Annotated in this window: 101 protein-coding genes and 1 tRNA gene (1 of these 102 running past the window's edge); 63 read left to right on the top strand and 39 right to left on the bottom strand. The window is 42.4% G+C overall.

Features of this window, described 5'->3' with window-relative positions; translation table 11 throughout:
• On the top strand, nucleotides 1-410 hold the 3' portion of the coding sequence (locus ACFSJY_RS00510; RefSeq protein WP_386030009.1) for a hypothetical protein. The gene continues 28 nt to the left of window position 1, outside the view; only the last 410 of its 438 coding nucleotides appear in the window; the start codon falls outside the window, past its left edge; it ends in the stop codon at nucleotides 408-410.
• A 529-nt stretch (nucleotides 411-939) separates the two neighbouring features.
• On the opposite strand, the gene ACFSJY_RS00505 is transcribed toward ACFSJY_RS00510, so the two are convergent.
• From ACFSJY_RS00505 to ACFSJY_RS00495, 3 genes are all read right to left on the bottom strand, one after another.
• Nucleotides 940-2,223: an HlyC/CorC family transporter gene (locus ACFSJY_RS00505; protein WP_386030007.1), complete on the bottom strand. Its 1,284-nt coding sequence runs from the start codon at nucleotides 2,221-2,223 to the stop codon at nucleotides 940-942.
• A gap of 77 nt (nucleotides 2,224-2,300) precedes the next feature.
• A complete protein-coding gene (locus ACFSJY_RS00500; RefSeq protein WP_386030005.1) occupies nucleotides 2,301-3,101 on the bottom strand; it encodes a cytochrome C assembly family protein in 801 nt (266 codons plus the stop codon).
• Between the two features lie 79 nt (nucleotides 3,102-3,180).
• Nucleotides 3,181-4,266 carry an SO_0444 family Cu/Zn efflux transporter gene (locus ACFSJY_RS00495; RefSeq protein ID WP_386030003.1) on the bottom strand — a complete coding sequence of 362 codons (1,086 nt, stop codon included), beginning with the start codon at nucleotides 4,264-4,266 and terminating at the stop codon, nucleotides 3,181-3,183.
• A gap of 155 nt (nucleotides 4,267-4,421) precedes the next feature.
• Here ACFSJY_RS00495 and ffh point away from each other — a divergent pair, with 155 nt between their 5' ends.
• The 3 genes from ffh to ACFSJY_RS00480 all read left to right on the top strand — a co-directional run bounded on the left by ffh (nucleotide 4,422) and on the right by ACFSJY_RS00480 (nucleotide 7,650).
• Nucleotides 4,422-5,819, top strand: a complete 1,398-nt coding sequence (ffh, locus tag ACFSJY_RS00490; RefSeq protein WP_386030001.1) for a signal recognition particle protein — start codon at nucleotides 4,422-4,424, stop codon at nucleotides 5,817-5,819.
• Nucleotides 5,820-6,042: 223 nt separating this feature from the next.
• Nucleotides 6,043-7,284, top strand: coding sequence for a sodium:proton antiporter NhaD (gene nhaD / locus ACFSJY_RS00485; RefSeq protein WP_386029999.1), 1,242 nt, complete (start codon nucleotides 6,043-6,045; stop codon nucleotides 7,282-7,284).
• A 132-nt stretch (nucleotides 7,285-7,416) separates the two neighbouring features.
• Nucleotides 7,417-7,650 (top strand): hypothetical protein, encoded by a 234-nt coding sequence (locus ACFSJY_RS00480; protein WP_386029997.1) that lies wholly within the window; start codon nucleotides 7,417-7,419, stop codon nucleotides 7,648-7,650.
• Nucleotides 7,651-7,714: 64 nt separating this feature from the next.
• On the opposite strand, the gene ACFSJY_RS00475 is transcribed toward ACFSJY_RS00480, so the two are convergent.
• On the bottom strand, nucleotides 7,715-9,409 hold the full coding sequence (locus ACFSJY_RS00475) for a cytochrome-c peroxidase (protein ID WP_386029995.1): 1,695 nt from the start codon (nucleotides 9,407-9,409) through the stop codon (nucleotides 7,715-7,717).
• 291 nt (nucleotides 9,410-9,700) lie between these two features.
• On the opposite strand from ACFSJY_RS00475, the gene ACFSJY_RS00470 reads away from it, so the two are divergent.
• The 6 genes from ACFSJY_RS00470 (at nucleotide 9,701) to rplS (ending at nucleotide 13,918) form a co-directional block, all read left to right on the top strand.
• Entirely contained in the window at nucleotides 9,701-11,101 is a 1,401-nt protein-coding gene (locus tag ACFSJY_RS00470; protein ID WP_386029993.1) for an ATP-binding protein, read from the top strand.
• Between the two features lie 37 nt (nucleotides 11,102-11,138).
• On the top strand, nucleotides 11,139-11,807 hold the full coding sequence (locus ACFSJY_RS00465; RefSeq protein WP_386029991.1) for a response regulator: 669 nt from the start codon (nucleotides 11,139-11,141) through the stop codon (nucleotides 11,805-11,807).
• Between the two features lie 149 nt (nucleotides 11,808-11,956).
• Nucleotides 11,957-12,205, top strand: a complete 249-nt coding sequence (gene rpsP, locus ACFSJY_RS00460) for a 30S ribosomal protein S16 (RefSeq protein WP_386029989.1) — start codon at nucleotides 11,957-11,959, stop codon at nucleotides 12,203-12,205.
• Nucleotides 12,206-12,241: 36 nt separating this feature from the next.
• On the top strand, nucleotides 12,242-12,763 hold the full coding sequence (gene rimM / locus ACFSJY_RS00455; RefSeq protein ID WP_386029987.1) for a ribosome maturation factor RimM: 522 nt from the start codon (nucleotides 12,242-12,244) through the stop codon (nucleotides 12,761-12,763).
• Between the two features lie 18 nt (nucleotides 12,764-12,781).
• Nucleotides 12,782-13,552 carry a tRNA (guanosine(37)-N1)-methyltransferase TrmD gene (trmD, locus tag ACFSJY_RS00450; RefSeq protein ID WP_386032181.1) on the top strand — a complete coding sequence of 257 codons (771 nt, stop codon included), beginning with the start codon at nucleotides 12,782-12,784 and terminating at the stop codon, nucleotides 13,550-13,552.
• Nucleotides 13,553-13,564: 12 nt separating this feature from the next.
• Nucleotides 13,565-13,918: a 50S ribosomal protein L19 gene (rplS, locus tag ACFSJY_RS00445; protein WP_386029985.1), complete on the top strand. Its 354-nt coding sequence runs from the start codon at nucleotides 13,565-13,567 to the stop codon at nucleotides 13,916-13,918.
• A 67-nt stretch (nucleotides 13,919-13,985) separates the two neighbouring features.
• Here rplS and ACFSJY_RS00440 read toward each other — a convergent pair whose 3' ends face one another.
• Nucleotides 13,986-14,546: a phosphoglycerate mutase family protein gene (locus ACFSJY_RS00440; protein ID WP_386029983.1), complete on the bottom strand. Its 561-nt coding sequence runs from the start codon at nucleotides 14,544-14,546 to the stop codon at nucleotides 13,986-13,988.
• 261 nt (nucleotides 14,547-14,807) lie between these two features.
• Here ACFSJY_RS00440 and acs point away from each other — a divergent pair, with 261 nt between their 5' ends.
• The 7 genes from acs (at nucleotide 14,808) to ACFSJY_RS00405 (ending at nucleotide 23,453) form a co-directional block, all read left to right on the top strand.
• Nucleotides 14,808-16,751 (top strand): acetate--CoA ligase, encoded by a 1,944-nt coding sequence (gene acs / locus ACFSJY_RS00435; protein WP_386029981.1) that lies wholly within the window; start codon nucleotides 14,808-14,810, stop codon nucleotides 16,749-16,751.
• A 317-nt stretch (nucleotides 16,752-17,068) separates the two neighbouring features.
• Nucleotides 17,069-17,464 (top strand): DUF1330 domain-containing protein, encoded by a 396-nt coding sequence (locus ACFSJY_RS00430; protein WP_386029979.1) that lies wholly within the window; start codon nucleotides 17,069-17,071, stop codon nucleotides 17,462-17,464.
• A 352-nt stretch (nucleotides 17,465-17,816) separates the two neighbouring features.
• Entirely contained in the window at nucleotides 17,817-18,272 is a 456-nt protein-coding gene (gene nrdR, locus ACFSJY_RS00425; protein ID WP_386032179.1) for a transcriptional regulator NrdR, read from the top strand.
• A gap of 20 nt (nucleotides 18,273-18,292) precedes the next feature.
• Complete coding sequence (ribD, locus tag ACFSJY_RS00420) at nucleotides 18,293-19,420, top strand: bifunctional diaminohydroxyphosphoribosylaminopyrimidine deaminase/5-amino-6-(5-phosphoribosylamino)uracil reductase RibD (RefSeq protein WP_386029977.1); 1,128 nt, start codon at nucleotides 18,293-18,295, stop codon at nucleotides 19,418-19,420.
• On the top strand, nucleotides 19,420-20,085 hold the full coding sequence (locus ACFSJY_RS00415; RefSeq protein WP_386029975.1) for a riboflavin synthase: 666 nt from the start codon (nucleotides 19,420-19,422) through the stop codon (nucleotides 20,083-20,085). The genes ribD and ACFSJY_RS00415 overlap by 1 nt, the downstream gene beginning before the upstream one ends.
• A gap of 9 nt (nucleotides 20,086-20,094) precedes the next feature.
• Nucleotides 20,095-21,204 (top strand): bifunctional 3,4-dihydroxy-2-butanone-4-phosphate synthase/GTP cyclohydrolase II, encoded by a 1,110-nt coding sequence (gene ribBA / locus ACFSJY_RS00410; RefSeq protein WP_386029973.1) that lies wholly within the window; start codon nucleotides 20,095-20,097, stop codon nucleotides 21,202-21,204.
• 224 nt (nucleotides 21,205-21,428) lie between these two features.
• Nucleotides 21,429-23,453, top strand: coding sequence for a methyl-accepting chemotaxis protein (locus ACFSJY_RS00405; protein WP_386029971.1), 2,025 nt, complete (start codon nucleotides 21,429-21,431; stop codon nucleotides 23,451-23,453).
• An 87-nt stretch (nucleotides 23,454-23,540) separates the two neighbouring features.
• Here ACFSJY_RS00405 and dxs read toward each other — a convergent pair whose 3' ends face one another.
• From dxs to xseB, 3 genes are read right to left on the bottom strand one after another with little or no spacing between them, the layout of a single operon-like run.
• Complete coding sequence (gene dxs, locus ACFSJY_RS00400) at nucleotides 23,541-25,403, bottom strand: 1-deoxy-D-xylulose-5-phosphate synthase (RefSeq protein WP_386029969.1); 1,863 nt, start codon at nucleotides 25,401-25,403, stop codon at nucleotides 23,541-23,543.
• Between the two features lie 15 nt (nucleotides 25,404-25,418).
• Complete coding sequence (ispA, locus tag ACFSJY_RS00395; protein WP_386029967.1) at nucleotides 25,419-26,309, bottom strand: (2E,6E)-farnesyl diphosphate synthase; 891 nt, start codon at nucleotides 26,307-26,309, stop codon at nucleotides 25,419-25,421.
• A 3-nt stretch (nucleotides 26,310-26,312) separates the two neighbouring features.
• Complete coding sequence (gene xseB / locus ACFSJY_RS00390) at nucleotides 26,313-26,555, bottom strand: exodeoxyribonuclease VII small subunit (RefSeq protein ID WP_386029965.1); 243 nt, start codon at nucleotides 26,553-26,555, stop codon at nucleotides 26,313-26,315.
• 221 nt (nucleotides 26,556-26,776) lie between these two features.
• On the opposite strand from xseB, the gene pomA reads away from it, so the two are divergent.
• The 3 genes from pomA to thiI all read left to right on the top strand — a co-directional run bounded on the left by pomA (nucleotide 26,777) and on the right by thiI (nucleotide 30,092).
• On the top strand, nucleotides 26,777-27,541 hold the full coding sequence (gene pomA, locus ACFSJY_RS00385) for a flagellar motor protein PomA (protein ID WP_386029963.1): 765 nt from the start codon (nucleotides 26,777-26,779) through the stop codon (nucleotides 27,539-27,541).
• An 11-nt stretch (nucleotides 27,542-27,552) separates the two neighbouring features.
• Entirely contained in the window at nucleotides 27,553-28,515 is a 963-nt protein-coding gene (locus tag ACFSJY_RS00380; RefSeq protein WP_386029961.1) for a flagellar motor protein MotB, read from the top strand.
• 122 nt (nucleotides 28,516-28,637) lie between these two features.
• Nucleotides 28,638-30,092 (top strand): tRNA uracil 4-sulfurtransferase ThiI, encoded by a 1,455-nt coding sequence (thiI, locus tag ACFSJY_RS00375; RefSeq protein WP_386029959.1) that lies wholly within the window; start codon nucleotides 28,638-28,640, stop codon nucleotides 30,090-30,092.
• A gap of 78 nt (nucleotides 30,093-30,170) precedes the next feature.
• On the opposite strand, the gene ACFSJY_RS00370 is transcribed toward thiI, so the two are convergent.
• Entirely contained in the window at nucleotides 30,171-31,070 is a 900-nt protein-coding gene (locus ACFSJY_RS00370) for a LysR family transcriptional regulator (RefSeq protein WP_386029957.1), read from the bottom strand.
• Between the two features lie 119 nt (nucleotides 31,071-31,189).
• Here ACFSJY_RS00370 and ppc point away from each other — a divergent pair, with 119 nt between their 5' ends.
• On the top strand, nucleotides 31,190-33,745 hold the full coding sequence (ppc, locus tag ACFSJY_RS00365) for a phosphoenolpyruvate carboxylase (RefSeq protein ID WP_386029955.1): 2,556 nt from the start codon (nucleotides 31,190-31,192) through the stop codon (nucleotides 33,743-33,745).
• 52 nt (nucleotides 33,746-33,797) lie between these two features.
• Here ppc and ACFSJY_RS00360 read toward each other — a convergent pair whose 3' ends face one another.
• A complete protein-coding gene (locus ACFSJY_RS00360; protein ID WP_386029953.1) occupies nucleotides 33,798-34,721 on the bottom strand; it encodes a ketopantoate reductase family protein in 924 nt (307 codons plus the stop codon).
• Nucleotides 34,718-35,074, bottom strand: coding sequence for a VanZ family protein (locus ACFSJY_RS00355; RefSeq protein WP_386029951.1), 357 nt, complete (start codon nucleotides 35,072-35,074; stop codon nucleotides 34,718-34,720). Before ACFSJY_RS00355 ends, ACFSJY_RS00360 begins: the two co-directional genes overlap by 4 nt.
• A gap of 178 nt (nucleotides 35,075-35,252) precedes the next feature.
• On the opposite strand from ACFSJY_RS00355, the gene ACFSJY_RS00350 reads away from it, so the two are divergent.
• Together ACFSJY_RS00350 and ACFSJY_RS00345 are read left to right on the top strand one after the other, a co-directional pair.
• Nucleotides 35,253-35,735, top strand: a complete 483-nt coding sequence (locus ACFSJY_RS00350; RefSeq protein WP_386029949.1) for a YajQ family cyclic di-GMP-binding protein — start codon at nucleotides 35,253-35,255, stop codon at nucleotides 35,733-35,735.
• A 189-nt stretch (nucleotides 35,736-35,924) separates the two neighbouring features.
• Nucleotides 35,925-37,274, top strand: coding sequence for a sodium-dependent transporter (locus ACFSJY_RS00345; protein ID WP_386029947.1), 1,350 nt, complete (start codon nucleotides 35,925-35,927; stop codon nucleotides 37,272-37,274).
• Nucleotides 37,275-37,385: 111 nt separating this feature from the next.
• Here the strand turns inward: ACFSJY_RS00345 and ACFSJY_RS00340 are convergent, their stop codons facing one another.
• Together ACFSJY_RS00340 and ACFSJY_RS00335 are read right to left on the bottom strand one after the other, a co-directional pair.
• Entirely contained in the window at nucleotides 37,386-38,072 is a 687-nt protein-coding gene (locus tag ACFSJY_RS00340) for a TIGR01621 family pseudouridine synthase (protein WP_386029945.1), read from the bottom strand.
• A 1-nt stretch (nucleotide 38,073) separates the two neighbouring features.
• Complete coding sequence (locus ACFSJY_RS00335; RefSeq protein WP_386029943.1) at nucleotides 38,074-39,432, bottom strand: Na+/H+ antiporter NhaC family protein; 1,359 nt, start codon at nucleotides 39,430-39,432, stop codon at nucleotides 38,074-38,076.
• 184 nt (nucleotides 39,433-39,616) lie between these two features.
• On the opposite strand from ACFSJY_RS00335, the gene gshA reads away from it, so the two are divergent.
• Both gshA and ACFSJY_RS00325 read left to right on the top strand, forming a co-directional pair.
• Nucleotides 39,617-41,191, top strand: a complete 1,575-nt coding sequence (gene gshA / locus ACFSJY_RS00330; RefSeq protein ID WP_386029941.1) for a glutamate--cysteine ligase — start codon at nucleotides 39,617-39,619, stop codon at nucleotides 41,189-41,191.
• A 671-nt stretch (nucleotides 41,192-41,862) separates the two neighbouring features.
• Entirely contained in the window at nucleotides 41,863-42,483 is a 621-nt protein-coding gene (locus tag ACFSJY_RS00325; protein ID WP_386029939.1) for a transglycosylase SLT domain-containing protein, read from the top strand.
• A gap of 113 nt (nucleotides 42,484-42,596) precedes the next feature.
• Here the strand turns inward: ACFSJY_RS00325 and cobA are convergent, their stop codons facing one another.
• Nucleotides 42,597-43,397 carry a uroporphyrinogen-III C-methyltransferase gene (cobA, locus tag ACFSJY_RS00320; protein ID WP_386029937.1) on the bottom strand — a complete coding sequence of 267 codons (801 nt, stop codon included), beginning with the start codon at nucleotides 43,395-43,397 and terminating at the stop codon, nucleotides 42,597-42,599.
• Between the two features lie 268 nt (nucleotides 43,398-43,665).
• Between cobA and ACFSJY_RS00315 the strand changes: the two genes are divergently transcribed.
• Nucleotides 43,666-45,018, top strand: coding sequence for a M24 family metallopeptidase (locus ACFSJY_RS00315; protein ID WP_386029935.1), 1,353 nt, complete (start codon nucleotides 43,666-43,668; stop codon nucleotides 45,016-45,018).
• Nucleotides 45,019-45,084: 66 nt separating this feature from the next.
• Here ACFSJY_RS00315 and suhB read toward each other — a convergent pair whose 3' ends face one another.
• Nucleotides 45,085-45,888: an inositol-1-monophosphatase gene (gene suhB / locus ACFSJY_RS00310; RefSeq protein ID WP_386029933.1), complete on the bottom strand. Its 804-nt coding sequence runs from the start codon at nucleotides 45,886-45,888 to the stop codon at nucleotides 45,085-45,087.
• Between the two features lie 413 nt (nucleotides 45,889-46,301).
• Here suhB and trmJ point away from each other — a divergent pair, with 413 nt between their 5' ends.
• From trmJ to ACFSJY_RS00250, 12 genes are all read left to right on the top strand, one after another.
• Entirely contained in the window at nucleotides 46,302-47,084 is a 783-nt protein-coding gene (gene trmJ, locus ACFSJY_RS00305) for a tRNA (cytosine(32)/uridine(32)-2'-O)-methyltransferase TrmJ (protein WP_386029931.1), read from the top strand.
• 18 nt (nucleotides 47,085-47,102) lie between these two features.
• On the top strand, nucleotides 47,103-47,912 hold the full coding sequence (gene cysE / locus ACFSJY_RS00300) for a serine O-acetyltransferase (protein ID WP_386029929.1): 810 nt from the start codon (nucleotides 47,103-47,105) through the stop codon (nucleotides 47,910-47,912).
• A gap of 174 nt (nucleotides 47,913-48,086) precedes the next feature.
• A complete protein-coding gene (iscR, locus tag ACFSJY_RS00295) occupies nucleotides 48,087-48,590 on the top strand; it encodes a Fe-S cluster assembly transcriptional regulator IscR (RefSeq protein ID WP_386029927.1) in 504 nt (167 codons plus the stop codon).
• A gap of 35 nt (nucleotides 48,591-48,625) precedes the next feature.
• Nucleotides 48,626-49,840 (top strand): IscS subfamily cysteine desulfurase, encoded by a 1,215-nt coding sequence (locus tag ACFSJY_RS00290; RefSeq protein ID WP_386029925.1) that lies wholly within the window; start codon nucleotides 48,626-48,628, stop codon nucleotides 49,838-49,840.
• A gap of 18 nt (nucleotides 49,841-49,858) precedes the next feature.
• The gene (gene iscU / locus ACFSJY_RS00285; RefSeq protein WP_386029923.1) at nucleotides 49,859-50,242 is read left to right on the top strand and encodes a Fe-S cluster assembly scaffold IscU; all 384 of its coding nucleotides are present in this window, start codon (nucleotides 49,859-49,861) and stop codon (nucleotides 50,240-50,242) included.
• A gap of 9 nt (nucleotides 50,243-50,251) precedes the next feature.
• Nucleotides 50,252-50,575 carry an iron-sulfur cluster assembly protein IscA gene (gene iscA / locus ACFSJY_RS00280; protein ID WP_386029921.1) on the top strand — a complete coding sequence of 108 codons (324 nt, stop codon included), beginning with the start codon at nucleotides 50,252-50,254 and terminating at the stop codon, nucleotides 50,573-50,575.
• A 42-nt stretch (nucleotides 50,576-50,617) separates the two neighbouring features.
• Entirely contained in the window at nucleotides 50,618-51,145 is a 528-nt protein-coding gene (gene hscB / locus ACFSJY_RS00275) for a co-chaperone HscB (RefSeq protein WP_386029919.1), read from the top strand.
• An 86-nt stretch (nucleotides 51,146-51,231) separates the two neighbouring features.
• Nucleotides 51,232-53,094 carry a Fe-S protein assembly chaperone HscA gene (hscA, locus tag ACFSJY_RS00270; RefSeq protein WP_386029917.1) on the top strand — a complete coding sequence of 621 codons (1,863 nt, stop codon included), beginning with the start codon at nucleotides 51,232-51,234 and terminating at the stop codon, nucleotides 53,092-53,094.
• 5 nt (nucleotides 53,095-53,099) lie between these two features.
• Nucleotides 53,100-53,438: an ISC system 2Fe-2S type ferredoxin gene (gene fdx, locus ACFSJY_RS00265; RefSeq protein WP_386029915.1), complete on the top strand. Its 339-nt coding sequence runs from the start codon at nucleotides 53,100-53,102 to the stop codon at nucleotides 53,436-53,438.
• 191 nt (nucleotides 53,439-53,629) lie between these two features.
• A complete protein-coding gene (locus tag ACFSJY_RS00260; RefSeq protein ID WP_386029913.1) occupies nucleotides 53,630-54,292 on the top strand; it encodes a cupredoxin domain-containing protein in 663 nt (220 codons plus the stop codon).
• 3 nt (nucleotides 54,293-54,295) lie between these two features.
• Complete coding sequence (locus ACFSJY_RS00255) at nucleotides 54,296-56,683, top strand: bifunctional diguanylate cyclase/phosphodiesterase (protein WP_386029911.1); 2,388 nt, start codon at nucleotides 54,296-54,298, stop codon at nucleotides 56,681-56,683.
• Nucleotides 56,684-57,931: a hypothetical protein gene (locus ACFSJY_RS00250; protein WP_386029909.1), complete on the top strand. Its 1,248-nt coding sequence runs from the start codon at nucleotides 56,684-56,686 to the stop codon at nucleotides 57,929-57,931.
• Between the two features lie 16 nt (nucleotides 57,932-57,947).
• Here the strand turns inward: ACFSJY_RS00250 and ACFSJY_RS00245 are convergent, their stop codons facing one another.
• Both ACFSJY_RS00245 and trhP read right to left on the bottom strand, forming a co-directional pair.
• The gene (locus tag ACFSJY_RS00245; RefSeq protein WP_386029907.1) at nucleotides 57,948-58,196 is read right to left on the bottom strand and encodes a YfhL family 4Fe-4S dicluster ferredoxin; all 249 of its coding nucleotides are present in this window, start codon (nucleotides 58,194-58,196) and stop codon (nucleotides 57,948-57,950) included.
• 12 nt (nucleotides 58,197-58,208) lie between these two features.
• Entirely contained in the window at nucleotides 58,209-59,573 is a 1,365-nt protein-coding gene (trhP, locus tag ACFSJY_RS00240; RefSeq protein WP_386029905.1) for a prephenate-dependent tRNA uridine(34) hydroxylase TrhP, read from the bottom strand.
• Nucleotides 59,574-59,807: 234 nt separating this feature from the next.
• Between trhP and ACFSJY_RS00235 the strand changes: the two genes are divergently transcribed.
• A complete protein-coding gene (locus tag ACFSJY_RS00235; RefSeq protein ID WP_386029903.1) occupies nucleotides 59,808-60,650 on the top strand; it encodes an HDOD domain-containing protein in 843 nt (280 codons plus the stop codon).
• 65 nt (nucleotides 60,651-60,715) lie between these two features.
• On the opposite strand, the gene rdgC is transcribed toward ACFSJY_RS00235, so the two are convergent.
• Both rdgC and ACFSJY_RS00225 read right to left on the bottom strand, forming a co-directional pair.
• Entirely contained in the window at nucleotides 60,716-61,645 is a 930-nt protein-coding gene (gene rdgC, locus ACFSJY_RS00230; RefSeq protein ID WP_386029901.1) for a recombination-associated protein RdgC, read from the bottom strand.
• A gap of 116 nt (nucleotides 61,646-61,761) precedes the next feature.
• Nucleotides 61,762-63,504, bottom strand: a complete 1,743-nt coding sequence (locus ACFSJY_RS00225) for a sensor histidine kinase (RefSeq protein ID WP_386029899.1) — start codon at nucleotides 63,502-63,504, stop codon at nucleotides 61,762-61,764.
• 322 nt (nucleotides 63,505-63,826) lie between these two features.
• On the opposite strand from ACFSJY_RS00225, the gene ACFSJY_RS00220 reads away from it, so the two are divergent.
• From ACFSJY_RS00220 to ACFSJY_RS00205, 4 genes are all read left to right on the top strand, one after another.
• Complete coding sequence (locus ACFSJY_RS00220) at nucleotides 63,827-64,750, top strand: porin (protein ID WP_386029897.1); 924 nt, start codon at nucleotides 63,827-63,829, stop codon at nucleotides 64,748-64,750.
• Between the two features lie 178 nt (nucleotides 64,751-64,928).
• Nucleotides 64,929-65,624 carry a phosphate regulon transcriptional regulator PhoB gene (gene phoB / locus ACFSJY_RS00215; RefSeq protein WP_386029895.1) on the top strand — a complete coding sequence of 232 codons (696 nt, stop codon included), beginning with the start codon at nucleotides 64,929-64,931 and terminating at the stop codon, nucleotides 65,622-65,624.
• A 4-nt stretch (nucleotides 65,625-65,628) separates the two neighbouring features.
• Nucleotides 65,629-66,930, top strand: coding sequence for a phosphate regulon sensor histidine kinase PhoR (gene phoR / locus ACFSJY_RS00210; protein ID WP_386029893.1), 1,302 nt, complete (start codon nucleotides 65,629-65,631; stop codon nucleotides 66,928-66,930).
• 245 nt (nucleotides 66,931-67,175) lie between these two features.
• Nucleotides 67,176-68,141 carry a PstS family phosphate ABC transporter substrate-binding protein gene (locus ACFSJY_RS00205; protein WP_386029891.1) on the top strand — a complete coding sequence of 322 codons (966 nt, stop codon included), beginning with the start codon at nucleotides 67,176-67,178 and terminating at the stop codon, nucleotides 68,139-68,141.
• A 68-nt stretch (nucleotides 68,142-68,209) separates the two neighbouring features.
• On the opposite strand, the gene ACFSJY_RS00200 is transcribed toward ACFSJY_RS00205, so the two are convergent.
• The 6 genes from ACFSJY_RS00200 to ACFSJY_RS00175 all read right to left on the bottom strand — a co-directional run bounded on the left by ACFSJY_RS00200 (nucleotide 68,210) and on the right by ACFSJY_RS00175 (nucleotide 75,419).
• Nucleotides 68,210-69,724 carry a Ppx/GppA phosphatase family protein gene (locus ACFSJY_RS00200; protein ID WP_386029889.1) on the bottom strand — a complete coding sequence of 505 codons (1,515 nt, stop codon included), beginning with the start codon at nucleotides 69,722-69,724 and terminating at the stop codon, nucleotides 68,210-68,212.
• 3 nt (nucleotides 69,725-69,727) lie between these two features.
• Entirely contained in the window at nucleotides 69,728-71,851 is a 2,124-nt protein-coding gene (ppk1, locus tag ACFSJY_RS00195; protein ID WP_386029887.1) for a polyphosphate kinase 1, read from the bottom strand.
• 94 nt (nucleotides 71,852-71,945) lie between these two features.
• Nucleotides 71,946-72,443 (bottom strand): glycine cleavage system transcriptional repressor, encoded by a 498-nt coding sequence (locus ACFSJY_RS00190; RefSeq protein ID WP_386029885.1) that lies wholly within the window; start codon nucleotides 72,441-72,443, stop codon nucleotides 71,946-71,948.
• A 32-nt stretch (nucleotides 72,444-72,475) separates the two neighbouring features.
• The gene (locus tag ACFSJY_RS00185; RefSeq protein WP_386029883.1) at nucleotides 72,476-72,859 is read right to left on the bottom strand and encodes a PilZ domain-containing protein; all 384 of its coding nucleotides are present in this window, start codon (nucleotides 72,857-72,859) and stop codon (nucleotides 72,476-72,478) included.
• Nucleotides 72,860-72,941: 82 nt separating this feature from the next.
• Entirely contained in the window at nucleotides 72,942-74,615 is a 1,674-nt protein-coding gene (gene ettA / locus ACFSJY_RS00180; RefSeq protein ID WP_386029881.1) for an energy-dependent translational throttle protein EttA, read from the bottom strand.
• Nucleotides 74,616-74,732: 117 nt separating this feature from the next.
• Entirely contained in the window at nucleotides 74,733-75,419 is a 687-nt protein-coding gene (locus ACFSJY_RS00175) for a hypothetical protein (protein WP_386029879.1), read from the bottom strand.
• A gap of 162 nt (nucleotides 75,420-75,581) precedes the next feature.
• Between ACFSJY_RS00175 and ACFSJY_RS00170 the strand changes: the two genes are divergently transcribed.
• Entirely contained in the window at nucleotides 75,582-77,903 is a 2,322-nt protein-coding gene (locus ACFSJY_RS00170; protein ID WP_386029877.1) for a bifunctional diguanylate cyclase/phosphodiesterase, read from the top strand.
• A 55-nt stretch (nucleotides 77,904-77,958) separates the two neighbouring features.
• On the opposite strand, the gene ACFSJY_RS00165 is transcribed toward ACFSJY_RS00170, so the two are convergent.
• On the bottom strand, nucleotides 77,959-78,393 hold the full coding sequence (locus tag ACFSJY_RS00165; RefSeq protein ID WP_386029875.1) for a CBS domain-containing protein: 435 nt from the start codon (nucleotides 78,391-78,393) through the stop codon (nucleotides 77,959-77,961).
• Between the two features lie 120 nt (nucleotides 78,394-78,513).
• Here ACFSJY_RS00165 and ACFSJY_RS00160 point away from each other — a divergent pair, with 120 nt between their 5' ends.
• The 13 genes from ACFSJY_RS00160 (at nucleotide 78,514) to ACFSJY_RS00100 (ending at nucleotide 93,338) form a co-directional block, all read left to right on the top strand.
• The gene (locus ACFSJY_RS00160; RefSeq protein ID WP_386029873.1) at nucleotides 78,514-79,959 is read left to right on the top strand and encodes a coniferyl aldehyde dehydrogenase; all 1,446 of its coding nucleotides are present in this window, start codon (nucleotides 78,514-78,516) and stop codon (nucleotides 79,957-79,959) included.
• An 18-nt stretch (nucleotides 79,960-79,977) separates the two neighbouring features.
• Nucleotides 79,978-81,555, top strand: coding sequence for an AMP-binding protein (locus ACFSJY_RS00155; protein WP_386029871.1), 1,578 nt, complete (start codon nucleotides 79,978-79,980; stop codon nucleotides 81,553-81,555).
• A 48-nt stretch (nucleotides 81,556-81,603) separates the two neighbouring features.
• The gene (locus tag ACFSJY_RS00150) at nucleotides 81,604-82,272 is read left to right on the top strand and encodes a cupin domain-containing protein (RefSeq protein WP_386029869.1); all 669 of its coding nucleotides are present in this window, start codon (nucleotides 81,604-81,606) and stop codon (nucleotides 82,270-82,272) included.
• A gap of 211 nt (nucleotides 82,273-82,483) precedes the next feature.
• Entirely contained in the window at nucleotides 82,484-84,628 is a 2,145-nt protein-coding gene (locus tag ACFSJY_RS00145) for an ABC transporter permease subunit (protein ID WP_386032177.1), read from the top strand.
• A gap of 16 nt (nucleotides 84,629-84,644) precedes the next feature.
• The gene (gene pstA, locus ACFSJY_RS00140) at nucleotides 84,645-86,282 is read left to right on the top strand and encodes a phosphate ABC transporter permease PstA (protein ID WP_386029867.1); all 1,638 of its coding nucleotides are present in this window, start codon (nucleotides 84,645-84,647) and stop codon (nucleotides 86,280-86,282) included.
• A 63-nt stretch (nucleotides 86,283-86,345) separates the two neighbouring features.
• Nucleotides 86,346-87,170 (top strand): phosphate ABC transporter ATP-binding protein PstB, encoded by an 825-nt coding sequence (gene pstB / locus ACFSJY_RS00135; protein WP_386029865.1) that lies wholly within the window; start codon nucleotides 86,346-86,348, stop codon nucleotides 87,168-87,170.
• A 46-nt stretch (nucleotides 87,171-87,216) separates the two neighbouring features.
• Complete coding sequence (gene phoU, locus ACFSJY_RS00130) at nucleotides 87,217-87,918, top strand: phosphate signaling complex protein PhoU (RefSeq protein ID WP_386029863.1); 702 nt, start codon at nucleotides 87,217-87,219, stop codon at nucleotides 87,916-87,918.
• Nucleotides 87,919-88,105: 187 nt separating this feature from the next.
• Nucleotides 88,106-88,786 (top strand): TIGR00153 family protein, encoded by a 681-nt coding sequence (locus tag ACFSJY_RS00125; protein ID WP_386029861.1) that lies wholly within the window; start codon nucleotides 88,106-88,108, stop codon nucleotides 88,784-88,786.
• A 12-nt stretch (nucleotides 88,787-88,798) separates the two neighbouring features.
• Complete coding sequence (locus tag ACFSJY_RS00120) at nucleotides 88,799-90,064, top strand: inorganic phosphate transporter (RefSeq protein ID WP_386029859.1); 1,266 nt, start codon at nucleotides 88,799-88,801, stop codon at nucleotides 90,062-90,064.
• A gap of 111 nt (nucleotides 90,065-90,175) precedes the next feature.
• Nucleotides 90,176-91,075, top strand: a complete 900-nt coding sequence (locus tag ACFSJY_RS00115) for a hydrogen peroxide-inducible genes activator (protein WP_386029857.1) — start codon at nucleotides 90,176-90,178, stop codon at nucleotides 91,073-91,075.
• A 78-nt stretch (nucleotides 91,076-91,153) separates the two neighbouring features.
• Nucleotides 91,154-91,708: an RNA polymerase sigma factor gene (locus tag ACFSJY_RS00110; RefSeq protein ID WP_386029855.1), complete on the top strand. Its 555-nt coding sequence runs from the start codon at nucleotides 91,154-91,156 to the stop codon at nucleotides 91,706-91,708.
• Complete coding sequence (locus tag ACFSJY_RS00105) at nucleotides 91,695-92,378, top strand: hypothetical protein (protein ID WP_386029853.1); 684 nt, start codon at nucleotides 91,695-91,697, stop codon at nucleotides 92,376-92,378. The genes ACFSJY_RS00110 and ACFSJY_RS00105 overlap by 14 nt, the downstream gene beginning before the upstream one ends.
• A gap of 3 nt (nucleotides 92,379-92,381) precedes the next feature.
• Nucleotides 92,382-93,338 carry a hypothetical protein gene (locus tag ACFSJY_RS00100; RefSeq protein ID WP_386029851.1) on the top strand — a complete coding sequence of 319 codons (957 nt, stop codon included), beginning with the start codon at nucleotides 92,382-92,384 and terminating at the stop codon, nucleotides 93,336-93,338.
• 94 nt (nucleotides 93,339-93,432) lie between these two features.
• Here ACFSJY_RS00100 and ACFSJY_RS00095 read toward each other — a convergent pair whose 3' ends face one another.
• From ACFSJY_RS00095 to ACFSJY_RS00085, 3 genes are all read right to left on the bottom strand, one after another.
• A complete protein-coding gene (locus ACFSJY_RS00095) occupies nucleotides 93,433-93,855 on the bottom strand; it encodes a hypothetical protein (protein ID WP_386029849.1) in 423 nt (140 codons plus the stop codon).
• A 292-nt stretch (nucleotides 93,856-94,147) separates the two neighbouring features.
• Entirely contained in the window at nucleotides 94,148-96,313 is a 2,166-nt protein-coding gene (locus ACFSJY_RS00090; protein WP_386029847.1) for a malate synthase G, read from the bottom strand.
• Nucleotides 96,314-96,654: 341 nt separating this feature from the next.
• Nucleotides 96,655-97,590 carry a LysR family transcriptional regulator gene (locus tag ACFSJY_RS00085; RefSeq protein WP_386029845.1) on the bottom strand — a complete coding sequence of 312 codons (936 nt, stop codon included), beginning with the start codon at nucleotides 97,588-97,590 and terminating at the stop codon, nucleotides 96,655-96,657.
• A 259-nt stretch (nucleotides 97,591-97,849) separates the two neighbouring features.
• On the opposite strand from ACFSJY_RS00085, the gene ACFSJY_RS00080 reads away from it, so the two are divergent.
• A complete protein-coding gene (locus ACFSJY_RS00080) occupies nucleotides 97,850-99,445 on the top strand; it encodes an isocitrate lyase (protein ID WP_386029843.1) in 1,596 nt (531 codons plus the stop codon).
• A gap of 84 nt (nucleotides 99,446-99,529) precedes the next feature.
• Here ACFSJY_RS00080 and ACFSJY_RS00075 read toward each other — a convergent pair whose 3' ends face one another.
• From ACFSJY_RS00075 to tkt, 7 genes are all read right to left on the bottom strand, one after another.
• Nucleotides 99,530-100,051, bottom strand: a complete 522-nt coding sequence (locus tag ACFSJY_RS00075) for a peroxiredoxin (protein ID WP_386029841.1) — start codon at nucleotides 100,049-100,051, stop codon at nucleotides 99,530-99,532.
• A gap of 144 nt (nucleotides 100,052-100,195) precedes the next feature.
• Complete coding sequence (locus tag ACFSJY_RS00070; RefSeq protein ID WP_386029839.1) at nucleotides 100,196-101,017, bottom strand: DUF481 domain-containing protein; 822 nt, start codon at nucleotides 101,015-101,017, stop codon at nucleotides 100,196-100,198.
• Entirely contained in the window at nucleotides 101,007-101,837 is an 831-nt protein-coding gene (locus ACFSJY_RS00065) for a mechanosensitive ion channel family protein (RefSeq protein ID WP_386029837.1), read from the bottom strand. Before ACFSJY_RS00065 ends, ACFSJY_RS00070 begins: the two co-directional genes overlap by 11 nt.
• A 159-nt stretch (nucleotides 101,838-101,996) precedes the next feature.
• The gene (gene fba, locus ACFSJY_RS00060; protein ID WP_386029835.1) at nucleotides 101,997-103,061 is read right to left on the bottom strand and encodes a class II fructose-bisphosphate aldolase; all 1,065 of its coding nucleotides are present in this window, start codon (nucleotides 103,059-103,061) and stop codon (nucleotides 101,997-101,999) included.
• A 362-nt stretch (nucleotides 103,062-103,423) separates the two neighbouring features.
• Nucleotides 103,424-104,602, bottom strand: a complete 1,179-nt coding sequence (locus ACFSJY_RS00055; protein WP_386029833.1) for a phosphoglycerate kinase — start codon at nucleotides 104,600-104,602, stop codon at nucleotides 103,424-103,426.
• Nucleotides 104,603-104,623: 21 nt separating this feature from the next.
• Nucleotides 104,624-105,637, bottom strand: a complete 1,014-nt coding sequence (gene epd / locus ACFSJY_RS00050) for an erythrose-4-phosphate dehydrogenase (RefSeq protein WP_386029831.1) — start codon at nucleotides 105,635-105,637, stop codon at nucleotides 104,624-104,626.
• Nucleotides 105,638-105,697: 60 nt separating this feature from the next.
• Nucleotides 105,698-107,680 (bottom strand): transketolase, encoded by a 1,983-nt coding sequence (gene tkt, locus ACFSJY_RS00045; RefSeq protein WP_386029829.1) that lies wholly within the window; start codon nucleotides 107,678-107,680, stop codon nucleotides 105,698-105,700.
• A 285-nt stretch (nucleotides 107,681-107,965) separates the two neighbouring features.
• Between tkt and ACFSJY_RS00040 the strand changes: the two genes are divergently transcribed.
• The 3 genes from ACFSJY_RS00040 (at nucleotide 107,966) to ACFSJY_RS00030 (ending at nucleotide 111,847) form a co-directional block, all read left to right on the top strand.
• Entirely contained in the window at nucleotides 107,966-110,659 is a 2,694-nt protein-coding gene (locus tag ACFSJY_RS00040; RefSeq protein WP_386029827.1) for a CHASE domain-containing protein, read from the top strand.
• Nucleotides 110,660-110,668: 9 nt separating this feature from the next.
• A complete protein-coding gene (locus tag ACFSJY_RS00035; RefSeq protein ID WP_386029825.1) occupies nucleotides 110,669-111,595 on the top strand; it encodes a 2-hydroxyacid dehydrogenase in 927 nt (308 codons plus the stop codon).
• A gap of 117 nt (nucleotides 111,596-111,712) precedes the next feature.
• Nucleotides 111,713-111,847, top strand: a complete 135-nt coding sequence (locus ACFSJY_RS00030) for a hypothetical protein (protein ID WP_386029823.1) — start codon at nucleotides 111,713-111,715, stop codon at nucleotides 111,845-111,847.
• Between the two features lie 63 nt (nucleotides 111,848-111,910).
• Here the strand turns inward: ACFSJY_RS00030 and ACFSJY_RS00025 are convergent, their stop codons facing one another.
• The 3 genes from ACFSJY_RS00025 to ACFSJY_RS00015 form a co-directional block, all read right to left on the bottom strand.
• Nucleotides 111,911-112,165, bottom strand: a complete 255-nt coding sequence (locus ACFSJY_RS00025) for a hypothetical protein (RefSeq protein ID WP_386029821.1) — start codon at nucleotides 112,163-112,165, stop codon at nucleotides 111,911-111,913.
• A 189-nt stretch (nucleotides 112,166-112,354) separates the two neighbouring features.
• Nucleotides 112,355-112,431, bottom strand: a tRNA-Arg gene (locus ACFSJY_RS00020).
• A gap of 77 nt (nucleotides 112,432-112,508) precedes the next feature.
• Complete coding sequence (locus tag ACFSJY_RS00015) at nucleotides 112,509-113,684, bottom strand: flagella assembly protein FlgT (RefSeq protein WP_386029819.1); 1,176 nt, start codon at nucleotides 113,682-113,684, stop codon at nucleotides 112,509-112,511.
• Nucleotides 113,685-113,884: 200 nt separating this feature from the next.
• Here ACFSJY_RS00015 and ACFSJY_RS00010 point away from each other — a divergent pair, with 200 nt between their 5' ends.
• Nucleotides 113,885-114,538, top strand: a complete 654-nt coding sequence (locus ACFSJY_RS00010) for a FlgO family outer membrane protein (protein ID WP_386029817.1) — start codon at nucleotides 113,885-113,887, stop codon at nucleotides 114,536-114,538.
• An 8-nt stretch (nucleotides 114,539-114,546) separates the two neighbouring features.
• A complete protein-coding gene (locus tag ACFSJY_RS00005) occupies nucleotides 114,547-115,008 on the top strand; it encodes an LPP20 family lipoprotein (protein WP_386029815.1) in 462 nt (153 codons plus the stop codon).
• Nucleotides 115,009-115,343 lie beyond the last annotated feature (335 nt).

Here is a 115,343-nt window from a genome sequence, read left to right as displayed (position 1 = left end):
CATTGGCTGTTTCATTTGGTGCAAACGCGAACGTAAACAACGTGCAATTCAAAGCACTAGATGAAACTGTAGAAACTCAAGTATGTGTGGCTGCTGCACAAGAAGGTATTTCGGGTGCTAAGGCTATTGCAAGTGCACTAGGTGCTGACTTCTCTGAACTAAAGCGTCGCGTCGTATGTAACGACCAGTCATTATCACGCTTTGCTGCTAAATACACCGCACAACCTAAGGCTGCAGAAAAAGACGTCGTATTCAAGTTTGTTGCTGTAGACAATGCACCAGCTAGTCAAATTTGTAAGGAAGCGGTAGAAAACGGTTTTGCTGCAACAGAAAGCAAGTACAAAAACATCGACAATATCTATTGTAACGGGTTGTTGATTGAGCGCTTTGCTCGTAAACACAAAGCATAAGTTTTAGAGCTCTCCCCCCAACCTTTGAGCTTACCGGGCCCTGTCTAATGACAGGGCTTTTTTATGCCTAAAATTCAATGAATTTACGTATTCAGCTTTTAAACTTGATGCATTGGTTATTCGTTTAATTGCCGTTTTTTGTTTGAAATATTATCAGCTTTAGCTGCGAAATTAGTCGTAGATCTGGTAAACCACCGCTGTAATTTTCGACACATTAGTAGAGCAAAAAAATATGATATTTTTATGAAAAAAAGTTTGCAAAAATCCAAGGCGTTATTTTATTGGGGTAGCCATTGTTATCCACAGAAAATGTGGAAACTTGGATAACACCATTTGCTGTGGATAACTTTGTGGTCAAAATGCCGTATTCGACTAAATGTAACGTGTTAGAAACACATTATGTAAATATGATCAGTAGTTTGATTAAAGAAAATCCAATCGGTTATTTGGTGGGATCCATACATCGTCTAAAGCCTAGACAAAAAGGATAATAAATCAGCGGGTTATTAAGAGGGATGTCCAGAGCCCTTTAATCTTGCGGGCTCTGTTTAGTTAGGTGTTCAGGTACGATGCGTACTGTTTTGATCATGTTGTCGCTAACGTCGACGATCTCGACCGGATATCCAGCGATCATTACGCTTAATCTAGCTTGTGGAATATCTTCTAAATGCTCCACAATCAGTCCATTTAAGGTTTTAGGTCCATCTGTGGGTAAATCCCATGACATTTCTTTATTTAGGTCACGAATTGTCGCACTGCCATCGATAAGCACACTACCGTCAGGTTGCTCATGAACCTCATCAGAAGGGCTTGGTTCCATGGTCGTGGTAAAGTCGCCAACAACCTCCTCTAGGATGTCTTCCAATGTCACCAACCCTTGAATGTCACCGTATTCATCAACCACTAAACCTAAACGCTCTTTGGCGTGTTGGAACTTCAATAACTGAACATTTAACGGCGTGCCTTCAGGAATGAAATAAAGCTCTCGCACTGCACGAAGCAATGTCGCTTTGGTGAACTGGTTTTTCGATAGTAACCTGAGGGCATCACGCATATGGATGTAGCCAACCACGTCGTCAATGTTGTCGCGGTAAAGTAGTACACGCGTGTGCGTTGAGTGGGTTAACTTTTTCTGAATTCGTTTCCAGTCGTCATTGATATCAATGCCCACTAATTCATTACGTGGGATCATGATATCTTCAACTTTAATCCTTTCTAAATCGAGGATACCGACCAACATATTTTGATCGCGCTCTTCTAGCAACGCGCTAGACTCGTTAACAACGGTACGCAGTTCTTCGGTACTCAAGCTATGTTGTTCACGCTGCTCTGCGCTTAACCCGAGTAATTTCAGGAAGCCATTGGTAATAAAATTTACCATGACAACGAACGGTAATAACACTTTGAGCAATAGTGATAAAATGACTGAGCTTGGAAAAGCCACTTTCTCTGGGTATAACGCGGCAAGCGTTTTAGGCGTTACTTCTGCAAAAATAAGAACTACTAGCGTTAAACCAAATGTTGCGTAAACAACACCAACATCACCAAACAATCGAATACCAATGATGGTGGCGATAGCAGACGCTGCAATATTGACGAGGTTGTTGCCAATAAGAATAAGGCCGATTAAACGGTCTGGTCGATCAAGTAATTGACTAACACGCTTAGCGCCTCGATGTTTTTGCTTTGCTAAATGGCGAAGGCGATAACGGTTTATCGACATCATGCCAGTTTCTGAGCCAGAAAAATAAGCGGAAATAAATAACAGTATGCCTAGAATAATAAAAAGCATACTTGTAGAAATGCTGTCCAAAAAAGTAGGGTCCTTTGTTGCCTAACACGCTGATTCTAGCTTATTTGCTAGAAAACTGTTCAGTTATACCTGAAAAATTATCCGATGAGAAATTCTTTCACAAAACGGCTACCAAAATATGACAACGTCAGCAAACCTGTCGCGATAATGGTTAAAGTCATCACTTTGTGACCACGCCAGCCATTCTTGTAGTGGCCCCAAATGATCACAAGATAAACGGCCAATGCCATCAAGGAAAGTACGGTTTTGTGTGCATTAGCTTTACTGAAAAACGTATCTAGGAAAATAAAGCCTGTTATTTGAGAAGCTGCTAGCGCAATGGTACCGACACCTAAAATTAAAAATAGTTGATGTTCAACCTGCATCAATGGAGGCAATTGGTTTACCGCATTTAGCTGTTTAGATTTCAATTTCATGTTGATATACGCAACCTGAAAACTATACAGGCATGCAATTATCAGTACGCAATACGCTATCAGTGATAGTGTGATGTGGCTAATGACCATAGCTTTGTTGACAGCGAGTGGCATAAGCGCGACTTCAGGCAACAACATGGAAATAATCAACCAAATTCCGGCAAAGCCGTAAACTGCGGGTAACAGTAAATTTAATTTAAACTTCAGTGAAACGGAGGTAATCAATAAGGTGATGATGAGGCTAACCAAAGTGACGACGTTCGGTAAGTTAAAATTAACTTGCTCGTCACTGAATACTTGGTTGCCGGTCAACAAGGTATGAGGAATAATAGCAAAGCAAGCCAACATTAATACCAACAGTTGGTTAGGTCCTTGACTATCAAATAATTTTGTTAATATTGCTACCGTCGCCGTCAGATAACAAATCACCGCGAACAGGGTGCTAATATCAATAAAACTCACTTCTTTTCCTTGCGAATATCATTTGTCGGGCTCAGTTTATCAAAACCAAGCCTTGAAGCCACAATTCATTTACGTAATTTTAACTTATGACTTTTTGACGTAATGGCTTGATGGCAGCGACAAATAAAATCATCGCCGTCGATACGCTTAACCACATCGGCAAAATTTCATGGCTGTGGGCCATTTGGTGCGCTAAGTCAACCCCTAGCATTGCCACAATGGCGTCGAGCAAATAACCAAACCCAATGGCACAAAGGGAAATACCTAAGAGGTATCTCACGAGTACACTTGACCCCATTTCATTTTTGATGACACCAAGCGTTGAAATGTTGGTTGCGGGTCCCGCCATCATAAACACTAAGGCAGTACCTGGAGAAACACCTGCCATAATCAAACCTGCAGCAATAGGCGTTGAAGCTGTTGCACAGATATACATGGGAATAGAGATAGCAATCATAATTAGCATGGCAACCAGGCCACTGCCATGTTCGGTTAAAAATGAGGTGGGAATAAAGGTTTTGACCAGTGTTGCGAAAATTAGGCCTACCACCAACCACTTTATGATGTCATCGACAAGTTGAGTCAGTGAATACTTAACACCTGACCATGTTTTCGTCCAAAACGTATTTGATGGCTGTTTTTTGCTGGCACAACAGCTGGCTTTTTCTTCTTCCGAATTCTTTTCCAAGGCCTCATCTACCGCCGGTACTTTTGATGCACAACAGCTTGTCGATGGCTTAACATCAGTTGGGCTTTTTACGTCAGCGGTTTTTACTAAAAAGCCTGTTGCAATAGCCGACAGCACGGCGCTGATTGGTCGAAATATCGCAAAAATAGGACCTAACATGGCGTAAGAGACACTGATTGAGTCGATGCCGGTTTCTGGGGTAGACACTAAAAAGGAAGAAGTAGCTGGCGCTGAAGCACCACTTCGGCGAAGCTCTGTTGCAACGGGAATAACGCCACATGAGCACAGTGGCAGTGGTGCGCCAATAAAGGCCGCTTTTATAATGGCACCATTGCCGCTGCCAAGATGCTTAGACAAAATTTGAGAAGGTAGCCAGGCTTTCATTAGACCTGCGATTAATAGACCCATAAGCAGCCAAGGGCTGGCTTCAATAGTCAATTGAATAAAGTTTTCGACAAGAAGGCTTGCAACGTCCACGCTAATCCCAATATATCAGCTATATAGCGCCAGATTACCACAAGATATAGTCTGGTTGCTAAATGTAGAATTCGAGTTCGCTAGTTTTATTTAGTTGTTATACGCGTATAATGGCGAGCAGTTTGTAATATCCGCCTTTTTAGATAGAGATTTCCATGTTTGAGAATCTGTCAGATCGTTTAACCAAAACGCTCAAAAATATTAGCGGCCGCGGCCGTCTAACCGAAGACAATATCAAAGACACCCTACGTGAAGTACGTATGGCTTTATTAGAAGCTGACGTAGCATTGCCAGTCATTCGTGATTTTATTGCGAAAGTGAAAGAGCGTGCGGTAGGTCAGGAAGTCTCTAAAAGCTTAACGCCAGGTCAAGTATTCGTAAAAATTGTCCGCACCGAGCTGGAAACAGCAATGGGCGAGCAAAATGAAGCGCTGGATCTCAAAGCAACGCCACCAGCTGTTGTTTTGATGGCTGGTTTACAAGGTGCGGGTAAAACAACGTCTGTTGCTAAACTGTCTAAGTTCTTAAAAGAGCGCGAGAAGAAAAAAGTCCTCGTTGTGAGTGCTGACGTTTATCGTCCAGCTGCAATCAAGCAGCTAGAAACGCTTGCCAGTGAAGTAGGCGTAGAGTTTTTCCCGAGTGATATTAAGCAAAAACCGGTTGATATCGCTAATGCAGCTATTGATCACGCGAAGAAGCATTTCTTCGATGTATTGATTGTTGATACAGCTGGTCGTTTGCACGTTGATGAAGACATGATGGGCGAAATTCAGCAGCTTCACAGTGCTATTAACCCTGTTGAAACGTTATTCACCGTTGATGCAATGACAGGTCAAGATGCGGCAAATACTGCTAAAGCGTTTAATGATGCGTTGCCGCTAACGGGTGTTGTCCTAACCAAGACTGATGGTGATGCCCGCGGTGGTGCGGCACTTTCTATTCGTCATATCACGGGTAAACCAATTAAATTTATTGGTGTCGGTGAGAAAACAGATGCGCTTGAGCCGTTCCACCCTGATCGTATTGCCTCACGTATTCTTGGTATGGGTGACGTATTGTCACTTATCGAAGAAGTCGAACAAAAAGTTGATAAGCAAAAAGCTGAGAAGCTAGCGAAGAAAGTTAAATCGGGTAAAGGCTTTGATCTAGAAGACTTCCGTGAGCAGCTTGTGCAAATGAAAAACATGGGCGGCATGATGGGGTTGATGGATAAGTTGCCGGGTATGGGCAATATGTCTGATCAAATTAAAGGCCAAATGGATGACAAAGTGACTGTGCGCATGGAAGCTATTATCAATTCTATGACACCAGCTGAACGTGAACGCCCAGATATTATAAAAGGTTCTCGTAAGCGCCGTATTGCGGCAGGCTCTGGCACTCAAATTCAAGATGTGAATAAGTTGCTTAAGCAGTTCACGCAAATGCAGAAAATGATGAAGAAAATGTCGGGTAAAGGCGGCATGCAGAAAATGATGCGTAGCATGAAAGGTATGATGCCTCCTGGTGGTATGGGGGGCTTTGGCGGCGGTGGCGGCGGAATGTTCGGTCGCTAGTCAGTTGAGTCTTTCGTTAAAAAGCAGCATTTATTGCTGCTTTTTTTGTGCTTGGAAAAAGCTATAGCGTCTAACATTGCTTGTTATCAAGTTTTCCCTGAAAAGAATGTACTACACTTACCAGTGCTGCAATTGACAACAAAAATACTATGGTTCAATAGCTTATCAATGCTGCACTTGCTGAATTTTACGCATTACTCTATTTACATTTAACGGATATTTTATGGCGACGGTCATTCTCATACTCGCGGTTTTGGCACTTTTACTGGTTATCTTCGAAGATGTCATTCATATAAATAAAGCGGAAACAACGTTGTTTATTGGCACGTTATGCTGGCTAATCGCTTACTTGTTTCCTATCGATGCTGTAAACGCAGAGCATACTACTCATCAACTTAACGAGAACTTGTTAGAAATAGCGACACTTTGGCTATTTTTAACCGCAGCAATGACATTTGTTGCTTACCTCAATAGTAAGGGGTTTATCTCTAACCTCGTTCAACATTTATTGCCAAACTCAATGCATGAACGCAGTTTTATGTTTTTAATTGGACTGTTTGCTTTCTTATTTAGCTCTTTTGCCGACAATGTAACTTCAACGCTAGTAGCGGTAGCGGTGATTGTTTCTTTAGATTTGCCACCAAAGCAACGACTCAAATACGCGACATTAATCGTTTTTGCAGTAAACAGTGGCGGGGTGTCATTGATTACCGGGGATGTCACTACATTGATGATCTTCTTGGCTGGCAAAGTGAGCATTGCAGATTTGCTGTATTTAGTATTGCCCTCGCTTACGGCTGTAATGACGTTAGCGGCATTACTGTCGATTAATTTGAAAGGCCAGCTACACTTTTCTTCGACGCCAAAACCAATTGCTAAAAATGACAAAATTATTGCCGCAGTCTTTTTAACAACTATTTTATGCACGTTAGTGGGGAATGCTTTTTTCCAGATCCCGCCAGTACTAACGTTCCTATTCGGGTTAAGTTGTATGTTTTTAATTGGCCAGTATTTGGAGCACAGTGCTCATCCTGACGTATTGCATTACATCAGAGAAATAGAGTTTGAAACGCTACTGTTTTTCTTAGGCGTATTACTGATTGTTGGTATGTTGAAAGAAATTGGGGTATTAACCCAGCTAACCGAAATTTATAAAGTGCTGGATGTGAGCTTAGCCAATTATTTACTCGGTATGCTTTCTGCTATTTTAGATAATGTTCCGTTGACCGCTGCTTTACTGAAAGCTGATATCAACATGACCACCTCTAACTGGCTGGCGCTGACATACGCTACGGGCGTTGGCGGGTCACTGCTCATTATTGGTTCTGCGGCCGGTATTATTGCGATGAGTAAGGTTAAGGAGCTGACGTTTATGAGTTATCTGTCGATGGGGGGATATTTACTGGTTGCCTACTCACTTGGATATTGGTTGAGTTTTTTTACTGCCGAATACGCTTTGAGTTAATTGAATGTCCTGGCGATAAGTTCGAACCGTTAACGAAAATTAGTGCGGCTGTTACAAAACAACTACGTTTTTTTCGTTTTTAGCACCTATAGTTATCTTTATAATTGTGTGTTTTTTAGACGGGGCATCATAATGGTAGAAAAAGAGTTCATCAGTCAGGAAGAGCTTGATAGTTTACTGCACATTAATGAGTTCCTGGAGCAGAAAAAGGATGACTCTCTGGTGAGCGAAATCAAGCAGGCTATTCTTAATTCAGGTAAGTTAGAGCTGAAGCAATGGCAAGCGTTGCGCACTCAGATTCGAGAAATAGAGGAACTTATTCCTCATATTGAACTTATCATTAAGTTAAAACGCGAAGCAGGATAAAAAAGCCGCTGTGATATACAGCGGCTTTTTGTTTTACCTATACTTACAGTTGTTCAAATGGTCACTATAAAATTTGGTCCTCATCATTTGTTGCAATGAGAGGGTTATTATCTGGAAAGTTTGCCTCATCATCTTCATCAATAATCCAAGGATTCAAACACTCTCTATCTGTCGTACACGGATCGGTTAGCGCATGTAAAAAGGCTACAAGCTGCTCAACTTCTCGGCCGCTTAGGTTCGCGCCATCAAGCAGTGGCGATGTCGCCTCTTCTGCACCATCATTAGCACGTCTCAGGTGACGAGTAACTTGTCGTGAGTTTTGATATGCATCCGGATACAGGTCATGACAGCTTTTACCTGTTTTCTGTCCTATCGACGCTACCTGAGGTAACTCACAGAAAGGTGCGCTACCGTCTAACATGCCTTGAGCAGTCGTACTTCCGCGCTCGGCACCAAACAAACGATTTACCGCGCCTGTCGGGTTGTTATAGTGGCGGACAACTTCCTCAAGTGTTTGGTAGGCACCGCTGTGGCCGTATGGTGCTGATGTAGCGATATTTAACAGGCTCGGTGTTCTAAAGTGGAAACGATCAGCCTCGTCGCCCGTAACATTCTCTCGACCAAAGTCTTGACTTGTATTTGTTGAACTCTCGTTGCCTTTGCCTGGTCCCATTTGTGGGAAGGCCACTAAATGGTGTCGACCATCTGTGAAGGCAGGGCCATTGTGACAGAAAACACAACCAGCACCGCCATTTTGAGGAGCATTGAAAAACAGCAGTGCGCCTCGTTTCTGTTCATCAGTGATTGCATTAATGTCGCCTTGTAAATAACGTTGCCAAGGGCTCTCTACAAATACCATTGAACGCTCGTATTCGCCAATTGCGTGCGCGATTTGATCGAAGCTGCCCGTGAACTCTTCAAATACTTGTTCAAAAGCCACAGCCCAATTTGTCATAAACTCAGTTAATGAATTGTCAAAACGTTGAGCTAGACTGCTGCGTAAAGAGCTACCGTCTGCATCTGGTAGAAAACTACCGCGCATTTCTTCTACTGAGGTAACAGGAAATCTTGCTTGTGCCGCCGCTAGTGTTGCGCCATCGGGTAAGCTTGAATCTGGCAAACGCTCGCCTGTTCCCGTTATTTCTGAGTCTGGTGTAATAATGTCGCCAGATGGCGTTCTCTCGATACGGCTATCCCAAAATAGCCCTTGTGTTAATAACGCAATATTAAAAATTGTTGGTGCATTTCGTGGCACACTTGGCAAGTTGTCAGCATCTTCGCCGTTAAATCGCCCCTGTCCCAACACGTCATGTGCGTCAATATCATTAAAATTAACTGCACTAACACCAACAGGTAGCGACAGATCGTCAGCTCCGCCCAGTGTAGGATGGTGACAACTAACACAAGCAACGCTTTGCTCACCACCTAAATTTTTGGCAAAAAATAACTGTTTACCAAGTTGTGGAAGAGGGTCATTAATATCCGGTGCGGCAATTAAGTCAGTATTTATTGGTAACAGTGCTTGCGATGTGACTAGGGTTTGCAATGAATTTTCGAGTTCAGGATCAGGTTGAGGATCCGCGCGGCGACCTTGACGCTCATTTGGTTCCGAAGGCGGGTTTTGTGGTGATTGCTGATCTATCGGTCCGTTCGGTGCAGGCTGAGGAGCCGGCGGCGGTCCGGGAAACGCTAAAACATTGGTGCCCCATACAAGTAATCCAGATACTACGGCAGTTTTTACTAAACTATATGGACTCATGTGTTATCCCTCTTTTACTAGCTTATTCACATAGTAATCATAAAATGTGCAACAAATGCGGCTGAAATGTGCAAGAAATAAGGATGTTATGTTCTAAATTGCACACATGCTTGATTTCATATTCTCTATCTAGCCTAATATATTGACCTTTTTATTTTTCTTGTTGTCTGATTCTAGTTATGCGGTTGAGTTATGCGTCTTCGCACTAAAGCGTTTTTACTGATTTTTTTACTAAGTTGCATGCTACTGGGCTTTTTTGCCTTATTTACACAATGGAGTGTTTCGAAGGGCATGATCGAGTATGTAAATGCAAGAGAAAGCCAACAACTCAAACCTCTAATAGACGACTTAGCTGAGCTCTATCAAGAAGATAATTCTTGGTATGCATTAGAAGACAATCATCGTTACTTTAAACGTATATTACGAGAAACCTTGCAAGGCAGTGATTTTGCGTTGCCCATTAGGGAACCTCGTATGCGCAGGCCTCCAGAGGGAAGAGAAAGAGACCAAAACAAAGCTCGTGCAGAAGGCCGTCCTCCTCGTCCTTTTGGTGGAGTAAGACCAGGCCCTGCTAGAGGGCCGGACTCAGAGATGTCACCGAATCCAAATAATAAACCCGTTAGCTATGTCGTTGTCACTAAAGACAAAGAGTATGTAGTGGGTAGACGAACAGATAATCAAGAAATGCGATATAACCCAATCCGAGTTGGCGATGAAGTCGTTGGTTATCTAGGCGTCTCAAAGCGTATTGAGTTAACGCGTGGCTACGAACTGACTTTTATTGAGCAGCAGCAACAATTTTTATGGCTTGTGGGGGCGGTGTTACTGCTTCTTGCTGGTTTAATTGCGTTACCTATTGCGCGACATTTGCTTAACCCTGTTAAACATTTAACGCTGGGTATGCATGCGTTAACACAGGGTGACTACGAGCAAAAGCTTCCCACAACGCGTAAAGATGAATTGGGCCATTTAGCGCGAAATTTTAATGAGTTAGCAAACACCTTAAAAGAAAATAACCATGCAAGGCAGCGCTGGCTCGCCAATATTGCTCATGAACTTAGAACGCCAGTTGCCATATTAAAAGGTGAGCTAGAGGCAATGTTAGATGGTATAAGGCCATTCGATGCCAATAACGCGGATTCATTGCATCAGGAGATTTCGCATTTACAAAAGTTAATCGAAGATTTGCATGCATTAACCAGTGCTGACATTGGCGGTATGAACTATCGCAAAGCACATCTCGACCTTACTGAGTTGTTCGCTGGGCTAGAGAGTAAATACGGCAACTATTTGGCAAAACACAATATGCGCTTTTCTGTTGCTATTTGTGACCAAGCACTGCCTGTATACGGTGATGAAACACGTCTCAACCAATTAATAGAGAACTTATTGGGAAATGCGGCTAAATACGCGGGGGATGGCACGCGCGTTAATATCACAATCACCAAAGAGCATGGAGCCGCCAAAATTATGGTTGAAGACTCAGGACATGGCGTCGCCCCAGAGCACCTACCTTTACTTTTTGAACACTTATATCGCGTTGACAGCGCGAGAACCAATGTTAAACAAGGAACAGGACTAGGTTTGTCAATTTGTGCCCATATCGTAGAAGCTCATGAAGGCACCATTGAAGCGGCGCAAGCTTCTTTAGGTGGTCTTGCTGTTATCATTAGAATTCCTCTGTTAAAGTAACTTCAATTGAATTAACTGTATGTTGTAGCTGAGTTACATGGCGCATATTCTTGTTGTAGAAGACGAAGAAAAACTTTCCAATTTATTAAAAGACTACCTGATTGCTTCTGGCTTTGAAGTGAGTTGTATTCTGCGAGGCGATGAGGTTGAACCCTGGTTAGCAAAACATCATGCAGACGCTATGATTTTGGATGTAATGTTGCCAGGTAAAGATGGTATGGCGATATGCCGTGATATACGTCAGCACTCTGATATTCCTATCTTGATGGTAACGGCTCGCGTTGAAGAAATTGACCGTCTGTTGGGATTGGAGCTTGGGGCTGATGACTATATTTGCAAACCCTTTAGTCCGCGAGAAGTGGTGGCTCGGGTAAAAACAGTATTGCGTCGTATTGGCCCCAAAGAACAAGCGCCGGCAGAATTACTTGATATACAACGTATGACATTGACCTGTGATGATCAGCAAATTGTGCTAACAGCGGTAGAGTGTCAATTGCTCAAGCCTATGGTTGCAGAACCTGGGCGCATTTTCTCTAGACAGCAGTTGATGGACAGTATGTATCAAGATAATCGCGTGGTGAGTGATCGTACAATAGACAGTCATATTAAAAAGCTACGTAAAAAGCTTAATGACGCCAATGTGTTAGCGGTAGAAATACAATCGGTATACGGCGCGGGATATTGTGCCCACATTGCACGCACTTAATTGACCGCGATTCACCTTCAAGCCCTGTTTTTTACTTGCATTATCGCTAGAAAAGCGTAGAATACGCGAGCTTTTCTGTCCGTACGCTCGTCGTGTGTTCAGAAAGTGTCTGGAAATTTTCGTTTAACATTAAATATATAGAGGACGGTATGGTTACCATTCGTTTAGCTCGTGGTGGCGCGAAGAAGCGTCCATTCTATCAGGTTGTTGTTGCAGATAGCCGTAACTCTCGCGATGGTCGTTTCATCGAGAAAGTAGGTTTCTTCAACCCATCAGCTCAAGGTCAGTCTGAGAAATTACGCTTAGACCTAGACCGTATCAACCACTGGGTTGGTCAAGGCGCTGGTCTATCTGATCGTGTGGCTAAGTTAGTTAAAGACGCTCAAGCGGCTGCTTAATTGATTTAGTAAGTTTGGGGACAATGGGTGAGTGCAATGAGTGAAAAAATCCTCCTAGGTAAAGTAGGCGCAGTTTACGGTATCAAGGGCTGGGTAAAAATTCATACGTTTACTGAAGATCCGCAAGCAATATTTGACTATTCACCTTGGTCGTTAAAATTAGGTGGAAAAGAACAAGCAGTAGACATTGTTGATTGGCGCAAGCATAACAATGGCCTAATTGCCAAACTTGCTGGTATTGATGACCGCGACCAAGCTCAACGCTTCGTTGGCGCAGAAATACATGTAGACGCAGCATTGCTGCCGGACTTACCTGAAGGTGAGTTCTACTGGCGAGATTTAATGGGCATGCAGGTAGTGACTGACAAAGGTTACGACCTTGGTCAAGTGACTGACATTATGGAGACTGGCGCTAATGATGTACTGGTTGTTAAAGCAAACCGTAACGACGGTTTTGGTAAAAAAGAACGGTTAATTCCGTATGTTTTTGACCAAGTTATTTTGTCTGTTGACGGTAAAACTAAACAAATTTGTGTTGACTGGGACCCAGGTTTTTAAACTGTGACGACAAGCAAAATGTGGATTGGGGTGATAAGCCTTTTTCCTGAAATGTTTGATGCAATCACAGAATACGGGGTGACAGGCCGGGCGATTCGTAAAGGCCTTATTGAGTTTCATACGTGGAACCCAAGAGACTTTACTCATGATAAGCATCGCACTGTGGATGACCGACCTTATGGTGGTGGCCCAGGCATGTTAATGATGGTGCAACCTCTGCGTGATGCTATTCACGCTGCCAAAGCGAAAGCTGAGGAAGAGGGCAGAAACGCAAAGGTGATATATTTATCACCACAAGGCCGAAAGTTGGACCAAAGCGGTGTTAGTGAGCTTGCTGAGCATGACTGTCTGATATTCGTAGCAGGCCGTTATGAAGGAATAGACGAACGGATCATTGAATCAGATATTGATGAAGAATGGTCAGTTGGTGATTACATTTTAAGTGGCGGTGAACTCCCTGCGATGAATGTAATTGACGCGGTAGCGCGGTTTGTTCCTGGTGTATTGGGGCATGAGTTGTCTGCAGAACAAGATTCGTTTGCTGATGGCTTACTGGATTGTCCACATTACACTCGCCCAGAAGTGCTTGACGAAAAGTCGGTACCGAAGGTGCTGCTTAGCGGAAATCATGAAAACATTCGCCAATGGCGCCAATTTGAGTCACTGAAAAGAACATGGCTCAGACGACCAGAACTTTTAACTGACCTAGCTCTGACGGCAGAGCAAGCGAAAATGCTGGAAACTATCATTAATGATAGTGAAGCTGACGCCGCTGACCGTGAATCCTAGGAAGAGGTAATTATGAGTAACATTATTAAAGCTCTTGAACAAGAGCAAATGAAAACTGACTTACCAGCGTTCGCGCAAGGTGACACAGTTGTTGTACAAGTTAAAGTAAAAGAAGGTGATAAAGAGCGTCTTCAAGCGTTTGAAGGTGTTGTAATCGCTGTTAAAAACCGTGGCTTACATTCAGCTTTCACAGTTCGTAAGATTTCGAACGGTGTAGGTGTTGAGCGTGTATTCCAGACACATAGCCCATTAGTTGACTCTATTGCAGTTAAACGTCGCGGTGATGTTCGTCAATCAAAACTTTACTACTTACGCGAGCGTTCAGGTCGTTCAGCTCGTATCAAAGAGAAGTTGGCGAAGAAGTAACTTTTACTGTAAAAGTATTACTTTTATACCCCAGATTAAAAAGCCCAGCATTTGCTGGGCTTTTTGTTTACCCTTGTTTCGTTTTAGTTAATCGGGTTACGCCCCAGTAATGGTTGTTTTTACTTTCCATCGTCCAACCGTTACGGACCAATAAACGCCTGATATGGGCATTCATATACCCATGCCCGAATACCAGTAATTTGTCGTGTTTCTCGGCAATTTTTTGTAGCTCTACTGTTGCTGACTTAGCACGCTGTCGAGCGAATAAATAGCATTCAAATTTTCCCACAACACCAAATGTCCAAAGCACCCTTGAGAGATAAAGCCAAGTCCATGCTTTAAGTTTTAGCGGTAACGTGTAAAACGGGATATCCATCTCATTAAGGATATCCAGAATAAGCTGTGGCGATTGCTTGGTATAAATTTCACATGACTCAATCGCACGTTGCAGCGAACTTGATACAACAAAGTAATTGGCAAAGTCATCTGTGAATGAATCGTTTGGACGGCTAGTGTCTGCTACGGAAGAGGCATTGTATTGTTCTACCCATGCCTTGTACTGTTTACTGGTGAGCTTGTTGTTGTGGTTACTTGCCGGTTCTCCGTGGCGAATAAATACTATTTCCATATTCTATGTAAACCTTAATTCCACGCTTTGAGAGTGCAGGCTACTGATTTACATATAAATATGCAAACCATCGATCTTAATTCTGGTTTAATTTACAAATGACAGCGTTGTCATTTTGGTTTTTTAATGCTAGGGTTGAATGGTCATTAACTTGTTATAAAAATAATGTTTAACAAGATGTGAATCTTTATAAGACAAACGATAAAAAACCGATACACTGGTTGAAAACATAAAAATACCAATAAATGTCAGAGTGGGAACATGAATGAATTACAAGGCCGTTACCCTGTAACGGAGCAGGCAAAGGAAACGACGTATATTGATGCAGCTACCTATGAAAGCATGTATCAGCAATCGATAGAGCAGCCAGAGGTATTCTGGGCTGAGCAAGCAAACAAATTTATTGATTGGTATAAACCGTGGGATGAAGTGACGTCTGTAGATTATCACAAAGCAGATATTTCATGGTTTAAAGGTGCGCAGCTAAATGTGAGCTATAACTGTATTGACCGCCATCTTGATACCAAGGCTGACAATACCGCGATTATATTTGAAGGCGATGAGCCGACAGATGATGCGAAAATTACCTATCAAGAGCTTCACGACAATGTTTGCCGTATGGCTAACCTGTTAAAAGACCGCGGTGTGAAAAAAGGTGATCGTGTGTGTATTTACATGCCGATGATCCCAGAAGTTGGCTACGCGATGCTTGCTTGTGCTCGTATTGGTGCAGTGCATTCAGTTGTTTTTGGTGGCTTTTCTAGTGAATCTATTAAAGCACGTGTACTTGATGCCGATTGCCAAGTGGTGATTACCGCGGATGAATGTGTTCGAGGTGGTAAGCATATCCCGTTAAAAGCCAATGTGGATCTGGCGATAGCTGACTGTCCAAATGTGCATTCTGTTGTCATGGTTGAACGCACAAGTGCTGATGTAAATTGGGACAGTAAGCGAGACGTTCACTACCAACAAGTTATCGGAAACTACCAACCTGTTTGCGAACCTGAAGTGATGGACGCAGAAGATCCGTTATTTATTCTTTATACGTCTGGCTCGACGGGCAAACCTAAAGGCGTTATGCACACCTGTGGTGGCTATATTTTGTATGCCGCAATGACACATAAATATGTGTTTGACTATCGAGATGGTGAAGTTTATTGGTGTACAGCAGATGCGGGTTGGATTACGGGTCACTCATATATTTTTTATGGTCCATTGGCAAACGGTGCAACGACATTGGTCTTTGAAGGTGTGCCTACCTATCCAGATGCAGGACGTTTTTGGCAAGTGTGTGAAAAACATAACGTGAACATTTTCTACACTGCGCCAACGGCAATTCGTGCGCTAATGAGTTTAGGCGATGAACTGGTTCACAAACATGACCGTTCAAGTATTCGATTGCTTGGCTCTGTCGGTGAACCTATCAATCCAGAAGCTTGGCATTGGTATTATGAAATCGTCGGTGAGTCTCGTTGCCCGATAGTAGACACGTGGTGGCAAACAGAAACAGGTGGTGTCTTATTAACGTCATTGCCTGGTGCTGTGGATATGAAACCAGGCGTGGCAGGTAAGCCTTTCTTTGGTGTTAAACCCGCTATATTGAGCAAAGAAGGTGAGCTTCTCGAAGGCGTTACGCGTGGTCGCTTGGTGATGTCAGGTTCTTGGCCTGGGCAAATGCGTACCGTTTATGGTGATCACCAACGCTTCTTTGATACTTATTTTAGCCAATACCCTGGATATTATTTCACGGGCGATGGTGCTAAACGCGATGAAGACGGTTATTACTGTATTACTGGTCGAATTGATGATGTGCTCAATGTATCGGGGCATAGACTAGGTACAGCAGAAATCGAAAGCGCGCTAGTATTGCACCCTGCAGTGGCAGAAGCTGCTGTGGTCGGGTATCCGCATGAAATTAAAGGACAGGGTATTTACTGTTACATTACGTTGATGTGCAGCTCGCATGAATCTGCTGAGCTAATTCCTGAGCTGCAAGAGTTTGTTGCGAAAGAGTTAGGTCGTTTCGCAAAACCTGACTATATTCAGTACGCTCCGGGTCTGCCAAAAACACGCTCAGGCAAAATCATGCGTCGGATATTACGTAAAATCGCTGAAAACGAGCTTGAGAACTTAGGTGATACCTCTACGCTTGCCGATCCTGCTGTTGTCGACAACCTAATTGAGAACAGAATTGTGCACCAGTAAATCAGGTGTAATCACTCGAGAAAGGGCGCTTATAGCGCCTTTTTTTATAGGGGCTGAAAACTTAAAACATCTAATCTTGTTGCAAGTCATCCTCATAAAACACTCGCAGTAACAAGCCTATGGGGGAAGATACTGGCGTATTTTTCAAAGAGGCAATATTTCCTTAGCGTCTATTGTGTGCCCGTTTTATCTTCTTACATTTTTCGTCTTTCTCTTCATTAGATTATCACTATAGTTAAGCAGTTGTTAAGCAACCAACGAAGGGCTGTGCGTGACGCTTTAACGCTTGGTTATGGGAATTTTATTGGAGGATATCAATGGTGTTGGCTAAAGTTTGGGTAGCCTTTTTACTATGCTGCGTGTCAGTTGCAGTATCACTTGGCGCGCATGCAGAAAATGGTAATAAAACAAACAAGAGCGTGTATCTAGTCGCGCAGATAGGTGTTAAAGATTATCAAGAATACATGGGTAAATATGGGAAACCCGTTACGCAACTTCTTGTTGATGCAGGTGCGGAAATTTTAGTGGCTTCTCGGGAAGGGGAGGTACTAGAGGGTGTTTGGTCGGGCAATTGGACCGTAATTTCTCGGTTTCCTAACGATCAGGCGCTGAAAACATGGTACAACTCAAACGAATATCGCGTTTTTAAAAAAATGCGCATCGAACAGTTAATAGACGGTGGCAATATCGTCGTTCTTCCAAGCCTTAAGTAAAACTTATACTTACTATAAAAATACATTCATTTGGATTGAGTCGCGCCATAGCACCTGCTTGACAAGCAGGTGCACTCAATCTCAAAGGGCTCATATTTTTGCGCCCTCTGGAAAAGCAACTTGTCTTAAATAACTTCCTGCGCTAGTAAGACTGACTGAACGTTTGCTCTGAATTATCAGCGGCTAAACCTTGTGAATGCTGCTACAGGGTATTCTTATCGGGAAATCGACTTTCAAAAGACACGATAAATTTACAATTGCACTTTATCTAAATATATCATCACGCTTTTATCTTTCGCTTAACTGCTTGTTTTCGATTAAAATGAGCGAAAATTTTACTATAGAGCTTACTATGTATTGCCCATTCTGCTCCGCAACAGATACTAAAGTTATCGACTCGCGACTCGTTGCCGACGGTCATCAAATTCGTCGCCGCCGAGAATGCACAGAATGTCATGAGCGTTTCACGACTTTCGAAACAGCAGAACTTGTCATGCCACGCATTATCAAGCGAGACGGTTCGAGAGAGCCGTTTAACGAAGAGAAGATGCGAAGTGGTTTGCTAAGAGCATTAGAAAAACGTCCTGTAAGTGTTGAAGAGATTGAATTAGCCATCAATAAGTTGATGTCTCAACTTAGAGCGACCGGTGAAAGGGAAGTGTCGAGTGAAATGCTGGGTAACCTGATCATGGAACAACTAAAAGGGCTAGATAAAGTAGCCTATGTTCGATTTGCCTCTGTATATCGTTCTTTTGAAGATATTAGAGAGTTTGGTGAAGAGATCGCCCGACTAGGCGACGAGAAATAGTCTAGAAATAGCCATTACTTATGCCGAACTTTACTCCACAAGATATCGAATATATGGCGAGAGCCATTAAACTCGCTCAGCGAGGTCATTACACTACGTCACCTAATCCTCGTGTTGGTTGTGTGATTGTCAATAACGGGCAAATAGTCGGAGAGGGTTATCATGAAAAAGCAGGCACTCCTCATGCTGAGGTTCACGCATTAAGAAAAGCGGGTGAACTGGCAAAAGGGGCAACAGCCTATGTGACGCTTGAACCTTGCTCTCATTTTGGTCGTACACCACCATGTTCACAAGCACTGATAGACCGCGAAGTAGCCAAAGTCGTTATTGCTGATGTCGATCCTAATCCTAAAGTGGCGGGCAAGGGTATTGCGATGTTGCAAGCAGCAGGTATTGAAACTGAAATAGGGTTACTTAGGGAAGAGGCGGCAACATTAAACCAAGGCTTTTTATACTTGATGCGAAATAAACGTCCGTTTGTACGCTGTAAATTAGCGGCGAGTCTTGATGGGAAAACGGCGATGGCATCGGGTGAAAGTAAATGGATTACAGGTGCTGAAGCGCGACAAGAGGTACAACGCCTTCGTGCACAAAGTTGCGCGGTAATTACAGGCGCTGATACCGTGCTCATCGACAATGCAAAGCTTAATGTCCGCTACCAAGAACTTGGTGAGTTGACACAAACATACAAAGAAGAAGCACTTAGACAGCCTGTACGTGTAGTCATCGACGGTCAGCAACGGATTACCCCAGAATTAGCGATGTTTGACGAGCATTCGCCTGTTATTTTGTTGCGTTCAACGGTTGAAAATAGCCAAGACTGGCCGCATTTTGTCACTCAAGTCGCCATTGAAACACAAGATGGAAAAATAGACTTGGCAAAAGCGCTAGAATACTTGGGCAAACAAGGGTACAACGACGTCCTTATCGAAGCGGGGCAACACTTGGCGGGCGCTTTTATTGAACAAGACTTGGTTAATGAGCTTGTTTTGTTTCAAGCCCCTAAATTAATGGGCAGCGATAGTCGAAGTTTATGTGCTATGCCGGATGTGACGTCACTGAGTCGAGCAAAGTCGCTCAGTATTTCAGACATCACCATGGTCGGTAGCGATATCAAAATTACCGCTTCATTCAAAGAGAATAAATAATGTTTACAGGTATTATTGAGGCTATTGGCCATATTTCAGAAATTAATGTGAACGCTGACGGTGCAAGAGTCACAGTGAATGTGGGGCAATTAGATATGTCTGATGTGAAGCTGGGAGACTCTATTGCGACGAACGGTATTTGCTTGACAGTTGTGGCGTTTGATTCAATGAGCTTCAGTGCTGACGTGTCAACAGAAACGTTAAAGCGTACAGGTTTTGCGAATTACAATATCGGAAGCAAGGTAAATCTTGAGAAAGCTATGCTGCCGACGACACGCTTTGGTGGCCACATTGTTTCAGGCCATGTTGATGCTGTAGCAGAAGTGCTATCCATAGAGCGCGCAGGCAATAGCTGGGACTATTGGTTGTCTATGCCAAGTGATATAGCGCCATACATAGCGGAAAAAGGTTCCATTACTATTGATGGCGTCAGTTTGACGGTAAATAGTATTTCAGACAATAAGTTTAGGTTGACGATTGTTCCACATACAGCAGCCGAAACGATTATTACACATTATAAAGCGGGTACTAAAATCAACGTCGAAGTTGATGTGATGGCTCGCTACATCGAACGATTATTACTTGCACAACAAGCGCATAAGCCAAATTCTTCATCAGGTGTCTCAATGGACTTACTGGCGAAAAGTGGCTTTTTACACAAATAAGAGGCAATCATGCAACTAAATACCCCAGAAGAAATCATCGAAGACATCAAGCAAGGAAAGATGGTTATCTTGATGGATGACGAGGACCGTGAGAATGAAGGTGACTTCATTATGGCTGCTGAACTTGTCACGCCAGAAGCGATCAACTTTATGGCAACGCATGGCCGCGGATTGATCTGTTTACCTATGTCTCGTGAGCGTTGTGAACGACTGAAATTGCCACTCATGGTTGAGAAAAATGATGCACAGTTTACTACTAACTTTACGGTTTCTATCGAAGCATCTGAAGGAGTAACTACAGGTATTTCTGCCGCTGACCGAGCAACTACTGTACTTGCTGCAGTAGGGCCTAACGCGGATCAAAATTCAATTGTTCAACCAGGTCATATCTTTCCACTGATTGCTAAAGATGGCGGCGTGCTTAACCGTGCTGGTCATACCGAAGCCGGTGTAGATTTAGCGCGTCTCGCTGGATACGAACCTGCTGCGGTCATTGTTGAAATTCTGAATGAAGACGGCACCATGGCGCGCCGTCCTGACTTAGAAAAAATTGCAGAAAAACACGATTTAAAGATGGGAACCATTGCTGACCTTATCGAGTATCGTAATGCGACTGAGACAACCATTCAGCGTATTTCACAGTGTAAACTGCCGACTGCATTCGGTGAGTTTGATCTAACGGTTTTCAGAGATACTATCGACGGACAAGCACATTTCGCGTTAACCAAAGGTGAGATTAAAGCGGAAGAACCTACGTTAGTGCGTGTTCACTTAGAAAATACCTTCCGCGATTTGTTATACAGCCAACGCGATAGCATCAACAAGTGGCCGATTGGTAAAGCGTTAGAGCGCATAGCAGAAGAGGGTGGTGTATTGGTTTTACTCGGTAAGCATGAGTCTCCTGATTCATTGATTGCGCAAGTGGAAAAGTATGCCAAGTTAGATGCGGGTGAGACCGTTAAAGAAGTGAAGCGTCATATTGGCTCTCGCAATGTCGGTGTCGGCTCTCAAATTTTAGCTAACCTAGGTGTCAGCAAAATGCGTTTGTTGAGCTCGCAAACCAAGTACCATTCATTGTCAGGTTTTGGCCTGGAAGTGGTCGAATATCTTGCTGAATAATGACTATAGCGTGTCAAAATAAAGCCGCATTATGCGGCTTTTTTTGTGTCAGAACATGAGGTTGATAGCACGAAAGAGCATAGTTAATGTGATATTTGTAAGCCTATGGTTTAAATAATGTTTATTTTTTGTTACCAACTCGATTAATATAAGAGGTCTAATCAGTTAATCGTGATTAGGTACCATTATTATAATAATTACTAAATCCAAGAAGTAGGTGCCGAATGAATTTGAAAGTTGCTCAAAAAATCATGCTAGGCTTCGCGATAATTCTCCTTCTGTTGATTGTCACAAGTGTCAGCTCAATTGGCATTCTCGCAGATATCGAAAACGCAACCGAGCAAGTTGATAACCTTGCACTCCCCATTCAAAAACAAAGCAGTAATATACAGATTAGCTTGCTTAAACAAGCTAAACAGGCGTCACAAATTGAAAGTGTGAAATCGCTTGAGCAATTGCAACAACTTAAGGAAACGTTTGCACAGGAAGGGCAGCAATTGGGTTCGGTGCAAAAAGCCCTTTCCTCTCTTCCATTAACCACATCAATGAAAAAACGTCTGAGTGCTTTTGAAAAAGACTATCAAGGCTTTACGAGTTTGGTTGAACAAACCTTTAGTCATAGAGAGCGAGTTATCATTGAACGTGGCAGACTGCTAGAGTTTGAGGAGCAGCTAAATCTGCATTTAGATGAAGCTGGCGCATTATTGGTTGATTTAACCTATCTCGACGATCCTGATGAGCAAGCCACAATTGATCGTATTGCCGGCTCTGCAGGGCAAATTGAAGGATATTTGATTAACGTCACTGATGCGAGCAAAGGCATTATTGCGCTGGGAGACATACAAGAGGTTATTGATAATCGTACCGCCATTGAGCAATCGGTGCGCACAATCGAGCAATTGACAGACTACCTGAAAGTGTTGGGTGAAAGTTATGACACTGACGGGCTGATCGACATGTTCGTTGAAGAATTTGATAAGTCTAAAGTGCTGCTTATTGGTGAAAACTCTTTATTCGATGTAAAAGTAAATCAGCTCGAACATGCAGCTAAGGTTGCTGAGTTAACCGAGCAGTCTGAAGTTCAAATTAATGTTGCCCTAGATGGCATTGATGGCTTGCTTTCGGAAGTAGACAAAAACTTAACGTCGTTGCAAACAGCCGTTTTTGATAACGTCAATAATGGTCAAACACTGACCTCTGTTATTTTAGTTGTCATGATAGCTGTCAGCATAGGTATTGCGTTTTTAACCATTCGAGCCATGATGACGCCACTTACTCGTATTAACCAAGCTCTCTCTTATATTGCAAAAGGTGATTTATCCAAACAACTTACCATAGATAGCCAAGATGAGTACGGTGAACTAGCTGCAAACGTCAACTCGGTGGTTTCTCATCTTAAAAGCTTGATTGATGAAATCAGTCAGAATTCACATGCATTAAACCATGCGGCAACGCGCTCAGAAGAGGAGCTGCAAATGGTTTCTGATGCATTAAATACTCAGCAAAGTACCGTAGCCGAAATGGCACAAATAACCGGCATATTGAATCAGAACGCCGATGATGTTTTGGCGAAGTCTACGGACGCTGAAAAGCAAATGACGCAAGCATTGGCTCATAGCAACGACTTAAAAGCACGAGCGAATAGTACGGCGGGTAAGATTAATGAGTTAAGCACTATGCTTGATGACACCGCAGGCTTGATTTCAGTGCTGAATCAAGAAGCAACAAACATAAGCTCAATATTAGAGACGATTCAAAGTATTGCCGACCAGACTAACTTGTTAGCATTGAATGCTGCCATTGAGGCGGCGAGGGCTGGTGAGGCTGGTCGAGGTTTCTCGGTTGTTGCTGATGAAGTACGAATGTTGGCTAGTCGCACTCAAGAATCGACCGCTGAAATCAATGCTATGATTGAGTCTCTGCAACGTCAAACAACACAAGTGGTCTCTGAAATAGAGCAAGGGAAGAATGGCGCCAAACATTGCCAAGAAGACACATCCTTATTACTTGAAACACTTGTTACTATCAATACCGCTATTGAGCAAATGCACGATATGAGTGAGGAAATCTCCACCTCTGCAACTGAGCAAAATAGGTTGAGTACCGATATTAATTCCGGTATTGCGCAAGTCTCTGAAATTAGTCGTGATAGTAGCGAAAAGTCGAGTGGCACATTAACCTACAGCCAAGAGGTCGCGGCGCTTTCTAAACAGTTAGAGAAAGCGGTAGATGCGTTTAAGGTGAGTTAATTAGCACAGAGGTTATCAATACTACTCTAGGCAATAAAAAAGCGAGCATCTGCTCGCTTTTTTATTGCTTATAATAGAGGTGGCTGACTAGCTCATAAATTGGTTAATCTTTTCAACAATGCCTTCGCAGTCTAAACCCAGCTCTTGATGAATTTCTTGCTGGGTGCCGTGCTTGATGAATACGTCTGGTAAACCAATGTTGAGTACTTTTGCTTGTAACCCTTGAGACAAAATGTATTCATTTACGGCGGAGCCTGCACCGCCCGCAATTGCATTGTCTTCAACTGTCACTACCACATCGTGATTGGCTACCATTTCTTCAATCAATGCTTCATCTAGCGGTTTAACAAAACGCATATCAGCTAGCGTGGCATCTAAAGCGTTTGATGCTTGCTCCGCTTCTCCAAGCATGGTGCCAAAATTTAGGATAGCAATTTTTTGACCATTGCGTTTTACCACACCTTTGCCCATTGGAATCGTCTCATCCATAGTTGGAAGCTCTGCACCAGTTCCACTGCCACGAGGGTAGCGTACCGCAGCTGGACCATTATGTAAGTGGCCAGTAGTCAGCATTAGTTGGCATTCTCGTTCATCCGAAGGCGTCATGATAACCATGTTTGGTATGCAGCGCATAAAGCTCAAATCAAAGGCACCTTGATGCGTTGGACCATCTGCGCCGACGATACCTGCTCGGTCAATGGCGAACATGACCGGTAGATTTTGAATCGCAACATCATGAATCAGCTGGTCATAGCCACGCTGCAAGAAGCTTGAGTAGATTGCCACAACAGCATTATGGCCGCCAATTGCCAAACCCGCACCATATGTCACCGCATGTTGCTCAGCAATTGCTACATCAGAGTATTGCTCAGGAAAACGCTGGCTAAACTCAACCATACCTGAGCCTTCACGCATAGCTGGCGTGATGGCCATTAATTTAGGGTCACGCTCAGCCATTTGACACAACCAGTTGCCGAAAATCTGTGAATACGTCGGTAAGCTTGGTTTGCTCTTCGGTAAGTTGGTTTCTTCTGGATTGAATTTAGGCACCGCATGGTACTTAATCGGATCTTGCTCTGCTTGGTGATAGCCTTTACCTTTTTTCGTGGCAATATGCAGAATCTGAGGCCCTTTAAGGCTGCGCATATTTCGAATGGTATCTACTAGGCCATTAACGTCATGGCCATCAATTGGGCCAATATAGTTAAAGCCAAGCTCTTCAAAGAAGGTGCTCGGAACTACCATTCCTTTGATGTGTTCTTCTGCACGGCTCGCTAATTCTTTAATTGGCGGAATGTTTCCAAGTAGGCGCTTGCCGCCTTCACGAATGCCCGTATAAAAGCTACCGGATAAAAGCTTAGCAAAGTGATTATTCAACGCACCAACATTCTCGGAAATCGACATTTCATTGTCATTGAGGATGACAAGCATGTCTTTATGTATGTCACCTGCATGGTTAAGCGCTTCGAACGCCATACCTGCGGTCATAGCACCGTCACCTATAACAGCAACCACTTTTCGGTCTTTGTCTTCTTTTTCTGCTGCAACGGCTAAACCAAGAGCTGCTGAAATAGAGGTGCTTGAATGACCCACACTTAATACGTCATATTCACTTTCTTCACGCCAAGGGAACGGGTGTAAACCGTCTTTCTGGCGAATAGTATGCAACTGGTCGCGTCGGCCAGTCAGAATTTTATGTGGGTAAGCTTGGTGGCCAACATCCCATATGAGATGGTCAAAAGGGGTGTTGTATACGTAGTGTAAGGCTACTGTTAATTCAATAGTGCCTAAGCCAGACGCAAAGTGTCCGCTACTTTTACTTACCGAGTTTAATAAGTAGCTGCGTAACTCTTCGCTGACCTGTGAAAGCTGATCTTGCTGCATTAAGCGCAAGTCATCAGGCGTATTTACAGTGGACAACAAAGGATAGTCAGCAAGGTTAATAGTCATAGTATATTGATTATATTAATGCGTACGGCGCACGATAAACGTGGCGAATTCAGCCAAATTCTGCGTATTGTAGGGCAAACGCGCCAAAGCTTGAAGTGATTCTTGATATAAGTCTTCCGCTTTTTGCTGTGCACCTTGCAACCCTAATAGTGCTGGATACGTTGATTTGTTGTGTTCTAGATCAGAACCCTTAGGCTTACCTAGCTCTTCTTCTGACGACGTAATATCAATAATATCGTCTTGTACTTGATAGGCTAAGCCGACCAATTCGGCAAATTCTGAAAGCGCTCGTTTTTGAGTTTCATCTGCATTTGGCGCACATTCAGCTGCCATAGCAACGGATGCGCCTAACAATGCGCCGGTCTTTAATTTGTGAAGCTGTTTAAGCGTCTCTAAATCGACCGACTTTCCTGTTGCACTGAGATCTAGTGCTTGTCCGCCACACATGCCTTGGTATCCAGAAGCGTTAACCAAGTGCTGAATAAGCTTGATACGTTTACTTTCTGCAAATGCAGATAGTGGGTGATGTGCAAGTATATCGAAAGCAAGTGTTTGCAAGCTATCTCCGGCTAATATCGCCGTCGCTTCATCAAATGCTTTGTGGCATGTTGGTTGTCCACGTCGTAAGTCGTCGTCGTCCATAGCTGGTAAGTCGTCATGGAGTAGCGAGTACGCATGAATGCATTCGAGGGCACAAGCGACGGCATCAATATCTGACATTTCTGCATGTAACGCTTGTCCAGTGATGTAAGCAAGGTATGGGCGCATACGTTTGCCACCAATGAGCAAACCATAGCGCATTGCTTCAAGCAATTTTTCATCGTTAACTGGTAATGCATTTAACTTGGCTTCAAGTAGCTTATTTACGCGCTCTTGAAGTTCTGTCAATTGGGCTAATTGAGACACGTATTAGCTCTCTGTATTGTCAAAGTCAGCTAAAGTTTGCTGGCCGTTTTCATTCATTAGTATTTTAATTTTTTGTTCGGCGTCTTGTAGTTTTTGTTGGCTGACTTGGCTCAACTTTAAGCCGCGTTCGAAAATAGCCATTGACTCTTCAAGGCTTAAATCACCCTGTTCCAGTTGTTGAACTATGGTATCTAGCTCGCTTAACGCTTCTTCAAAATGTAAGTTTTCTAGTTTCTTTTTAGCCATGCTTTTCTGGCGCGTTCGCGCGGAGGCGGAGAATTAGCCGCAAAGGTACATGAGCAAGGCCAATTGGTCAATGAAACAGATTTTTAGAAAACCTGCAAAAATTAGTTAAGTTATTGAGCAGACAACCGATAATATCAGATATAACTATTCGCGAATCATGTATTCGTAATGTATTATTGATATTGTCGCAGTCGTATTAGGCGTGAGTTTGGGAGGCATTTGTGGATTTAGCTACGCTACTTGGGATATTAGGCGCTATAGGTTTCATTGTCATGGCAATGATATTAGGTGGCGATATTTCCATGTTCGTTGATACACAATCTATTCTAATCGTATTTTGTGGTTCATTATTCGTTGTACTTGCCAATTACAATATGGGGCAGTTTTTCGGTATCGGTAAAATCATTGGCAAGGCATTCATGTTCAAAATTGAAAAGCCAGATGAGTTAATCGAAAAATCTGTTGAAATGGCAGATGCTGCTCGAAAAGGTGGCTTTCTAGCTCTCGAAGAAGCTGAAATTTCAAACGCCTTTATGCAAAAGGGCGTAGATATGCTTGTGGATGGCCATGATGCTGATGTGGTTCGAGGTACCCTGCAAAAAGATATTGCCTTAACAACCGAACGCCATGAAACCGGTGTGGGCATTTTAGGAGCGCTTGCAGAAGTTGCCCCAGCGATGGGGATGATCGGTACTTTGATTGGTCTAGTTGCCATGTTGTCAAACATGGATGACCCTAAAGCTATCGGGCCTGCGATGGCCGTTGCACTACTCACGACATTGTATGGTGCATTCCTCGCGAACGTAATCGCTATTCCAATTGCCAATAAATTAAAGCTTCGCATGGCCGAAGAAAAGCTAAACCAAGAATTGATTTTGGATGCGGTATTAGGCATTCAAGATGGACAAAATCCGCGTGTTATCGAAGGCCTGTTGAAGAACTATTTGGCCGAGAGCAAACGAAACATTAATACGACGGAAGAGTAGAGGTAACGCAAATGGCACCACCTCCTGAGTGTAAATGTCCACCACCTGGCTTACCGCCGTGGATGGGGACATTTGCCGACCTAATGTCGCTGTTAATGTGTTTCTTTGTACTGCTGCTGTCTTTCTCTGAAATGGACGTGCTTAAGTTCAAGCAAATTGCGGGTTCAATGAAGTTCGCATTCGGTGTTCAAAATAAGATCGAAGTAAAAGATATCCCCAAAGGTACGAGTATCATTGCTCAAGAGTTCCGTCCGGGTAAACCTGAGCCGACGCCGATTGAAGTTATCCAGCAGCAAACGATAGAGATGACGCAGCAAATGCTTGAGTTCCAAGCCGGTGACGAAACCTCGGCGGGTGGTCGACAAGAGCAACGTGGTACAGAGCGCGGTGGCCAATCACAAAGCACCGACAGCCAAATGTCGCAGCAGCAAATCGAGCAAGCGCAGGAACAGATGGAGCAAGCGCAGCAAGAGCAAGTAAATGAGCTTGTTAAGAAAATTGCTGAGCAAATGGAAAAACAAATTCAAGACGGTGCTATTGAATTGGAAGCGCTGGGTCAGCAAATCACGATTCGCATACGTGAAAATGGGTCATTCCCTTCTGGTTCTGCGTTCTTGCAACCCAAATTCAAGCCGATTATTCAAGAAATTGGTGAGTTGTTAAATACCGTGCCTGGTGAGGTTATGGTCTCTGGTAACACTGATAATCAAGGTATTGATTCAGAGTTATTCCGCTCAAATTGGGATCTTTCAAGCCAGCGTGCTGTAGCCATCGCCCACGAGCTTGTGAAAGTGCCAGGTTTCGACCCTACACGTTTATTAGTTGTAGGTCATGCGGATACGCGACCACTTGTTCCAAACACAAATGCGCTAAACCGACGCCGCAACCGACGAGTTGAGATATCAATCAATCAAGGTAAGGCAAAGGTCACCGATCCTATTTCGTTAAGTGAAGGCGCACCTCAAACACCATAGTGACGGTAAATAATCTTGTTTTAATGTGAAAAGAGTGACTATAAGTCGCTCTTTTTGTTTTTCGTGATCTATGGTTAATTCGTGTATAATTCGCGCCACTTTATTTTCGGCCGGTGGTATTGATGAAATTTATTGTTAAGTTACAAGCGGAAATCGCGATTAAAAGTCGTCCCGTACGCAAACGTTTTACCAAGATATTAGACTCTAATATTAAAAATGTGCTGCGTCGTGTCGATGAGTTAGTGACCACGCAAGCGAACTGGGACAGCATTGAAATTAATACCAAAAATAATACGGAAGAAAATCGCCTAGCGTTAATAGAAACGCTCAAGTGTATTCCTGGTATTCAGAGTTTTCTTGAAGTGCAGCAAACAGAGTTTACTGACCTGCATGATATTTTTGAGAAAACATTAGCTATTCATAAAGACACCATTGAAAACAAAACGTTTGTTGTGCGTGTTAAGCGCAATGGCGATCATGAGTTTAACTCTATTCAAGCTGAACAATACATTGGCGGTGGACTAAACCAAGCGGTTGAGTCGGCACGTGTAAAACTGAAAAAACCAGATGTCACCATCAAGCTTGAAATCAATAAAGATAAACTCTTTATTGTGACAGAGCAGCATAAAGGTCTAAACGGCTTCCCAATCGCGACCCAAGAAGATGTGCTTTCATTAATGTCTGGTGGCTTTGATTCAGGTGTTTCAAGCTATCAAATGATCAAGAAAGGATCTCGTACTCACTACTGTTTCTTCAATTTGGGTGGTAGTGCCCATGAAGTAGGCGTTAAACAAGTCAGCCACTTTTTATGGAATAAGTATGGTGCATCGCACCGTGTTAAGTTTATTTCTGTGGATTTTGACCCTGTCGTTACTGAAATTCTAGAGAAAATTGATAACGGCCAGATGGGCGTTATTTTAAAACGTATGATGATGCGCGCCGGTGAAAAAGTGGCTGAGAAATTAGGGATTCAGGCGTTGGTGACAGGCGAAGCGCTAGGCCAAGTATCAAGCCAAACATTGACAAATCTTAACGTAATAGATCGCGTAACAAATACATTGATATTGCGTCCACTTGCGGCTTACGACAAGCAAGATATCATCGACATCGCCCGTGAGATAGGTACCGAAGAGTTTGCTAAGACAATTCCCGAATATTGTGGGGTTATTTCGAAGAACCCGACGGTAAAAGCTGTGCTGTCGAAAATAGAGGAAGAAGAAGAAAAATTCGATTTTTCTCTCATTGATCAGGTCGTTGAAAATGCCAAGGTTTATGACATCCGCGATATCGGTCAAGAGACCGAAGAGGAAGTTCAAGCGGTTCAAGAGCTTGCTGAAATTGGTGAAAATACCGTCGTTGTTGATATTCGCAGCCCTGAAGAGGAAGACGAAAATCCGCTGGAAATAGACGGTATAGAAGTTATTCACATGCCGTTCTTCAAGTTAGGTACACAGTTTGGTGATCTTGATCAAAGTAAGGAGTACTTGCTTTATTGTGACCGAGGAGTAATGAGCAAGTTACAAGCACTTTATTTACATGACAGTGGCTTTGCTAACGTGCATGTATACCGTCCGTAACCGCAGGTTGCAGGGAAGAAAAAAGGCGCTTAGGCGCCTTTTTTCTTAGCTCTTTAAGCGACGTACAGTCAATTTCTATCACTTTGCTTCTTTTTCTAAATACTCTTGAAATGTTCTTGCCAGTAAAGAGAGTTTTCTTTGCTTACTGTTCACTAAGTACCAGTCGCTAGTAATTGGAAAGTGCTCAACGTCTAGTTTAACGATGCCGCTGACGGGATGATTGTCTACAGAGTGGCGACTCAATATAGCAAGGCCTAGCCCTTCTGCCACCATATGCTTTATTGCGTCATTGCTTTCAACCATCATCCGCTCACGTAATTTAATGTTATGTTGCTGGCAAAATCTATCAATCGTGCTGCGCGTGCCAGAGCCTTTCTCTCTTAAAATGAAGGGATAATGTTGAACGCGGTTGAGGCTTATCTCTGGTTTGCGAGTTAACTCGTGACGTTCTGGAGCAATCACGACAAGATCGTTATCCAAAAAGGGCATTTTATTCAGAGGTAATTCGTCAGGACAGTGACTTAATACGTAAAAATCATCTTGATTTTGCATCGCGCGTTCAATCACAATTTTACGATTTCTAATCGTTAATTCAACGTCAATATTCGGGTACTTACGACAAAATGGGCCGAGTATCTTTGGCATAAAGTTTTGTGCTGTCGCGACAATACAAAGCCTTAACGTACCGGCTTGTAGACCATTGAATGCGTTTAGCTCTATCGCTAAGTTTTCAAAATTACTCGCCACTTGTTGGGCGGCTTTATAGACAGCAAAGCCAGCTTCTGTAATGACTATTTGCTTTCCTTGCTGACTATACAGCTCAACGTCTAATAGTGCAGAAAGCTTCTTTAATTGAATCGATACCGAAGGTTGCGCTATGTGCAAACGTTCTGCTGTTCTAGAAACGCTTTGTGTCTCTACAAGCGCAGAAAACAATTGTAATTGTCTAATAGTCGGCGTTCGATTTGCTTGGAACATATATAGATAAAAATAAATATAATATTTAGTTTATATATATTGGAGTTAATGGTTTTGCAAGTCTAGTCTGTTGTTAACAAAATTTAGTCAACATACTGCAAATAAAATAAGGAGCCGACATGTTAGAAACGATTCGCCAGAATGTTCGTGTCTTAGGTCAGCTATTAGGCGAAACCATCGCTGTCGAAAAAGGTGATGAGTGGGTCGACAAAATTGAAAAAGTGCGCCACTTAAGTCGCGATGTGATTGGTGAAGACAAAGTGGCATTAGAAGAGCTGCAATCGCTGTTCAAAAGCGCAAACGAACAAGACATGTTGGTGTATGCCCGAGCGTTCAGTCAATTTTTGAACTTAGCAAATATTGCTGAACAACAGTATACAGTGAGTGAACAAGGGTTAGCAGAGCTAGATTTGGCGCATCCGCTCGAAACGCTTCAACAAAAGTTAGGCGAGATAGACCCAAAAGCTTTTGCCAAAGCGCTAAAAAAACTGCACGTTGAGTTAGTGCTTACTGCGCATCCTACAGAAGTGAACAGACGTACATTTATTCATAAGTACCATCAGATTGCGTTAGAGCTAGAAAATAACCCAGACGATACATCACGTATTGCAGAGCTGATTGAACAAGCGTGGTTTACCAACGAAATTCGCAATGAGCGACCCACGCCGCTGGATGAATCTCGCTGGGGGCTTGATGTTATTGCAGACAGCTTGTGGACGGCGGTGCCTAAATTTATTCGTGAACTCGATGAAGTCGCTCAGGAAATTACAGGGGAGTCGGTCGCCCTAGATTATGCTCCCATTACGATGGCGAGCTGGATGGCAGGTGATCGCGACGGTAACCCATTCGTGACTGCAAAACTCAGTGAACAGGCGATACTTAATGCTCGCCTTCGTGCCGCAGAGTTATATTTGCAAGATTTTAAAGAGCTTTATTTAGAGCTTTCAATGAACAATGCGGACGAATCATTAGTCGCTGAAGATGTTGATAATATCGGGCCTTATCGTCATCAACTTAAGCAGGTGGTTAAAACGCTAGAAACAACCGTGGAGCTTTTAAATAACGGGCAAACACTGGGCGCTATTGAGTCAAAGCAAGACTTACTAACGCCTCTTTATCGTTGTAGAGAAAGTTTGCTTGCTAATGGCCTAGCTCGTATTGCGAATTCTGGTTTATTAGATCTTATTCGTAAAGTGCATTGCTTCGGCATCTCCATGGTCAAGTTGGATATTCGTCAGCATAGCGAGCGCCACAATCAAGCGATTGCAGAGATCACCAAAGCATTAGGTTTGGGTGACTATGAGGCATGGACTGAAGCTGAGCGTTGTGAGTTCCTGCTTGCAGAGTTAAACAACAATCGACCGTTAATACCCAAAGTGGCATTCTCAGCAGACGTTCAAGAAGTGCTAGATACATACGCAATGATTGCACGTCAGCCAAAAGAATTACTGGGGATTTATATTATCTCTATGGCCAGTGAAGTAAGCGATGTTCTTCTTGTTGCCTTATTACAAAAAGCCGCAGGTGTTAGTTGGAACATGCCTGTGGCACCGTTGTTCGAAACACTTGATGATTTGAATAACGCACCTAAAGTAATGGCAAACTTACTTGATATTCAAGATTATGCCGAGCGCTGTGAGCAGAAACACTACGTCATGATTGGCTACAGTGATTCAGCAAAAGATGCAGGGGTATTAGCGGCAACATGGGGCCAATACTCGGCGCAAGAAGCGCTTGTCGAGGTGTTTAATGAACGAGAAGTGGAACTTAAATTATTCCACGGTCGTGGCGGTACAATAGGTCGCGGGGGCGGTCCAGCAAATGCGGCTATTGCGTCTCAGCCACCAGGCACCTTGGCAGGTGGTCTGCGTGTGACTGAGCAAGGTGAGACTATTCGCTATAAGTTTGGTTTACCTAACCTTGCTGTTCGCAGTTTACATTTATATGCGTCAGCCATTTTAGAGTCTTTGGTGACGCCACCGCCTGCACCAAAAACAGAATGGCGAGAACTAATGGACAAAATGGCGGAGCAAAGCTGTTCGCAATATCGAAGCTATGTGCAAGACAAAGAAGACTTTGTTCGTTATTTCCGTCAAGCCACGCCTGAGCAAGAACTCTCATCTTTGCCACTTGGCTCTCGTCCAAGTAAACGCCGGGCCGACGGTGGAATTGAGTCGCTGCGTGCTATTCCTTGGATTTTTGCTTGGAGTCAGAACCGTATGGTAGTGCCGAGCTGGTTAGGCCTAGGTCAGGCGCTTGCTGAAAATGCTGATAGCAATGATTTGATGCAAGATATGCTCGCAAATTGGCCTTACTTCAATTCGCGGATTTCATTGACTGAAATGGTGTATTTAAAGTCAGAACCTTTAGTCGCGTCACTTTATGATGAGGCACTCGTTGATGAAGAATTAAAGTCCTTAGGTGAAGAACTGCGTGCTCAACTTAAGTCCGATGAAGCAACTGTACTGAGTGTATTAGGGCAAGAGCAGTCGATGGAACGAGATCCGTGGAACTTAAGCTCTTTTGAACTGCGTCAGCCATACTTGTTACCGCTGCATGTTATGCAAATCGAAGCGCTTAAACGACTAAGGGCAAACCCTGAACACCCCGTTTATGAGCAGCTGTTAATGGTGACTATGGCGGGCATTGCCACAGGGATGCGAAATACGGGTTAGTAGATAAAGATAACTCGTTTAAATGTTAATAAAGCCGACGATATTGTCGGCTTTATTGTTGGTAATATTCTTCTTCAATTCGCTTTATTGTGTTGACCAAGTCTTGGCTCATTGGCAGCTTGATTTGATGTTTGTTTGCAAGCTTGAGCAAGAAGCCATTTATGTGCTCAATTTCAGTCTTTCGCCTTGCCAGAACATCCGCCAGCATCGATGATGTGTTTTTTGCCGTGTCGCGTGCAACTTGCTTGGCGATACGTTCAATATTTTCACTTTCCATTACTATGCCCTCGGCGTTAGCTATCATGGCGACTTCTTGTGCCAGAGTGCTAATGTCTTTAGCGTATTGAGGCGTTAGTAGGGCACCATTTTCTACTTGATTGGCAGCTGTTAAAGGGTTAATCACGCAGTTTATAGCAAGCTTTAACCATTGCTTCTCTTTTATATCTGAATGCCAAAATATCGTGGGCAGTGCCTGATGTAGTATATGTAACCAATGCGGTGCATCAGGGGATGCAGTATCGTTACGTGGGCCGATGTCAGTAATACCAATACCGGTATGCTGCACATGATGAGGAGTGACCCGTTTACACCCATGTGTTGTCAATGCTGAGTAAATGGCACAATTACCCCGCACCTGTGCAGAGAGACTTTCTGTTACTCCCATGCCATTATGACAAAGCAAAACGTCAGTATTTGGCGAGAGAAACTCAGCGATTTCGTTTATTGCTTTTGCCGCTAACGGTGCTTTGACACAAACTATAAGTAAATCAGCGGATGCTAGCCTGTTTTTACTTGTCTGCAGCATCGAAAAGCGAAAGCTATTGCCAGAATGGGTACTAAAAGTGCGGGCTTCCTGAAAATCATTTTCCGCTAAACCAGCTGAACCAAACCAGCTTAGCGTGATCATTGACGATTGAGTCAAATGATACGCCCATAATGACGCAATTGCGCCTTTGCCAACAATGACTATATTCATTTAGCTTTTATCGTGTGTCCGTAAACCAACCAAACCCATTTAAGAAAGAAAAAGCAAAAAATACCTATTACGTCGGCAATAAAATCTTTAACTTCACCGTTTCTAAAGCCCAAGTAATATTGGCCGAGTTCAGATAAGGCTGCATAGGCAATAAGCGATATGACCAAAGGCCAAGTAGGCAGCTTTAAAAAGCTACTCAACACCCATGCGAGAATGAAAAAACCAATGAAGTGACCATATGCGTCAACTTTAGGGTTTACGAATAAAATATTTCGGAGCTCGCTGGAGAATGACAAACCAAGAATGACCAGTACAACAATAAAGAAAAAGAAAATATGGTGTAGGTTTCTCAACGGGTTATCTCATTAGCAGAATAATGGCTAATTCTAGCATGAAGCTGAATGCAGTAAACGCAGGAATTTGTTTGAAAATGATAAAGCACCACAAATTGCCTTTTAACTGAGACGAATACGCTAGAATTCGAGAGGTATTTTGATACTATGTGGCAAAAATTTAGATTAAGAGGCCGGTATGCCATCGTTTGATATTGTTTCAGAAATAAATTTAGAAGAAGTGCGCAACGCTACTGAAAATTCGACGCGTGAATTAAGCACTCGTTTTGACTTTCGTGGTGTAGAAGCAAGTTATGAGTGGAAGTCACCTGCTGTTGTAGTGCAGTCAGAAAGTGATTATCAGGTGAAGCAATTGGTTGATATTTTACGTAATCAACTTGTTAAGCGTAAATTAGACCCGCGCTCAATGAATATCAGCTCTCCTGAGTTTTCAGGGAAGACTTGTACACAAAAAGTGACTTTCCAAGAAGGTATTGAAAAAGACGTTGCGAAGAAGGTCGTGAAAGTAATAAAAGACAGCAAGATTAAGGTACAAGCAGCCATTCAAGGTGAGCAGGTGCGTGTCACAGGAAAGAAACGCGACGACTTGCAAGCTGTGATGCAACTGGTTCGTGAAGCAGAATTAGATCAACCTTTCCAGTTCAAAAACTTCAAAGATTAGTATTTAGATATCAAGCGAGCATTTTGCTCGCTTTTCTCTTCGGTGTAATTTTTATAGTAATTAATAGTTTACAGTCGTGTTTCCGGCTGTTCGTGTAATAACCACCATAATTACCGTTAAAGTCCTTGTTTTTAGTGGCTGAGATTCAGTAAATTATGGCCTTTCTTATAATAATAAAGTTGATAGTCGATGGGTGTTTCAAGAGGCGAGTTTAGCTCGCGTATCGGATTTATAATGGCCGCCGCGGGCTCTGCAGTGGGATTGGGAAATGTGTGGGGGTTTCCAACGCAAACTGCAAGCAATGGCGGTGCAGCGTTTGTTTTAGTTTATCTTGTTCTTGCATTTAGTTTAGCCTACCCAGCTTTCATGGCAGAAATTCTCATTGGTCGTTATGGTCAAGCTAACGCGGTTAGCAGTATGGAGAAGATGGCAAAGAAAGCGTGGCAGAAAAAGTTTGCTTTCCTTGTGGGTTTCGGTGGAATTATATGTGCCGCCCTTATCTTAAGCTTCTACGGTATTCTCGCTGGCTGGATGATGTCATTTGCAGTTGAATCTGCCGCGTTAATTGCTGGCGCGCAAGGCGTTGCCGATTGGGTGACAGGTGGCTCTGTAATGCGAAACCTGTTCTTCACTACTTTGTTCATGTTTCTAACGGTATTCATCATTCAACGTGGCGTGGAAGACGGTATTGAGAAGTGGTCAAAGCGATTAATGCCAATGATGATAGGCTTACTTATTTTGCTCATTGTCTATGTATTAACGCTAGAGGGCGCACAAGAAGGTTTGTCAGCTTATTTAAACCCTGATATTACTCGCGTGCTAGAGCCAAATTTATTGCTAAGTGCACTAGGACAAGCATTCTTCTCGTTATCGCTAGGTACGTCAGTGATGGTCATCTACGGTTCCTATATCTCTAAGCGTGAGAATATGGTCACGATCGGCGCACAAGTGACCTTGATTGATGTATCTATCGCATTCCTTGCTGGCCTACTTATTATTCCATCGATGTATGTTGCACAGGCGCAAGGCGTACAAATTTTTGCAGACGATGGCAGTTTGTTAGCTGGTCCGGCACTTGTTTTTACTGTATTACCAAGTCTATTTGAAGGTATGGGGAATCTTGGCTTATTTGTTGGTTTAGCATTTTTCGTATTGATGTCTATTGCAGCATTAACTTCTTCAATTTCAATGTTAGAAGGCCCTGTGTCTTTTGTTGTTGAACGTCATAACGCAGACCGTAAAAAAGCCACATTGGTTATAGGTATGGTTATTCTGGCGATCAGTTGTGCGATTATTAGTAATATTGATTTGATGCTAGGTTTAGTCGCAACAATTTCCACCGAATATGGTCAACCCATAATCGCTATGCTTTGTTGCGTATATGCTGGCTGGATTTGGCAACGTAATTCATTATTGGAAGAAATTCAAAATGGTTATCCTGAAGTAGGTGAAAGCTTTTTCTGGAAAATTTGGCCTTGGTACATCAAGTTTGTTTGTCCTGTGGCTATCGGTGCCGTATTTATTCATAGTGTGTTGTAGTAAACGTATTCACTAGAAGATTAAATGTTACGTCAGTAAAAAAGCCAGTCGAATGACTGGCTTTTTTGTGGGTAGTGGCTATATGAATCCATCGGAACAAGCGCTAATTTTCTACGGCTTTTTGGGCCAATGCTGTTGCCATGGGGCGGGCTGATGTTCAAGCCATTTCACAAATATAGGTGCAGTAAACTGACTGCCTAAACGTGGCGGCAGAATATATTCGTACGGTTTGCCGAACAGAGTAAAACGCATAGCATAAGCATGCAAATAACCGCGATCTGAAGAATTACCTCCATAGAGTTCATCACCCAAAATTGGAGCGCCAATGCTGTTCATTGCGACTCTAATTTGGTGGGTTTTCCCAGAGTGTGGTTTTAGCACAAACGCACGAGCTCCAGGCTCGATACTGTATGAAAAAAATTGAGTGATCGCAGGGTTGTCGTTAGTGCGCAATAGCTTCCACATACCGCGTCTACTTTTTGCCATGTCACCTTTGATAGCACCCTGCTTTTTCTTGGGTTTGGCAGCAGAAAGTGCCAAGTAGTACTTTTCTATGTCATGGTTTGAGAACTGCTTTTGAAAATCTTGTGCTGCTTGCTCAGTTTTGGCGAATATGAGCAACCCAGAAGTCAGCTTATCTAATCGGTGGACTGGGAAAAGAATATCTAGTGATAAAGCCCTTTTTACTTGATTAAATACGCCATTTCCGAGATTGCCTTCATCATGAAAGTTAGTATTGGGATGTTTATCAACAACCAGAAAGTCAGGTTGTTGATCAATAACAGTAAAGTCAGTCACGTTAGAGAGTAAGCCCAATAATGATATACAACACTATGGTAACAATTGCGCCAAATAACGCATAAGGAAGCTGAGTTTTAACATGCTCGTAATGGTCGCAGCCACTGGCGATAGAGGCGACAACAGTTGTGTCAGAAATAGGAGAGGCGTGGTCACCGAAAATACCACCACCAAGTACTGCTGCAACTAAGAACGGGACAGGTAAACCTGTCTCTAACGCAATGGGTACTGCTATGGGCACTAATATGGCAAATGTTCCCCATGAAGTGCCTGTCGCAAATGCCATAACTGCTGCTGCAATAAACAAAATAGGGGCAATGAAGACGGGAGACACTTTTACATTCATCAGCTCACTTACATAGTGACCCGTACCGAGTGCTTTTATGGCGTCACCAAAAGCAAACGACAACACTAAAATTGCAACGGCTGGTGCCATATATAAAATGCCGTTTATAAAAGATTGACCGACCTCTTTTGGGTTTAATAAGCGGTAATATGTGACCATGGCAACGACCATAGTACAGGCGCTAACGATGGCCCAGAATACAGAAAAAGACCCTGAGCCACGACGCATGTCGCCATCACCGGTTACATAAAGGAGTCCTAGTGTAATGGAGAGCAATGAAAGCAGCGGGATCCACATGACACGTGCAGGCCCACTTTTAGGCTCAATACTTTCTTCGTCGGTATCAACCAAACTTGTTGCTTTGGCCATGGGGCCAAATACCTTTCCGCTGTATGCTGTGTAATAGGCTAATGCTACAGCAATGATTGCGTAGAAGTTATAGCTAATTGTACCTATCAGGATGCCGACTGGGTCGTTGAAGTCGAAGCCGTCTAGCAAGCCCAATACATAGGCTCCCCAGCCATTTATTAAAAATAGAATACTGATTGGAGCACAGGTAGAGTCTATCAAATATGCCAAACGTGCTCTGCTTAACTTATGTTTATCAAACAGTTGTTGGCTAGCCATACCAGCGGTAAACATACTTAAGTTCGTATCAGTAAAAATACTGGTGCCAATGACGGTTGGTAGCATACTGGCTTGTCTTTTATTTTTGACAAGATTCATGCGCGCCAGATGATTGATAAAGCCGTTTACCGCGCCGGAATCACTTAATAGCTTCACCATTGCACCAATTAACAGACTAAAAGAAATAATGTAGACATTGCCGGTGGATGAAAACACGTCTACAAAGCCATTGATGGTGCCAACGACTCCGTCGATAGGTTGCCATGTTGCAGCCATCAAATAGCTCATTACAACACCAACTAATAAAGCAAGAAGTGCATTTTTACGCCATACAGCAATAGCAATTGCGACGAAAGGGGGGAGTAAGCTTAGTGCAGAGTCGTGCATAATTATTTTTTATTCTTGTCTGAGTACTACCTCAGTGGTAGTCGTTGTTAGATAACTTGCAGCAGTATACGTTAATGCGAATTTTGTTACTATTATCCATCAATATTCGCTAGCACATTGAATTTCCATCATTTACCCTTACATAGGTAAAACAACAAAATAAAGCCTTTGCTTCGGAGTCATTTTGACTATACCTCTTTCTGATTATTTAACGGCTCTCTCGTCACCTGAAAATATTGCTAGCGTTGCTGGTATTAGGCGCGGTATTGAAAGAGAAGCATTACGCGTAGTGAAAGAGGGTAAGCTGTCAGATGCGCCTCATCGCCAAGCATTGGGCTCTGCATTAACACACCCATACATCACAACGGATTACGCTGAAAACTTACTGGAATTTATCACGCCTGTGGGGGACTCTGCGGAAGAAACGTTGGCACAGCTCCGCGATATTCAGCGATTCACATACGAACACACGGAAGGTGAATTATTGTGGCCAATGAGTATGCCTTGTTTTGTGGATGACGCAGACAAGATTCCATTGGCACAGTACGGTTCGTCTAATATCGGTCGAATGAAAACTGTGTATCGCCAAGGTTTGAAAAATCGATATGGCAGTATGATGCAGGTTATTGCTGGCATTCATTTTAATTTTTCTTTTTCTGAAGACTTTTGGAAAGCAGTACAAAAGATCAGTGGCGATAGCGGTGACTTACAGACATTTATTTCTGCACGCTATTTTGCTTTGATACGTAATTACAAACGTTTGTGTTGGCTTATACCGTATCTATACGGCAGTTCACCTGTACTGTGTGGATCGTTTTTGCAAAATAAACCGCACAAATTGCCATTTAAACGTTCAGACAGTGGATACTTGTATTTAGAGCATGCAACGTCTCTTCGTATGAGTGATTTGGGTTACACCAACAGTGCACAGTCATCTTTGAATATCTGCTATAACGATATTGAGAATTATGTTGCTACAGTTAAGAATGCAATTTCATTGGCTTCTGATGATTTTGACAGTATTGGTGTGAAAGTTGATGGTGAGTACCGCCAGTTAAATAGCAACGTCCTGCAGATTGAGAATGAGCTGTATGCTCCTATTCGCCCGAAGCGTGTTGCTGAATCTGGAGAGAAGCCCTCTCAAGCTCTACAGCGTCGCGGTGTTGAATACATTGAAGTACGAGCGCTGGATGTTAACCCATTCTCCGAAACGGGCATTTCCCTCCAACAAGTGAAGTTCTTAGATGTGTTCCTAACCTATTGCGCATTAGCGCCTAGCCCTGAGCTTGATGCTGACCTGCAGAAAGTCTACGAAACGAATATGGATAAAGTCGTTTTACGTGGCCGAGAGCCCGGCTTAAAGTTACAAGATGCTGATAACTGCAGAACTATTCCAGAATGGGGAAGTGAGTTATTTGCAGAATTTTCTCAAGTAGCAGCGTTACTTGATAAGGCCTACCAGTCAGATACATACCAAACAGCGACTGAAATAGAGTTAAGTAAAGTGTTAGACGCTTCGCTTACACCGTCAGGGCAACTTGTTGATATGGTTGTTAATCAAGGTGTTCGATATACAAGCATGGCACTTGAACTCGCCACAAAATATAGAGACAGCCAATTGGCTAGTGACTATTCAGTATTTAGCGAAGCACACTTGAGCACTAAAGCTGAGCAATCATTACTTGATCAAAAAAATGTGGAAGCTGCTGATACCGTAGACTTCGATACTTTTCTAGAAAACTACTTTAATAATCAATAGCTTTTGTTTTATTACGCATGAAAAGTATCGACCAAAAAAAAGCGCGTTAGGGCAACGCGCTATGAAATCACGAAAGCAGTCCAGGGAGGTTTTGCTCTCAACATATTTGACTGCTGTGTTGTTAAATAGTTCAAAAAAACATCAAAAATATTTCAAAAAGTTTCAATCTCTACTTTAAGTTGTTCTTTCTTCTCAGTTTTAAGACAAAAAAAAGCGCGTTATCCAAACGCGCGAATTCATGAAACACTAGGGAAATAAAAAGCCTCTCAGTTATTAGGACAGGGTAATTACCAATTAGTTCAAAAAATATTCAATTAATTTTTCATATACAGTCAAAGCGAGAAATTAAAGGCCCTCCGGCTCTAAAAAAATTTTAGGCAAAAAAAACGCGCTTTCAATTGAAGCGCGTATAAATAAACATGAAACACTAAGGGAGTAAGCCTCTCATTAATTAAGAGTCTTCAACTTCAAATTAGTTCCAAAAAAATACAAAAAAAAACGCTGCAGATTTTGCAGCGTTGAAATTCTACCAAGGGAAATAAAACATAAGTCTCTCATTACATTGGAACGCCTTTCTTTGAAAAAGTTCGCAAAAAATTTATATTTTTTTCTGTGCACAAATCCAGTGCTTTCTGGCATCATGATTCTACTTATCTTGATAATAAAAAAGTATGCAGAAATTTAAGCTATTTTTCGTTGCTATTATCTGTTCAGCAACACTCGCTGGGTGCGCTACGCCTCCTCCAAAGAACCCAGAAAACTTATGTGAAATTTTTAGAGAACACAGAGATTGGTACTTTGCTGCAAAAGACGCCAGAGACAGATGGGGCGTACCTATTCATGTACCGATGAGTATGATGTATCAGGAGAGCTCTTTTAAATCTGATGCATTGCCACCACGTGATTACCTATTTGGTTTTATTCCTTGGGGGAGAGTCAGTAGTGCTTATGGATACTCTCAAGCGAAAACAATGACGTGGGATGATTACATTCGAGAAACGGGTAACTCTGGCGCCGATCGTGATGATTTCGATGATGCAATTGACTTTATGGGCTGGTTTATTTTCAAAACACAGAAAATAAACAAAGTCTCAAAATGGGACGCATATAACCAATACCTAAACTATCACGAGGGGTGGGGCGGCTTTAAAAGGAAAACATATAAGAAAAAAGCCTGGCTAGTGAAAGTAGCAAGAAAGGTTGATAACCGCGCTAAACGTTATTCAGGACAGTTAAAAAGCTGTGAAGATGATTTGAACAAAAGCTGGTTGTGGCGCTTGTTTTTTGGTTAGCTAAACGCGCTTAACATAGATGGTTTATGTATTTTAGAGATTGAATTTTAGAAAATAAAAAAGCGTGCAAATAGCACGCTTTTTTATTGGTCATGTAGTTTCTTGCATATATTTTACTTGTTAGCCGCTAGGTATCCCAGATTGGCAAGGCTTGCTTGCTCAAAGGTCTTTACCACATCCCCAATAATAATGAGTGTCGGAGGTTTTATATTGTGTTTGGCGACCAAGTCCACAATATTACTTAGCGTGCCTTTGACCAATTTTTGATTAGGGGTTGTACCACGTTGAATCAAAGCTACTGGTGTATCATCACTACGCTCTGCCTGTTTTAGTTGCTCTACGATGATGGATAAGGTCTTTACCCCCATATAAAATACGATTGTTTGCTGCTTATCTTTCAATGCAGACCAAGGTAAATCGAGCGAACCATCACTTTGAACATGGCCGGTAATTAGTGTGCAGGCACGTGATACTTGCCTGTGTGTTAGTGGAATGCCTGCATAGGCTGCACACGAAGAGGCGGCAGTCATGCCAGGAACGATGTGGCACGATACGCCGGACGCTAGTGCATGTAACGCCTCCTCACCGCCGCGACCAAATACAAAAGGGTCGCCACCTTTTAGCCTAACAACGCGTTTATTGAGGTGTGCCTGTTCAACAATGATCTCATTTATCCGCTCTTGAGGCACTTTGTGGTCTGCTTGCTTTTTGCCAACATAGATCTTTTCACAATCGGTTGGCAGTAATGCCATTATTTCTTCACTCACTAGTCTGTCATATACAGCAACATCGGCTTGGCTTATAAAGCGAAACGCTTGCAATGTTAGTAAGTCAGGATCGCCGGGGCCAGCACCAACTAAGGCAATTTCTCCTGGTTGAAAAGGCTGTTTATGTGGATTTAAAGGCTCAAGCATTGCAACAGATAATTAAAGGTTATTTATGATACTAGTATCTAGTTTACCAGTTTTTATATTTCAAATGTAAATTAAAAAATGTTTTTATATGCAAATATGGAATTTAAAAGTGAGTTCACTTTTAGTTTCAGTGAATTAGTCCAAAGTAGCATTTGATGATTACTTTTCGTTAGTATGGACAAAACATTGAAATGTTATCAACTGACTGATGGCTTTCTTTAGGAAACGTTACCCACATTGCCCAACAACAAAAGATAAAGGAATAATAATGAAAGTTTGGTTGTTAGTAGTAAGCCTGTCGTTTGTTAGTCTAATTATATCCTCGCTAGTCGATGCAGAAGAGTCTAAAGGCTGGTTGCCATTACCATTGAAGCAACGTGCAGAACTTATGGACGATATTCTAAAGCAGCGGATCAATAAGCTAATGCCTCGCATTATGGAAGAGGCTAACTTGGATATGTGGATACTAATCAGTCGTGAATATAATGAAGATCCTGTGCTTGAGACTTTGTTACCCAGTACATGGCTATCTGCAAGGCGTCGAACCATATTAGTTATTGTTAATCATAAAAAATATGGGCTGAAAACATACGCAGTTGCGCCATACAAAGTGGGTGAGCTATTCGTAAAGGCGTGGGATAAAAAGTCGACGCCCAATCAATGGGACGCGCTGGTAGCGTTAATTGATAAATATCAACCCAACAGAATCGGTCTCAACGAGTCAACTCATTGGGGGCATGCAGATGGGCTAGTAGCCACTGACAAAAAAGAGTTTCTTCATCATCTACCCGATGACTATAAATCGAAGCTGGTCTCTGCTGAGCAAGCAGCGATAAATTGGTTGGAATTTAGGGTGACTAGTGAGGTTGAAATATACCGCGAACTTGTAGCAAAGGCGCATGACATTATTGCAACAGCATTCTCATCAGAGGTTATCAAACCGGGTATCACAACCACTGAAGACGTAAAATGGTGGCTAAGAGAAGAAGTCATTAAGTTGAAGCTTAACACGTGGTTTCACCCCTCCGTATCGATACAGCGAAGTGATAAGGTCAAGTTTGATCATGAAGATAGTTTTACAAATGGCTATGGTAATCAGGTGATACAACAAGGAGACTTGCTGCATGTTGACTTTGGCTTAAGTTACTTGCGACTGAATACCGATACTCAACAGCATGCCTATGTACTTAAAGAGGGGGAAACCGAAGCGCCAGCTTATTTAATACTGGCATTGAAACAGGGGAACCAGCTACAAGATATCTTTACTGAAGAATTTAAAGAGGGTCGTTCAGGTAATGATGTATTAAAAAGTGCTAGAGAAAAGGCGGTATCCGCCGGCCTAAAACCGTCGATATACTCACATCCTTTGGGTTATCACGGCCATGGTGCTGGCACAACGCTGGGCATGTGGGACAAGCAAGAGGGGGTACCAGGCTCTGGTGATCATCCACTTCATTTGCATACTGCTTACTCTATTGAATTGAACAATGCGAGCTATATTGAAAAGTGGGGAAAAGAAATTCGCATTATGTTAGAAGAAGATGCGTACTTTGACGAATCTGGTGTTTGGTACTTTGCCGGCCGACAAAAAGAACTCTTGCTCATTGGCAATGGGAGATAGTTTAGAAAGCATATAACCCAGACACAAAAAAGCCGCTTTAGAAGCGGCTTTCTTCAATACAGAGTTTTATTTTGCTAAAGCGTCGCCCAAAAAAGGACGGATGTCTTTTAACATTTCTCTGATGATGTGCGTGCTACCAGCAACAATGTTGCCTGATTTTTGGTGGTTGTGGCCGCCAACAAAATCTGTCACTAAGCCACCAGCTTCAATCACTATTAACTCACCTGCTGCAGTATCCCAAGGTTTAAGTCCAATTTCAAAATAACCATCGATACGGCCGGCTGCAACATAGGCAAGATCTAACGCCGCTGAACCTGCACGACGCATGTCTGCAGTTTTAGTGAACATAGCTTTGAACATGTTCAAGTAAGCTTCTGTGTGTTGTTTTTTCTTAAATGGGAAACCTGTTGCGAGCACTGCGCCATTTAATTCTTTGTTGTTTTTAACGCGAATACGCACACCATTGATTTGCGCGCCTTTGCCTCGGCTCGCTGTAAACAGCTCGCCGCGAATTGGATCAAAAATAACTGCTTGGTCTAGTTTACCCTTCACTTTAAGTGCAATAGAGACCGCAAAATGAGGAATGCCTTTTACAAAATTGGTGGTGCCATCTAATGGGTCAATAATCCACTGGTAGTCATTTTCTTTACCGTCAATAACACCTGACTCTTCACCAATAATTGAGTGTGTTGGGTAAGCTTTTTGAATAACGTGAATGATGGCTTGTTCAGCTTCCTTATCAACATTCGTGACAAAGTCATTTGTGCCTTTTGACTCAACTTCTACTTTATCTTGTTGCTCAAATGAACGAGCAATAACGTTTCCAGCCGAACGCGCAGCGCGCACAGCAATGTTTAGCATAGGATGCATAGCGATACCTTATTTTGTAAAACAACATGTAAAAGAACGGATTGACAATCGCACTCGTTGCCAAAGCGGCGCGCATTCTACCAGCTTCGAATAAAAACAGCCAGTAAGATCGCAATAATTACGTTCATTTACTGTGTCGTTGGATGATTATGTTGTTAATTAATATTGAGTAAAGTCAGTATAGATAAGTTCAGGCGCTATGCATCGGGCTTAATTTTATTTTGTAATGAGAGGGCGTTAAATGAGCGCCTTAATGAAAGTTGTAACGTGAAATTTCAGGTTAGAACAAAAATAACTATTCAATAATCAATGAAAATAGCGAGTTCAGAGAATTAGATGCAAAATACTTCGCGGATTCACACGGTATTTGTGTTACTATTACGCCAATTTTTTTAGCCATCTAGATAGTTATAATGTCTGAACAAACGACACAAGGTGCCTTAAATCTGGCGAATGTAAAAATTGTATTGGTAAATACGTCTGATTGCCGAAATATGGGCTCAGCAGCTCGAGCAATGAAAACCATGGGGTTAAGTAACCTGGTATTAGTTGACCCGATAGAAATGCCAAATGGTCAAGCGCAAGCATTGGCTGCTGGTGCCACCGATGTATTGGCGAATGCACAAGTGGTCGATACCTTGGAAGAAGCCATTAAAGATTGCGGTCTAGTGGTAGGCACAAGTGCACGTTCTCGAACGTTACCTTGGCCGATGTTAGAGCCGAGAAGTTGTGGTGAAAAACTTATTGAAGAGCTTGCTGATTATCCAGTAGCTTTGGTGTTTGGGCGTGAAAGCAGCGGATTAACAAACGAAGAGCTTCAGCTTTGCCATTATCATGTTCAAATTCCAGCAAACCCAGAGTACAGTTCACTCAATCTAGCAATGGCTGTTCAAACCTTAAGCTACGAGGTTCGCATGGCATACCTAGCGGCAGAAAATGCTCAGTTTGAGGGTAAATCGGAATCAGAAAACGCGGATGAAGACGAGTATCCTGTCGTGGAAGAGACTGAGCGCATGTATCAACACTTTGAAGATGCGCTGAAAGCAACAGGGTTTATTGTGCCGAGCCATCCTGGTTTGGTAATGACAAAACTCCGTCGCTTCATCAATAGAGCCCGTCCAGACAGTAAAGAAGTAAAAATGTGGCGTGGCATTTTGTCGTCGGTTGAGAAAACGGCAAAACGCAACGCTGAATAACTAGTTTAAGGAATATCTATGTTCAGCCGAATCAAAGAAGACATTGCCAGTGTTTTTGATCGTGACCCTGCAGCGCGCAATACCTTTGAAGTATTGACAAATTATCCAGGCCTTCATGCGATTTGGCTTCATCGTCTAGCGTTTAAGTTTTGGAAACGTGATTGGAAATGGTTGGCTCGTACAATATCAACTTTCTCTCGTTGGATGACAGGTATTGAGATTCATCCTGGTGCAACGATTGGACGACGCTTTTTTATTGATCACGGTATGGGCGTTGTGATCGGGGGGACCGCTGAAATAGGTGATGATGTGACCTTATATCAAGGGGTAACCCTAGGCGGAACAAGTTGGAAAGCAGGCAAACGTCATCCAACACTTGGCAATAACGTTGTTATCGGTGCCGGCGCAAAAATTTTGGGTCCAATTACCATCGGTAACAATGGTAAAGTCGGTTCAAATTCAGTTGTCGTTAAAGATGTACCTGATAATGCAACTGCCGTAGGTATTCCAGGGAAGATCGTCAACTCTAACGGCAAAAATGGTAGTAGTAGTGCCAGAGATGAAGTCGCTAAAAAATATGGTTTTGACGCATACGCAGTGTCAGAAGACAATCCAGACCCTGTAGCAAAAGCAATTGGTCGTTTGCTCGATCATATCCATCTAATGGATGGTAAAATGACTGATTTATGCAAAGAAGTGAATAATTTAGGCGGTAATGTTTGCGACCAGCAGTTGCCAGAGCTTCGTGTCGGTGAATTTGTTGAAGACGAAAAGAAGGCAGCGAAGCGAAGAATGGCCGCTGTAGAGTCTTTTGACCCAGAGATATAGCACTTTTTTCCATATCATTTCAATTCGTTATAAAATACCTGAGTATTTTGCTCAGGTATTTATTGACTGATTACTCTAACCTCATCTAAAATAACCTAGTAATTTAGTCAGGTATTTATTTGACTAATTTACTGGGATATGTACAATTGCGCGGCGATTTAATCTGGGCACATTATGAAATTAACTTCAAAAGGGCGTTATGCCGTTACAGCAATGTTGGATGTAGCTATTCATGCTGCCTCTGGCCCTGTGCCTCTAGCTGATATTTCCGAACGCCAAGGGATCTCTCTTTCATATTTAGAACAGCTGTTTTCACGGTTAAGAAAACACGGTTTGGTGAACAGTGTTCGTGGTCCTGGTGGCGGTTACCGCTTAGGTAAGTGTTCTGCACAAATAGCTGTTGCAGATGTTATCAGCGCCGTTGACGAAAGCGTTGACGCGACCAAGTGTATGGGACAAGGAAACTGCCAAGGCGGCAATCAATGTTTAACACATACGCTATGGTCAGATTTAAGTAAGCGCATCGAAGATTTTTTACAAAGCATCACTTTGGCAGAGCTCGTTGAACAAAGAGATGTTAAATCAGTGTCTAAACGTCAAGATAACCAGCAAAAACTGCAGGCCGAAGATAGTTTAGAGACCTTGATTGCTACTAGAAATATTGTTCACGACTGGTAACACAGTCGTCACTACGCATTGGAGATATAAGTTCCATGAAACTACCGATTTATTTTGATTATTCTGCCACAACCCCTGTTGATAAACGTGTTGCGGAAAAGATGATGGAGTACATGACAAATGAAGGTCATTTTGGTAACCCAGCATCACGATCGCACAAGTTCGGATGGCAAGCAGAAGAAGCGGTAGATATTGCGCGTAATCAAATTGCAGACCTTATTAATGCAGATCCGCGTGAGATCGTACTAACTTCAGGCGCTACAGAATCAAACAACCTTGCTATTAAAGGTGCAGCAAACTTTTATAGCAAAAAAGGCAAACATATCATCACATGTAAGACTGAGCATAAAGCGGTGTTAGATACATGTCGTGAGATGGAGCGCCAAGGTTTTGAGGTCACTTATTTGGATCCTGAGCCGAATGGTTTAATCGATTTGAAGAAGCTAGAAGCAGCAATGCGTGAAGACACTGTTGTTGTATCAATCATGCACATTAATAACGAAATTGGCGTTGTCCAAGATATCGCTGAAATTGGTGAAATGTGTCGCGCTCGTAAAATCGTATTTCATGTTGATGCTGCACAGAGCGCAGGTAAGTTGCCAATCGACTTACAAGTGATGAAAGTCGACTTGATGTCTTTCTCAGCCCATAAAATTTATGGTCCAAAAGGCATGGGCGCACTGTATGTTCGTCGTAAACCACGTATTCGCTTAGAAGCACAAATGCATGGCGGTGGTCATGAACGTGGTATGCGTAGCGGTACGTTACCAACTCACCAAATCGTGGGTATGGGTGAAGCATTCCGCATTGCCAAAGAAGAAATGGCACAAGATTTAGAGCACGTAACTAAGATGCGTGACCGTTTGTGGAACGGTATCAAAGACATGGAACAAGTGTTCGTTAATGGTGACTTTGATAACCGTTACCCAGGTAACCTCAATGTAAGCTTTAATTTCGTTGAAGGTGAATCACTTATTATGGCACTGAAAGATCTAGCAGTATCTAGTGGTTCAGCCTGTACGTCAGCTAGCCTAGAGCCTTCATATGTATTGCGTGCACTAGGTTTGAATGATGAACTAGCACACAGCTCAATTCGCTTTAGTTTTGGTCGTTTCACGACAGAAGAAGAAGTCGATTACGCAATTGAATTAATCCAAAAAGCAATTGGGCATTTACGTGAAATGTCGCCGTTATGGGAAATGTTCCAAGATGGTGTTGATTTAGAATCAGTTGAGTGGGTAGCGCACTAAGCGCGTAGGAGTATTACAATGGCATATAGCGAAAAAGTAATTGATCATTACGAGAATCCAAGAAATGTTGGTTCTTTAGACAAAAACGACCCACAAGTTGCAACAGGCATGGTCGGTGCACCAGCGTGTGGTGACGTGATGAAGCTACAGCTTAAGATTTCTGACGGCGGTATTATTGAAGACGCAAAATTCAAAACATACGGCTGTGGTTCTGCAATCGCTTCTAGCTCACTTGTTACCGAGTGGGTAAAAGGTAAGAGCATTGAAGAAGCTGCTGAAATTAAAAACACAGCTATCGCAGAAGAGCTTGCGCTTCCACCAGTGAAAATTCACTGTTCGATTTTGGCTGAAGACGCGATCAAAGCAGCGTTAGAAGATTACCAAAGTAAGCAAAACGGTTAAGGGCATCTAATGGCAGTAACCATGACCCCAGCTGCAGCTGATAGGGTAAGATCATTTTTAGCAAACCGAGGCAAGGGCCTTGGTTTGCGCCTTGGCATTAAAACGACAGGCTGTTCAGGTTTGGCGTACGTGCTTGAGTTTGTCGACGACCTTAACGAAGACGATGAACTGTATAATATTGATGATGTAAACATTATTATTGACGCCAAAAGTTTAGTGTACCTTGATGGTGTTCAGCTAGACTTTGTTAAAGAAGGCTTAAACGAAGGATTCAAGTTCACCAACCCGAACGCAAAAGGCGAGTGTGGTTGTGGTGAAAGCTTCAACGTTTAACCCTATTTATTTTTCTTAATTAATGTTCGTATCGGAGTTGTTTTGAATTACTTTCAATTATTTGGCCTGGAAGAAAAATTCAATATTGATACCGCTCAGTTAACTCAGGTCTATCAAAAGCTTCAACGCAGTGTCCACCCAGATCGCTATGCTCATGCATCTGCGCAAGAGCAGCGCATTGCTGTGCAAAAATCGTCGATGATTAACGACGCATTCCAAACATTGAAAAACCCACTACGTCGTGCTGAATACATGTTGACGCAGCGTGGTGTGGAAATGCCAAATGAGCAAGCGTCATTTCAAGACAATGCCTTCCTCATGCGTCAAATGGAACTCCGTGAAATGCTTGCTGAAGTGAAATTTGCGAGTGATATTGATGGGGCCGTATTCGAGGCTAGTCAGGTATTAGAAAGCGAGTTTGAAGGCTTGTTTAAATCGATGCAAGTACAGATTGCTGAAAATACAGAGACATCAAACGTTCAGGCCGTAGAAAATTTACGTAAACTTAAGTTCTACCAAAAGCTGCATGTTGAATTGGATCGTCTAGAAGATCTTTTGTTCGACAACTAAACATTATTGTCTACTTGATAAACTTATGAATTGAGTAGTCTTAGATACATAGTATGTATCAGCAATTCAAATAAAAAGAGTTACGCATGGCTTTACTACAAATTGCCGAACCGGGACAAAGTACGGTTCCTCATGAACATCGACTAGCAGTAGGTATTGATTTAGGGACAACCAATTCTCTAGTTGCAAGTGTCCAAAGCGGTGAAGCGAAAACACTGAATGACGAGCAAGGGCGAGATATTCTTCCGTCGATAGTAAGCTACCAAACTGGTGGTACGCTGGTTGGTTATGAAGCCAAACAGCATGCGGTAACTGATCCTGAAAATACCATTGTTTCGGCGAAGCGATTAATTGGTCGTTCTCTAGCTGACATCCAAGCAAAATATCCTGCACTTCCTTACCAATTTGGTGGCGATGAAAATCACCCTGAGTTGATCACACGTGCCGGCACGATTAACCCTGTTCAAGTATCAAGTGAAGTACTTAGCTCATTAAAAGCCCGAGCGGAGCAAGCTTTGGGTGGAGAGCTAGTTGGTGCAGTTATTACGGTGCCTGCATATTTCGATGACGCTCAACGTCAAAGCACGAAAGACGCAGCGACTTTGGCCGGATTAAATGTATTGCGACTTTTAAATGAGCCAACGGCAGCAGCTGTGGCTTATGGCTTAGATTCGGGTAAAGAGGGTGTTATTGCCGTTTACGATCTAGGCGGTGGTACGTTCGATATCTCGATATTGCGTTTAAATAAAGGTGTTTTCGAGGTGTTAGCTACGGGCGGTGATTCAGCGCTTGGTGGTGACGACTTTGATTTAGCGCTTGTGGATTATCTAGTCGAACAAGCTAAGCTTGAGCGACCATTATCTGCGTCGCTTGAGCGCCAATTGTCGCAAGTCGCTTGCGATGCAAAAGAAGCATTGTCAGAAAGTTCTGACTTTGAAGTTTCACTAGAACTACCCAGTGGTGATAGGTGGCAGCACAATGTTACTCGTGAGCAATTTGACAGTCTTATCAGCAAACTGGTTGCGCAAACCCTTCGCGCTTGTCGTCGGTCATTAAAAGATGCACAAGTGACAACGGATGAAGTGATTGAAGTTGTGATGGTGGGGGGCTCTACTCGTGTTCCTCTAGTGCGCACTGAAGTGGAGAAGTTTTTCAAGCAAAACCCGTTAACCTCTATCGATCCTGATAAAGTGGTTGCTGTAGGCGCTTCTATTCAGGCTGATATATTAGCTGGTAACAAGCCTGACAGTGATGTATTGCTGTTGGATGTGATACCGCTATCTTTAGGATTAGAAACTATGGGTGGCTTGGTGGAAAAAGTAATTCCACGAAATACCACTATACCGGTTGCTAAAGCACAAGAATTTACAACCTTTAAAGATGGTCAAACGGCAATGGCCGTGCACGTCTTACAAGGTGAACGTGAGTTAGTTGACGATTGTCGTTCACTAGCGCGCTTTGAACTTCGTGATATTCCTCCTATGGCAGCTGGCGCGGCACATATTCGTGTAACGTTTAAAGTAGACGCAGATGGCCTGTTGCAAGTATCAGCAATGGAGAAGTCGACGGGTGTAGAGGCAAGTATTCAAGTTAAGCCTTCATTTGGATTGGAAGAGTCGCAAATAGCGGAAATGATCAAATCGTCGATGACTAACGCTAAAAGTGATATTGAAGCAAGAATGCTGAAAGAGCAGCAGGTTGAGGCATCTCGAGTTATAGAAGCTGTTCAAGCTGCACTAAATGCCGATAGTGAGTTATTATCTGCACAAGAAATTGAAGACATTAACGCAGCGTTAGCCACCTTGGCTAATGTGAGTCAGACAAATGCGACTGACGATATTGAGAAACAAATTGATGTGGTTAACCATGTGACGGCTAAATTTGCAGAGCGCCGAATGGACTCTTCAATCAAGCATGCATTGTCCGGCCAATCAGTAGACGAGGTTTAGTATCCATGCCACAAATTATTTTCCTACCGAATGAAGAACTATGCCCAGATGGTGCAGTGGTTGAAGCCGAAAAAGGTGAAAGCGTATTAGATGTTGCGCTAAAAAACGGTATTGGCGTTGAACATGCGTGTGAAAAAGTGTGCGCGTGTACAACTTGCCATATGATCATCCGTGAAGGGTTCGATTCAATGGAAGAGAGTGATGAGCTTGAAGATGACATGCTTGATAAAGCCTGGGGTCTTGAACCAGAGTCACGCTTGGGTTGCCAAGCCATCATTCAAGACGAAGATTTGGTTGTCGAGATTCCTAAATACACGGTCAATATGGTATCTGAGAATCACTAGTCAAATCGGTTGTGATAAGAAGGAGCTTAATAGCTCCTTTTTTGTTTATGAAAGAAAAACAAGAGCCACACGCTTCAATCTTTTGTAAGTTTTTTCTTGCTGACCCGCTCTTATTAAGCCTAAGGTTAAATTAATAACATATATGGTAAGTGTTTGAACCTTCTTAGGTTCGTTATGAGGTGGGTAGTAGTTTGAAGAGATGTATTTGGTATGCGGCAAGCTGCTTTGCTGCGCTTCCAGTGGTAGCCGCTGATTTTATAGCTCAAGTAATTGGTGTTGATGGGCAGCCTGTAGAAAACATGGTTGTCTACATAACACCCAAGTCAGGCATAGCTGAATTACCGGCTAACGAACAGGCTTTGGTTATTGATCAGAAAGATAAAAAGTTTGCCCCCTATTTAACCGTTATGCAGCGAGGGCAACGTATTCAGTTCACTAACCATGACGACATAACACATCATATTTATTCCGTTTCTGGAAAAAATCGTTTTGAATTCAAGCTAAAAGCAGGTACTAATAAAGTAACGGCGCCAATGCATGAAGCCGAAGAAGTCGCAATGGGGTGTAACATTCATGATTGGATGAGTGGCTATGCACTTGTGGTTGACACACCCTATTTCGGCAAAACGGATGAAGCTGGGCAGGTGACTTTTGATATAGTGTCCAGTGGTATGCACGAGGTGACAGTTTGGCACCCGCAATTAAGCACCAACAATAATAGACAAACCACCGAAGTGAGTATTGATAATCAGTCGACTAGAGCGCTATACCAAATAGCGTTAACGGCAACATTAAAGCCAATCCCTAAACAAGAAAATCAAGACGAATTTGAGTTTTTAGAAGAGTACGAATAACGGATGTCATTTTTTAAAGTACGCAGCTTACAAAGCAAGATACTGATATTATTTCTGTTTTTGTTACTGGGTGTTCAGCTTGTTTCCTTTTTCTCTACATTTCGCGCAAGTAAGCAACTAGAAAGTACCCAATTAAACAACAGTATTGTTAACGCAAGCAACGTATTTGATACACAGTTTAGTAATAGACGCTATTACCTATCTGCCTTCGCAGAAACTGCGGCTAAAGACTATGGTCTCAAGTCTGTTTTACATGAAGACAACAAGAGCTTTTTGGTAGCGTTGAATAATCATCGCAAGCGCATCAATAGTGACTTGGCGATGGCGGTGGATAACCAAGGCCTTGTTTTTGCTCAGTTAGTGACTTACCAGACTGACGATGGCAAAACAAAAGTACGAATAGGCAAAGGGCAGGGGCAACCATTTGAGCAAGACAGTTCGTTGTTTGAAGAAGCATCTGCTCGGTTGATTGAACTTAACGATGAAATCTACCAGTTGAGTATGGCGCCGATTAAAAGCGGTGGCCGCACGATAGGTTGGATTGGCTTCGGGTATTTGATTAACAAAGCGTTGGCAGATGAACTTGCCAACCTAACGGACGTAAATGTCGCATTTATTGTTGAACACAGTGTCGAGCAAGTTCCTGAACAGCGTGATGAACTACTCAATAAATCAGCTGCAATTGTCCCCATTGCCAATAGCGAATATGACAATGTGGATACAGGCGAACTTTCTATCGACGTTGTGCTAGCGAACACCGAGCAAACCTATGTGGTTGAAAAGGTGTCTATTGGGCAATTGAATGGCTCGCCGATGTCAGCCGTATTATTCAAGTCAAAAGCCGACTTACTCGAGACGGTTGGTGTTGAATGGCCGCGTTTAATTGTATTGATTGCATTGACGGTTATCCTTTCTGGCATTGGTGCATTTGCTATTGCGCGAGGCATTACAACACCGATAAAACAACTCATTAGCCAAGTTAAACTTATTACTCAAGGAAACTACGACAAAGACGTAGAAGTTGATGGCAGTAAAGAGCTTAAACAATTGTCTGATGAGTTCAATCACATGACTAAGGCGATTGTTTCCCGAGAAGAAACTATCAGCTTTCAAGCATTCCATGATCCGCTGACGCACCTACCGAACCGTAATTCTCTGATTAAAGCGGTTGCAAAACGCAAACAAGCCGGTGAAAACTTTGTCGTTATTCAGCTTTGCTATCTGAGTGCCGATGATATTAACGACACCCTAGGCTATCAGATAGGGGATGAGGTAGTTAATGAGGTTGCCAACCGTATTGTCAAAACACAGTTTAATCTTTCAGTTTTTCATCTTGGGGGGGAGCATTTTGTCTTGCTTGCACAAGATCAAGAGGTTGAACCACTGGTTAGCAAACTATTAGAAGCACTTAATATCAAATGCCAGTTTGAAAATGTCAGTTTGCACCTTCAATTCTGCGCAGGTATCGCTATTTCTAAGTTCCATAACGGCGGCAATGAATCAGAAATTTTGCAAAAGTCGAATGTGGCGCTTCAGCATGCGATTAAAGATAAAAAGATATTTCAAATATATGATCCGCAGTTTGACCAAAATGCCGTAGAGCGCTTGCTACTGACAAATAGTTTGAAGCAAGCGATTGAGCAAGATCAGCTAACCCTCTTTTATCAGCCCAAATTGTCTCTTTCTGATATGACAATCAGTCATGTGGAAGCACTGGTTAGATGGCAACACCCAGAAAAAGGGCTTATACCTCCAGATGCATTCATTAGTATTGCTGAGAAAACAGGTCAAATGGATGCCTTAACACGCTGGGTAACAAAGGCTGCGATTAACCAGTATTTGAAATGGCAGGCTATGGGAATTGATATTAATATTGCTATCAATATCTCAGCCGCGAACATCATGGATAAGTCTTATCCTGACTTTGTGATTGCGTTGAAAAAAGAGCATGAGCTCAGTGACAATGCGATTACGCTAGAAGTAACAGAAGATGCTGTTGTAGAGGACCCCGAGCACGCCACTGCAATTCTTTGTTACCTGCGTGAACATGGATTTAAACTGTCAATTGATGACTACGGTACAGGGTATTCGTCACTTGCACAGTTAAAGCAGTTGCCGGTTCATGAGTTAAAAATAGATCGCTCATTTGTCCAACATTTGTCTACGGATGAAAGCGATAAGATAATAGTGCGGTCAACTCTAGAGCTTGCACATAATATGGAGCTTTCTGTAGTGGCAGAAGGCATTGAAGATGAAACTGCGTTGTTATGGCTTAAAGCGCAGGGGTGCCAACTTGCCCAAGGGTATTTCATCAGTAAACCATTACCTGCAGACGTATTCGACCAATGGATTGAGAATAACCCTTATGACATTCGCAGAACGAAAAATTAAATGCAAAAATATCTGCTACCGCTTTTTGCGCTGGGCGTATTAGCGAACATAGGAAGCGCCCAAGCGACAGACATATCGGTTAAAGGGCTAATTGATATTAGAGCGTATCATGTCGATAGTGATGCTGAATCTGATAGTTACTTAAAAGGCGACTACGGCAAATTTCGCTATGATAATGGTAACGGTTTGGCACTTGGTCAACTTGGCTTACAAGGTCACATTGATTGGGAAAATAACTGGTCGTTGACGCTGGTTAGCAATGCCTTCGCGGACAGAGGCAATAATGCAATAGGGTTCACCGAAGCATACTTTTCATACAAAGGCTTGCCCTCAGAGCAGGGCTGGCGTTTAAAATCAAAACTCGGTGTTTTTTATCCTCAAGTCAGCATCGAAAATGTCGCAACAGCCTGGTCTACTCCTTACACGTTGACTTCGAGTAGCATAAATAACTGGATTGGAGAAGAGCTCAGAAACACTGGTGTGCTGCTGAGTGTTGAAAAGCTCGGTAAGTTTTCTCAATCGGATCATTCTTGGTCCATTGATGTATCTGCCTTTCAAAATAATGATCCTGCAGGAGCTATGCTGGCATGGCATGGTTGGACTATCGGTAGTCGACAAACGTTATTACACGAAAAGCTCAAAGTGCAGTACTTTCCCGCACGCCGTGGTGAATTAGCCGTGCAAGCAGCTGAATCAGATCCTTTTCGTGAGTTGGATGATCGATGGGGTATACACCTTTCTGGCACTTATAAATTCAAACAAAACCTTAGAATTAGTGCTGGCTATTACGACAATCACGCACAAGAAGGGATTGTAAAGAGAGGGCAGTATACGTGGACCACGGAGTTTACACACTTAGCACTCAAATATAAGTTTGCCAAACAGTGGGAGTTGATGGCTCAGCATATGGCCGGTAGTACTTATATGACATCGCCACAAGGTAACGCTGTGGTTAATAATGATTATGACAATACCTTTGTCATGTTGAGGCACTTTTGGTCGTCACATCACCTTGCGTTGCGTGTGGAGCACTTTTCAGTAGATGATTTGGATACTACGTGGGGTGACAACAATGTTGAAGAGGGGGATGCAATTTCAGCAGCTTACCGTTATCAATTGAGTCGAAAGAGCTTCTTCTTAGCGGAATATAATTGGATAGACTCTCAAAGGCCTGCACGCCTATACGTTAACCAACCTGAGTCATTAATAGAGCGACAGCTGCAATTTGGCTATCGCTATTATTTTTAAATTAGTGAGTCTGAGTTTACGCTTGGTACAGTAAGGTAAATTTTCGCAGCAATGACTCCTCATTTTCCTGATGGTTAGGGTCAGGAATAATGCAATCAATTGGACACACTTTTACGCATGTAGGCTCATCATAATGGCCCAAGCATTCGGTACAGCGCTCCGTATCAATTTCATATATCTCTTGGCCTAGTGATATTGCTTCGTTAGGGCACTCAGGTTCACACATATCACAATTGATACAGTCGTCTTCAATTAACAGCGCCATGCTAAGTTCTCCTTAAACATTTGCTTGATTTTGATTGAAAGGGTGACGAGTCGTCTCACCTGGCTCTAGGTTGCGCATTAAAATACCGAAGTTCAGATCAAGTTTTGTATCGAGAGATACGTTTACTTTGTGCCCCGAACCTTTGGCATCTTTTATTAATTCCCCTTTTGGGGATTCCATATGCGTAAGAGTGAATGACTGACAGCCACTTGGTGTCATTAACTCAAGTTCGTCACCGACAAGAAATTTATTGCGTACATCGATTTCGATAAGGCCATTTTCTTCGTTTCGTCCAATGACCTCGCCAACAAATTGCTGACTGTCACTTTTCGAATAGCCGTAGTCGTAATTTTGCGTATCACCGTGGCGGTGACGCTGCAAAAAGCCCTCCGTATAGCCTCTATGGGCAAGATGCTCTAACTCTCTATTTAGACCCTGATTAAAGCGCTTGCCTGCCACAGCATCCTGAATGGCTTGGTGGTAAACGCGAGCCGTTCTAGCGCAGTAATAAAACGATTTTGTGCGGCCTTCAATTTTCAAAGAGTGCACACCCATATTGACTAGTCTTTCAACATGTTCGACAGCACGCAGATCTTTAGAATTCATAATGTAGGTACCATGCTCATCTTCGAACGCAGGCATGTACTCTCCGTCATTATGTTGCTCCTGAATGAGCACAACATCTTCGAAATCATTTCCAATCTTGGGATCGAAAGTTTGTGGGTGGAGAGCGACAACATCACCAGAGTCAGTTTGTTGTGCAGGGTGGACGTTATAGTTCCAGCGGCATGCGTTAGTGCATGTACCTTGGTTTGGATCACGTTTGTTCATGTAACCAGACAGTAAACACCTGCCTGAATAAGCCATACAGAGTGCGCCATGCACAAATACTTCAAGTTCAATATCTGGGCATTGCTGACGAATTTCCTCTATTTCATCCAACGAAAGTTCGCGAGAGAGAATGACACGTTCAATACCTTGACGCTCCCAGAACTTTACAGTTGCCCAGTTAACGGCGTTCGCTTGCACTGAAAGGTGAATTGGCATGTCAGGAAACGCATCTTTGGCCATCATAATAAGCCCTGGATCTGACATGATCAGTGCATCTGGGTTCATATCAACTACGGGCGATAAGTCTTTGATGAAGGTCTTGAGCTTACTGTTGTGTGGCGCAATGTTATTAACGACGTAGAATTGCTTTCCAAGCTCATGGGCTTCATTGATGCCTAGAGCAAGGTTGTCCAAACTGAACTCATTGTTGCGCACGCGCAAAGAATATCTTGGTTGCCCGGCGTAGACAGCATCTGCGCCATAAGCGAAGGCATAACGCATATTTTTTAAACTACCAGCAGGTGAGAGCAGCTCGGGTGTAAACATCTTAAATTACCACTTTCTAAAAATGTGTATATTTTAGGCAGCAGAGAGGTTAGGGCAATCAATATTCACGTTATTTGCGCTTTGCTTGATTTGAATCAAACTTGTTACAGCGCTTGAAATAGTTGAGCTGTAACACTTCTCAACTATTTTGAAAATAACGCTTGAAAATTATTAGCTTATCGAATTGTTTTTGTGCTAACTTTTAATTAAGCCTGCGAGCAACAAGGATACTATATGTCAACAGAGAACGCGCTTTACACCATACTTGTTGAAAAAATAAAACAAGATGCACTGGTTTTACCTACCTTACCTGAAATTGCTTTAAAAGTTCGAGAAGCGGCTGACGATCCCGAGATTAATTTGAATCAAATGAGTGACATCATTGCGCAGGATCCAGCGTTGTCACTGGGTATGTTGAAAGTGGCAAATAGTGCGGTAATGGGCCGCTCTGTGAAAGTTGAGACAGTGAACCAAGCTGTGACTAGGATAGGCTTACGCCAAATTAAAAGTATCGCAACCGCAATGGCAATTGAGCAGGTGTTTGTGTCGGAAAATGATATTGTCGCCATGTACTTGAAAAAGTCTTGGGAAAAGACAGTTGACGTTGCATCGGTAGCAATTGCTTTGATGACCTTTTTTACAAAAGAGCATAAACATACATCACTAACACTAGACACATTGACTTTAGCTGCCCTGATTCACAACATTGGTGTGCTACCTATTTTAACAGAGGCGGAAAAGCATCAAGACGTCTTTGCAAACCCGACCTTTTTGCAACAGGCTATTATCAAACTTGGTAGTAAAGTAGGTGCAGAAGTGACTAAAGCATGGGGATTTTCTGAAGAGTTTACTGTACTAGTAGAAAGTTGGAGTGACCTGACAATATTGCCGTCTGAAGCGCATTACCTAGACTTTATTCGTGCGGGTGCTATTTACCATGGCGTATTTAAAAATCCGTCGACACAAGAAGCACTTTTACGGAGCTTTGTAGCGAAAGACATTTTGCCGGATGAAAACTTTATGGATTCGGATGAATTCAAAGAAATGTACGAGGGTGCAAGATCGATGTTTAGCTAAATGCTAAATGTTCACCTAATAAAAAAGGCGCTGTAGCGCCTTTTTTATTGGATGGTTCAGCAATATTACTTGCTATCTTCATCAAGATAATCTGTCGTCTTTAAAGAGAACTGCGCTAACAAATCAACAATAAAGCGGTTTGTTTCACCTGCCATCAATGCAAAGTCTGCATCGAGACGAGCGATAATATCGTCTTTATCGATATCGTCGTTTTGCTCGTGCAATACATCAAAGAACTTTAATTTTTTCACGGCTAAATCATCACATAAGATACATGACATCGCGTCATCCCACTCTAATGCAATCTTAACGGCGAACTTCTCATTATCGATGTGGTTTTTAATTTCTTCACTAGTAAGGTCTTGGTTTTTAACGCGAATGACTGCTCCGTCATCACCTAATGCATTAAATTCTGCTTCCATACCTAGTTGGAAGTTATCACCTAAGTTTTGCTCGGTGATCCAATCAGTCATGATTTCATCTGGTGCTTGATCAGGGCTAAAACTTGTCACAGGCAAGGTGCCAAGAACTTTACGAAGCAGTGCGAGAAAATCTTCTGCTTTACCTCGAGAGCTTGAGTTGATCACAATCAAGTTGTGAGCAGGCGATATATAGCCATGGGTGTCATTAATGCGGCTAAACGCGCGAGGTAATAATTCAAACGTAATATCTTCTTTGAATTGTTCTTTTTCTTTCTTTGTTGCGCTACGGCCGTGTTCTTCTTCTAACTTCGCACAGCGTTCTTCAAGCATTTCTTTAATGACCGGTGCAGGTAACATTTTCTCTTCTTTACGTGCACAAAGAAGGAAGTTTCCGTTTGCAGCGTGCACTAAGGTATTGCCGTGCTTGCCTAATGCATTCACCCAACCAAAGTGAGACTGCTCTGTTGATTTACAAGGCGTGTAAGGATGCTCACCTAAGTGTTTTTCTAAGTCTTGCTCAGACCACTCAAATGGACGAGTGAAAGCAAAGAAGTATAGGTTTTTAAACCACATGAATGCGTTCCTTTTTACGGAGAGAATTTTTTAACGGACGGCATCATACCTTAAATAGATCTGAGGATCATCCGTTAACTGATGAGTCGCAAAAGTGCGTTAAATACTTAGGCAATTTATCGCATATTGGCAAATTCGATATCGAAAGTAATGCCTTGGCCAACATCACTTATAACATCAATTTTGCCGCCCAAGGTGTCGGTGACTAGGGAGTGGATAATATGTGTTCCAAGACCTGAACCGCCGTCAGATGCTTTGGTGGTATAAAACGGATCAAACAACTTAGGTAAGGCATCCTTTGGCACACCTTTACCGTTGTCATGATAGCGTAAGCGAACCATGTCGTTTTGATAACTGATATCGATTCTAATTTCGCCGCGATTCATATTCTCAAAACCGTGGATTATCGAGTTAATGATTAAATTCGTGATAATCTGAGCGATAGCACCAGCATGAACGTGCACATCTATATTGTCGGGACAATTTACTTTGACACTGTGACTAGTTTTCTTGAGCTTAGGGTGCAGCGATTGGATTATCTCATCGACATATTTTGCAAGATTGATTTGGCGAATTTTGTCACTGGTTTGGTCGACAGCCACTTGCTTATAACTTGAAATTAGCTCAGACGCCCGTGATAAGTTGTTCATGAGCAACTCAACACTTTGATTCGCATTTTTGATGAACTCTTCCATACCGCGTTTTGTGATTGATTGCTGTTCAACATCTTGCTTGATCTTACCGAGTAAATCGGCCAAATAACTTGTCGAGGTTATGCTTACACCTATCGGTGTGTTAATTTCGTGAGAAACCTCTGCCGACAAATTACCAAGTACCGCCATTTTTTCGGCATCCAATAAGCGCTCTTGTGCCTTGTTTAACTCTAAGACTGACTCTTTTAAGTCTCTGTTGGTTTGCGTTAATGTTAACTCTGTTTGGCGGCGACGATTGTTTTCATCCGTTAACTTGTCTTGTTGCTGAAGTAGTTCACGTTGTTGCATTTCCATTTTCAACATAGTGGTGCTCAGTGATGATGTTTTCTTAGCTACTTCTTGCTCTAACAGTAAGTTCTGCTCGTCTAAACGCTGATTGGCATTAACGAGTTCCCCTTGAGCAAAGGCAAGCTTTTCTTTGAATTGCACAAGCTCGTCAATGAGGTTGTTGTAGGCGTCCTCTAACACATTTAACTCATTCTTCTCGAAGCTCATGGTATGTAATTTAGATGCTTCTGGGTCTTCCAAGTCGAGTTGGTTTATTTGGTCAGTCAACTCGTTCAGTGGCGTAGTTAGTAATTTGTTGAAGGCTAGTGAGAACAGAAATACTAGGGCAGCTGTTTTCACCATTGCATTGCCTATAAGGAAATACAGGCCCACTTCTATACGGTCGAAAATAACTTCGTTACTCGACAGTAGGGTAACCGTGCCGACCTTAGTCGTTCGCCCTGAAAACTCAAATATTAGTGGGAATGTGTGGCCGAATAATCGGCCCGAAATCGCATTCATATTTGTGGTGTTGCTGTTTTCAGAAGCTTGTTGATAGTCGAAAGACAGGTCATCACCGATTTCACCAAGCTGTGTGATGACTTGGTTGTTTTCATCCGTGACTTTTATGCCTTTAATCATTGGAATGGCGACCAGTCCGTTGGCAATATCAATCGCTTGTTGGGTATTTAATTCCCATACCGCTCGGGTCAGACTGCCACTAAAGGTTTGTTCTAGGGTAAGTAGTTCGCTGTTAATATGGCTTTTAGCATTAAAGTATTCTGCAAAAATTTGCACGCCAGTAACGATAAGCGTCAATAAGAAGTAGAGCGAGAGTACACGTGACAATAGCTTGCGAGAAATACTGGTAACTTTCATTTACTGCCCTTGAATTTGAAACCTTGCTTATTGATTTTAGACATTTTGCTTCAGCTTAACAGACTTTTTATTAGCTAACTTGCTGTTTTCACACTAGCAAAGCGGCGAAACCTACATTTTTTACTATATTTAGTCGTATAAATAGTGACTTACAGTGTTAAGTTGTCATTATTTTGTAGCAATAATGAAACAAGAGTTACATAAAAGTTACATCAAAAAGTAACTAAACCTTAAAAAAAAGTACACAGTGTAATAAAAGTGTCATAAAGGGTTGTCACAATGCGCGGCAATTACATGACCTCATGACTTGAAAGGTATAATTATGAAATTCACTAAGCAAGCAATCGCATTAGCGGTTCTATCAGCCTCTTCATTTGCTGCATCGGCAGCTACTGTAGATGTATACGGTAAAGCTAACTTAACGTTGCAAAGCTCAGATGAAGGTGACGGCTCTTTCACAGAAATTAAAAGCAACGCGTCACGCATCGGTTTAAAAGGTACTCACGATCTAGGTAACGGCCTTTCAGTGGTTTACAAGGCTGAATTCCAAGTAGACATGGATGGTGATAGCGATGACAACATTGATGATCGTAACCAGTATGTAGGTCTAAAAGGTAACTTCGGTGAAGTACTTATCGGTAAAAACGATACAGTATTGAAGCAGTCTCAAGGTAAAGTTGACCAATTTAACGACCTTAACGGCGACATCAAAAACCTTTGGAAAGGTGAAAACCGTATGTCAGACAGCTTGACATACAAATCACCAAAATTCTCAGGTTTCCAACTTGGTTTAACGTACATTGCAGAAGACAGTGTTGACGCTGAAGACGGTATCTCAGCAGCTGTATTCTACGGTGACCCAGGCCTTAAAAAATCTAAACTATTCGCTTCTGTAGCTGTAGACTCAGAAGTAAAAGGTTATGACACAATGCGTGCTACTGTATCTGGTAAAGTTGCAGGTTTCACACTAGGTGCAATTGTACACAACCAAGAACCTGTTGATGGCGGTGCTGAAACTGATGGTTTCCTAGTTTCTGCAAAATATGGCCTAACAAAAGAGTTGTCATTAAAAGGTCAACTTCAAACAGCAGATACGGATGGCGGTGATGACAAGAGTGGTTTCACTTTAGGTGCTGACTACAAGCTAGCTAAAAGCACTAAGTTGTTTGCTTTCTACACGACGTTCGACATGGACAGCGGTGCAGATGAAGACTACGCAGCGGTAGGTATTGAATACAAGTTCTAATTCGAACCTATTTTAAGTTAAAATAAAAAAGTCGCTTTAAGCGGCTTTTTTCTTGCGTAATTTTCGATATTACATAATCATTTCATTTAATGCTTTTGATGTCATAAAAGTGTAATCAAAGTTTATCACAATGTTCTTAATCACAAGGGTTAATTAGGTTAATTCAGGTACATTTTGAATGAACAGACAAATATTAGTAGTTGAGGACGAAGCACCAATCAGGGAAATGATCACATTTGTGCTTGAGCAAAATGGTTTTAATGCTATTGAAGCACAAGATATCGATCAAGCGATGAGTAAAGTCGAAGAGCCATACCCTGACCTGATTCTTCTGGATTGGATGTTGCCTGGCGGCACTGGTGTGAAGCTAGCAAAAACTTTGAAGCAAAATGAATATACACGTAATATTCCTATCATCATGTTAACTGCGCGAGCAGACGAAGAAGACAAGGTGAAAGGTTTTGATGCGGGTGTAGACGATTACGTGACTAAGCCTTTCTCGCCGAAAGAGCTAATAGCACGTATCAAGGCAGTTATTCGTCGAGTATCGCCTACTGCGCTCGAAGAAGCGATTGAGTTCCATGGTATGAAGTTAGATCCTGTTGCACACCGTGTTACGATCAACAACGAAGACTTAGACCTTGGCCCAACCGAGTTTCGTTTATTGCACTTTTTCATGACACACACTGAGCGTGTATACTCTCGCGAGCAGCTGCTAGATAACGTTTGGGGTACAAATGTATACGTTGAAGACCGCACTGTAGATGTACATATTCGTCGCTTACGCAAAGCAATCTCTGGCCACGGTCATGATGATTTCATCCAGACTGTCCGAGGAGCCGGCTACCGTTTTTCTGGAAAGGTAATTAATTAGCTGTATGCCATTTAGACTTTCGATCCGTCAAGTAGTCTCTCGACTGATCCTGATTTTCTCAATAAGTGCTCTATTAGGTTTCCTAGTAGGGCACATTTTGTTAGTAATGCTGCTAGCTGCTTTGGCTATCATTGCATATCAATACAAGCATATCTTTTTGCTATCAACTTGGCTTTGGAAGACAAAGTCTATCTCACCACCAGACGCTCAAGGGACTTGGGGTCGCTTATTTGACGGCCTAGATCGACTAGTTCGTAAATATCGTCGTAAGCAAAAACGCCTTAACGAGCGTTTGAGACGTTTTAGAGATGGTGCGGAAGCCATTCCTGATGCAGGGATCGTCATGGGCCAGGACCTAACGATTCAATGGGCGAACAAGCGTGCCGCACGTTTGCTAGGCGTTCGCTGGCCCAGTGATCAGGGACAACGTATAGACAATTTGTTACGTGCTCCAGAGTTTGCAGAATACCTAGAGAAGGCAAAATTTGAGTTACCTTGTATGCTTGCCAGCCCCGTAAACGCTGAAATTCAGCTTGAACTGCGTTTCATGGATTATGGACAAGAACATATTCTGTTGCTCGCACGCGATGTATCTAAAGTACACCGTGTCGAAGAGATGCGCAGGGATTTTGTGGCTAATGTATCACATGAATTGAAAACGCCACTTACAGTGGTTCGCGGTTACGTAGAAATGATACAGGCAACAGATGGAGAGTTTGATGCCCACTGGCAACAAGCTTTTAATACTATCGAAAACCAAGTAACGCGTATGGATCGCTTGGTTGAGCAATTGCTAGTGCTCTCTCGTGTTGAAGTCAATACGGAAGATGAAACCAAGCAAGTGCTTGTTGTGCCTGATATGCTGAATCAGTTGATGAAAGATGCCCACTGGCTCAATCAAGAAAAACACCATGAAATAACCGCTGATTTTGATGACAGAGTTGGTGTATTGGGTGTTGATACAGAAATTAAAAGTGCTTTTGCAAATCTGATTTCGAACGCTGTTGCCTACACGCAAGCCAACGGTAAGATTACGATAAGTTGGCAACGCTTTGGTAATAAAGCGAAATTCACAGTGAAAGATAACGGACCAGGTATTCGCCCGGAAGATGTTAATCGTCTAACTGAGCGTTTCTATCGCGTCGACAAATCACGTTCTCGCAATACTGGAGGATCTGGCTTGGGTTTAGCGATAGTGAAACATGTCCTGCATCATCATAATGCCGAACTCATTATCAGCAGTGAGTGGCGCAAGGGGAGTGAATTTTCGATTGTTTTTGCCGAAAGTTCTGTTGTGGAATTGTAAAACCTCTATATAACAGCACGTTAAGGTACTTGACCTAGCGTGCTCACTTCGTTTTTTTCTTCATCTACTCTATTTTCGTAATATGTCTGGCTGTAATATAAGTGTAATAAAGTGGAAATATAATCGTCACAATTGCTTTATATAGTAGTCACAAATCTTACACATAAGCCGTTTGAGTCATACTTGAAAAGGGTGCTCAAGCAGCTTTGCTGTTTAACATAAATATACGCTCATTGGAGATTATTATGAGTTTCAAACGTGCATTAAGCGCAATTGGTTTAGCAAGCTTAGTTAGTTTTTCTGCAGCTGCTATCGACAAAGATTTACCTGTATACCAAAAAACAAGCGGTATCTCTGGTAACTTATCTTCTGTAGGTTCAGATACATTAGCTAACATGATGACATTCTGGGCAGAAGAATTTAAACGTACTTACCCTAACGTAAACATTCAAATTCAAGCTGCTGGTTCTTCTACTGCTCCACCTGCGTTGACAGAAGCAACTTCAAACTTAGGTCCAATGAGCCGTAAAATGAAATCACGTGAAATCGAGTCATTCGAAAAGCGTTACGGTTACAAGCCTACAGCTGTTCGTGTTGCAATTGACGCATTAGCGGTATTCGTTCACAAAGACAACCCAATCGAAGGATTACGTATCGACCAAATCGATGCTATCTTCTCTAGCAACCGCAAATGTGGTGCTGCAGAAGATGCTGACCGTTGGGGTGACTTAGGTCTAGCTGGCGAGTGGTCAAACAAAGATATCCAATTGTACGGTCGTAACTCAGTATCTGGCACTTACGGTTACTTCAAGAAGAAAGGCCTTTGTAAGGGTGACTTCAAGAACACTGTAAACGAGCAACCAGGTTCAGCATCAGTTGTACAATCAGTATCAGCATCACTTAACGGTATTGGTTACTCAGGTATCGGTTACAAAACATCTGGCGTACGTGCACTTCCGTTAGCTAAGAAAGGCGACAACTTCGTTGAAGCTAACATGGACAATGCAGTGTCTGGTAAATACCCTCTGTCTCGTTACCTATACGTTTACGTGAACAAGCACCCTAACAAGCCGTTAGACCCAATGACTGCTGAGTTCTTAAAAATGGTAATGTCACAATCGGGTCAAAAGATTGTTGAAAAAGATGGTTACATCCCACTACCTAACTCGGTTGTTCAAAAAGAATTCAAGAAATTAGGTTTATCACTTTAATTTCTAATCGATAAAAAAGGCCAGCATATGCTGGCCTTTTTTGTGTTTACGTTTTTAGTATAAAGAGCTTATTGAAAGGCGAGCTTAATATTAAAAGGAATTAATTGTTTTGTTTCTTGCTGTAAATCTGCCGCAATAAGTGGTTTATCATCTAGCCAGCTATCTTTAAACTTTAATGTTAAGTTATCTCCATTGGCGACAAGCTTAACCTCTGCTTGTGCCGTTAATTGACGCTGCTGACAGAGTAAAATAGCAAGTCGAAATATAGCTAAAAGGCGGCATAAGTCCTCTTCACTCAGTTGGTTGTTACGCAACTCTTCTCCTGCTTGTATTTTTTTACGCTGATTGCCTACCAGCCATGCTAGAGCATGGTGCTGTTCAAGGTTAAAGCCTGGCATATCAGCATTTAAGATAATGTAGTTACTGTGTTTATGGTAAGCCGACGGGTTAATGTCGTAACCAATCTCGTGGAGTGCGATAGCCCACCCGAGTAGTTGTTTGTGAACTTTTTTATCTAACTGCCACATTACGCCGACTTGATTAAGCAAGTCCATCGCAACGCTTTCTACCGTTTCAATTTGATTTTGATCCGCGTTAAATCGGGTCACTAAACTTTGAACTGTTCGGTCACGAATATCTTTGACCGTGATAGATTCAAACTGTTCGCTTAATACACCCTCTCTTAAGGAGTAGTCGCAAAAACCCAAGCTATCAATATCTAGCATCTCAGCAATACCAATAATTATAGCTAAGCCGGGGGCAATAATTGGACGTCTAGATTCTTTCAGGTTATCAAGCTTGATATTGTCAGCGTGCCCAAAGTTTATAAGCTTGTCTTTAAGTCGATGTAACTCTTTCAGGGTAAAAGGCTTATCTTCACCGCGCAATTGATTGAGCTGGTTGTACAAAGCTTTCATGGTGCCGGAAGTGCCCAGTGCTTCTTGCCAACCGGCTTTTTTAAATCGCTTGATGTGAGACTCTATTTCTTGCTTTGCATGAATGATGGCATTATCAAATGCCTTTGTTGTGATGTCGCCACTGGGAAAATATTGGCGGGCAAAACTGACACAGCCAATGTTTAAACTGGTTAGCTGTTTTGTCTTGAGGTTTTTGCCTATAACGCATTCGGTACTTCCACCACCAATATCGATGACCAACCGCTGTGTTTCGGGCGGAAGATAATGACCAACGCCCTGGTAAATCAAACGTGCTTCTTCGTGCCCAGAAACGACTTCAATCTCAAAAGGAAATACGTTTTCAGCGGCTTTAATAAAAGCTTTAGCGTTTTTAGCCTGTCTTAATGTATACGTTGCAACGACACGAAAGTTAATGGGTGAGAGGTTTTCTGTGAGAGGGGCAATATCACTTAGTGCTTTTAGCCCTCGTTCAATAGCGTCGTTATCAAGAACGTCGTTTTCATCTAAGCCCTGAGCGAGGCGGACCCGATATTTTTCTGAATGTAATATTTGTAAGTTGTCATTAACGACGCGTGCAAATACAAAGTGAAAACTATTAGAGCCTATATCCAGGGCGCCTATATGGTAGGTATTGACGGGCTGTTCTGGGGTAGGCTCTATGCTCATAGTTTATTCCAATGCTTTCAGGTTTTTCTTATCTAACTTTTCTTGGGCAAGCAGGTAGTCGTATATCGCCATCTGCGACCTAATGGGTTCTTGCTTCCCAGCTTTGACGTAGGTGTTGTCTTGCGTGGCGTTAATAATTCGTGCTTTTTGATTATCTTGAAATTGAAGGTTTAACACGTCAATGATTCTGGTTTTTAACACGGGATCGTAAATAGGACAACCTACTTCTACTCGTTGATCGATATTTCGCTCCATCCAGTCAGCAGAGCTGATATACACCTGCTGGTCGCCATCGTTGTTAAATACCATCACGCGTGGGTGCTCGAGGAACTGGTCTACAATCGAAATAATGTCAATGTTATCACTAACGCCACTAATACCAGGCACTAACGAGCACATGCCACGGATTATCATGCGTATTTTTACGCCCGCTGCACTGGCTTTATATAATCTGTCGATGAGCCCCTTGTCCACTAGGTTATTTACTTTGAGGGTAATAGCTCCAACCTTGTTTTCTTGCGCCAGAGCAATTTCATTGTCGACAAGTTGATAGAGTCTACGACGAGAAGTGAGTGGTGAAACAATTAAGTGATTGAACCTAAATCGTTTGTAACTGTGCGCGATAAACGAAAATACGTTGTCGACTTCTTGTGCTATTTCTTTGTGCTTGGTAAATAAAGAAAAGTCGGTGTAAATACGAGCATTTTTTTCGTGAAAGTTACCTGTACCAATATGGGCGTACTTCACCACTTTTTCATTTTCAATGCGGGTAACAATGCATAGTTTAGAATGCACTTTTAATGATTCAATACCAAATTCGACATGAATGCCGGCGTCCTTCATTCGCTTCGCCCAGCCGATGTTAGCCTCTTCATCAAAGCGCGCTCTGAGCTCAACTACAACGGTCACTTGCTTACTGTTTTTTACTGCTTCTATCAGTGAGTGAATGATTTCTGACTTCTTGGCAACTCGGTAAATATTTATTTTTATATGAGTAACAGCGGGGTCATATGAAGCCTGGCGGACGAAATCAGTAAAATGACGGAATTTATGATAAGGGTAGTACACCAATACATCGCCGTTTGAAATCGCATCAAAAGCATTGTTGAAGTGCACAAAACGTTGCGAGTCCAGTGCTTCTATTTCTTGCTTTTCAAGTGATTCATCGCCTAAGTTAGGAAAACTGATGAAGTCTTTAAAATGGCGGTAACGAACGCCGGGTACTAGGTTGTTTTCATCCCTTACCTTTAACGCTTTTTTCAAAAACTTTAACATGTATTGCGGCATATGACGGTCGTAGCCGAGTCTAGCTGGAGCCGCATGCAGTCGCTGTTTTAAGCCTCGCGACATTTTATCTAGTAAGCTTTGGTCTAGTTCGTCATTTAAATCATACTCAGCATCACGAGTTAGTTTAACTGAATATGCATCTATATCTTCGTACTCAAAAATACCGCTAAAGATATCATCTAAAAAGTAGTGAACAATATCGTCTAGCATTAGTACCCGCTGAACTGTTTCTCCTTTATCTTTAGGGAGAATAATGAAACGGTTAACCTCTTCACGTGGAATTTCAATCAGTGCAAGTTGTACATCGTCGGCTTGCTTTAATCCGACTAGCAGATAAATACCATCATCATCCAAACAGCGGGCTAAGTGGGTATTTGAAGAGATTATAATAGGCGTTATATGGCGAATAACTTGATGATTGAAAAAGGTCTGAAGCCAATTTTTTTGTTTTTTAGTGAGCTGTTTCTTAAAGACCTTTGACTTTTCGTCATTGAACAAAAGCTCAATATTGTTATCTGCCAGCTCTTTAAATGCTTGGTTGGCGATAGGTTGGAATTTGTCTGTGAGGCGAGTGACTTTTTCGATGATTTCGTCTAGAAACTCTTGGTCGGCACTATGATCTGCTTGTGTGTCCTCTATATCCGCTTGTGCTAACAATATTTTGCGTCGCACATTAGCAACACGAACACGGAAAAATTCATCCAAGTTTGAAGAGTAGATACCTAAAAAGCGAATACGTTCAATTAGCGGTACATTAGGGTCTTGTGCTTCTTGTAGCACCCGCTCATTAAAAGATAGCCAACTAAGTTCCTTATCGAAATATATACGGGAGTCTTTCATCTATCGTAGGAAGTTTTCCAGAAAACCTTCAGACTATATTCATATTATGACACTAGTATGACTCTCATCATAAAAGTGTCATAAAAACGGTGAGTTAGCGACTAATATCAACCATTAAATCGTCTGCAATATTCTCGAGTGCTTCAACTAGCGCGTCAATTTTAACTTCATCGACGGCAATTTGTGCTTTCGCTTGAAACATCATTTGCCCTGTATGGGGTGCAGCGCCTTGTTTACTGACTAATTTTATTAGGTTGCCACCTTGGTGATGTACGACCGACGAAATGTCTTGGACGATACCGCCTCTATCGTTGGCAGTAAGTTCAAGTGTAATAGATGATTCGTTTGACGACGCTTCAGCGGTTGAAGTTTGCAACAATACCTGAAGGTCGGCAAAGTCATTTAACGCGCTTTTTATGGCTTCAGCGTCATCAGCTTGCGCAGATACTTCGATTACACCGGCGAACGAACCACTTAAGTGATGAAGACTACTGTTTTGCCAGTTACCATTGTGCTTTTTTACGATGTTGGATAATTGATCAACAAGACCTGGTTTATCCTTACCTAGAAAACTAATGACTAAATGCTGCATAAGGATCCCTCTGAAAATTATTGAGTTTTTGGTTATTGGGCTTTGGAAAGTTGGGAAAGTTCTTTTTCTAGTTGGTTTTCGTCGCCAAGGTTTAGTTCTACAAGGCGGCGAAGGTGAGTAACGCTATCAATATCAATGGCATTACACTGTAAGCCAATGGTGTCAGGTTCTTGGTGAACAACGGCAACGTGCATTTCAACTTCTGATTCATTGTCTGCTAGGGTGAAATTTAGAGAGCCAAGTTTCCCTTTAAGCACTAGGTCAGTCTCTGGTGAGGTCACTAGCGCACCATTTAGTGAGATATCATGAATGGATACAGGAAAGGTGTCGTCGTCGACATGAAGCATTGCCTTGATTGAAAAAAGAATGCGCGTAAATTGTCGTCTATTTTCCATTGTGTCCACAAGTTTTGCCATTGGTTAATTCTTAGCATAGCCTGTGTTGACAAAAAAGGCACCCCTAGGTGCCTTAATTCTCAAAATTTTAATTAATAAAATTTTAATTAATTTTCTTATACTTAATGCGATGTGGTTGGGTCGCTTCAGGACCTAAAGTTTTCTTCAACCATTCGTCGTATTCAGTAAAGTTACCTTCGAAGAAGTTCACTTGTCCTTCATCACGGTAATCAATGATGTGAGTGGCGATACGGTCAAGGAACCAGCGATCATGCGAGATAACCATGGCACAGCCAGGAAATTCGAGTAGGGCTTCTTCTAGCGCACGCAATGTCTCAACGTCAAGGTCGTTGGTTGGCTCATCCAGTAGTAACAAGTTACCGCCTGTTTTCACAAGCTTGGCTAAATGCACACGGTTGCGCTCACCACCTGACAGGTCGCCGATAAATTTCTGTTGGTCGTTGCCTTTAAAATTAAAGCGAGAACAGTATGCGCGCGAGTTAATTTCATAGCCACCTATTTGAATAAGGTCGTGACCTTCAGATATTTCTTGGTACACCGTATTCTTGTCGTCCATGTCGTCACGGAACTGATCAACACTGGCCAGTTTGACCGTTTCCCCAACCTCAACTGAACCTGAGTCTGGCTGTTCTGCACCCGAAAGCATCTTGAATAGTGTCGATTTACCCGCACCGTTGGCACCGATAATACCGACGATAGCGCCTTTTGGAATACTAAAGCTTAAATCGTCAATAAGGACACGGTTGCCAAAAGACTTGGTTAAGTTGTTCACGTCTAACACTTTGTCACCCAAACGTGGCCCAGGTGGAATGTACAACTCGTTAGTTTCATTCCGCTTCTGGTTTTCTTGACTACTAAGCTCTTCAAAGCGCGCCATACGGGCTTTGTTTTTTGCTTGTCGTGCTTTAGGGTTTTGACGCACCCACTCAAGTTCTTGCTTGATGGTTTTCTGTAAAGACTTTTCACTTTTCGCTTCTTGTTGTAAACGAGCGTCTTTTTGCTCTAGCCAAGAAGAGTAGTTGCCTTCCCATGGAATACCTTCACCACGGTCGAGTTCTAAAATCCAACCTGCAACATTGTCTAAGAAGTAACGGTCATGGGTAATCGCCACAACAGTACCAGAGAAGTCATGTAAGAAGCGCTCTAACCACGCAACAGACTCTGCATCCAAGTGGTTGGTTGGCTCATCAAGTAGTAGCATGTCTGGTTTAGATAACAATAAACGACAAAGCGCAACACGACGACGCTCACCACCAGATAACACACCAATCTTTTGGTCCCATTCTGGTAAACGCAAGGCGTCAGCAGCTTTTTCCAATGCGTTGTCCAAGTTATGTCCGTCACCTGCAGCAATAATTGCTTCTAGTTCGCCTTGCTCTTTTGCTAATGCATCAAAGTCAGCATCTTCTTCGGCATAAGCAGCATAAACAGCATCTAAACGTGCAAGCGCGTCTTTAACTTCTGAAAACGCTTCTTCCACAGCTTCACGAACGGTTTGGTTTTCATCAAGTTGAGGTTCTTGTGGAAGATAGCCTATTTTTGTACCAGCTAAGGCATTTGCTTCACCTTCAAATTCAGTATCAACGCCTGCCATGATGCGAAGTAACGTTGACTTACCAGCACCGTTCAAACCAAGAACGCCAATTTTAGCGCCAGGGAAGAAAGATAAACTGATGTCTTTTAAGATGGTTCTTTTAGGAGGCACCACTTTCGATACGCGGTGCATTGAGTAGATAAATTTATCTGGCAATGCCATGAAGGAGCCTTTTTATGATTATTGATAAAGTCGAGCTGTATTTTAGGTTATCCGTTAGGAAAGTAGCAAGTTGTCTGCTTGTGTTGTTGAGAGATTATTTTGTTGAGCTAAAAGCGCTTATTGAGAAATAGCAAACTTATTGGCCAAAGCGTCGATAACTCCCTCCTTCTTCATCTCTTTTAAGGTTTCTACTAGAGGCATTTTCATTTCGGCATTATGTGGTGCAAGATAATGATAATCGAGCTCTTCATCGACTACTTCAATTTTCAACGCCTTGTTTGCAGCGAGTTCATCAGCTAGCTGAAAATCCATTATAAGAACACTGTCAACACGCTGCTTGGTTAACAGTAAGTTAAGCTGGTTGGGACTTGTCACAAAAGATTTATCAGTGCTGGTGTTAAATGCTGATAGATAGTTTTTCGAAATAACGCTGCCAGATACCAGTGCCACTGACTTTATCGAATCATTTGTACACTCATCGCAACGTGATGTATCGCTCACTTTCAGAAGAGAAAAACGTAAAATAGGGTAATCGACCCTAATTAACTCTGGATAGTCTGACTCTATTACTGGTGCTCGCGCAAGGGCGCCGCTTAATGTGTCGTTGCTTGCCATTTTTAATTCGCGAGCGCCATTAACCGTTAGCCACTCTATTTCTAACCCTAAACGTTTGTAGGCTTCTGTAAGCAAAGCTTTTATATACTGGCCATGCGTGCCTTTTGGTGGCTCTCTTAGCGCAGTATCGTGTGCAAAACAATGGAAGCAAGCTGTTGTGAACAGAAGCAAAAAGGCGAGTCGACTCATGGTTTATGTAAATGCAGTTTTTTGTAGGGCGAAATGTAAGCGCTATCTTAACAAAAATTATACAATATATCTGATTTTCTTGGCTTTTCTTTATTGTTAGGTTGTTTACAACAATATGATGGATGATTACAGTAGTGTTAAGGAAGTACTAATCAGACAAATATGGAAAATAAGAATAAAAATCGAAGTACTGAAGAAGTTCTGCTGCTTTCTATTAGCGTATTTGCCATTCTAGTACTGGCGCCATTTGCCTACTTTCGTTTTACAGAACAAGAGTGGTTAATATTCGGTATTGATATCGCGCTCATGCTCTCTATGTTGGGCATTTTCGCTATGACCGTTTATCAACGCTCCATTAAGGTAACCAGTAAACTGCTGGTGGCCGTTGCCTTTAGCGGTTTGTGTGGCGTCGTAGCTGTCAAAGGTCAGTTCCCCCTGTATTGGAGCTATCCTGTTATCATCGCCACGTACTTTATGTTTCCAGCAGCCATTGCTGTTTTTATTAGTTTAGCGTTACTTAGCATTTTACTTTATTTGGTTATGGATAGCATGACCATTGCTGCTGGCTTTACCTTCCTCGCTACAACGCTAATTACCATTGTATTCTCGTATGTTTTTTCCAAAAAAATGGGCAAGCAACACAAAAAGATTTCCTATCACGCGAATGTCATGCGGCTGAGAAACGAAGCGTTGGAAAAAATTGTTCATGGATCAGATCTTAATACTGCACTCAGTAGCTTATGCCTTAACTTGGAAGACAGCTATCCTGATATGCTCTGCTGTACCAGCTTAGTTGATGAAACTGGCGCACTCATTAGAGTGGGGGCAGCACCTTCGTTTCCCGCTGAGTTTGTTGAAAGTATCGAAGGGTTACCAATCGCTTACAGTGTTAACCCATGTGCCTATGCTATCAAGTCCAAAGAGCGTGTTGTTGTCGAAGATATTCAGGTGAGCCATCAATGGCCAGCGTGGCGAAATGCGTGTACAAAACTTGATTTAAAAACGTGCTGGTCAGAACCCATATTCGACTCTAACGGTCAAGCGATCGGAACATTTGCCTTCTATCATCGCTCTAAGCGAATCCCCAGTAAAAAAGAAACAGCTTTGATAGTACAGGTCGCCAATCTGGTTAGTTTAGCGATAGAGCGTGAACGTGCTAACCAGCTTATTTGGCGCCAAGCAAACTATGACCAATTAACTGGGTTACCTAATCGCAATATGATGCGAGACCATCTAAAGCAATCTATGGCAGTTGCCAAACGTGATAGTAAAAGAGTCGCGGTAGCATTCCTAGATTTGGATCATTTTAAGGATATCAATGACACACAGGGTCACTATGTTGGTGATCTCTTCTTACAAGAAATTGCGAAACGTTTAAAAACGTGTTTGCGTGCTACCGACGATGTGGCTCGCCTCGGCGGTGATGAGTTTGTTGTGACCATGACAGATATAGGCGAACTTAGAGATGTTGAAATAGTGTGTGAGCACATTACCAAAGCACTCTCAACGCCATTTAGTTTGAAAGGGAAGATGGTTCACAGTTCTGTAAGCATTGGTGTCACTATTTTCCCTGATGATGGTGAAGATATTGATGTCTTGTTAAGAAATGCAGATCAAGCCATGTATGGCGCCAAGCAGGGTGGGCGGAACAGTTGTCATTTCTTTACTGAGTCTATGCGTGAAGCTACGGATAAACGTTATCAAATGATCGAGGATCTACGTATAGCGGTAGAGCAAAATCAATTTGAAGTACAATTTCAACCTATCGTTTGCTTGCTTACGCAAGAGATACAAAAAGCCGAAGCATTAATTCGATGGAACCATCCTGAAAAAGGCCTGATTATGCCATCTGAGTTTATTGGATTAGCAGAAGAAACAGGGCTAATCGTAGACATAGGTGACTGGGTGGCTGAGCACGTTATTGAACTGCTCTCGCAATGGAATAAAGCTTTCGATGTATCTTTTCAAATTAGTGTAAATACCTCTCCTCTCCAATATAAGAAAAATAGTGAGAGTATTATACGTTGGGCGACTAAGTTGACCGAGCATTGTCTGCCTACCAATGCCTTGTGCTTAGAGATTACCGAGAATATGTTGATGTCGTCAGATCGTAGCGTCCAAGAGACGGTAACTGCATTGCAAAATATGGGGGTTGAAATAGCGATAGATGACTTTGGTACCGGTTATTCGTCATTCGGTTATTTGAAAAAATTTGCCACTAATTATCTTAAGATAGACCGAAGCTTTGTTAAGAAGATTGAATCAGACCCTAATGAATTAGCGCTTTGTGAGGCAATCGTCGTCATGGCGAAAAAACTTGGCATTAACGTAGTTGCCGAAGGCATTGAAACGCATAAACAAGCCCAATACTTAACCGATATTGGTTGTCACTATGGGCAAGGTTATCACTTTGCTAAGCCAATGCGTCAACAAGATTTCATTAAGTTGGTTAGTCAACAACAACACGCATTGAAAACGGCGTAGACCCAATACGGGAGTTTCCCTCCCAAAAATAAGCTAAATGTTGTTTAGTCAAACGTTATTTAGCGGCTTGGCTTTGCTTTCTTTGGACGTTCGCAAGTACACGCACAATATCTCGCCATGTAACAATCCCAAGTAGCTGCTTTTTATCGTCGACGACGGGGATACATGAAATCTTTTTCTCATCAATCCACAATAATGCGTCTTTTACATCCAGTGACGGTGGGGCCATGCTGACATCGCGAGTCATGATCAAATTCAGTTTTTTGGTAAGTTGTGCTGACTCTCTTGCTGTTGCTTTAGCAGTGCCAGCAGATGGACCAACATGCTTATACAAGTCTCTGTCTGTAAGCACGCCTAATACAAGGTTACTTTCATCTACAATAACAATGTGATGAAAACTATTGTCTTGAAACAGTTTATAAGCCGTACCCACACTATCATCTAGATTTAAGGTGACTACCTTAGATGTCATGATTTGCTCTAACTTCATCTGTTCAATTGCCTTTACATACCAGTGCCATGCTTTTTCTATCTTAACAAGAGTTAAATATTGAACAATCTAAAATTATTAAGTAACCTTGGGTAACTTAGAGTTTTGGAGGATATTTTTATGGCGAGTAATCCATATACGCCTGAGCAAGATGAACAGCTAGTTTCATCAATAGAACAAACGTTTTCAGATCAAAAAGCGGCATTCTTAGCAACGCCGTATTGGTCAGCTGAGCAGCGCATAGCGCATTTAAAACAGCTACGATCAGCAATGATGAAATATCAAAATCAGTTAGTGACTGCTTTAGATAAAGACTTTGGCAATAGAGCAGAAGGTGATTCGAAGATGGCAGACTTTATGCCGTCTTTAATGGCTGTCGACTATGCAATCAAGCATGTCAAATCATGGATGAAACCGTCAAAGCGCCATGTAGGTATGCTGTTTCAACCTGCTAAAGCATATGTCATGTATCAGCCTTTAGGGGTAGTCGGTATTATTACGCCTTGGAATTATCCGCTTTACTTGTCGCTTGGGCCTCTGGCAACAGCGCTCGCTGCAGGTAATCAGGTGATGATTAAAATGTCTGAATTTACGCCAAACACAAATGCCGTAATGGAAAAAATGATCGGCGAAGCGTTTGGGGCAAATCATGTCGCAATCTTTGCGGGTGGACCAACAGTTGCTGCACACTTCTCAACAAAAGCCTTTGATCATTTATTATTTACAGGCTCAACGCGCGTTGGAAAGTTAGTGATGGCAGAGGCTGCGAAAAACTTAACGCCAGTAACGTTGGAACTTGGTGGTAAATCGCCCACTATTATTGGTGATGACATGGACATGAGAGATGCAGTTTCTCGTTTCATCTTAGCTAAAACGTTAAATGCTGGGCAGACATGTGTTTCTCCAGACTATATTCTTTGCCCTGAAGGAAAAACGGACGATCTAATTACTGCCTGTAAGCACTGGTTTAACAAAATGTATCCGACTGTCGAGGGAAACAACGATTACACCAGTATTATTAACCAAGCACAGTTGGAACGATTGACAAACTGGTTGGATGATGCTCAGCAAAAAGGGGCAAATGTACATTGTATCTCTGAAGAATCAGTTGACGCGTGTATAGCCAAAGGCAAACTGCCGCTTATTGCGTTAACCAACGTGACCGATGATATGATTGTTATGCAAGAAGAAATTTTTGGTCCTCTTCTGCCCATTGTGTCTTACCAAGACGTAGAGCAGGCAATCACTTACGTTAATGAGCGAGAGCGCCCGCTGGCACTATATGTTTGTAGTCATAACAAAGCACTCCAAGAGAAGGTACTACGAAATACACACTCCGGTGGTGTTTGTATTAATGATGCAGCTATGCACGTAGCACAGGACGATTTGCCGTTCGGTGGCATTGGCGCATCAGGCATGGGGCATTATCACGGACCGGAAGGCTTTCAAACATTTAGTAAAGCCAAAGGTGTGTTTGCAAAAGGAAAAATCAATTCCGCAGTACAAGCTTTCCCGCCTTATGGAAAGTTAATTCATAAACTGATATATACATTCTTTATCAAATAAAGAATGTATGGATAGCGAATGGATAACAACAATAATATCGATCTCGGTGGTCATCAATCGTTAGCAACGTTGCTGACTGAGAGCTGTGAAAAGTATGCTGACAAACCTGCTTTTACAGCGCTCGGTCAGACACTGACATTTGCTGAAACTTACGAAAAAGCATCTGGATTTGCGAAATATTTGCAACAGCACACTACGTTAGTCCCGGGTGATCGCATTGCTATCCAATTGCCTAACTTGTTGCAATTTCCTATTGCAGCGTATGGCGCGATGCTCGCTGGTTTAGTGTTGGTTAACACAAACCCCTTGTACACACCGCGTGAGATGAAGCATCAATTTTCAGACTCTGGCGCTAAAGCAATTGTTATCCTCGAAGATTTATTGCCAAACCTCGAAAAAGTGCTTGAAGATACTGAAATATCAGCTGTTATTGTGACGCGTGCAACAGATTTATTGATGCCGGATAAAAGCTATCTAGGAAAATACAGCGCACTGTTGTCGTGTATCGAACAAGGCCAGTTAATCAACAAGCTGGATAAAGTTAATAAAACACTCGACGATCTCGCTGTATTACAATACACGGGGGGAACAACCGGGCTTTCCAAAGGTGCGATGTTAAGTCATCACAACTTACTTGCTAATGCTGAGCAATCATTTCAACGCTTTAAGCATGTGAGCAAAGAAGGCCAAGACGTCTATGTTTGTCCATTGCCGCTTTATCATATCTATGCGTTTCTGGTAAATTTGTTACTGGCGGCTTCTCATGGCGCGCACAATATACTTATCCCAAATCCGCGGGATTTAGACGCTTTTGTTGCCGCGATTAAACCCTTCAAATTTACGACATTTTGTGGATTAAATACCTTATTCGTAGGGTTGTGCCACCACCCTGAATTTAAACAACTGGACTTCTCTGCCCTGAAATTGACTATTTCGGGTGGTACAGCATTAACACAAGCTGCTGCACAAGCATGGCAATTAGTAACGGGATGTTCAATCGCGGAAGGGTACGGTTTGTCAGAGACTTCGCCTGTGCTGTGTTTTAATGAACCAGGCAATGAAATGCTCGGCACTATTGGTTTTCCGCTAACTGCAACCGAAATTCAAATTTGGGATGATAATAATCAGCAAGTCCCCCAAGGAGAGGCAGGTGAACTGGTAGCGAGAGGCCCGCAAGTGATGTCTGGCTATTGGCAGCTGCCTGAAGCGACAGAGACGTCTATTATCAATGGCTTTTTTAAAACCGGTGATGTGGCTATTTCGCTTGCCGATGGGCGTTATAAGATTGTTGATCGCAAAAAAGATATGATCATTGTGTCAGGCTTTAACGTTTATCCGAACGAAGTCGAAGAGGTACTTGTCTCGCACCCACAAATCATGGAAGCAGCAGTGATTGGTGAAGCTGATGAGCACTCAGGTGAGAAGGTTTGTGCGTATCTCGTGTTAACACCAGAAGCTGAATTATCTGAACAGGCGGTTATTGAGTTTTGCCGTGAACAGTTAACTGCCTACAAAGTACCTAAATCTGTTACATTTATGAGCGAACTGCCTAAGTCGGCCGTAGGTAAAATACTGAGGCGAGAGCTTCGTAAATAATAACGTTAGTCGTTTAATGCCAAACAGAAATATAAATCAGGTGGCGGTGTGCTGAATTTAGATTTTAGTGAAAAAGTAGTCATATCTACCCAAGACATGGCATGGGAGGAGTCTCCGTCATCTGGCGTAGCGCGTAAAAAACTGGAGCGCGAAGCAGCTGAAAGTGGTCATGTCACTAGCGTGGTGAAGTACCAAGCCGGTAGCAAATTCAGCCCTCATCCACACCCCAGAGGCGAAGAAATCTTAGTGCTTTCTGGCATATTTAGTGACGAGCATGGTGACTATCCTGCGGGTACTTATTTAAGGAATCCAGCAGGTACCACCCATGCGCCGTTTAGTGTCGACGGCTGTGAACTTTTTGTTAAGCTTAATCAATTCCAAACAGACGATAATAGGCAAATAGCGTTAGACACCAACACAGTAGAATGGCTTCCTGGGCTCGTCGATGGCCTTTCTGTAAAACCTTTATATAGCATAGGCACTGAACATGTCGCGTTAGTGAGATGGCAACCGGGTACGGTATTTAAGCCTCATGTTCATGCAGGCGGCGAAGAAATATTCGTGTTATCTGGCGAATTTCAAGACGAATTCGGCAGCTACCCCGCGGGCACTTGGATACGCAGCCCAAGTTACAGTAAACACAGCCCTTTTAGTGAAATAGGGTGCACAATTTGGGTGAAAACCGGTCATTTGCCGTTATCAGGCGAATCGCTCTAGCCCTTATTTTATCTACCGTACAAAAATTGTGACGTTTTGATGACAACCTCTTTGTCACATAACTGTAATATTTCTATCATATAATCCGCTCAATTCTTTTTAACCCCCATTTATTTAGTAGGTAAATTGAGTGTCTATAGCGTCTCAATCGTCTGATATTCGTCAGGTGAAAAATAAGCTAGCCAAGTGGTTCATCTCCCTCGGAGGTGTCATGGTGCTATTTACGTTGATCTTAATCTTCTTGTACTTGCTTTATGTCATTAAACCTATTTTCGAATCGGCTAGTGTTGAGCCGATGAGCGAAATTCAGGTGACATCAACTAGCAATGTCGTTGCCACAGGTCTTGATGAGCTTAAGGAAGTTGCTTATCAGTTAACCGCTGACGGTAATCTTAGCTTCTACCAGATGTCAGAAAGTGATTTCCGTGACCAAGGTAGTGTGATTTCTGTAAATCAGGTTGCTGAAACTGATATTGCGCAATCAATTGACGCTGGCGCTGGTCGCCACCTTATCATTGATGCAGATGGTGCAGTAAAACTCATTGGCACAAAATTTACGGCAATTTATCCGAAAGATAGTCGTGATATCACACCGTCAATTGTTTACCCACTAGGTGAAGAAAACCTGCCGGTTGATGAACAAGAAGGTGAAATCAGCAAAATTGGCTTTAACATGCACGAAGAAAAAGCCATGTTTGTTGCTTACACGGCTGATAAGCGTCTTATCAAGACAACGTTCGTTGCTGATGATGACTTCAACTACGACCCAGCATTTGAGCCGGTATACCAAGAAATCGAGTTTTTTGGTCCAAGCGTTGACGACATCTTAATCACGCCAGATTTAATGATGGCTTTTGTACGTTCTGGCAACCATGTTTATGTGTACGACATGGACGATGACTGGTCGGTAGAGTTGAAAGCTGAGCTGACTAACGTGGTTGAGCAAGGTACTGACATTACAACCATGTCACTGTTGTCAGGTGGCAGCTCCGTATTATTTGGTATGAGCAATGGCCAAGTAAGCCAATGGTTTGAAGTTGCGGGTAAAAACGGCCGTCAGTTCCAAGAAATTCGCACATTTACTGCGTCAGAAACTGAGCCTGTAATAGCTATTTATACCGAAATGTTCCGTAAGAGCTTCTACACCATGACACCTTCAGGTGATATGGGCATGTTCTACACAACATCATATGCAGATTTGTGGCATGGTACGATTGCTAAAGCGGCACCTAAGGCATTAGTTATCGCACCGCGTGCTGATGCTATTATGTTCATCGAAGATAACACCATCGCTTTACTGAAAGTTGATAACCAACATCCAGAAGTAACGTGGAAAGCGTTATGGCAGGAAGTTTGGTATGAAGGTTATCCTGAGCCCGACTACATTTGGCAATCTACTGGTGGTACTGACGATTTCGAATCTAAATTCTCATTAGTACCTATTTCATTCGGTACGATGAAAGCGGCTGCATACGCAATGCTATTTGCTGTGCCGCTAGCATTAAGTGCAGCGATTTACACCGCTTACTTTATGCCCCCAGCTCTACGTAAAAAAGTAAAACCTACCATTGAGCTAATGGAAGCGTTACCAACGGTAATTCTAGGTTTCTTAGCGGGTCTTTGGTTGGCACCATTAATTGAAGATTATTTGCCAGCGATTGTCTTGTTATTGATTATGTTGCCGGTGGCAACCATCTTAACCGCCTTTACTTGGTACCATTTACCGAAGAAATATAAAGCTATCCTACCTGAAGAGTGGGCGCCGATTATTCTGATCCCAATTTTAATCTTGGCTGGCTTGTTATCATTCGCTCTATCACCTGTGATGGAAGCAGCATTCTTCGGTGGTGATATTCGTAAATTCATTACGAACGATTTAGGTATTTCTTTTGACCAACGTAACGCGCTAGTCGTGGGTATTGCGATGGGTTTTGCAGTAGTACCAACTATTTTCTCAATGGCAGAAGATGCAATCTTCTCTGTACCTAAGCATCTGACAAGTGGGTCATTGGCACTGGGTGCTACACAATGGCAAACATTGGTGAAAGTGGTCTTGTTAACGGCAAGTCCAGGTATATTCTCTGCCATTATGATGGGTCTTGGCCGCGCCGTAGGTGAAACCATGATTGTATTGATGGCAACCGGTAATACGCCAATCCTTGATTGGAGTATCTTCCAAGGTATGCGTACATTGTCAGCAAACATCGCTGTTGAAATGCCAGAATCAGAAGTGGGTAGTTCGCACTACCGTATCCTATTCTTGGCTGCATTCGTTCTATTCGTATTTACTTTCGTCTTCAATACGCTGGCTGAATTTGTTCGTCAACGTCTAAGAGAAAAATACAGCTCGTTGTAAGGGAAGGATTGATTAAATGAAAGATTGGTTTAAAACAGGCTCCCCTTGGGTATGGCTTTCTGCCGGCGGCGTTAGCTTGAGCTTAATTTCAGTAATTGGCCTATTATGGTTGATTGCGTCAAACGGTTTGTCATATTTCTGGCCGTCGCAAGTACATCAATTCGAAATGATTGATGAAAAAGGTAACTCGTCAACGGTTATTGGTGAAATTTATGATCGCGTTCGAACACCTGTATCACAGCTTGCGCATCTGGAGCTTAAGCTACCTGAAGGCCAAGATACGGTTGAGCGTTACTTAATAAAAACAGGTAACCGTGAACTAGTAAGTTTAGATTTTAGATGGATTTTAGGCCCTCAAATCACCTCACAAAGCCAACCAGAAGGCATTGCTATTGTTGAACGTCGCAGTGGTGGTAACTTCTATGGCTACGTTGACAGTGTTGTTTTAGATGGACAAAACGTTGATGTATCTAAACTAGATGAATTGCTTGATCGCGTTAACGATTTCCAAGATGAAATCTCTGAGCTGCAAAAAGTAGACATTGGCGCTATCAACTACAACCTAGAGCGTATTCGCCTTAAAGAGCGTAAGCACGTACTAGAAGGTACACTAACGGCAGAAGTCAAAGCAGAGCTTGATGCTGACGCCAATGCATTGCGTGAAGAATACGAAGTATTAGAGAAAGATTTAATGGCATTGCGTGCCAAAGTTTCGCGCGACCAAATTATCATGCGCTCAATGGGCGGTGAGAAAGTTACCATTAACTTTGAGCAAATCATTAAAATTACGTTTAACAACCGACTAGGCTTTTTTGGTAAAGTCGGCGTGTTCCTTGACCAAATCGTGGGCTTTATTTTTGATGAGCCACGTGAAGCGAACACTGAAGGTGGTGTATTCCCAGCGATTTTCGGTACAGTACTAATGGTACTGTTAATGACCGTGATTGTAGCGCCGTTTGGTGTTATTGCAGCGATTTACTTGCATGAGTATGCAGGCAAAAATGCCTTCACTAAGTTAATTCGAATTGCGGTAATCAACCTAGCGGGTGTTCCATCTATTGTATACGGTGTATTTGGCTTAGGTTTCTTCGTCTACATGGTAGGTGGTAACTTAGACCAATTGTTCTACCCTGAAACACTGCCTAGCCCAACCTTTGGTACGCCAGGCGTACTATGGTCAGCATTAACACTTGCTATCCTAACGCTACCCGTTGTTATTGTTTCAACGGAAGAAGGTTTAGCACGTATTCCAGCGGCTATGCGTCACGGCAGTTTGGCGCTTGGCGCAACAAAAGCAGAAACCTTGTGGAGAATCATTCTGCCTATCGCAAGCCCTGCTATTATGACAGGTATTATTCTTGCGATTGCGCGTGCTGCAGGTGAGGTAGCACCGCTAATGCTGGTTGGTGTTGTAAAAATGGCACCAACGTTACCGCTCGATGGAAACTTCCCGTTCTTACACTTAGACCGTAAGTTCATGCACTTAGGTTTCCACATCTACGATGTTGGCTTCCAAAGCCCGAACGTAGAAGCGGCGCGTCCATTAGTATATGCAACGGCATTACTACTTGTGACTATCATCGTGTCGCTGAACATGACGGCGGTAAATATCCGTAACAAGTTACGTGAAAAATACCGCGCGCTAGAGCACTAATTACATTAAAGATTTATCGGATGCAGCCAAGGCTGCATCCCCTGAAAAATTAAAGAGTTATTTATGATTACTGTAAGCCCTAAAACACTAAGTGATGTACCAGCACCATTAGACTTGGCTAACTTAACGCCAGAGCAAACGGCACTTGAAATCAAAGACCTGAATTTATACTACGGTGAAAAGCAGGCACTAAATAACATTTCGATGAAGATTCCTAAGGGGCAGGTAACAGCGTTTATCGGTCCATCAGGTTGTGGTAAGTCAACGCTTCTTCGTTGTATTAACCGCATGAACGACCTTGTTGATATATGCCGCATTGAGGGTGGTATTGACCTTCATGGTGAGAACATTTACGCAAAGCACGTAGATGTTGCTGCGCTTCGCCGCAAAGTAGGTATGGTTTTCCAACGTCCTAACCCGTTCCCGAAAAGCATATATGAGAACGTTATCTACGGCCTTCGTATCACTGGCGAAAATAATCGTCGAGTATTGGATGAGGCTGTTGAGCGTTCACTTAAAGCTGCAGCTTTATGGGACGAAGTAAAAGATCGCTTACATGAGAGCGCTTTAGGCCTTTCAGGTGGTCAGCAACAACGTCTTGTTATTGCTCGTGCCATTGCCATTGAGCCAGAAGTATTGCTGCTTGATGAACCAACTTCAGCACTTGACCCTATTTCGACATTAACTATTGAAGAGTTAATTAACGATCTGAAAAAACAGTTTACCGTTGTGATAGTGACACACAACATGCAGCAAGCAGCGCGTGTTTCTGACCAAACTGCATTCATGTACATGGGCGACCTAATTGAATACAGCGATACAAATACGTTGTTTACAACGCCAGCTAAGAAGCAAACGGAAGACTACATTACTGGCCGTTACGGTTAATGGTAGCTTGGCTATACTTTAAATAAGGCATTGAAAAGAGATACTTATGGATAATTTAAATGTAGGCCGTCATATTTCTGGCCAATTTAACGAAGATTTAGAGCGTGTTATTAACCATGTCATGAGCATGGGAGGCTTGGTTGAAAAGCAACTAAAAGACGCTATTGCCGCAATGATCGACGGTGATGAAAAGCTTGCTGACAACGTACTTAAAAATGATTACCAAATTAACAATTTGGAAGTGAACATTGATGAAGAATGTTCTCGCATTATTGCTAAGCGTCAACCTGCTGCAGGTGATTTGCGTTTGATCATGGCAATCATCAAAACCATTACAGACCTTGAGCGTATTGGTGACGAGGCAGAAAAAATTGCAAAAGTTGCACAAGAGAGCTTTTCTAAAGAGCAGCGAGATTTGCTTGTAAGCCTTGAAAACTTGGGTCGCAGTGTACTGCAAATGCTGCAAGCGACGCTTGACGCATTTACCCGCATGGATTTTGATGCGGCGCTTAAAGTGCACCAAGGCGATGACAAAATTGACCGCGAATATGAAGGTTTAATGCGTCAGTTAATGACTTACATGATGGAAGACCCACGCTCTATCCCACAAATCATGAGTGTCATTTGGTCTGCACGAGCACTTGAGCGTATCGGTGATCGTTGTCAAAACATCTGTGAATACATCATGTACTTTGTGAAAGGTAAAGTTGTACGTCACACTAGCCCAGAAGATATGCAAAACCTGTAATATTTAGGTAACATTTGGCGACAAATTGAGCTAGACTTCGAAAAAAGCACATTTTATATGTGCTTTTTTTTTAACAGTTTTTTGATGTATTTGATGTTGTTCGTCGACAATTTGTTGCAAATACCATTTATTCGGCTAGAATCCGCGTCGAAAAACAAACCAGTAGATTTGTCTCCGGAAAATATATATGCCGAACAATTCAATTTTAGGGGTCTTTGCAAAGTCTCCTATCAAACCACTAGAAAAGCACATACGCATAGTATGTAAATGTGCGAACAAACTACCGTCTTTTTTCGACGCAGTCATTGCGAAGGATTGGGAGAAGGCAACAAAGTTACGCGAAGAAATTTCACAGTTAGAAAAAGACGCAGATGTCCTTAAGCGTCAGTTGAGACTGGAGTTACCAGGCGGTTTATTTATGCCTGTTGAGCGTGCTGATTTATTGGAGCTTTTGACGCAGCAAGATCGCATAGCAAATAAAGCAAAAGATATTGCTGGCCGTTCCTTGGGTCGTGAAATTGAGATCCCAGCCTTGCTTCAAGACGACTTTAAAGCATATTTAACTCGTTGTTTGGACGCAATTGAAAAGGCGGGCGATGCTATTTGTGAGCTAGATGACTTATTGGAAGCGGGTTTCCGTGGCCGTGAAGTTGATCTAGTAGAAAAAATGATTCATCAACTTGATGAAATCGAAGATGATACTGATTCTATGCAAGTTAATCTTCGTTCAGGTTTACGCAAAATGGAAGCCGAGTTAAACCCAGTTGAAGTGATGTTCCTTTATCAAATTATTGAATGGGTAGGTGATTTGGCCGACCTAGCTGAGCGTGTAGGTGCACGTTTAGAAATTTTATTAGCGAAGAACTAGGGTTTAATTTCTATGGAAATTTTAATATCTCACGGCCCAATGTTGGTCATGATTGCCGCAGTTGTTGGTTTTTTCATGGCCTGGGGTATCGGTGCGAACGACGTAGCAAATGCTATGGGTACGTCGGTAGGTTCAAAAGCACTAACCATTAAGCAAGCGATTATCATCGCGATGATTTTTGAATTTGCCGGTGCCTATTTAGCAGGTGGTGAAGTAACGTCTACTATTCGAAAAGGCATTATTGATCCAGGCTATTTCACTGACATACCACACCTACTGGTATACGGTATGATTTCAGCGCTGCTAGCCGCTGCCACTTGGCTTTTAATTGCGTCGGCACTTGGCTGGCCTGTTTCTACTACTCACTCTATCGTTGGTGCGATTATTGGTTTCGCTGCGATTGGTGTAAGTGTTGATACTGTCGCTTGGGGTAAAGTAGGTGGCATTGTTGGTAGCTGGATTGTGACGCCACTTCTATCAGGTGTAATAGCTTTTATTATTTTCAACAGTGCACAAAAACTTATCTTCGATACTGACAATCCACTGAAGCAAGCAAAGCGTTGGGTACCTTTGTATATGTTCCTAGCTGGCTTTGTACTATCGCTAGTAACAATCAAAAAAGGTCTTAAGCATATCGGTTTAGAGATTGGTGCTGTTGAGGGTTACTTATATGCAGTGGCTGTTGCCTTGCTAGTTGCTATTATCGGTAAGGTATTTATTGCGCGCCTTAAGTTTGATGACACAGCAGAGAAGTCTCGTCAGTTCGTTAACGTAGAGAAAGTGTTTGCGGTATTAATGGTTGTGACAGCTTGTTGTATGGCATTCGCACACGGCTCTAATGATGTTGCCAATGCAATTGGCCCACTAGCTGCGGTAGTAAGTATTGTAGGTAACGAAGGTCAAATCGTTAAGAAAGCAGCACTAGAGTGGTGGATTCTTCCTCTAGGTGGCTTAGGTATTGTTGCTGGTCTTGCTATTTTTGGTCATCGCGTAATTGCAACGATTGGTAAAGGTATTACACACCTTACACCAAGCCGTGGTTTCGCTGCGGAATTAGCAGCAGCGTGTACGGTAGTTATTGCATCAGGTACTGGTTTACCTATCTCGACGACACAAACTTTGGTAGGTGCGGTATTAGGTGTTGGTATGGCACGTGGTATTGCAGCGATTAATTTAGGTGTTGTACGTAATATTGTTGTGTCTTGGGTAATTACACTACCTGTAGGGGCGGGTCTTTCAATTATCTTCTTCTGGATATTGTCAGCATCGCTTGCCTAGTTTATCTAGTCTTTGAAAAAGCCGCTCTAAAGAGCGGCTTTTTTTTTATCTATTTAATTGCTATTAATAATCAATAGCATGTAATTAATCATTATTATAGATTTAATATTTATGGCTTTACCTAACCTAAAACATCTCCAGTATTTGCTGGCGCTTCATGAACATAAAAACTTTCATCGTGCGGCAGAAGCAAGCTTTGTTAGCCAATCAACCTTGAGCAGTGCAATTCTTAAACTCGAGGAACAACTCGCCTGCCAATTGTTAGAGCGTGATCACAAGTCGTTCATCTTTACCCCGCATGGCGAAGAGGTGGTAAAAAAAGCAAGGCAAATCATTGTTTCAACCGCAGAGTTAGCGGATTTCTGTAAGCACCATGGCACACCACTAGGGGGAAGTTTACGACTCGGCAGTATTCCAACCATTGCGCCGTATGTACTGACTCGTATTGTTCAGCAGTGCCAACATGAACTGCCTGAATTATCGCTATTTCTTCGTGAAGATACGACTGAGAACTTAATGCGAATGCTTGCAGATGGCGAGATTGATGTAGCGCTATTGGCACTTCCTGTGCAACAACATAGTTTTCAACAAAAAAGTGTTGGCCGAGACGATTTCTATATTGCAGGTAACCCCACGCTGATAGAAAAAGTCAAAAAGCAGGCTGATTATCATTTATTGCCTCAGCACAGTATTTTTCTGCTCTCACAAGAACATTGTTTGTCTGAGCATGCCGTTAGTGCGTGCAATGTGGAAGATCAAACGCTGATTAACCCTTTCTTTGCCTCAAGTTTAACCACCTTGGTGCAAATGGCTGCATATCATAATGGTGTAACGTTCCTTCCAGAGATGGCGGTAAACCATGGCGTTGGGCAGGATGAAGGCCTGGCGCTAGAGAAAATGCCCGCGGAAATGTACCGTGAAATAGGGTTGTTGTGGCGAGCCACCAGCATGCGTCAGCGTCTTTATTTAAAGTTATCAGACATAGTGACAACGTTACTGAAAAAAAATTAAAAAATTTTCAAACTATTTGGATCTGTGTTCCTACCTTATTAATAACAATGAATATAACACGCACATATAGGATAGAACGTGTTTGAACGAAGCGATGAAACGCTCATAAAAAAAGCCTTGAATGGAAAGAAGTCAGCGTGGGTAACGTTAGTTAAACGTTATGAGTCCGGTATCTATAACTATGCATACCGTATGGTGAACAACCCGGATGACGCGAAAGACCTTATGCAAGATATCTTTATTGCGGTCTTTCGTAACTTACCGACGTTTCGAGGAGAAAGTCCATTCAAAGGGTGGCTATTTAAAATAGCGCACTATCGTTGTATCGAGTTTTACCGCAAAAAGCGGCCGCTACAATCGATCGATGATGCGCCTGAGCAAGCAGATGAAAGTGATGGTATGTGTCTAGAAACGAGTATGAGCGACGGGCAACAGCACACAGAATTGCACCTTGCTATGCAAAAGTTGCCGTTTAATCAAAAACTGTTGGTTGAAATGAAGTTCTTCCAGCACTTTACCTTTGAAGAGATAGCACAGCAGCTAGGTATTTCAACTAATACTGCTAAATCGCGACTGTATAGTGCGCTGAGTAAACTAAAAGATTTTCTGGAGGTCGAAGATGTCGCCGCGTGATAACGAATTTGATGATTGGCTCGACAAGAAGTTGACCAAGGAACAATGTGAAGCTTTTGAAAACGATCTATCAAACGAGCAAGAGATGAAAGAGCAGATTGCTACAGCCAAATACGTTGAATACCTTGCAGAGCAAAACGTTGAACAAACCGTTCCGGAATGGGATAGAACGGCTGGTATTGAGTTTGAGGAAAAGCACTGGTGGCAATGGCAAGGTTTACCTGCTGTATCGATGGCGTTTTCCTGCTTTGCGATGGCTTTAGTGCTTTTTAACGTGCGAGTCAGTGTCAATGAAGAGGGAATGTTGTTGGCCTTTGGAAAACAACATTCAGAACAACACGTCGCAAAATTAGTCAGTGCGCAAGTCGATGAAAAGATGAAAGAGTTGCAGTATCAGCAGCAGTTAACACTGGCAAATTTCACCGCAACGCTGACAGAGAAACAGCAACAAAGTAACTTGCAGTTGGCAAGTTATATTCTGGATACATCAAGACAAGAGCGCAAAGAAGATATGAGCGATTTCATCCAATTTATCAATGATCAAAGACAGGATGACATGCTTGAACAGCGAATTATGTACCGACAACTGGAAGAGTCTTTACGATACCAATCACCTTATTCAACAGACAATAATGTTATGCAGCCTGCATCATGGGTTGTAGAGGAGTAAACCATGAACAAACAAGCGACTTTATTACCTTTATTATGTGCAGCTACTGTGATGACAGCGAGTGCAAGTGACAATGTAAACACTGAGCAGCTTCATAAGCAGCTGACTATCATGGAGAAAATCATCCGTACGTCAGTGCAAGAGCTAGGTCAGGAACGTAAGGTAAGTTTAAATTCTATCGAAAGTACTTACCTTAAAGGGCAAGGTGTGCTTTTCACGCTGAGAGCAAATGGTCGAGCAGGTCATTGGGGGAGTTATAACTACAGCTACAGTTACGCAATGCCACCATTACCTCCTATGCCTGCGCTGAGTCCGGATCAGATCGCGACCATAGAAGAGCAAGTGCAAGAAGCCAGTGAAGTAGCCAATGTGGATGTTAATGTAGAGATTGCAAAGGCGATGGAGTCCGCTTCTAGAAGCTATGAACGAGCTATGGAAAGCTTATCCGAAAACCGTGAAGAACTGCGAGACTTGCGCGATGAACAACGAGATATTGCGCATGAAATGCGAGATATCGAAAGGGAAGGGCGTGATATTGAATTTCAAATGCGCCGTGCTGACGATGAAGAAAAGAAAGCGCTTAAAGCTGAAAAAGATAAGTTAGCAAATAAAAAAGCGAAACTCGAAAAAGAGAAACAAAAATTAGCGACGCGTTTACAAGGCTTTCAAACTAGGCAGGCAGCCCAGCAGCGCAAGCAAGAGGAAAACCGCACAACCTATTACAACAACTTGAGCGCACAGTTGAGTGAAACATTGTGTCTATACGGCAACGGGTTACGCGCATTACCTAAAGGGGAGCACGTTACGCTGATTCTAAAAGATGGCGGAGCCTCAAACGCTCTAGGCAAAGGGTATAACGACAAGATCCATGTCTTCAAAAAACAAGATATTAACGCGTGTGCGATAGATAAGATGTCGTCTAAGCAATTATTGGAAAAAAGCAGCGCCTACCAATTTTAGTAGGCGCCTGTTTACCTTAGTCGTCTTGTCATTGGTAAACAATCAACAAAAATGCCACACCTAGGTGTGGCATTTTCATTGGGAAGTCTTTAATTTAGCTACGGTCGATTTTACACGTCTTTGTTTTTTTCAACGCCATTTCACCATGCTCATTAACGGAGTAACTAGGTGAGTCTTGTGTAAACAATGCAATCAATTGTTGAATCTTATCGTTCAAAACAGTGGCTAATTCGAAAAGCTCGCTTTTCTTAAAAGCTTTCGTACTGGTCATGACATCGTCAAGCGGAATGCGAACAAGTGGTTTATCGAAAATCTGCGCGAAACTTTCAGTCGCTACGATATTGGTTGGTGCACCAATGTCTTTGTCGAACTGACTTGTAGACGTGTATTTGTTTATCAATACAATATCGTATTCAGGCTGCTCAGGCACGCCTGCAGTTGCTTTGGATACAGTAAAACACGTACTAACTGTGCTTAACGCCGTTATCGCTATTAACGCCTTCAGTGTAGTATTCATCGTTTCATCCTCTTGGCCGATTTACGCCACGTTAATGCAACACTTGTAACTAAATTGCACCATTTTACTATAATTTGTAACACTCGGTATTGCGACTGCTTTGGGATAAGCGGTCGTAATTGTGAGATAAGCTGCAGAACTGTTGCTATTCTTCGCGAAGAATATAGTGCGAAAGCTGAATTTTAGCTGAACTGTCCGTGTCTGCTGAGTTCATATCTGACGTTTTGACAAGGTAAGGGCGCTATTTGTTCCAACCTAAAACGTAATAAATTGGAACAAATAGCTATATCAATTATCCGAGCGCTTTTTTCTCCTCTCTGTAGTGGTGAAGTAGAGGCTCTGTATAGCCGCTTGGCTGCTCTTTCCCTTTAAAAATCAGATCGTAAGCTGCTTTATACGCAATGCTATTTTCAAACTTGGGTGCCATCGACTGGTATAGAGGATCCTGTTTGTTTTGCTCATCAACAATTGCGGCCATTTTTTGTAAACTTGCTATGACCTGTTCTGCACTACAAATACTGTGTGCCAGCCAATTTGCAATATGCTGGCTTGAGATACGAAGGGTGGCTCTATCTTCCATTAGGCCAACATCATTGATATCAGGTACTTTGGAGCAACCAATACCCTGATCAATCCAACGAACAACGTAGCCTAATATGCCTTGGCAATTGTTATCTAATTCTTGGCTAATCTCTTCTTTTGTCCAGTTGGTATCTACAGCTAATGGAATCGTGAGTATGTCATCAAGGCTTGCTGCTTCGCGCTCAAGAAGTGTTTGCTGTAGTGCAAATACATCTATCTGATGATAATGCAATGCATGCAGTGTTGCCGCGGTTGGCGAGGGGACCCAAGCTGTATTGGCACCTGACTCTACGTGAGCGATTTTAGTGCTCATCATATCCTGCATGTTATCAGGTACTGGCCACATACCTTTACCAATTTGGGCTTTACCACTCAAACCACAGGCTAAGCCTATATCAACGTTGTTTTGTTCGTATGCGCCTATCCAAGGGGTTTGTTTTATTTCATTCTTGCGAGTCATTGGACCTGCAAGCATCGAGGTATGAATTTCATCACCCGTTCTATCAAGGAAACCGGTGTTTATAAACACCACACGATCTTTAGCCGCATGAATACAGTTTTTAAGGTTGATACTGGTACGACGTTCTTCATCCATAATACCCATTTTAATGGTATTTTCAGGTAGTGTTAGCATGCGTTCTACGGCCGAAAATAGTTGGTTAGCAAAGGCGACCTCTTCTGAACCATGCATTTTCGGTTTTACGATATAAATTGAACCGTGTTCACTGTTTGATAACGTATTTTTATTGAGAACATCCAAGGCGCTAATTGCACTTGTGACAATAGCGTCAACAATGCCTTCTGGAACCGGCTGGCCTTGTTCATCGGTGATGACATTATTAGTCATTAAGTGCCCTACGTTGCGCACAAACATGACACTACGCCCTTTGGTTGTGAAGTGCTGTCCTGTTTTGTCGGTGTATGCTTTGTCAGCATTCATTGAACGGGTAAATGACTTTCCGCCTTTGGTAACCGTCTCTGTAAGCGTACCTTGAACCAAACCTAACCAATTACTGTATGCAAGTACCTTGTCGTCAGCGTCTACAGCAGCGACTGAGTCTTCACAGTCCATAATAGTGGTTAATGCAGATTCTACATTGATATCAGCAAGCCCGCTGGTATCCGTTTGTCCGATTGCACTATTAGGGTTTACAACAAGCTCAATTTTCAAATTATTATGAGTGAGCAGTATAGATAAGTTCTCTCCATCAATTTTATAGCCAAGAAAAGCATCTGCATCTTTGAAACGTTGTGCACCGTCTTGAGTCTCAATAACCAACTGGTGGTTTTCAATGCCGTAGCGGATGACCTGGTTGTGGGAAGCGCCGACTAATGGAAAACTGTCATCTAAAAATTGCTTTGCGTATTTGATAACTTGCTGACCACGAATGGGGTTATATTGACCTGTTTTCTCAGCGCCATTATCTTCTGCAATGACATCACTACCATACAAGGCATCATAAAGGCTTCCCCATCTGGCATTTACGGCATTAAGAGCAAAGCGTGCGTTCATGATGGGAACCACTAATTGCGGGCCAGCCATTTTTGCCAACTCTGCGTCAACATTCTCTGTATTTATCGTGAAAGTAGTTACCGATGGTTCGATGTAGCCAATTTCCTCAAGGAATGATTTATAGGCAGGAAATGTTTCTTGCGTGTATTTATGCTTTGAATGCCACTCATCTATTGACTGTTGTAGCGAGTCTCGCTTTTCAAGCAGTGTTTTGTTGATTGGTGATAGTTCTTTAATGATATCTGTAGCACCTTGCCAGAAGTCGTCAGAAGATACTGGAAGCTGAGGAATAACATGCTCTTCTAATAAGTTGTAAAGTGGTGTGGCAACTTTTAGCCCATGTAACGAAATGCGTTCTGTCATGATCAAGCCTTCTCAATTTCTTGAATAGATAATGTGAAATGTATCACTATCATTTATGGCTGCAAGTGCTCAGCGCGTTAGCTAGCAGCATTAATTCGAAAACATACTCGATAAAATCTACACATGAATTTACGTTGCTCAGAGTTTACGGTGCTTTCACGCGGTTTTCATACATGAGGAGTGACTTGTTTTTAAAGTTATTGCTCTAAATGATGTTTGGTATAACCTCTGTGAATGGTTTGGCTATTTTTCTTGTTGTAAACGAATGACTGGTTTTTCAAGTCCACAAAAAAGGCGCACAAGGCGCCTTTACAGTTGAAATAGCGATTGAAAGTTCTATGTTAACTTTCAGCAGCAGCTTCCATGATTAACTGTCTAAACCAAATGTGGCTTGCATCATGGTGCAGCAGTGGGCTCCAAATCATTTTGAGTTCAATATCTGGAATATCAAAAGGTGGCTTTAAAATGGTGTAATTTGGATCATCTTTGTGCAGCAGTGCCGCCTTGCTAGGCAGAGTGGCTATTAGACCGTCTTCATAAGCAAGTTGCATTGCCACATGGTAGTTACGGGTAAACACTTTTATGTCACGCTTCTTTCCTAACCTTGAAAGTGCTTCGTCCACCCAACCTAGCTTTTGAACATCTGTTGGGTCCATACCAACGCCGATACCAAAGCCAGTCTTAGATACCCAAACGTGTTTAGAGGATAAATAGGTGTTCAAATTAAATTTAGTGACCACCTCGTTATCTGCGCTCAGCAAGCAAGAAAAGCCATCTCGCCAGATCGTTTTTTGATGAAAAGATTGAGGGAGTTCATCAAAACGGTTGATAGCCATATCAATTTTACCAGCCTCAACGTCATGAAAATTAACGTCACTTGGGGTCATGATATCCATTGTGACATTAGGCGCTATTTTGTTGACTTTCTTGAGCAGTTTCGGGATAAGCGTTGATGCTGCATAGTCACTCGCCATTATACGAAACACGCGTTGACTATTTTCTTGATTGAATTCCTCTTCTCCTTGAAGTGCTTCTTCAAGTTCCAAAAGGATCTTGCGAATGACAGGGGAGAGCGCTCTTGCTCTCTCTGTTGGTACCATACCGTCAGAAGTACGCACTAGGATGGGATCGTTAAATAGGTTACGCAAGCGCTTTAAACCATTACTCATGGCGGGCTGTGTAATATTTAGCTGACTAGCAGCACGTGTGACATTTTTTTCACGTAACAAGACATCGAGGTAAATCAACAAATTTAAGTCTATTTTAGAGATATTCATAATGGCTATCCTGTTCTGTGTTTTGATTAATATAAATAATATTGGTGTAATTACTCAAATGCAAACTTAAAATTGTATAAATATAAAGTTTAATAAAAACAATGGTTAGAGCGAGTTTTTGTAGTATGTATAATCTTTGTGAATGGTGGTGATAAAGTTTATAAATTGGTTGGATTTGAGTTTTCGGGATTAGTATTTGTGTCAAGCGCAATGAATGATTCCAGCGCACATTACACAACTAATACACAAGGGTATCACTATGTCTAATTATCAAAGTGCAATTGAAGCGGTAAGAGCAATTAAAGCAAAAGCCGGTGATTCATGGGGAGCGATCAACCCAGAGTCGGTTGCGAGAATGAGAGCGCAAAACCAGTTTAAAACAGGATTAGACATCGCACAGTACACTGCTGACATCATGCGTGCAGATATGGAAGCTTTTGACGCAGACAACACGAAGTACACGCAGTCATTAGGCTGCTGGCATGGTTTTGTTGGTCAACAGAAGCTTATTTCAATTAAAAAGCATTTCGGTAGCACAAAACGTAGGTACCTTTACCTTTCAGGTTGGATGGTCGCAGCGCTACGCTCTGAATTCGGCCCTCTTCCAGACCAATCTATGCACGAAAAAACAGCGGTAGCGTCGTTAGTAGAAGAGCTATACACCTTCCTACGTCAAGCAGATGCGAGAGAACTAGGCCTACTATTTGGTGAATTAGATAAAGCAGTAGCAGCAGATGATCAAGCGAAAGTGAAAGAGCTGCAAGACGCAATTGATAATTACGAAACACATGTTGTACCAATTATTGCTGATATTGACGCTGGCTTTGGTAATGCTGAAGCAACCTACTTAATGGCTAAGCAAATGATTGAAGCAGGTGCTTGTGCACTTCAGATTGAAAACCAAGTAGCAGATGAAAAGCAATGTGGTCACCAAGACGGTAAAGTAACGGTTCCGCATGCAGATTTCCACGCGAAAATTCGCGCATTACGTCACGCTTTCTTAGAGCTAGGTATTGATAACGGTATCATCGTTGCTCGTACTGACTCAGAAGGCGCAGGTCTTACAAAAGAAATAGCAGTGGTTAAAGAACCAGGTGATGAAGGTGATATCTACAACTCATACTTAGACGTTGAAGAAATCGACGTATCAGAAATGAACGAGGGTGATGTTGTTATTAATCGTGGTGGTAAGTTAGTTCGTCCTAAGCGTTTACCTTCTGGTTTATACCAGTTCCGCGAGGGTACAGGCCATGAGCGTTGTGTATTTGACTGTATCGGTGCACTAAATGCAGGTGCTGATTTACTTTGGATTGAAACCGCAGTTCCTACGGTACATGAAATCAAAGGTATGATGGATGATGTACGCAAAGTTCACCCGAATGCGAAGCTCGTATACAACAACTCTCCGTCATTCAACTGGACATTGAACTTCCGTCAGCAAGCATACGATGCTTGGGTTGAAGAAGGTAAAGACGTTTCGGCTTACGACCGCAATGATTTAATGAACGCGAAATATGATGATTCTGAATTATCAGCTGAAGCAGATGAGCGTACACGTACCTTCCAAGCGGATACGTCTCGTGAAGCGAATGTCTTCCATCACTTAATTACTTTACCAACTTACCACACAACTGCATTGTCAGTAGATAACTTAGCGAAAGAGTACTTTGGTGAAGCAGGAATGCTAGGTTACGTGAAGAATGTACAGCGCCAAGAAATCCGCCAAGGTATTGCCTGTGTTAAGCACCAAAACATGTCAGGTTCTGACATTGGTGATGCGCATAAAGAATACTTCGCTGGTGAGAATGCGTTGAAAGCAGGTGGTGCGAAGAACACCTCAAATCAGTTCAGCTAATATCTAAAGCTTTAACGATAATAGCAGATGCTAAAATCCGCCTAGGTCCCAACCCTTAGGCGGATTTTTATTGCGACTTAATTGTTAGCCCTTCAAATAGGCTAGCATCGTATCGACATCACTCACTTCAAACGGGTCATCAGGGCAGTTATCCATAAATCCAGGTTCTACAAACATTTGTTTAATTTCACCATCGACAACATGCATCGCATAACGCCATGAACGATCACCAAAGCCTAAGTTTTCTTTTTTAACCAGCATGCCCATCATTCGCGTAAAATCAGCATTGCCGTCCGGTAACATTTTTACTTTATCGACACCTAAGCGTTTTCCCCACTGGAACATGGTGAATGCATCGTTAACGCTCAAACAATATATGTCGTCAATACCAAGGGCTGATAGCTCATCATATTTGGCCTCATAGCCGGGTAAGTGAGTACTTGAACAAGTCGGTGTAAATGCACCTGGCAGTGACACAATGATGACACTTTTACCTGAAAAAATGTCGTTAGATGTAACGTCTTGCCAACGAAACGGGTTGTCTCCACCTATACTTTCGTCGCGCACGCGGGTTTTAAATGTAACATTTGGAACTTGGCGAGCCATTAGTGTACCTCTTTGATTGTTATTACTATTTACAACCATAGAAGAGAGCGGGACGAATGCAAATGCATTTCAATAATTCTGTCAGAAAAACAAAAAGGCCACATAACGTGGCCTTTTAAATGATATGACTAATTAAGCCTATTATTAGAAACTGTAGACTAAAGTCACGGCTGTTTGTGTATCAGTGTTGTCTTTGTCTTCAGATACTTCTGTGTTGTGGTCAACAATGAACGCGAACTTCAATTGAAGGGTTTGAATTAGCTTTGTTGTAATCGATGTTTCTGATTTGTACGTGCTGTTTTCACCACTTTCAAGTGCTTGTTTAGCACTGAAGAATTGTTTGAACTCTACATGTTCATTTAGCTGTCGCTTATAAAGAGCCTGGGCTTGAACAATAAAGGTATCTTTTGTTTCACCTTCAGTCGTCACGTTACCATCGCCATCAGTGATTTCTTTTATAACGTCACGTTTCCAACCAGGACCGATATCAGCAAAGAACGATGCCTGTTCTGTTTCGTACCAACGTTTACCCCAACCAGCTGAGAAAGAAGATTGGTGCTCAAAACTTGAGAAGCGATCGTCTTCATGCCAAACACTACCGTAGATGTAGTCTTTTTTCTCATCTGCTAAGGCATAGTTTGTTTGAAACGCTATTGACCACTTTTGATCACTTGTTTCAAATTCGTCTGATGTATTACCTTCGCTATCTGTAACTTCTTGCTCAGTTTTTTTGTAAAGCAAGTCAAAACGAAATTTGCTGGTCCAGCGACCAAATTCATGGTCTAAATCCAAACCCGTTTTAATGTCACCGCTCTCTGTGTTACCTGTTTTATACAAGAAACCCAGTTCAGCAGAAGCTTCGTATTTGTGCTCCGGCTCAGCAGGTGCAGTAGTAGCTTCTTCAGCAAATGTAGTTGCAGATAATGTTGATGCGAAAATAGCAGCAGCGAGCAGACTATGTCTCATTGTTTTCCTCTTTGTTCATGTGTAGTGATACTTGTGGGTAAGGGATTTCAATACCCGCATTATCAAGAGCGACTTTGATGTTTTCCATCAAGTCAAAATATGTTGGCCAGTAATCAGCAGATTTTACCCAAGGACGCACAACAATGTTAACTGAGCTATCTGCTAGCTCTGAAACACCGATAGTTACAGCAGGGTCTTTTAGTACACGTTCATCGGCTGCTACAACCTCAGCGAGTACCTTACGCGCATCAGCTAAGTTTGCGTCATAGCTAACACCAATCACTAAATCGATACGGCGAGTTGGTTTTGTTGAGTAGTTAGTAATTGTGCCGCTGGTAATCGAGCCATTAGGAATGATGACCGTTTTGTTATCACCGGTGCGTAGCTTGGTAGAGAAGATTAGAATTTCTTCAACGATACCTGACACGCCGCTTACTTCAACAAAGTCACCCGCTTTAAAAGGGCGGAAAGTGATCAGTAAAACACCTGAAGCGAAGTTTGACAGTGAACCTTGAAGTGCCAAACCGATAGCAAGACCAGCAGCACCAATAATCGCGACTAGCGATGAGGTATTAAAGCCAAGGTGAGAAATAGCAATGATAAAGGTCAGTGCTACCAGAACACCGTAGACTAAGCTTGCAACAAAGGAAATGACTGCTTGGTCAACTGACTTGTGCTCCATCATTTTGCTAATGCCTTTACTAATTAGGCGAGCAACGATTTTACCGACAAATAAGATGACTAGAGCAATTAAGATGTTAATGCCTAGACTGATCAATTGATCTTGGTTGTTAGTAAACCAATTTGTAATGCTTTCCATGGATTTTGCTCCGATTTGTTATTTTTCGCGCATTATATCGGACAAATGTAGGAAAACCTAAGGAATTTCGTAGAAGATTTTACGGACTATTAACAGAAATGTTACAGATTTGTTGAGGTGTCAGGTACTGAAGCACTTACTTCAGTACCTGTAACATGACTATTTAATCAGGGCGTCTAGCTCACCGCTTTCGTAGCGAGCAAACATGTTTTCTAATGAAATTGGTTTGATTTTATCTGCATTACCAGCGGTACCAAACGCTTCATAACGAGCAACACAAATTTCAGTCATCGCTTCAGTGCTTTTTGCTAAGAATTTACGAGGGTCGAATTCGCTTGGGTTTTGTGCCAAGAAACGACGAACTGCGCCGGTTGAAGCAAGGCGCAAGTCAGTGTCGATATTGACTTTACGAACACCATATTTGATGCCTTCTTGAATTTGTTCAACAGGTACGCCGTATGTTTCTGGAATCTCACCGCCAAACTCATTAATTACAGCTAACCAGTCTTGTGGCACTGAAGATGAACCGTGCATGACAAGGTGAGTGTTAGGAATGCGTTCATGAATCGCTTTAATGCGATCGATCGCTAAGATATCACCTGTTGGTGGACGCGTAAATTTATATGCACCGTGTGATGTACCACACGCAATAGCTAACGCGTCTACTTGTGTTTTCTTAACAAAGTCAGCAGCTTCTTCTGGATCGGTTAACATTTGATCCATAGACAGTTTACCTTCAGCGCCGATACCATCCTCTTCACCAGCTTCGCCGGTTTCTAGAGAGCCTAAACAACCAAGCTCACCTTCAACTGAAACACCACATGCGTGTGCCATTTCAACCGTGCGACGTGTCACGTCAACATTGTACTCGTAACTTGAAGGCGTTTTACCATCGTCCATTAGTGAGCCATCCATCATGACGGATGAAAAACCTAATTGGATTGAACGTTGACATACAGATGGTGATGTACCGTGATCTTGGTGCATTACAACAGGGATATGAGGGAACTCTTCAATTGCCGCTAGGATAAGGTGACGTAAAAATGGTGCTCCCGCATATTTACGTGCGCCTGCTGAACCTTGCAAAATAACAGGGCTGTTGGTTTTATCAGCCGCAATCATAATCGCACGAACTTGTTCTAAGTTGTTTACGTTGAACGCAGGGATTCCGTATCCAAATTCTGCAGCGTGATCTAGCATCTGACGCATGGAAACTAAAGCCATGAATATACTCCTAACAGTATTGAATCAGTTGTCATGTTGTTAAAGTGATGAGGCCCAAATGGTGTCTGGGGGCTCATCTAAAGTGCTTGTTGTAATGAAAAATGAAAGTTTTCATATGGCGCGGCAGTATACCAGAAAGTTGCTAAAAAACGGAAAAAATCCCTTATTTTTTTGTTGTTTTTAACCGTGTGTGCATTAGTTTTGTATGATTACATCATATGTATTGAAAGCTAATGTTTTACAATGAATTTTGCCTGTTTTTTATGAAACTTTACTACAGGTTTTTATGAGAAACGGTAATAGATGGCATTAAAAAAGGAGCCTTAGGCTCCTTTTCTTGCATAGACTATAAAAAACTTGCGTTATTTCGCTGCGCGTTCTTCTAAAATAGCCACAGCTGGTAACTTTTTGCCTTCCAAAAATTCGAGGAAAGCGCCACCGCCGGTTGAAATATATGAGACTTTATCTGCAATGTTGTATTTATCAACGGCTGCAAGTGTATCGCCACCACCCGCAATAGAGAATGCATTACTATCTGCAATAGCATTAGCGATAACTTTAGTACCTTCACCAAACTGGTCGAATTCGAATACGCCGACAGGGCCATTCCAAACGATAGTGCCTGCTGACTTAAGAATATCTGCTAATGCAGAAGCGGAATCAGGGCCAATATCAAAAATCATATCGTCATCAGAAACATCTGATACAGACTTTAATGTTGCTTCCGCTGACTCTGAAAACTCTTTACCTACAACAACATCGGTCGGCACTGGAATATCACCGTTGTTAGCTTTAGCGGCAGCCGTTAATCGATTTGCTTCGTCAATAAGGTCGGCTTCAAACAATGACTTACCAACGTTATGTCCAGAAGCGGCTACAAACGTATTAGCAATACCACCACCAACTACAAGTTGATCAACGACCTTTGACAAAGAATCAAGTACGGTTAGTTTTGTTGACACTTTAGAGCCACCAACAATTGCAACGAGTGGGCGAGCAGGGTTGTCCAAGGCTTTGCCTAAAGCGTCCAGCTCAGCTGCAAGAAGAGGGCCTGCACAGGCAACTGGTGCAAACTTTGCGACACCGTGTGTACTGGCTTGAGCACGATGAGCTGTGCCAAATGCATCCATCACGTAAACATCACACAATGCAGCCAATTTTTGCGAAAGCATGTCGTCGTTTTTCTTTTCGCCAACATTGAAGCGAATGTTTTCAAAAATAACAAGCTCACCAGTATTTACTTCAACACCGTCTAAGTAGTCTTTCACCAAACGTACAGGGTAGTTCAGTGCGGCAGCTAGGTAGTCAACAACAGGTTGCATGCTGAATGCTTCGTCATATTCACCTTCTGTCGGACGGCCAAGGTGAGACATGACCATGACTTTTGCACCGCCTTCTAGTGCAAGCTTGATAGTGGGGAGCGCAGCGCGCAGTCTAGCATCAGAAGTGATTTGGCCATCTTTTACTGGTACGTTTAAATCTTCACGAATTAACACGCGCTTGTCAGCAAGTGCTAAGTCAGTCATTTTGATAACAGACATGGTTAAGTTCCTACTTATTATTTAAATATGTTTTGCCATGATACTCGCGGTATCGAGCATCCTGTTGGCGAATCCCCACTCGTTGTCGCACCAAACTAACATTTTTACCAAGCGCTTATGGCTGACGCGTGTTTGGTTTCCGTCGACAATACAGGAATGTGGATCGTGATTAAAATCTACAGAGACTAAAGGCTCTTCGGTGTAGCCTAAAATGCCAGCTAAACCGTTGTGCTGGGCAGCGATAATGGCAGCGTTTATATCTTCTATTCGAACATCAGAATTTACCGTTAAGCTTAAGTCCATTGCGGTCACGTTGATGGTTGGAACTCGGACGGCAATAGCTTCGAAGCGGCCCTTGTGGTGCGGTAAAATTCGCTCTATGCCCAACGCTAGCTTAGTATCTACAGGAATAATAGATTGGCTAGCTGCACGAGTTCTACGTAAATCTGGGTGATACGCATCAATAACCTGTTGGTCGTGCATTGATGAATGTATGGTGGTGATGGTTCCACTCTCCACGCCAAACGCTTTATCGATAACTTCAATGACAGGCACTATACAGTTGGTTGTACATGAACCATTGGATACGACGATATCTTGTGCAGAGAGTGTATCGTGATTAACACCGTAAACAATCGTTGAGTCAACATCCTGTGCTGCTGGGTGCGAGTAAAGTACACGCTTGGCGCCGGAAGCAATGTGTTGCTCACCTTCAGCATGGCTAGAAAACTTGCCGGTACAGTCTAACACTATGTCGACATTGTGCTTTCGCCAAGGAAGTTGGTCTAATGATGACTCATGACTCAACGCAATCGGGTGGTCTGCAACGACAAGGTTGTTATTTTCTATATTGACTGAAAATGGAAAACGCCCGTGTGCAGAGTCATACTTTAACAAGTGTGCAATGCCTTCAGCATCCGCTAGTTCATTGATAGCAACGAGATTGAATTCTTGTTGGCGACCACTTTCAAATAACGCTCTGGCGATACTTCTACCGATACGTCCAAAGCCATTGATCGCAATGTTTGTTGTCATAGATACCTTTTAAAAACAAAAAGCGCCGAATAATCGGCGCTTATTGTACAGTATTTTAGCTTACAGACTATTGACTGTGCTTATAACATTTTCAACTGTAAAGCCAAAGTGTTTCATTAGATCACCACCTGGTGCAGATTCACCAAATGTTGTCATACCAACCACTTTGCCTGCAAAGCCAACATACTTGTACCAGAAATCAACGTGTGCCGCTTCAATGGCAACACGCTTGGTAACATTGCTTGGCAATACTGATTCTTTGTAGTCAGCATCTTGTGCGTCAAAGATATTTGTAGATGGCATTGAAACCACGCGTACTTTATTACCCAACTGTTCAGCTGCGGCTAACGCTAAGCTGACTTCTGAACCTGTTGCAATCAAGATTACTTCAGGCGTACCTTCGCTATCTTTGATGATGTAACCACCTTTAGCAATATCCGCTACTTGTTCTTTCGTGCGAGACAATGCTGGTAAGCCTTGGCGTGAGAATACTAACGATGTTGGCGCGTTTTGACGCTCAACTGCATTTTTCCATGACACTGCTGCTTCCGTCGCATCAGCAGGGCGCCACGTTACCATGTTAGGCGTCGTACGTAAGTTAGTTAGCTGCTCAACTGGTTGATGCGTTGGACCATCTTCGCCTTGACCAATTGAGTCGTGAGTGTATACGAAAATGTTTTGAATACCCATTAACGCTGACATACGCACAGCGTTACGTGCATATTCCATAAACATCATAAATGTTGCGCCGTAGTTGATGAAACCACCGTGCAATGAAATACCATTCATGATGCCTGACATACCAAATTCACGTACGCCGTAGAAAATGTAGTTACCAGCAGCATCGTCTTGGATACCTTTTGAGCCAGACCATAATGTTAAGTTAGAGCCCGCAAGGTCAGCAGAACCACCTAATAATTCAGGTAAAATTTTACCGAATGCTTCAATGGTGTTTTGTGATGCTTTGCGAGATGCTACGTTTTCTGCTTTTTCTTGGCACTCTAAAATGAATGCATTTGCTTTTTCTTCAAATTCAGCAGGGAGATCGCCTTTAATAACACGACGTTCATACTCCGCAGCAAGTTCTGGGTGTGCTGCTTGGTAAGCGGCAAACTTGTCGTTCCAACTCGATTGCGATGCACCACCTTTTTCTTTTTGATCCCAAGCGTTTGCAATATCGCTAGGAATTTCAAATGGGGCATGTGGCCAGTTTAAGAATTCACGTGCAGCTGCGATTTCGTCATCACCTAATGGAGCACCGTGACAGTCGTGAGAACCAGATTTGTTTGGTGAGCCGAAACCAATAATAGTTTTACAACAAATCATTGTTGGCTTATCAGTCACTGATTTCGCTTCTTCAATTGCGTTAGCTACTGCAACAGAGTCATGCCCATCAACACCGCTAATGACATGCCAGCCGTACGATTCAAAACGTGCTGGGATATCTTCTGTGAACCAGCCTTCTACGTGACCATCGATAGAAATACCGTTGTCATCCCAAAACGCGACTAATTTACCTAACCCTAGTGTACCTGCTAATGAACAAGCTTCATGCGAGATACCTTCCATTAAACAACCGTCGCCTAAGAAACAGTATGTGAAGTGGTCAACTATGTCATGACCTTCGCGGTTAAATTGTGCTGCTAGCGTTTTTTCAGCAATCGCCATACCTACCGCATTTGAAATACCAGCGCCTAATGGTCCAGTGGTTGTCTCTACACCTGGTGTATAACCGTATTCTGGGTGACCAGGTGTTTTAGAGTGAAGCTGGCGGAAATTAGCCAATTCACTCATTGGTAGGTCGTAGCCCGTTAAATGAAGTAGAGAGTAAATCAACATTGAGCCATGGCCGTTAGACAAAATGAAACGGTCACGGTCTGCCCAGTTTGGATCTGCCGGGTTATGCTTTAGATAGTCACGCCAGAGCACCTCCGCGATATCAGCCATACCCATTGGGGCACCTGGATGTCCTGATTTTGCTTTTTGTACGGCATCCATACTTAAAGCGCGAATAGCATTGGCCAATTGTTGACGCGACGGCATAATTGCTCCTAGTTATTTACTTCTAATTTTTGACGGGTGAAATGTGGGCGGTATTTTCGCTCAGCAATCGCCACACTGCAAATAAATTGTAGTAATTAAGGAAATTTTTCAAGAATAAAGACAAAGTGAAATAGCACGTGTAAATTTGGTTGTTTACTGTGTAGTGGCACTAAATTTGTTTCATCGTTGAAAATCCTCTCTAAACTATTTAATTTTCTTCACATTTCTGGCTAAAACGCTAGACTGGTTTTAGTAGATATTCTCTCTATGACAGGGAAGTAACATTTGGTCATACGGTTAGCAGATACGATACTTTCTTTAGCGACACTGGCGATTATTATCGCTTTGGTGAATTTCAGTTTGTCGCCTTTTTCAGAACTTAACTTCCTTGGCCCCATTGCGGGGGTTGCAACCGTTTTTGCTGTCCTTCGCGGTATATCTGTTGTTTTGAGTTTTACCGTCGCATTAGTTGTTATTTTGTTTGCGTCGTATGTCACGTTTGATGTGACGTTTACCCCAGAACTTCTGACCATTGGTGCTCTTGCTATTGGTTTGCAAGGGCTTTTAGGATACCAACTCACGGCAGAGGAAATGGATGAGCTCGGTTGGCTGTCGAGCAGAGAAAAGTTAGTGAGCTTCATGCTGAAGATAGGGCCGGTAGTCAGCATCATCTCTGCAAGTGCAGTATTGGTACTGATACTCGTTACGAATCAAGTTGTGCAAGCGGGCTTATTTTACAGCTTTATGTTGAACTGGTGTTTAAGCGCGTTGGTAACAGTATTTGTTTTGCCGCTCATTTTATTCAGTCAACGACTCAAGCAAATCAGTGATAATAAACGATACCAAGTCATTGTTGCCTCCGTGCTAGCGATTGTGGCACTGGCAATATTGTTCCGCGTGTCGCAAAACGATTACCAGCACAAACGATTGGATGACTTCAATTTAGCGATTGATCATTTCGAGGACGCAATAGCGAAAGAGTTTAGTGACATAAATGCCCAGATAAGAGCAATTCACGCCTTTTTGAATGCTAGCGATAACGTGACTAAAGATGAATTTCTGCAGTTTGCAAAGGGTGTTTACATTCCTGGGTCGAGTGTTATGGCATTGGAGTGGGTGCCAATTGTAGAGCAACAAAACAGAGATGCTTTTGAAGAATATGCCAAAGAGCGGCTTTTTGAACGTTACTTTATAAAACATCAATTGGACAATGGACAAGAAGTGCCGGCGCCTAGTACTCCTTTTTATGCGCCTGTTTATCATGTGTTTCCTGTGCAGCGTAATGCTGTCGCTTATGGGCTTGATATGTTTGCAGACGATCAGAAAGTTAAGGCCTTTCACGATGCTGCAGCAACAAATACTGCACAAAGCACGCAGCCTATTACTTTGATACAAGGGAGCCCAAGTGATCCTGGATTATTGGTTGCGATGCCGGTATATGACGGTCAACGATTGAATGCTTTCGGTGCCTTACCTAGTGGTAATGGCAGGGTGTTGTCAGGCTATGCCCTTGCGGTGGTACAGGTTGCTGGCGTGATTCGAAAGCTTATTAATACGGATGTAGGTCAGCACGTTAATATACTAATTGAAGACATTACATCGGTTGAGCCCTATGTGCTTTTCGGCGAAGCTCCAGATGTATCAGAGCGACTTGTCGAGACAATTATCCGTGAAGATTTTGGACGAACTTGGCGAATATCTATCACTGAAAAGGCGTCTTGGCTTGCACAACCCAGAAACTGGTTGAATTGGGGGGTACTAATTGGATGCGCAGTAGGTGGTCTTCTTTATCAGTTTTTGATGCTGCTGATGGCGGCGTACTCGTCTGAATTAAATAGACAGGTTGAAGAAAAGACTAAAGAGCTTATTTTAGAGAAGGACCGCGCAGATAAGCAGAGTAAAGCAAAATCACAGTTTATTGACAATTTGAATAATGAACTTAAAACCCCAGTCAATGCGCTTTCGGGGGTGCTCGAAAATTTTCCTATCAGTCGTTTGGAGCCATCAGCGCTCAAAGCTATCGAAAAAATAAAGGCTGTTAATAATAGCCTTGTTCAATCTGTCGAAACACTTGCGGATTTATCCGATATCGAAAGTGGACGTTTGGTTTTTAATACAGTGAGTTTTGATTTTCATTTGTTCCTGCAGCAAATAGAAACAATGTTGAATATTGGTAGTAGTGATGTACTACAAGAGATTGAGTTTGAATATGACGAGACTGTGCCTCAACTTGTTTATGGCGATAAGCATCGCCTCCAGCAACTTATTTTAGCGCTGGTTCATAATGCGGCCCTTATTTTTAACAATTCAATATTATCTCTATCGATAAAGGCACATCGTCATCAGCATGGGATTTCGACAGTGTTTATTGTGATTACGGCGGGTGACGATTTAGTAAAAAATAAAATACCTGAACTTATAGCAAATCGTGAATTTGAATCTCTTACAACATCAATGAGTATTGCTAAAGAAATCTGTAATCGTTTGGGTGGGGCTGTCAACTTGTCACCAATTTCTGAATCAGGTGAGTTTATGCTCAGTGCGTCATTCAAACTGGATCTTGACGATAGAAACCTTGCCGTTACGGAAGAAGTAAAACCACAACTTGATTTAAGTGATAAAACCGTTGTAGTAATCAGCACCGACAACGAAACCACTCGAGACATTGTTAAGTTTTTAGATCGTTACCAATGCGGCGTATTTGTCCTAGAGAAATTAACCGATACAGGTGTGAGTGCTATCATTCGCGAACAATGTGATCTCGTCTTCCTCGAATGTGAAAGTAACTTGAGGTTATCAGCCGTTAGAGATGAGATGTTTAGCCATGTGGAAAGGCTTACAGGTATTCCTATCGTTGGCTTATTGCCAAACTCAATGGACGAAAAACAATTTGAACAAAGGCTAGACAACTTAGAGCTCTTCATAAATAAACCGGTAAAGCCCGCAGCTCTTCAACAAATTATTGAACAATATTTATAAGTAAAGAATATGCCTATTGCATTAATGGTGACAGATCGCGATCTCACCCCTTTGAAAAAGTCATTACAACATAAATTACCCAATACAGAAATAATCGCATGGCCCGATATGACGGTCCGTGATGATATTGAATTTGTCGTTGTATGGCGTCACCCTGAGGATATGTGGAAAGCATACCCAAATATTAAAGTAGCTGCGTCTCTCGGTGCCGGTGTTGATCAAATTACTCAGGACTCAGGATGCCCACAGGCGTTAGTGTTAACTCGGATAGTTGATGAGGATTTAGCGGAGCAAATGGCAGAGTATGTGTTGACGGGTATATTAATGGCAAAACGTCGCTTTCCTTTATATAACCTTGCTCAACAACGAAAAAAGTGGGTTTATGAAGAGCGAGCCAATGGAAAAAATGTCACTGTACTTGGGGCTGGTCACCTTGGCTTATCAATAGTCCGATGCTTGGCTCGAAACGGATTTACCGTTTCTACTTGGAGTCAGTCAAAGAAGTGTGAGGCTGCTATAGCGCATAGCTTTACGGGAGATGCTCAGCTTCTAGATTCGGTTAAAAGTGCTGATTATGTTGTGGCTATTTTACCGTCCACACCAGCTACAGATGATGTGATTAATCAGTCGGTTTTTGATGCGATGCCAATGCATGCGCAATTTATTAATGTCGGTCGAGGTAATGCAGTAGATGAAAAAGCGCTTTTACATTCACTGACTATGGGCAATATAGCTGGCGCGATTGTAGATGTGTTTAAACAAGAACCGTTGCCAAAAGAAAGCCCACTTTGGCAGGCTCCAAATTTAATAATCACTCCACATATTTCGGCGATAACTAATCAAGAAAATATCGTTAATCAAATTGTTGATAATTATCATCGATTTAAAGCGAACAAGCCGCTAAAACACCAAGTTGAGCGTAAAAAAGGCTACTAAGGATGAAATTTTTTGGTTTATAGCAATAAATCATTGAAATGTCGTAGCTAATCATTTAGATTTTTTAACGTTGTAATAGCAACAATAATAAAACAACTGAAGTAAGTAGGTTTTACTATGAATAGACCAGCTTCAAAAGGATTTAAATTGACCACCGTATTTGTCGCTGTATTAGTGTTAGCAGTGTCGGCGGTGTTGAGCAACCAGTCAGTTGCTGATGAAACGGAAGTTCAGACAGAGCAGTCAGAATAGCAGTAGATTGTAAAACAAAAACGCCCCTAAATAGGGGCGTTTTTGTTTTTAGCGAGCATTACATTATGCGAGTTGTGTTAATTCTTCTTCTTCGACGCTTTCAGTGCTACGTCTCAATAGATAAAAAGCATTAATCACAACCAAGATCACATTTGACACCATACCTTGAGCAACATCGATATAGATGTAGTAAACCCCCATCAGGGCACAGCCAACTAGCGTGGCTAGTCTAAGCATAAAAATATCTTTGATAAAAAAGGCGCCTATACAAATTGCTAGTCCTATCCAGCTTAGGGCATCAAAGAAAATAGGGTTCATTAGTTGTGTCTACTCCTGTGTCAAATGATGTAAATGTGAACAGCGCGCATTATCCGGATCAAATGTGTAACCGACAAACGAAAAAAATTATATTTTTCGGATAAAAAAAACTAATGAATAGCTGAGAGGGTGATGCAAACGTTATTTGATAAGAAATGTAGATAAAAGAGAAGTATGTAGTGTAACTTTTGGCGCCCTCGGCAGGAGTCGAACCTGCGACCTTGCCCTTAGGAGGGGCCTGCTCTATCCAGCTGAGCTACGAAGGCGCTACAAGAAACAATGTAGCGCCATAGAATGAACCAAGCAACTGTTTTATATAAAGGATTTTGTCTTTACGTTGTAACTAAAAACTGTCTACTTTCACTGCCAGATCATTTACCTGTATGTTACCAAGCAATTCTTCTTTGGTTGATTTAGCAATGGCTGTATCTTGATACACTTGGGTGATTTTGACGTGATAAGGGCTAATATTGTATCCCGAGTACAAACGACCCTGATCAGAACGATAATTATTTAGGTGAAGTAATGAAAACTCATCACCAAGTTTAACGCCTTGTTGCTTGCCAACATTTACCATAATTTCGTTACCTTTCACTTGGAGAATTTTGGCGCGAGTCTGCTCACACATCATGCTTTCATCTATATCAATAATGGCGTTTTCTAGCGTGCGGTCGATCATTTGTCCATAGTTACTTTGCCAAAATAGCTTGCTATCAATATCAACTTCTTCACGTTTGGCAAACTGCCAAGGCGCAAGGTTCTCATAGTGTTGAGTGGCCAGGTGTTCACCGTTTATTGCGCTGTACACATAAAATGTAACGTCAAAATGTCTTCTATATTCGTTCTCTTGCCAGAATTGCCAAGTATTTAATTCTTGATTATCGAAAGATACATCATTGATTTCGGTATAGAGCACAAACTGGCTGTTAAACATGTGGCCAAGCTCTATTGATAAGTCTTTGATTTTTTCTGTCTCAAAACTTTGGTTGTAACGGCTAAAGGGGATTTTGTTTTTGTTAGCTAGCCTAATATTAATGTATTGGCTTTTCTGTTTGAGTTTGTCTGCAAAGTTAGAGACAACTTGTGTGTCCAAATCATAAATTTGACCTATATTTGCCTGCTCGCGATTCATTAAATTAGCACGCGTTACTAGCAGTGTTTTCTTGAAGTCAGCAGCAAAACACTGTTGCTCTTGCGGGAATATATCAGCACGGATTGTTATTGATACAGAGTCTCCCTCAAAGGTTTCTTGAATAACTTCGATTGAGTTGACTGTGCCACTAGCGCGAATACTTAACTCATCTTGTGTAATCAAACCATTAACAACTTGCTGAACGCTGCTCACTGACGCGCCAGCCACAAGCAGTGCTTTTTTAAGGGCATTCTCCATGGCCAGAACACGTGCACTAGACTGATCACCATTGATAATCATGGCTTTAGCTTGGGATTCATACCATTGGGCTACAGACGTAGTAGACTGAAGTAGTACAAACATACCAATAACTGCTTTTTTTAACATAAGCTTTCCAACACTTGGTCTGCATATTGCGTCTGATTTAAAAAACGCACGTTGTTACAGACAGAAATTTGTCGTTTCTATATATAGTAGTTGTTAAAGCATGAACTATGCCTTTTATAAAAAATGGATAGCAGAAATGCATTTTGGCGTGATAAATGCTTTGTTTTCGGTAATAGTGTAGTGATTATTGAGGTGTCTCAATGAAAAAATGGCTTATGTGGGCTGCGTTACCTTTGTTAACGGCATGCTCAATGACAATGAGTGATGATGAGCAAGACTTTTATAGTATTACTCATGAAGAGAAAGGGGAAATCGATACCTATGATTTACCCACGCATGCAATTAATGACGTTGTTAAAGGCTTGGCTTATCAAATGCTTGAGCACAGTGCGTTTGTTACGCCAAAAACGCCAATCGCGGTGACATCATTTGTCAACCTGGAAGATTTAGAATCAACGAATTGGCTTGGCAATCAGATAGCTGAAAACTTTGTTCATGAATTGCAACGACACGGTATGGTCATTATTGACTATAAAACGACTGGCCACATTCGAGTGACAGAAACAGGTGACTTCGTATTTAGCCGTGATTGGAAAGAACTTCCAGAACGACAAATAATTGACTACGTAGTAACAGGTACCATGATGAAACAAGAGACGGGTATCCTAGTGAATGCTCGTATGATTGGCATGCAGTCGCGTGTCGTTGTGGCAAGCGCTCAATCATTTATCCCTAAATGGGTTGTAGGTGATGAGATTAATCGCGATGAAAGTGTCCGTATGAAAGATGGCATGATTCTTCGTAACAGTGAGCAACTAGCTGAAAACGCTCGTGCAGTGAGAATCCAGCAGTAGGTGATGTTATGCCAAAGCTAAAAATCATATTGCTATATATAGGTATAACGTTCTTATCGGCCTGCAGTTCAGTTTATGACAAACACGTACAATGGCAGCCAGTAAAGCCTGACTCATTTCCTGTCGTAACGGCTATCGGTTATGCGCCTATCAGTTTACAAAAGTCTGAACATGAAACTCAGCGAATGCTAATGGCAATAAAAGCGTCAAAACTTGCCGCTTATGCGGAATTAGCAGAGCAAGTTTACGGACAGCAAGTTGCCACAAACATGACTATGGGCGATTTACTTTTGGAAGATAATCAGTTGAAGGCTTCGGTCCAAGGTGTCATTCGTGGTGCTAAAGTCATTAAAAGCTACCCCGTTGGCGATACTTATGCCACGGAAATGGCGATAGACTTTAAAGATGTTTATGACATTTACTTAGCGTCGATGCGTAAACAAGAAATAAAAGACGTAACCTATTACTAATATATACCTATATAGAGCACTATATTTAACGCGTTTGTACACTATGTGAGCAATCGGTAAAAAAGTTAAAAATAGTGCTTGCACCTTTCATAAAAATCCCTAAAATGCGCATCCACTTCTCGGGGACAAGCCAAGAAGCTGTTTTGATAAGTTTAGTCACTTTATAAAGCCACTAAACGGGTCAGATAACTTAGAAAAATAAATTAAAGTTTTTTTCAAAAAGTTGTTGACATTAAAACAGGGAAGCGTAAAATGCGCATCCGCTCTCAACGAGAGAGCACACAGTTAACACGAGTGCGATGTTGACTGGAATCGCAAGATTCAGTTCTTTAACA

Source organism: Thalassotalea euphylliae (assembly GCF_042682785.1).
Taxonomy (GTDB): domain Bacteria; phylum Pseudomonadota; class Gammaproteobacteria; order Enterobacterales; family Alteromonadaceae; genus Thalassotalea_F; species Thalassotalea_F euphylliae.
This window is presented reverse-complemented; position numbering and strand designations above follow the sequence as displayed.

Coding starts and splice junctions, on each gene's coding strand:
- ffh (WP_386030001.1), top strand. CDS start 4,422: ATGTTTGAGAATCTGTCAGATCGTTTAACCAAAACGCTCAAAAATATT.
- nhaD (WP_386029999.1), top strand. CDS start 6,043: ATGGCGACGGTCATTCTCATACTCGCGGTTTTGGCACTTTTACTGGTT.
- ACFSJY_RS00480 (WP_386029997.1), top strand. CDS start 7,417: ATGGTAGAAAAAGAGTTCATCAGTCAGGAAGAGCTTGATAGTTTACTG.
- ACFSJY_RS00475 (WP_386029995.1), bottom strand. CDS start 9,409: ATGAGTCCATATAGTTTAGTAAAAACTGCCGTAGTATCTGGATTACTT.
- ACFSJY_RS00470 (WP_386029993.1), top strand. CDS start 9,701: ATGATCGAGTATGTAAATGCAAGAGAAAGCCAACAACTCAAACCTCTA.
- ACFSJY_RS00465 (WP_386029991.1), top strand. CDS start 11,139: ATGGCGCATATTCTTGTTGTAGAAGACGAAGAAAAACTTTCCAATTTA.
- rpsP (WP_386029989.1), top strand. CDS start 11,957: ATGGTTACCATTCGTTTAGCTCGTGGTGGCGCGAAGAAGCGTCCATTC.
- rimM (WP_386029987.1), top strand. CDS start 12,242: ATGAGTGAAAAAATCCTCCTAGGTAAAGTAGGCGCAGTTTACGGTATC.
- trmD (WP_386032181.1), top strand. CDS start 12,782: ATGTGGATTGGGGTGATAAGCCTTTTTCCTGAAATGTTTGATGCAATC.
- rplS (WP_386029985.1), top strand. CDS start 13,565: ATGAGTAACATTATTAAAGCTCTTGAACAAGAGCAAATGAAAACTGAC.
- ACFSJY_RS00440 (WP_386029983.1), bottom strand. CDS start 14,546: ATGGAAATAGTATTTATTCGCCACGGAGAACCGGCAAGTAACCACAAC.
- acs (WP_386029981.1), top strand. CDS start 14,808: ATGAATGAATTACAAGGCCGTTACCCTGTAACGGAGCAGGCAAAGGAA.
- ACFSJY_RS00430 (WP_386029979.1), top strand. CDS start 17,069: ATGGTGTTGGCTAAAGTTTGGGTAGCCTTTTTACTATGCTGCGTGTCA.
- nrdR (WP_386032179.1), top strand. CDS start 17,817: ATGTATTGCCCATTCTGCTCCGCAACAGATACTAAAGTTATCGACTCG.
- ribD (WP_386029977.1), top strand. CDS start 18,293: ATGCCGAACTTTACTCCACAAGATATCGAATATATGGCGAGAGCCATT.
- ACFSJY_RS00415 (WP_386029975.1), top strand. CDS start 19,420: ATGTTTACAGGTATTATTGAGGCTATTGGCCATATTTCAGAAATTAAT.
- ribBA (WP_386029973.1), top strand. CDS start 20,095: ATGCAACTAAATACCCCAGAAGAAATCATCGAAGACATCAAGCAAGGA.
- ACFSJY_RS00405 (WP_386029971.1), top strand. CDS start 21,429: ATGAATTTGAAAGTTGCTCAAAAAATCATGCTAGGCTTCGCGATAATT.
- dxs (WP_386029969.1), bottom strand. CDS start 25,403: ATGACTATTAACCTTGCTGACTATCCTTTGTTGTCCACTGTAAATACG.
- xseB (WP_386029965.1), bottom strand. CDS start 26,555: ATGGCTAAAAAGAAACTAGAAAACTTACATTTTGAAGAAGCGTTAAGC.
- ACFSJY_RS00380 (WP_386029961.1), top strand. CDS start 27,553: ATGGCACCACCTCCTGAGTGTAAATGTCCACCACCTGGCTTACCGCCG.
- thiI (WP_386029959.1), top strand. CDS start 28,638: ATGAAATTTATTGTTAAGTTACAAGCGGAAATCGCGATTAAAAGTCGT.
- ACFSJY_RS00370 (WP_386029957.1), bottom strand. CDS start 31,070: ATGTTCCAAGCAAATCGAACGCCGACTATTAGACAATTACAATTGTTT.
- ppc (WP_386029955.1), top strand. CDS start 31,190: ATGTTAGAAACGATTCGCCAGAATGTTCGTGTCTTAGGTCAGCTATTA.
- ACFSJY_RS00360 (WP_386029953.1), bottom strand. CDS start 34,721: ATGAATATAGTCATTGTTGGCAAAGGCGCAATTGCGTCATTATGGGCG.
- ACFSJY_RS00350 (WP_386029949.1), top strand. CDS start 35,253: ATGCCATCGTTTGATATTGTTTCAGAAATAAATTTAGAAGAAGTGCGC.
- ACFSJY_RS00345 (WP_386029947.1), top strand. CDS start 35,925: ATGGGTGTTTCAAGAGGCGAGTTTAGCTCGCGTATCGGATTTATAATG.
- ACFSJY_RS00335 (WP_386029943.1), bottom strand. CDS start 39,432: ATGCACGACTCTGCACTAAGCTTACTCCCCCCTTTCGTCGCAATTGCT.
- ACFSJY_RS00325 (WP_386029939.1), top strand. CDS start 41,863: ATGCAGAAATTTAAGCTATTTTTCGTTGCTATTATCTGTTCAGCAACA.
- cobA (WP_386029937.1), bottom strand. CDS start 43,397: ATGCTTGAGCCTTTAAATCCACATAAACAGCCTTTTCAACCAGGAGAA.
- ACFSJY_RS00315 (WP_386029935.1), top strand. CDS start 43,666: ATGAAAGTTTGGTTGTTAGTAGTAAGCCTGTCGTTTGTTAGTCTAATT.
- suhB (WP_386029933.1), bottom strand. CDS start 45,888: ATGCATCCTATGCTAAACATTGCTGTGCGCGCTGCGCGTTCGGCTGGA.
- trmJ (WP_386029931.1), top strand. CDS start 46,302: ATGTCTGAACAAACGACACAAGGTGCCTTAAATCTGGCGAATGTAAAA.
- cysE (WP_386029929.1), top strand. CDS start 47,103: ATGTTCAGCCGAATCAAAGAAGACATTGCCAGTGTTTTTGATCGTGAC.
- iscR (WP_386029927.1), top strand. CDS start 48,087: ATGAAATTAACTTCAAAAGGGCGTTATGCCGTTACAGCAATGTTGGAT.
- ACFSJY_RS00290 (WP_386029925.1), top strand. CDS start 48,626: ATGAAACTACCGATTTATTTTGATTATTCTGCCACAACCCCTGTTGAT.
- iscU (WP_386029923.1), top strand. CDS start 49,859: ATGGCATATAGCGAAAAAGTAATTGATCATTACGAGAATCCAAGAAAT.
- iscA (WP_386029921.1), top strand. CDS start 50,252: ATGGCAGTAACCATGACCCCAGCTGCAGCTGATAGGGTAAGATCATTT.
- hscA (WP_386029917.1), top strand. CDS start 51,232: ATGGCTTTACTACAAATTGCCGAACCGGGACAAAGTACGGTTCCTCAT.
- fdx (WP_386029915.1), top strand. CDS start 53,100: ATGCCACAAATTATTTTCCTACCGAATGAAGAACTATGCCCAGATGGT.
- ACFSJY_RS00255 (WP_386029911.1), top strand. CDS start 54,296: ATGTCATTTTTTAAAGTACGCAGCTTACAAAGCAAGATACTGATATTA.
- ACFSJY_RS00250 (WP_386029909.1), top strand. CDS start 56,684: ATGCAAAAATATCTGCTACCGCTTTTTGCGCTGGGCGTATTAGCGAAC.
- ACFSJY_RS00245 (WP_386029907.1), bottom strand. CDS start 58,196: ATGGCGCTGTTAATTGAAGACGACTGTATCAATTGTGATATGTGTGAA.
- trhP (WP_386029905.1), bottom strand. CDS start 59,573: ATGTTTACACCCGAGCTGCTCTCACCTGCTGGTAGTTTAAAAAATATG.
- ACFSJY_RS00235 (WP_386029903.1), top strand. CDS start 59,808: ATGTCAACAGAGAACGCGCTTTACACCATACTTGTTGAAAAAATAAAA.
- rdgC (WP_386029901.1), bottom strand. CDS start 61,645: ATGTGGTTTAAAAACCTATACTTCTTTGCTTTCACTCGTCCATTTGAG.
- ACFSJY_RS00225 (WP_386029899.1), bottom strand. CDS start 63,504: ATGAAAGTTACCAGTATTTCTCGCAAGCTATTGTCACGTGTACTCTCG.
- ACFSJY_RS00220 (WP_386029897.1), top strand. CDS start 63,827: ATGAAATTCACTAAGCAAGCAATCGCATTAGCGGTTCTATCAGCCTCT.
- phoB (WP_386029895.1), top strand. CDS start 64,929: ATGAACAGACAAATATTAGTAGTTGAGGACGAAGCACCAATCAGGGAA.
- phoR (WP_386029893.1), top strand. CDS start 65,629: ATGCCATTTAGACTTTCGATCCGTCAAGTAGTCTCTCGACTGATCCTG.
- ACFSJY_RS00205 (WP_386029891.1), top strand. CDS start 67,176: ATGAGTTTCAAACGTGCATTAAGCGCAATTGGTTTAGCAAGCTTAGTT.
- ACFSJY_RS00200 (WP_386029889.1), bottom strand. CDS start 69,724: ATGAGCATAGAGCCTACCCCAGAACAGCCCGTCAATACCTACCATATA.
- ppk1 (WP_386029887.1), bottom strand. CDS start 71,851: ATGAAAGACTCCCGTATATATTTCGATAAGGAACTTAGTTGGCTATCT.
- ACFSJY_RS00190 (WP_386029885.1), bottom strand. CDS start 72,443: ATGCAGCATTTAGTCATTAGTTTTCTAGGTAAGGATAAACCAGGTCTT.
- ACFSJY_RS00185 (WP_386029883.1), bottom strand. CDS start 72,859: ATGGCAAAACTTGTGGACACAATGGAAAATAGACGACAATTTACGCGC.
- ettA (WP_386029881.1), bottom strand. CDS start 74,615: ATGGCATTGCCAGATAAATTTATCTACTCAATGCACCGCGTATCGAAA.
- ACFSJY_RS00175 (WP_386029879.1), bottom strand. CDS start 75,419: ATGAGTCGACTCGCCTTTTTGCTTCTGTTCACAACAGCTTGCTTCCAT.
- ACFSJY_RS00170 (WP_386029877.1), top strand. CDS start 75,582: ATGGAAAATAAGAATAAAAATCGAAGTACTGAAGAAGTTCTGCTGCTT.
- ACFSJY_RS00165 (WP_386029875.1), bottom strand. CDS start 78,393: ATGAAGTTAGAGCAAATCATGACATCTAAGGTAGTCACCTTAAATCTA.
- ACFSJY_RS00160 (WP_386029873.1), top strand. CDS start 78,514: ATGGCGAGTAATCCATATACGCCTGAGCAAGATGAACAGCTAGTTTCA.
- ACFSJY_RS00155 (WP_386029871.1), top strand. CDS start 79,978: ATGGATAACAACAATAATATCGATCTCGGTGGTCATCAATCGTTAGCA.
- ACFSJY_RS00145 (WP_386032177.1), top strand. CDS start 82,484: ATGGTGCTATTTACGTTGATCTTAATCTTCTTGTACTTGCTTTATGTC.
- pstA (WP_386029867.1), top strand. CDS start 84,645: ATGAAAGATTGGTTTAAAACAGGCTCCCCTTGGGTATGGCTTTCTGCC.
- pstB (WP_386029865.1), top strand. CDS start 86,346: ATGATTACTGTAAGCCCTAAAACACTAAGTGATGTACCAGCACCATTA.
- phoU (WP_386029863.1), top strand. CDS start 87,217: ATGGATAATTTAAATGTAGGCCGTCATATTTCTGGCCAATTTAACGAA.
- ACFSJY_RS00125 (WP_386029861.1), top strand. CDS start 88,106: ATGCCGAACAATTCAATTTTAGGGGTCTTTGCAAAGTCTCCTATCAAA.
- ACFSJY_RS00120 (WP_386029859.1), top strand. CDS start 88,799: ATGGAAATTTTAATATCTCACGGCCCAATGTTGGTCATGATTGCCGCA.
- ACFSJY_RS00115 (WP_386029857.1), top strand. CDS start 90,176: ATGGCTTTACCTAACCTAAAACATCTCCAGTATTTGCTGGCGCTTCAT.
- ACFSJY_RS00105 (WP_386029853.1), top strand. CDS start 91,695: ATGTCGCCGCGTGATAACGAATTTGATGATTGGCTCGACAAGAAGTTG.
- ACFSJY_RS00100 (WP_386029851.1), top strand. CDS start 92,382: ATGAACAAACAAGCGACTTTATTACCTTTATTATGTGCAGCTACTGTG.
- ACFSJY_RS00095 (WP_386029849.1), bottom strand. CDS start 93,855: ATGAATACTACACTGAAGGCGTTAATAGCGATAACGGCGTTAAGCACA.
- ACFSJY_RS00090 (WP_386029847.1), bottom strand. CDS start 96,313: ATGACAGAACGCATTTCGTTACATGGGCTAAAAGTTGCCACACCACTT.
- ACFSJY_RS00085 (WP_386029845.1), bottom strand. CDS start 97,590: ATGAATATCTCTAAAATAGACTTAAATTTGTTGATTTACCTCGATGTC.
- ACFSJY_RS00080 (WP_386029843.1), top strand. CDS start 97,850: ATGTCTAATTATCAAAGTGCAATTGAAGCGGTAAGAGCAATTAAAGCA.
- ACFSJY_RS00075 (WP_386029841.1), bottom strand. CDS start 100,051: ATGGCTCGCCAAGTTCCAAATGTTACATTTAAAACCCGCGTGCGCGAC.
- ACFSJY_RS00070 (WP_386029839.1), bottom strand. CDS start 101,017: ATGAGACATAGTCTGCTCGCTGCTGCTATTTTCGCATCAACATTATCT.
- ACFSJY_RS00065 (WP_386029837.1), bottom strand. CDS start 101,837: ATGGAAAGCATTACAAATTGGTTTACTAACAACCAAGATCAATTGATC.
- fba (WP_386029835.1), bottom strand. CDS start 103,061: ATGGCTTTAGTTTCCATGCGTCAGATGCTAGATCACGCTGCAGAATTT.
- ACFSJY_RS00055 (WP_386029833.1), bottom strand. CDS start 104,602: ATGTCTGTTATCAAAATGACTGACTTAGCACTTGCTGACAAGCGCGTG.
- epd (WP_386029831.1), bottom strand. CDS start 105,637: ATGACAACAAACATTGCGATCAATGGCTTTGGACGTATCGGTAGAAGT.
- tkt (WP_386029829.1), bottom strand. CDS start 107,680: ATGCCGTCGCGTCAACAATTGGCCAATGCTATTCGCGCTTTAAGTATG.
- ACFSJY_RS00035 (WP_386029825.1), top strand. CDS start 110,669: ATGCCTATTGCATTAATGGTGACAGATCGCGATCTCACCCCTTTGAAA.
- ACFSJY_RS00030 (WP_386029823.1), top strand. CDS start 111,713: ATGAATAGACCAGCTTCAAAAGGATTTAAATTGACCACCGTATTTGTC.
- ACFSJY_RS00025 (WP_386029821.1), bottom strand. CDS start 112,165: ATGAACCCTATTTTCTTTGATGCCCTAAGCTGGATAGGACTAGCAATT.
- ACFSJY_RS00015 (WP_386029819.1), bottom strand. CDS start 113,684: ATGTTAAAAAAAGCAGTTATTGGTATGTTTGTACTACTTCAGTCTACT.
- ACFSJY_RS00010 (WP_386029817.1), top strand. CDS start 113,885: ATGAAAAAATGGCTTATGTGGGCTGCGTTACCTTTGTTAACGGCATGC.
- ACFSJY_RS00005 (WP_386029815.1), top strand. CDS start 114,547: ATGCCAAAGCTAAAAATCATATTGCTATATATAGGTATAACGTTCTTA.